The following is a 114,053-nucleotide window of genomic DNA, read 5'->3' as shown; positions in this document are numbered from 1 at the left end:
GGTTCCTGCGGTTGGGGACCACGGAACCGTACAGCGCACTGGAGGACTACCGCTGGCGCAGGCGGCAGCAGGACAAGGGCGGCGTGCCCGCCTTCTTGCCGCTGCTGGCCTGCTCGGTGATGGCCGCGTCCCGGATGGTGAACGACCGGAACCACCGGGCCACCGCCTACCACGCCCGTTTCTCCGAGCTGCTGACCGGCGACGAGAAGCGACTGGGCAGCCACCACTATGAGCCCATATCCCGCATGTGGCAGGTGCTGGCCTCCTGGCAGCACAGCCAGGAGGGCGCGCGGGGCCTGTGCACCCTTCCCGCCCCCGCCGACCTGCCCTCCAACCGCAGCATGATCGGGTTCGCCCAGTCCCAGGCGCTCCTCAGCGGCGCGGACCGGTCCTTCCTGCCGAAGTTCTTCCGGTCGTTGCGGGAACACGGCACGACCTGGCCCCTGCCGGGGGAGACGCTGCTGGCCCAGATCGAGATCAGAGGCATGGAGCAGCACTTCTCCAAGGGCTTCCGCAACGCCCTGCGGGAGGAGGAGTTCCGCCCCTTCCTCGCCAGGCTGATCGGCAACTACGCCGCTTCCTGGGACGGTTCGGACGAGCTGGTGCCCACCGGTGTCACCCGGGCCGAACTCCTGGTACGGCTGGACGCGGGGCGTCTCAGCTGGGTGGCGCGCCTGCGGTCCGCGGAGCAGGATACGCGCATCGAGCTCAGCGGCGGCGTCATCCTCGAGCAGCTCGGCGACACCGCCTACTACGAGGTGACGGGCCTGCCCGCACCGAGCGCGGACACCCTCACCAGGGGCATCCGCCGCGACGGGAACGGCCTCGTGCTCAGCCGCCCCTCCTCCTCCGTCCTGGTGCTCGCACGGGACGACGTGCTCGGCGTCTGGGCAGACACCGATGGATTCCGCCCGGGAGAGGCACACGTCGTGCTCGCCGCCCCGACCGCGCAGCGGGACGTGCAGCGGCTGCTGGACAAGGCCGCGACCACGGGCCGGAGCGCCGACACCGGCAAGCTCGCCTGGGTGCCACAGGGCTGGTCCCTGCACAAACCCGTCACCTTCCACGACGCGGTCACCCTGCGCCGCGCGCTGATGGAGGTTCAGGGCGCGGTCGGTCTCCTGCATCCCCCGGCGCAGTTCAAGCTCCGCCTCGAGGACGGGCTGAAGCTCGCGCCCTCGCTCGATCCCCACCTGTACCTGCGGGGAGGCGAGCCCCGGGTGGTCCTCCCGGACGCCACGGAGAACGCGGGCACCCTGCTCGTCGACGGAAAGGAGCGGCCCGAGCTCAGGAAGGCGATCGCCGCGGGCCGCCCCGTCCCCCTGGCCGTGCTCCGGCTGGAGCCTGGCCGTCACACGGTGAGTTACGCGGGCGTGGAGATCGGCTTCGCCACCGCGGACCAGGCCGTCGTCGAGCCGAAGGCGACCAGGGTCTGCGGCTTCACCGTCGTGGACGGCAAGGCCTCCCCGTCGCCCTCCCTCCTCGACCAGCAGACCCTGCCGACCGGCATCACCGGCGCCGACGGCACGGGTGCCACCCCCCAGGACGCGGCGACCGTCATGGAGCTGTGTCGCCGGGACGCGGACGAGGTGCTGTTCACGGCGGCCGACGGACGGCTGTGGACGCTGGACATTCCGGAGCGACCGGACTGGTGGACCGAACGCCTCCCCGACACCCCCGCACCGCTCCGCTTCGAAGCCGGCTTCCACGGCGTCGGCGGCTGGCTCCTGGAGCGCCGCAGCGGACGCTGGAAGGGCCGCCCGGTGAACCCCGGAACGCCGAAGCCGAAGAGCGCCGGCAACCCGCGGGCCTGGGCCCGCGCCGTCCTCAACGCCCAGCCGGCGTCCGCCGAGCCCTCGTGGGCCGCGTACGTGCAGGCAGCGAAGGAGCTGGACCGATGACGGAACCGATGAGCAGCACCGAGTTCGGCGGGATCCTCCTGCGCTGGCTGAGCGAGAGCCGCAGCGGCAAGGCGTCCGCACTGCGCGACGGTGTCCGCGGCCAGGCCCAGGCATGGGGCCTGGAACTCACGGAGTACGCCGACTGGGACTGGATGCGCAAGGCCGCCGCCCTCGGCTTCATCGACGTGGACCCGCGCGCCGACCGCTGGTCGGTGGCCCCGCCGGTGCTGACCCGGCTGCCCCACGCCGACGGTCTCGCGGTGCTGACCGGCGCGCGCACCGCGCGGATCAGCACGCGCGTCGAGGAGGCGGCGCAGGAGTGGATGGAGCTGATCACCGTCCCTCACCGGCCGGAGGCCGGTGAGGCTCCGCTGCCCGACACCCTCCTGTTCCAGTACGAGGACCCACGGACCCTGCAGGACGCCGCGAAGTTCCTCAGGGTCCGCCACGTGCCCTGCGCCGCCCTGCAGTTGACGGAGTTGCTTCCGCAGGCGGCGCCGGGCCCCGAGTCCGCACCGCCCGGTGGGAGCACCGCCGGCACGCTGGAGAAGTACGAGCTGCGGCTCCAGCGGTTCGTCCCCGTGACAAGGGACGACGAGGACGGCCTGTACCGGTGGCGCGGAGCCGACTACGCACGCCTGACCCGCGTCCGCCGCAACGGCGTCTTCCACGCGGTGGAACGCGAGACAGGCGTCTACCTGGAGCTCGCCCGCCACCGCACCGGCGCGATGCGCTGGCGGCCGGAATCGGGCAAGGGCCGGGCCGGTGTCGGCCGGCTCTTCGTCGACCGGTACGCGCCTCTGCCCGCCCTGCACGAGCGCGCGGCCGTCCTGTGCAGCGGCTTCCCGCCTTCGGTGGGCAAGCAGGCGCAGACCCGCGCGTACGACAACGTGCCGAGGGCGCTCGCGGAGGCGATCGCGGCCTCGCTGCGGCAGAACCTGGAGACCATGCCGCGACCGGTGGCGGCCACCGGCGGGAGGGCCAAGTGAGCGTGGAACAGCAGACAGCGGCGGTGACGAACACCGATGTCCAGGACGTCATGGGCACTTTCGACGACCTGCGCAGCGCGCTCTTCCGCTACTACGACACCCCGTTCAGCGTCGACGACCGTTCCGTCATGGAGGAACGGCGCAACCTCCTGGACCGGGACAACGGGGCCTGGCGCGACCCGCTGATCGAGCTGCGCCCGCAGTACGCCTCCCGGGGCGTCGGCATCGCGGAGTCCTTCGCCGAAGCGGGGGCTCACCCCGACGCGGCCGAGTTCGCCCGCTTCACCCTCCCCGACGGCGTGACCAGCCTCTACCGTCATCAGCACGACGCCCTGGTCGCCGCCTGCGCGGGCAAGGACTTCGTGGTCACCGCGGGCACCGGTTCCGGCAAGACGGAGTCCTTCCTGCTGCCGGTCCTCGCCGACCTGGTCGCGGAGTCCGCCCACTGGCAGGGCACCCGTGCGGTGCAGCGCGAATGGTGGCAGCAGGACGGCGACCACGTGCCCAGCCGACAGGACGAGCACGGGCACCCCCCCGCCCTGCGCGTGCTGGTCCTCTACCCCACCAACGCCCTCGCCGACGACCAGCTTGTCCGGCTCCGGAAGTCGCTGGACAGCCGCGAGGCCCATGCATGGCTGGACCGGAAGCGCAACGGACACCGCTTCTACTTCGGCCGCTACACCGGAGCCACCCCCGTCTCCGGCAGCCGCGACTCCGACCCGGCGAACTTCCGTCTCCGGCAGTACCTGCGGGAGGTCCAGGAACGGCAGCGCAAGGCGGACGAGAGGCTCGGCGAGGAGCTGCGGCCCTTCGTCCCGCGCCTCGGCGGAGCGGAGATGCACGCCCGCTGGGACATGCAGGCCGCGCCGCCGGACATCATGGTCACCAACTACTCGATGCTGAACATCATGCTGCTCCGCAAGCAGGAGGAGCACATCTTCAGCGCCACGAGGAAGTGGCTGGAAGAGACCCCCGACGCCCGCCTTACCCTCATCCTCGACGAGCTCCACATGTACCGCGGCACGGCCGGCACCGAGGTGGCCTACCTGCTGCGCAACCTCCGCCACCGCCTCGGCCTCGACAAGAGCCCCGAGAAGCTGCGTGTACTCGCCGCCTCCGCCTCCTTGGAGGCCGGCCGGGACGACGAGTTCCTCGACGGGTTCTTCGCCCTGCCCGGCTCCAGGCGCGTCATCATCCCCGGGAAGGCGAAGGAGATCCGCGGCGAGGGCGACCTGGCCACCCACACCGAACGCCTCGCGCAGGCCGCGAAAGCCCCCGTCACCCAGGACGAAGCCGTCGCCATGGCCCTCGAGACCGGCCTCGGCCCGGCGCTCCAGCGCGCACTCACTCCCGGCGGCAAGCCCCGTGCCCTGCCCGCCCCCGAACTGGCGAAGAACCTCTTCCCGGACGTCCTCGAGGAACAGCGCCAGGACGCTCTTCACGGCGTCCTGCGTGTACTCGGCTCCGCCCACAACCCCGAACTCCCCCAGCTCCGCGCCCACTTCTTCTTCCGAAACATCGAGGGCATCTGGGCCTGCTCCGACCCGAACTGCCCCCACATCCCCGTCGAGCACGGCCCCGAACGCCGGGTCGGCCGGCTCTTCGCCGAGCCCACCTCCCGCTGCATTTGCGGCGCCCGCGTACTGGAGCTTCTCTCCTGCCAGGCCTGCGGCGACCTGATGCTCGGCGGGTACGCCAGCCCCAAGGACACCCGGCGGCGCAAGTTCACCGGTGCCCTCCACACCGACTTCCCAGACATGGATTTGCTTCCCGACGAGGCCGGCGGGGCACCCACCGCGGCCAACTACGTCGTGTACTGGCCGCGCACAAAGGGCCTCGGCCTCGACGACCCCGGCTGGCACGCGGGCCTGTCCGACGGCGGGCCGCAGGTCGAGTTCGAGTTCCGCCGCAGCGCCTACCAGCCCGCCACCGGCCGCCTGGAGAACCGGGACGTCCGGCACACCGGATGGTCGTTCCACATCTCCGTGCCCCTGGACAAGGAGGGCAAGAAGCCGGCCCATGACCCGGCCCGGCTTCAGGCCTTCCCCACCCGCTGCCCCGCCTGCGGCGACGACTGGGAGATCAAGTACGACAGGGACGGCCGTTTCATACCGCTGGAATCTCCTGACCGACTGCGCAGCGCGCCGGTCCGGCGGATGCGCACCGGTTTCTACAAGATCAACCAGGTGCTGGTGACCGAAGCCCTCGGCCACCTTCCCGACGGCCGGCGCAAGGCGATCGCCTTCTCCGACAGCCGCGACGACGCCTCCGAACTCGCCAGCGGTCTCGCCCTCCGCCACCACCAGGACCTCCTGCGCCTGCTCAGCGCCCAAGCCGTCGAGAAGCAGGGAGATCCGTTCCGAGACCTCCAGCTGGTCAAGGCCCACTACGGCGAGGAAGCCGTCGACCGTGCCGGTGCCCGTGGCGCCATGGAACGGCTGCGGGACCGCGACCCGGCGGACTGGGGACGTCTGAAGGCGATCCTCGCCGACGACCTCGACGCGGAACCGGAACTCCTGCCCGACCTGGAGCGGAAGTTCTCCGAACTGCCCTCCCTGGACGACCTCGCCTCCGACCTCGAAGGCATGCTGCTGACGTACGGCACCAACCCCGCCGGTCCCGCGGCCTCGCTCCAGCAGACCTCGGCCGGACAGCCCTGGACCGCGCTCTACAACTGGGAGCGGGACCGGGAAGCGGTGGTGGAGACCCAGGCACAGGAGGAACTCCTCAACCGCCTCCGCTCCCGCCTGCGCCTCGAGACCATCGGCAGCCTCTTTTCCGGCGGCGGCCGTGACTTCGAATCGCTCGGACTCGGCTGGCTCTGCCTGCGCGACGACCGCTCGCCCCTGGAGACCGGCCCGGACAGCGATCAGGCCGTGGCGCGTGCCAGTCTGCGGATTCTCGGCCTGATGCGGCGCTTCACCCGGATACGTGCCTCTCTGCAGAGGCCGCCCGCCCCTCTGAAGCGTTTCTGGAAGCAGGTCGCCGAACGCCAGGGCACCGATGTACAGACGATCGAGGACCGAGTGCTCGGCGTCTGGAAGGACGCCGTGGTCGACTACGTCATCAAGCCGGAGAAGGTGGCGCTCCGCCCCGGCGAGAACAAGACCTGGACGTGCCGCTCCTGCCACCGGCCGCATCTTCACCCGGGCGTGGGGCTGTGCACCAAGTGCCTGACCCCGCTGCCCGCCGTGCCCCAGCAATACAGCGGAGTCCTCGAAGACGACTACTACGCGTGGAAGGCCGCCCACCGCACCGGTGACTTCCCCCTGCGCACCGCGGAGCTGACCGGCCAGACGGACCGGCTGGAGGCCCAGCGCCGGCAGAGCCTCTTCCAGGATGTCTTCCTCGGCGACAACGACGTCCCGCAGGCGGACGGCCTGGAACTGCTCTCCGTGACCACGACCATGGAAGCCGGTGTCGACATCGGCCCCCTCAACACCGTGATCATGGCCAACATGCCGCCCACCCGCTTCAACTACCAGCAGCGTGTGGGGCGCGCGGGCCGACGCAACAGCCCGGTCGCAGTGGCCCTCACCGTCTGCCGCGGCCGCAGTCACGACGAGCACTACTTCGCTCGGCCGGAAGCCATCACCAACGACCCGACCCCGCCGCCCTACCTGGTCCTCGGCATGGTCTCCGTCTTCCGGCGGGTCCTGCTGGGAGAGGTCCTGCGCCAGGCCTTCGAGCCCCTGCAGCCGCAGGACCGCCGGAAGGGGCCGGACATGACGTCCAACGTCCACGGACAGTTCGGCCTCGCCGCCGACTGGCCGACGTACCGTGGTGCCGTGCGCCGCTGGATCGCCGAGCACGCGGACCGCATCGAAGCCGCTGCCGCCGCCTTCCGGGCCGGAACACCGGAGAGCATCGCCGCCATCGATCCGGTGGCCGCCGTCGACGAACTCCTCGTCCAGATCGACGAGGTGGCAGCCCGGACGGTCGGCCACTCCGACCTCAGCCAGCGCCTGGCGGAGGCGGGGCTCCTGCCCATGTTCGGCTTCCCGACCCGCTCCCGCCTCCTCTACCGGAGCATCCCGCCAAGGACCTTCCCCTGGCCGCCGGCCGACTCCGTCAACCGCGACCTGGCCGTTGCCCTCAGCAAGTTCGCACCGGGCAGCGAAACCCCGCAGGACGGTCGTCTGCTCCGCTCCAGGGGAGTGGTCTCCCTCGTCCCGAGCGGTCGCGGAGTTCAGGCCGCCGAAGAGCCGTTCGGACCGGAACAGCTGGTCGCCATGTGCCGGATCTGCTCCCACGTGGACCCGCAGGCTGCCGTCGAGCCGGAAACCGGGAGCGCCGGTACCTGCCCCGCCTGCGGCGCGGAGAGCAAGTACTACAGGGCCGTCCCCTTCCGGGAGCCCGCGGGCTTCCGGGCCGCTCACGAAGCACGGGACTACGACGGCTACCGGGAGCTCGGTTCCAACGCCACCAGCGCACGGACCGCCACCGACCTGGAGAAGACCGCCCCGCGCATCCACCGTGCCGCCGACGACTGGATGGTCGTCCACACCGGCAGCGGTGACCGCTACATCGTCAACACCAACTCCGGAAAGCTCTTCCGCTTCGCCAAGAACACCGGCCCGTGGCGTGGATACGTCGCTCTGGACCATCCCAAGGCGGAAGCCGACCTGGAGATCGCCCTCGGCGCCACCCAGCACACCGACATGCTCTTCATCGGGGCCAAGGGCGCCCTCGACACGAACCGGGGCCTCCGCTTCGACATCTCGAGGTCCCAGCAGATCGACGGCTTCCCCGAGGCATACCACGGCCGGCGCGCCGCCTGGTACTCGCTGGCTGCCCTGCTGCGCCGTGCCGCCGCCCCGCACCTGGACGTGCAGCCGGAGGAACTCCTCAGCGGCATCCACGGCTCGGACGCCCCGGTGGCCGCTCCCGTCATGGCCTACCTGGCGGACAGCCTCGACAACGGCGCGGGCTTCAGCACCTACCTCGGTTCGGAGGAACACATCGACGAGTTCCTCCAGGCGGTCGACCGCTACGTGCACGACCTGGAGGCCGACCATCATGCGCACAACTGCCGCAGCTCCTGCTACGCCTGCCTGCGCGACTACTCCAACATGCGCCTCCACCCGCTCTACGACTGGCGGCTCGCCCGCGACCTGACCGACGCCCTGCGCGGCCGGAAACTGCGGATCGACCCGGATGAGCACGCCGTCCTGTTGAAGGGGTGGGCGGACGAGGAGCCAACCGTCAGTCTCAAGGAGACCGCCGCCGGACCCGTGGCCCTCTTCACCTCGGACTTCACCGGCGAGCCCGTCGCGGTCGCCGTCAAGCATCCGCTGGAGTCCGCCACCGAGGAGTGCGGGAACGAACGGCTCCAGGCCCTGCGTCACGAGGTCCGTGCCGCAGGTCTCGCCACCCAGGTGGCCTTCGCCGACTCCTACAGCCTGGACAGGACCCCTGCCGCGGTGATCGAGCAGGTGCATATTTTCGCGGAGGAGCTCTGATGACGGCAGGTACCCCACTGGGAGCGCGTCAGGACGAGCAGGCCCGTGTGGAGGAGCTGCGGCAGCGCGAGATCGCCCGCCGCCTCGCCCTCCGACAGGCCCGCGCCGAGGGCCGGATTGTCGGGGGAGCTCCGCAGGGCGCGGAAGCCGGCGGCGGCCCCACTCCGGTCGTTCCGCCGCAGAAGCAGCCGGAACCGGAACCGGTCATGCCCCAGCCGATCCCCGAAGGATTCACCCACCGGGAGACCTGGGAACGCGCCCGCTCCTTCGCCGAACGCATGCTGCCCGATGTGCTGAAGGCGGCGACCGGGGCGCTCTCCGCGCAGAAGCTGGCCCGGGCCGCGGCCGATGCAGCGGCCCGGCAGGACGATCCGGTCAAGGGCGTCTCCCTGCTCGTCATGGCACAGGAGCACGGGCTGGACGTTTTCAGTGGCCTGGTCTACGCCCGCGCCCGCGCCCTCCTGGAGGACAAGCCGCTTCCGCTCCTGGGGGATCCGGGCAGCATGTGGCAGATTTACCAGGACGACCGCCGCCTGATGGAGACCGATTTGACGGCCCCTCAGCAGAGGGCGCTCCTGGCGGAGCTTCCCCGGCCGCTTCTCGACGACTACATCGACGAGGAGTGGATCGGCGCGGCCCCCGAGGGCGACGGCACCTCCCGTGCCGCCTACTTCCGCGCCCGCCTGGACCCGGCGTCCCTCACCGACGAGGAGATGGATCTGTTGGCCTGGCCCCTGGAACGGGAGCGCCGGGAAGCCGGCCCGGGAACGGAACCCGGCCGTGACTGGCCGCAGGACTGGCGCCTGCTGGTGAGGCTGCAGGCCAACGACGCCAAGGCCGTCGCCGAGGAGTGGACCGACCTCCTGCCGCCGACGCAGAAGCTCCTCGACGCGCTGCGCGAGGTGCGGCGGACCGGGGAGGTCCCGGACGGCCTCGTCGCCGACGAACGACTGTGGGTCCTCCTTGAGCGGATCCACCCCAGCGTGCGCAGCACGAGCACCAAGAGGTTCAACGGCTGGATCGGCGGGCGGACCCTGCTCAGGGCCGTGCGGCAGATGCACCGTGCCCTCCTCCACGGGGACGACGAGACGGCGGAACAGCGGAGGAGGGCTGCGCTCACCATGGCCGCGAGGCTCCGCCACCACTCGCAGCCGGTGCGCTGGGAGGCCCAGAACATCCACGCCTACCTGCGCGCCGGCCAGGAGATCACGGAGTGCCTCAAACTCCTGGAGAAGGACGCCGAAGGCCGTCCCCCGGTGCGGGAGCAGCTTGGCGGAGGCGCCGTGGCCACGCTGCGGAAGAATCGGAGCTTCCTGGACGCGCGGCACCGCGGAGAACGCGACCAGCCGCTCAACCCTTATCTGGTGCTCGGCGTGCCGGACGGGGCGGACGACTGGAAGAAGGCCTGGCGGGCCCTGAGGAAGGAGCTCGACGACAGCGGCCGCGTCCGGATCAACCGCGCCAAGGACATGATCGAGAAGGCCGAGCGCGAGCAGCAGGAAGTACCCCGGTTCGCCGTCCCGCTCGCCCCGCACCGCTGGAAGGACCCCACCGGCACGAGCCACCGGCTGGAACTCCCGCCCGAGCCTCTGCAGAGGCTCACCGCGCCGCCCACGGACAGCGACCGCGCGTGGTCCCGCACCGAGGCGGCCCGAGAAATAGTCACCAGGGCGACAGAACGCCTTTCCCCGGCTGCCGAAGTATTCGCAGCCCTTGAAGACCCAGAGAGCAGCACATCGTGAACAACGGAGCCGGTAAAGGCGACAGTGGTTCTGGCCCCCGTGACGGATCCCGGCGGAACCAGGGACGCGGTCCGAACAACGGAAGCGTGCGCAATCGTGGTGAGCAGAGGGCGGCCGAGGCTGCTCCCTGGCGATTCGCCGAGAGCCACTTGCCCGAGTTCGACCCGGGGGCCTTGGACGCCGCCGCGATCCTGAAGTCGGTCAATGAGACGCTCCTGCCCGTGGTGGAGAAGGAGTTGGAGGCGGCGACGGAGAAACTGGGCGCAGCTCTGGCCGACAAGGAGACCGAGGCCGATCTGGTCTCCGCGTTCCGGGCCGAGCTGATGCGCCGAGTGCTCCCTCAGTTCACCGAAGCGGTACGCACGGGTGTGCTGGAGAGTATCCGCATGCGCCAGATGCACCTGGCCCAGCTGGCCGTCCTGCACCGGCAGGCGCTGGACGCGAAGACCTTGAAGGTCGTGCTGACCCGCCTCGACCACGAGGCGGCGAAGGCCGGCCTGCAGATCGTCGGCGACATTGGTGATCAGTCGCTGTTCAACGTCGTGGAGGACCAGCCCGGTGTGACGAAGAGAGGCCCGGTCACCTTTGAAGTCGTCGCTCCGGCCTACGTCGACAAGGAGTCCGGGAAGCTTGTCGAACGCGGTTGGCTGCGGGCCGTTGCCAAGGCACCGTTCCCGAAACCGTCGCCCGAGCCCAGCAAAATGAAGCCGGGGCGGAAACGCAGGGCGAAGCATACAGAAGCCGACAAGAAGCAGCCGGAGAAGGAGGCTCCCACACAGCAGGAGAGGAAGAAGCCCCACCGGGGTCAGGAACCCGAAAAGCAGCAGCATAGAGGCAACGAGCGGCGAAACGGCGGGGCACGTCCCCGTTCTGGAGGAAACAGGGACCGCCGGATGAAGCAAAGGGGAACGCGATGACTTTCGGTATCGACTTCGGCACCAGCAACTCCGTGGTGGCCCACTGGAACGGGCACACCACCGAAGTGCTGCCGGTCGACAGCGACAACGTGCCCGCGCAGTGGCGGATGTCGGAGTTCGAGCAGCTCTTCCCCTCCGTGCTGTCCGTCCGCGACCTCCAGCGCACCCTCTGCTTCGGCTGGGAGGCGAAGACCGGCACCAGCGAGCCGCTCGACGCCGTGAAGCGCATGCTGGGCACCCGCTCCGGTGCCGAGAAGGACGGCGACATCGACGGCCTCGAGGTCGCAGCACAGCTCGAGGAGCACCATGCCTGGGTCGGCTCGGAGAAGTTCCACAGCACGGTCGCGGCCGCCGCCCTTTTCAGCCGCATGAAGGACGGTGTCTCCGCCCAGCTGCTCGACCTCTCCGACGCGGTCGTCACCGTCCCCGCCAAGGCGACGGGCGGCGCCCGCTACCGCACCCGTGCCGCGGCAGCACTCGGCGGGGTGAAGGTCCGGGCCCTGCTCAACGAGCCCACCGCGGCTGCGATCTCGTACGCCCGCGACGTCCCGATTCCCGGCCGTTTCCTCGTCTTCGACTGGGGCGGTGGCACCATCGACGTCACCGTCCTGCAATACGAGGACGGCCTCTTCGAGGAGCAGACCTCCCGCGGTATCACCGCCCTCGGAGGCCTGGAGTTCGACAACGCGTTGGCCCAGCTGATCCAGCAGAAGATCGGCCTGACCGCGGACCAGCTCACCAAGGCCGAACGGCGCCGGTGGCGCCGGTCGGTCGAGCTGACGAAGATCGCCCTCTCCTCCGTGCCGATGGAGGGCGCGCTCTTCTTCGACCTCCCGGTCGGCCTCGCCCCCTCGGTCTCGAAGCGTGAGGTCAGGATCACCGCGGCCGAGTACACCGAGGCGATCACCCCGCTCATCACCCGCGCCCTGGAGGCGGTCCAGCAGGCCCTGGAAGACCTGGCCATCACCTCGGGCGCCATCGACTCCGTCCTGATGATCGGCGGCACCTCGCAGATCCCCCAGGTGCGTCACGCCCTGGGCGAGCTCCTCGGCCACGACCGCATCGTCGACAGCGGCCTGTGCCGGCCCATGACCGCCGTCGCCCGAGGTGCGGCCATCTACGCGGCCTCCCTCGACGGCGAACTCGGTGACGACAGTGACTTCTCCCTCGTGACGAGCTACGACTTGGGTACGGCCGTGAGCGCGGGCGAACAGAAGGGCTTCCGCGCCATCATCCGACGCAACGCCACGCTCCCCGCGGAGGGTTCGGCCAACTTCTACCCGGACACGCCGCGGGCTTCCTTCGTGCGCGTGCCGGTGATCGAGGGTGAGGTCGGCTACTCGGCCGACAGCGACCGTGCCTTCCCCCTGGCCAACATCGAGGTGCATCTCCCGACCCGGGAACAGGACATCCGCCGGAACAAGATCGAGATCAAGTTCAGCTACAACGAGAGCGGCATCCTGCGCTTCACCGCCACCCACGCGGCCACCGGCAAGCAGCTCGCCGAGCGCGAGATCGATTCCTTCGGCCCCGACGGCACCCCACTGCAGCACGGCCTCGACGATGAACTGACCCGCCTCTTGGCCCACACCGTCCGCCCGTTCGCCGACGGCTCCTCCAACGTCCGACACCTCTCGGCAGCTGAATCAGTCAACGCCCGCCCCGCACCGATCGACATGTCTGTGCGCGTGGTGGAAGCCGATCCGGCCGTAACGGTCAACGGCGAGCCGCAGGGCGTGGTGACGGCGGGACTTTGACCAGCCTCTGGACTCTGGTGGCTGATTTCCGGGTGCGCCAGTAGCTCGCTCCACTGCTACGGCAGGTGCCGGCAGCCGAGGGATCCGCACCCCTCGGCTACCAATCCGGCTGGAGGACCCGGCGTCCGGCGACGTCAACATGGCCGCCCGCTGGTACCAACCGGAGTCAGGAGGCTTCGCATCCCGCGACACCTGGCTCCCCAACCCCTCCACCCAGGCCGACCGGTACACCTACGCCAACAGCGACACGGTCAACGCCACCGATCCCACCAGCCACTTCTGCGCCTGCGGCGGCACAAGGGCAGCCCGAGACTCTCGGGCATGAGATGGCGCAGTAGCGCCAGTGGCGCGCACGACGCCGCCCCGCGCAACATGGGCGCCGACAGGGCGAGGCCGTCAGCCCGCCCCGCCTGCCGCGGAAACAGCGCATCGACCAGGTCCCAGACCCGCAGGAACATCCAGGAAATGCGCGCCGCTACGACGCCGCACGCACGCCTGTCCGCAGTCGTCCGACCCGCCCCGCGACCCGGAACAACGGCAACCACCGCGGCACCAACCGATGCGGTGGGACCACCCGGAGGATCTTGCAGCCCGAGACGCCCTTGGGCGATCACGGTCGTATCGTTAGTGATCGAATCCCCCTCGGACACCAGTAAGACGCCAGTTCATCTGGGGTCTTTTTTTGCATGTCCGCTTCGCGCTTCCTTCCGGGCTGCCCCGCTCGCCTCCTCGCCTGAGCCCTTGCCCGAGCTCCCTCGTCACGATCTGATCTCGCTCCCGGTCCGGACTCTTGCATTCCGGCCGTGTAATCGTTTCCATGCTTCCTTGTAATCGTTTCCACGGGCTCCCGGCTCATGGTGCGAGGTTCACGGAAACCACAAGGAGGTGGTCCGGACATGGCGAGCATCAAGGATGTCGCCGCCGCGGCGGGAGTGTCCGTCGCCACGGTCTCGCGCGTGCTCAACAGCCATCCGTCCGTCAGCGCGGAGGCCCGGACCCGCGTCCTCGCCGCCGTCGACACCCTCGGCTACCGGCCCAACGCTGTCGCCCGCTCGCTGCGCACCGACCAGACCCGCACCCTCGGTCTCGTCATCAGCGACGTGATGAACCCCTACTTCACCGAGCTCGCCCGTTTCGTCGAGGAAGAGGCCCGCGCGCTGGGCTACAGCGTCATCATCGGCAACGCCGACGAACGGCCCGAGCTCCAGGACCACCACGTCCGTACGCTCCTCGACCGCCGGATCGACGGGCTCCTCGTCTCGCCCGCCGACGGACGCTCCCCGTTCACGCTCGACGCCGCACGCGGCGGCACGCCCATGGTCTTCCTCGACCGCTGGATACCGGGCGTCGACGTCCCCGTCGTCCGGGCCGACGGACGCGCCGCCATCCGCGACCTCGTCGCGCATCTGCTCGGGCTCGGCCACCGCAGGCTCGCCATCATCGCCGGACCCGCGGCGACGACCACCGGGCACGAGCGCGTCGAGGCGTTCCGCGAGGCCCTGCGCGAGCACGGGCTCGCGCTGCCCGACGACCACATCGGGCAGGGCGACTTCCAGGCGGAGAGCGGCCGGCGCGCCACCGAACGTTTCCTCGCCCTGCCCGAACCGCCCGACGTCGTCTTCGCCGCCGACAACCTGATGGCGCTCGGCGCGCTCGACGCCATCCGCGCCCACGGCCTGCGCGTCCCGCGGGACATCGGGCTCGCCGCGTTCGACGACATTCCCTGGTTCGTGCACACCGACCCGCCCATCACGGCAATCGCCCAGCCGACGGCGGAACTGGCCCGCGCCGCCGTCCGGGCGCTCGTCGCACTCATCGAGGGCAGACCCCCGCAATCCGTGACGCTGACCGCCCGGCTCGTCGTCCGCAGATCGTGCGGCGAACCCGCCCCGCCCCCGCCCGCCACTTCCGCCCAGAGGAGCAACGTGTGAGCACCCCCGACGAGTTGCTGCGCATCGAAGGCATACGCAAGACGTTCCCCGGAGTCGTCGCGCTCGACGCCGTCGACTTCGACCTGCGCCGCGGCGAGGTGCACGTCCTCCTCGGTGAGAACGGGGCCGGCAAGAGCACCCTCATCAAGATGCTGTCCGGCGCCTACCGCCCCGACGCCGGCCGCATCCTCGCCGGAGGCCGCGAAGTCCGCATCCATGGCGCCCAGGACGCCGAACGGCTCGGCATCGCCACCATCTACCAGGAGTTCAACCTGGTGCCCGACCTGACGGTCGCCGAGAACATCTTCCTCGGCCGTCAGCCGCGCCGCTTCGGTCTGATCGACCGCAGGAAGATGGAGGCCGATGCCGAGGTGCTGCTCAAGCGGGTCGGTGTTCAGGTGTCCCCGCGCGCCCGCGTCCGCGACCTGGGCATCGCCCGGCTCCAGATGGTCGAGATCGCCAAGGCGCTCTCCCTGGAGGCGAGTGTCCTGATCATGGACGAGCCCACCGCCGTCCTCACCTCCGAAGAGGTCGACAAACTCTTCCGGATCGTGCGGCAGCTCCGCGAGGACGGCGTGGGCATCGTCTTCATCACCCACCACCTCGACGAGATCGCCGCCCTCGGCGACCGTGTCACTGTCCTGCGCGACGGCCGATCCGTCGACCAGGTGCCCGCGTCCACTCCCGAGGACGAGCTCGTACGCCTCATGGTCGGCCGCAGCATCGAGCAGCAGTATCCGCGCGAACGCCCCGAGGCGGGCGAGCCGTTGCTGTCCGTCCGCGGGCTCACCCGCGACGGCGTCTTCCACGACATCACCTTCGACGTGCACGCCGGTGAGGTCGTCGGCCTCGCCGGACTCGTCGGCGCCGGACGCACCGAGGTCGCCCGCGCGGTCTTCGGCGCCGACCCCTACGACGCCGGCAGCGTCGGCGCAGGCGGCACCACCCTGCCCGCCCACGACGTCAACGCCGCCATGGGCGCGGGCATCGGACTCGTACCCGAGGACCGCAAGGGCCAGGGACTCCTCCTCGACGCGTCCGTCGAGGAGAACCTGGGCCTGGTCACGCTGCGTTCGGCCACCCGCGGGGGCCTCGTCGACGTCCGGGGGCAGCGCACCGCCGCCGCCCGCATCGCCGAACAGCTCGGCGTACGGATGGCCGGCCTCGGACAGCATGTGCGCACCCTGTCCGGCGGAAACCAGCAGAAGGTCGTCATCGGCAAATGGCTGCTGGCCGACACCCGCGTGCTGATCCTCGACGAGCCGACCCGCGGTATCGACGTCGGCGCCAAGGTCGAGATCTACCAGCTCATCAACGAACTGACCGCCTCCGGCCACGCCGTGCTGATGATCTCCAGCGATCTGCCCGAGGTCCTCGGCATGAGCGACCGTGTCCTTGTCATGGCCCAGGGCCGGATCGCCGGAGAACTCCCCGCCGACGAGGCGACCCAGGACGCCGTGATGGCCCTCGCCGTCGCCGCGACCCCCACGACGAACACCGCAGTGAACGAAGAGGAGGGCCCCCGTGGCCACTGACACGCATCTGAACGACACGGGCGCCGGCGGCGCCTGGAACCTTCGCCGCATACTCCTCGACAACGGCGCCCTCACCGCCCTCGTGGTCCTCGTCGTCGCCATGTCCCTGCTCTCCGGCGACTTCCTGACCACCCAGAACCTCCTCAACGTCGGTGTTCAGGCCGCCGTCACCGCGATCCTCGCCTTCGGCGTCACCTTCGTCATCGTCTCGGCCGGGATCGACCTGTCCGTCGGCTCCGTCGCCGCTCTCTCCGCCACCGTCCTCGCCTGGACGGCCACGAGCGAAGGGGTGCCGGTGTGGCTCGCGGTGATCCTCGCCGTCGCCACCGGCCTGGCCTGCGGACTCGTCAACGGCGCGCTGATCTCGTACGGCAAGCTGCCGCCGTTCATCGCCACACTGGCCATGCTGTCGATCGGCCGCGGCCTGTCCCTGGTGATCTCGCAGGGCAGCCCCATCGCGTTCCCCGAATCCGTCTCCGTCCTCGGCGATACCCTCGGCGGCTGGCTGCCCGTCCCAGTCCTCGTGATGATCGCGGCGGGCCTGGTCACCGCACTCGTCCTGACCCGCACCTACATCGGCCGCGCCATGTACGCCATCGGCGGCAACGAGGAAGCGGCCCGGCTGTCCGGACTGCGCGTCAAGCGGCAGAAGCTCGTCATCTACGCCCTGTCCGGCCTCTTCGCCGCCGTCGCAGGCATCGTCCTCGCCTCCCGCCTCGTCTCCGCACAGCCGCAGGCGGCCCAGGGTTACGAACTCGACGCCATCGCCGCCGTCGTCATCGGCGGTGCCAGCCTCGCGGGCGGCGTCGGCAAGGCATCCGGCACCCTGATCGGCGCGCTGATCCTCGCCGTGCTGCGCAACGGCCTCAACCTCCTGTCCGTGTCCGCCTTCTGGCAGCAGGTCGTCATCGGTGTCGTCATCGCGCTGGCCGTACTTCTCGACACAGCCCGCAGGCGTGCCGGAGCCGGCCCCGCGGCCGGTGGCGCTTCGGGCTCCGGCGGCGGGAAGAAGGGCGCGGCACAGCTGGCGATCGCGACAGTGTGCGTCGCGGCCGTCGTCGCGGCCGTCTCCCTGCTCAACCCCGGCTCGTCGTCGACCACCACCAAGGTCGGCATGTCGCTGTCCACCCTGAACAACCCCTTCTTCGTCCAGATGAAGGAAGGCGCGCAGGCGGAGGCGGAGGCCGCAGGCATCGACCTGACGGTCACCGACGCCCAGAACGATGCCTCCCAGCAGGCCAACCAGCTCCAGAACTTCACCAGTTCCGGCGTGAAGTCCGTCATCGTGAACCCCGTCGACTCCGATGCCGTGGGCCCCGCCGTCCGCGGCGCCAACAGGGCCGACATCCCGGTGATCGCCGCCGACCGCGGCGTGAACAAGGCCGACACCGCTGCTCTGATCGCCTCCGACAACGTCGCGGGCGGCAAACTCGCCGCGAAGACACTGGCCGAACGACTCGGCGGCAAGGGGAACATCGTCGTCCTGCAGGGCACGGCAGGCACCTCCGCCAGCCGCGAACGCGGCGCCGGATTCGCCGAGGGCATCAAGGCGTACCCGGGCATCAAGGTCGTCGCCAGGCAGCCCGCGGACTTCGACCGCACCAAGGGCCTCGACGTCATGACCAACCTGCTGCAGTCCCACCGAGGTGTCGCCGGCGTGTTCGCCGAGAACGACGAGATGGCGCTCGGCGCCGTCAAGGCGCTCGGCAGCAGGGCGGGGGACGAGGTGGCCGTCGTCGGATTCGACGGAACGCCCGACGGCCTCACGGCAGTCGAGGCGGGCACGCTGTACGCGTCCGTCGCCCAGCAGCCGGCCGAGCTCGGGAGGATCGCCGTGCAGAATGCGGTGAAGGCCGCGCAGGGCAAGAGCATCGAGAAGACGGTGAAGGTGCCGGTGAAGGTCGTCACGCGGCAGAACGTCGCAGACTTCTCCTGAACCGGGCCGGAGTTCACCGAGGACCGGGCCCGAGCGGGGCGTCGGACCTCATCGAGGAATCGGACCTCTCGAGAAAGCAGGAAACCACTCCATGCACGACGACGATGTGCTCGATCTGCTGGTCGTCGGGTCGGCGAACGCCGACCTGGTGATCGGGGTCGAACGCCGTCCCGCACCCGGCGAGACGGTGCTGGGCTCGGACCTGGCCGTCCACCCCGGCGGCAAGGGCGCCAACCAGGCGGTCGCCGCCGCCCGGCTCGGAGCCCGCTCGGCCCTGTTGGCCAGGGTCGGCGACGACGCCCACGGACGGCTGCTGCTGGAGTCGCAGCGTGCGGCCGGGGTCGACACCGGCGGCGTCCTCGTCGGCGGGGCGCCCACCGGCGTCGCCCTGATCACCGTCGACCCCTCGGGCGACAACAGCATCGTTGTCTCACCCGGTGCCAACGCCCGCCTCACCCCCGAGGACATCCGCCGTGCCGACGGACTGCTCGCCCGCGCGCGGGTGGTCTCCCTCCAGCTGGAGATTCCGCTGGACACCGTCGCCGAGGTGGCCCGGTCGCTGCCGCCCGCGGCCCGGCTCGTCCTCAACCCCTCACCTCCCGCACCTCTCTCGGCGGACGTCCTCGCGGCCTGCGACCCCCTGGTCGTCAACGAGCACGAGGCGCGCTTCATCCTGGGCGAGGAGGCCGGCTCCTCGCCCGAGGACTGGGCCGAGGCCCTGCTGGGCCTCGGCCCCCGTTCGGTGGTCGTCACGCTCGGCGCGCTCGGCGCGCTCGTCGCATCCGCCGCCGCGGCCGAACGGGTCCCGAGCCCGCGCGTCGACGCCGTGGACACCACGGGAGCCGGCGACGCCTTCACCGCGGCGCTCGCGTGGCGGCTGGGGATCGGTGACGACCTCGTCGAGGCGGCCGCCTTCGCGGTCCGTGTGGGCGCGTCCGCAGTCACCAGGAAGGGCGCCCAGGAATCGTTTCCGTCTGCGCAGGAGTTGGCAGCGCTGTGAAGAAGCACGGGATTCTCAACCGCCATCTCTCCGGTGCAATAGCCGAGTTGGGCCACGGCGACGGCGTTCTCGTCTGTGACGCAGGCATGCCGATCCCGCCCGGTCCGACGGTAGTGGACCTGGCGTTCGTCGCGGGCATCCCCTCGTTCGCCGACGTACTGGACGGTCTGCTGGCGGAGCTCGTGGTGGAGGGAGCGACCGCCGCGCAGGAGATCCGCGCGAACAACCCGGAGGCGGCCCGGCTCGTCGAGGAACGCCTGCCCGGCCTCGTGTTCGTCCCGCACGACGATCTCAAGTCGCTGACGTCGGGCGCCCGGCTGGTCGTACGGACGGGGGAGGCCCGGCCGTACGCGAACGTGCTGCTGAAGTGCGGCGTCTTCTTCTGACACGTTTCGGGCGGCGGCCGCCCGAGGACCGCCGCCGCTAGGCGGGGGTCCTGCGGGTGCGCCGCCCCGGCGGCGTCCGCGAGACGGGCGCTGATCGGCCGCGTGGAGTCGCCGCGCCCGGCCGCGCTGCTGCGCCGACGCGTGCACAGGCACGTGCGCACGGGCTGAGGCGAACGCCCGACAACGCGGCCCATGGCGGTCCTGCACTGTCGTCCACCGCCACCGCCACCGCCACCGCCACCGGCCGGCCGCCACCGCCACGGGCCGGCCGCCATCGCCACCGGTCACCGACGCACGATCATGCCCTGCTCGTCCCTTCCACGATCTCCCGTGTTGCGCACGAGACTTCCGGGCCGCCGTTGACGAGCGCACGAGCGAGCCGCCGGCCAGTAGGCATCGCGACCGGCCACCCCGCGGGAACCGTCAGACCGGGTAGCCCATGTCCTTCGCCTCCCTCACGACGTCCGGGAAGGAGGCGCCCGGATTCAGCCGGACCACCACGTCCTGCGTCAGCGGTCGCTGCTCGTATATGCGGCGTACGGCGTCCAGGTCGACGGGCCTCTCGTAGTAGTCCTCTGCGAACGACCGGAATGCCTGCGGCCTCGGATCGACGGGGAGGTCGAACATCCACCCGGAGCCGTCAGGGTCCGAGTGACCCTCGGGAAACTCGATCCCACCCGCATGCCACCGGTCGTCGCCCGTCTCGCGCCACAGGCAGAAGGTCACCCTGGCCATGTCCTCGTCCGTGAAGGCCGGCTCCTGGACGCAAGATTGGAACACCTCGGGGACCGCGTCGAGCACACCCGGCCAGACCGTGTCGTCGGCATACGGACTCATCGGCGACTCGTGGTCGAAACCGCGGATGTACGCGCCGGCGGGCGAGAAGACGATGTCGAACTCGTCCCCGCTGCCGTTGCGCATGGCGAAGACCTCCTCCGTCTCCGACCACGACGCGTCGAAGGAGTAGTACCGGTATTCACCGGGGTTCAGCACTGCTTCCGCCATGGCTATGGACCGGCACAGGGTCCGCAGGTCGGGGATGGAGGGAAGCGCGGCGGCGACATCATGAACAGTCATGAGCCCATGCAACCGCACGCCTCTGACAACCTGGTCCTGCCACCACCCTGCTGCGGTTGCCGGCAGGAGACCTCCTGACCCTCGTGAGCCCGGGCATGGCAGCGGAGCAGAAGTCCTGGACCTGGCCGCCCACCTCACCGGTGGCAGGGTCTCCGTGCTCAGGGAGTACGTGCGTACGCGGTGAGCCGGTCGAGTTCGTGGTGCCGGGACCCGTACCGCTCCCGCTCGTTGACGACCCGCACGTCGGATCCGGCGAATCCGGGACCGGCGCGCCCTTGGACGCGCCGTGACGCCCGCCCCGACCCTGTCACCTGAAGGATGCGCACCATGACGACACCACAGCGCCCCGGCAGCCCCGCCACCGACTGGCTGGCCGACGCCGTCCTCTACCAGATCTACCCGCAGACCTTCGCCGACGCGAACGGCGACGGCATCGGCGACTTCGCCGGCATCGAGCAGCGCCTCGACCACCTCGCGTGGCTCGGCGTCAACACGGTCTGGCTCAACCCGTGCTTCGCCTCCCCGTTCCAGGACGCGGGCTACGACGTCTGCGACTACTACACCGTCGCGCCCCGCTACGGCACCAACGACGACCTGGCGAAGCTCGTCGACAGCGCCCGCCGCCGCGGCATCCGCGTCCTGCTCGACCTGGTCGCCGGCCACACCTCCGACCAGCACCCCTGGTTCATCGCGTCCGCGAACGACCCGGCCGACCACCGCTACATCTGGGCCGCCACCGACGAACGCCCAGCCGACGGCTTCGAACCCTCGCCCGGCACCCGCCCCGGCTGGTACAAGCCGAACTTCTTCCCCAGCCAGCCCGCCCTCAACTTCGGCTACGCGCGCACCGACCCCGCCGAACCCTGGCGCCTGCCGGTCGACGCCGAAGGCCCGAGGGCGAACCGCCAGGCGCTGCGCGACATCATGTCCCACTGGCTCGGCCTCGGCCTCGCCGGCTTCCGCGTCGACATGGCAGCCTCCCTCGTCAAGGACGACCCGGGCCACGCCGAGACCGCCCGCCTCTGGCGCGAACTGCGCGGCTGGCTCGACACCGCCCACCCCGAGGCAGCGCTTCTCTCGGAGTGGGGCGACCCGGCCGTCTCCGTGCCCGCCGGCTTCCACGCCGACTTCTTCCTCCAGTTCGGCAGCGACAACGACGGCCTCACCCTGCGCTCCCTGTGGAACAACAACACCGGCACGGTCAACGAGCAATGGGCCCCGCTGGAGCCCTACTTCGACGCGGACGGCGCCGGTTCCCCGCAGACCTTCCTCGACAACTGGCAGTCGGCCACCGACGCGATCGCCACCTCAGGCCGCCGCGGCTTCATCTCCCTGCCCACCGCCAACCACGACTTCTCCCGCTTGTCCTCCGGCCCCCGCGCCGCCGAACAGCTCCCCGCCGCCTTCGCGTTCCAGCTCACCTGGCCCACGCTCCCCGCCGTCTACTACGGCGACGAGATCGGGATGCGCTACGTCCCCGGCCTTCCGAACCACGAGGGCAGCGTCCTCGGTCCCCGCTACAACAGGGCGGGCTCCCGCACCCCCATGCAGTGGGACGACACCGAGAACGCCGGCTTCTCCACCGCACCTCCCGGGGACCTCTATCTCCCGATCGACCCCGACCCCGAGCGCCCCACGGTCGCCGCCCAGCGACAGGACCCCGGGTCCCTGCTGCACCTGGTGCGCCGCCTGATCACCCTGCGCAAGGCCACACCCGAGCTCGGCACCGAGGGCAGTGTGCGCATGCTCCACGCCGGATACCCCCTCGTGTATGTGCGGGGCGGCCGGTACCTGGTCGTGATCAACCCGCGGCGGGACGCGGTGGAAGCCCGTCTGCCCGAGGCGGTGACAGCACGGCCGGTGGATGCCCGCGGCGTCGACGTGACGGCCGACCGGGTCCGGGCCGAGGGCTTCGCGTACGGCATCTTCGACCTGTCATGACGACCTGTCATGACGAAGCGGTGATGACGGAGCCGTGATGACGACCCTGCGCACGCCTGCTGCGCTCCCCTCCGCCCGGGCGGGGCCGCGGCCCGCCGCCGTCCCCGCCCCCGCTGCGCTCGCCCGCGCCGCCGACTGGTGCGAGCTGCCCGGTGGGACCTTCCTCATGGGCAGCGACGACGCCCCCTACCCTGCGGACGGGGAGGGTCCCGCCCGGCCGGTGACGGTCGAGCCGTTCAGGATCAGCGCGACGACGGTCACCGACGAGGAGTTCGCCGCGTTCTGCGACGCGACCGGCTACCGCACGGACGCGGAACGGTTCGGCCGGCTTCCGCGTCGCCGGGCAACGGTCGTGACCAGTGTGATCCCGCCCCTTGTCACCGCGGCCCGGCCCTGGTCCTGTGTACCGCACACCCACCGGAGCGACGAGGAGCAGCGTGGAACCAGTGACCGGCCAGGACAGGCGAGGCACCCTGCCCGACGGGCTCGCCGACGCGATACGCGGCACCGCCGCGGATATCGCCGCCCTGCTGCGGCCGGGCACCGACACGAGCGCCGCGGTACCCGGCTCGGACTGGACCGTCGGCGAGGCGGCCGCACATCTGGCACAGGCCAATGAGCTGATGGCCGACATAGCGGCAGGCCAGGAACGCAGCCACGGCGACGGCACACCGCACAGCCTGGCCGCGGCGAACGCACACGCGCTCGCCGGGTTCGCCGAGCGCGCGGCCGAACCGCTGGCCGCGATGATCGTGTCGCACGCCGACGCCTACGTCACGGCGATGGACTTGCGGCCGCCCGAGGAGGTCGTGGCGACGCCGCTGGGGACGATGAGCCGCGCCGTACTGGGCTCGTACCTGCTCACGCACATGCTCGGCCACGGCTACGACCTCGCCCGCGCGGCCGGCCGGCCGCACATGATCGACCGTGCCCGGGTCCAGCTGTCCCTGCCGTTCCTGATCACCGCCATGCCCCGGGTGACGAATCCGGCTGCCACGGACGGGCTGACGGCCCGCTACGCGCTCCGCCTGCGCGGCGGTCCGGGCTTCGGCGCCACGTTCACCGACGGCGCTGCCGTCGTGAGCCCTCAGATGCCGGACCGTCCCGACTGCACCATCCTCACGGAACCGGTCACGTTCCTCCTGATGGCCCTCGGCCGCCAGAACCCGTGGTCGGCCATCGCCTCGGGCCGAGTCCTCGCGTGGGGGCGCAAGCCGTGGCTCGCTCCCCGGTTCCCGACGCTGTTCACGGCACCCTGAGCCACGGGATCGGACCCGGGACCGTTCACCGCTGCCCGACCAGCAGCGCCACCACCAGCACCGTGGCCAGGCACGCTGCCGCGATCGTCGCCAGCCGGGATACCCGCTGGCGCGACGGCAGGTCGACGACCTCGGCTCCCGTGTGACCGGGAAAGACGAAGAAGACCCGGCCCGGATCGTCCTCCAACTCCACGCGGGCCAGTGCCAGATGGCGGATCCGGATGCTGCGCGCCACCTCGCCCTCGTGGCGGGCGAGCCGTGGTGAGAGGGCTTCTCGGTGCGTGCGCGCCAGATCGGCCGGGAGGCGGTCCCTGCCGGTGAGCTCGGCCTTGTGCCAGGTCCCGGTGCGGTCCATCCGGCGGCGGGCGAGGAACGGCGGGCGGGGGACCGGCAGCCGAATCCTCTCCTTCCGTGCCGAGTGCTCGACCACTCCGGCCGTCCACCGGGTGATCCTGCCCGTACCGGTGCACGCGTCGTGGTCGACCGTTCCCTTCCCGTCGCAGTTCTTGCACCTGACGACACCCTTGCCCCGGCACGTGCCGCAGGTACGGCGCCCGGCGCCGCGGCAGGTGGAACAAGCGGCGGAGCGGCGGTCGCACTTGTCGCACGTGACCCGATTGATCAGTGGCGCGTCGGACCGGAGATGAGCCGGCCGGGTGCCCGTGTCACCCGTCCCGTGGCAGGCGACGCACGGGGTGCTGTCACGGCAGTCCGCGCATATCGCATACGGCTCGCAGGGCACCTGCCCCTGCCCGGAGCACCGTGCGCAGGACACACTGCCGTTGCCGCAGCCGCAGGTCTCCACCCGGCGGGAGCCCCGCTTGACCAGTTCCGTCTTCTGGTTGATGCCCGGGTCCATCGGCGGTTCGACCCGGTGTCGGCGCAGATCGTCGTACGCCGGGCGGTCGGACAGATCGACCGACCCGGGGCAGCTGCGCTCCTTCTCCCTGGTGGACTCCACGGACCGGGTGATCCTGCAGTCGAGGACCGGGATGTGGGTGATGGCGGCTGTGTCCGCGAGCCGCCGACGCTCCGCGTCGTTCGTGCGGCCGAGGTGCATACCGATCGCGTCGAGGATGTGCGGGTCGGTGAGCGCTTCGGTCACGTGATGTCCTTCCCCCGGGGTGCCGCCAGGTGCGCTCGGCGCGCGGTCGCGGCGACGGTCGAACAGCCCTTCAGTGTGGCCCATGCCGAGGCCGCCACCAAGGGCTTTGCTGTGCCCCGTACTGCAGTGAGCCGGCTCCGCGTCGCACAGGAGCTCCGCCTGATTGACAATCTGACGGACCGTCAGTAAACCTGAGATGCATGTCGACGATGCGTGCGCGTCTGCTCGGTGTCCTCGCCCTCCTCGTGACCACCTCACTCGCCGTCGGCGGCACACAGTCCGCCGCCGCGCCGCGCACCGCCTCCCTGTGGTTCGACGAACAGGCCGCGACCGCATTCACCGTCGTGAACGGCCGTTTCGTCGACGGGCTCGGCCGCGAGGTGGTCCTGCGCGGCTACAACGTCTCCGGAGAGACCAAACTCGCCGAGAACGGCGGCCTGCCGTTCGCCTCCGTCGCAGACGCGGAGAAGTCGGCCGCCGCGATGCGTCGGCTCGGCGGCGCCAACACCGCGCGCTTCCTGCTCTCCTGGGCCTACGCCGAACCGGTACGCGGCCAGGTGGACCACGCCTACCTGTCCGCCGCCACCGCACAGATGCGGGCCTTCCTGCGCGCCGGGATCCGCGTCTACCCCGACTTCCACCAGGACCTGTTCTCCCGCCACCTGTTCCACGAGGGCAGCTGGTACACGGGCGACGGCGCACCCGCATGGGTCGTGGCCGCCGGGAACTACCCCCGGGAGTCGTGCGGCATCTGCCTGTTCTGGGGCCAGAACATCACGCAGAACAAGGCCGTGACGCAGGCGGCATCCGACTTCTGGCACAACAGGGGCGGCATCCAGGACGCGTTCCTCACCACGGCCCAGGCCACGATGCGGCACCTCGCCGAGCACCTCACCGCCGCCGAGTTCGCGGGCGTCGTCGGCTTCGACCCGTACAACGAACCGCACGCCGGGACCTATGACTCCGGGCAGACCAGCCGTGCCTGGGAACGGGACCTGCTGTGGCCCTTCTACGAGAAGTTCCGCGCCCGCATGGATGCGGCGGGCTGGCGTGACAAGCCCGCGTTCGTCGAACCCAACCTCTTCTGGAACGCCAACCTCGACTTCCAGAAACAGGAGGGTGGCCTCCTCGACGCGGGATCCGCACTCGGCCCGCGCTACGTCTTCAACACCCACTTCTACGACCAGAAGGCCATCTCCGGCGTCTTCATGTGGGGCAAGGCGAAGGACGGGCAGTACGTGGGCGACTTCGGCACCGTCCGCGACCGGGCGGCAGGCGCCGGGACCGCGGCGGTCGTCAGCGAATTCGGCCACCCGCTCGCCGGCACCGTCGCCGACAAGGCGCCCACCGTGCTGAAGGCCATGTACCAGGCGTTCGACTCCCGCGTCCCGGGAGGCAGTTGGTGGTCACGGACGCAGGCGTCGGGGCCCGTACTGTCCGGCACCCAGTGGCAGTGGGACATCTACCACGGCCGCCACCACGAACTCATGAACGGCAACCCGGACAAGGTCCTCACCGGGGGCGACGCCTGGAACGACGAGGACCTGTCCGCCGTCCGCCTCGACGACTCGGGCCGACCCGTACTGCGCCAGGACGCCCGCCTGCTGGACCGCCTCTACCCGAGCGCCACCGCGGGCACCGTCCTCGCCTTCACGTACGAGGACCGCTCGCGTGACGGCTCGACGACCCTGACCTGGAACCCGGTGCCCGCCTCGCTGCCCAGGACTGCCGCACTGGTCGGGCCGGGCCAGTACGGCGTACTGCTGTGGCGCACCGACGGCGCCGAGCGCGGCCCGACGGAACTGCACCTCCCCGCGTCGTTCGACCCGGCGACGACGACGGTCGTCTCGGACCTGGGCGCGGTGCACGGCATCCCCTCGTACGGCAACGGCACGCCGATCGCGGCGGCAGACGAGCCCGGCGGTACCGGCAGCCGGCGCCTTCTCCTGACCGCCCCCGCCACGCCGGGCCTGCATGTCGCCCTGATCACGAACGGCGCGCAGGCACCGTCCGACGCCTTGCTCCAGGGCGTACGGGACGAGCTGGCGGCCTGGTCGGCGAATGTCGGGGCAGCCTGAGGGGCGGTGTGCCCGGCCCCGTGAACCCCCGGCCGGGCAACGCTCCCGTGGAGACCTGCCGGACGGCGAGCTGAGCATCCGTACTCATGACGGTCCGCGACGCGGGCACAGCGGCCGGGTCCCGCCCGGGCCGGAGTCGGGCCCAGGTCCCGGAAGGCACTTCCGGGACCTGGACCCGCCCCGCCCCTAGAACGTGAGGTTCCAGGCGTCGATCCGGCCCGTGTCCTGCGACGCCACGTCACGGACGCGCAGCTTCCAGGTGCCGTTCGCCGCCTCCGAGGAGGCGTTCACCGTGTACGTCTTCGCTACGTTGTCGGCGCTGTCGCCGTTCGCGAAGTCCTCCAGCGTGTAGACCGTCCCGTCGGGCGCGACGAGGGACACCACGAGGTCGCCGCGGTAGGTGTGCTTGATGTCCACACCGACCTTCAGCGCGGCCGGGGCGTTGCCGTCGACGCCGGTCACGGTGACGGGGGAATCCACCGTGGCGTTGTCGACGATCGTGACGTCGGCCGTGTTCTCGAAGTACCCGCCGGGCGGCGGGGTGCCGCCGACCGCCTTCAGCGCGTCGACCTGCCCCTCACCGAAGAACGCGTTCTTGGCCGTCGTACCCGTGCACCGGCTGTCGGACGGGCAGGCGATGTCCGTGGCCTGCTCCGCCAGACGTGTCCTCAGCTGGGCCGGCGTCGCGGCCGGGTCGGTGCTCGCCAGCAGCGCCGCCACACCCGCGACATGCGGGGAGGCCATCGACGTGCCGTTCATGTTCCCGTACTTGCCGCCGGGCATCGTCGAGTAGACGCCGTACGCGCCGTCGCCGCCCGGAGCACCGACATCGATGATGTCCCGCCCGAGGTTGGAGTACGACGCCTTCACGTTCCCGTTGCCCATCGCCGCCACGGTCACCACGCCCGGCAGCTCGGTCGGGATGTCGATGCAGGCGTTGGTGATGGTGCGGGTGACCGGCGTCGAGTCGTTCGGGCTGGAGGTGTCGGTCCGCTTGTTCGCCAGGTCGTAGTTCGAGTTGCCTGCCGCCGCGACCTGCAGCGAGCCCTTGCCCTCCGCGTACTCCTGCGCGCGACGCACACCCTCGATGATGGCCGCCTGGTCCACGTTGTCCGGGCAGTTGAACATCCACGGGTCCGTGTAATAGCTGTTGTTGGTGACCTTGAAGCCGTGGTCACCCGCCCACATGAAACCGCAGATGGTGTTCTCGGCGAAGAACATGCTGGTGCTGGGCTCGGCGATCCGCACGGACGAGATCTTCACGCCCGGTGCGACGCCGATGACGCCCTTGCCGTTCTTGGACGCCGCGATGGTGCCCGCCACATGGGTGCCGTGCGTACCCACGTCACGCCACGCGCCGGCCCGGGTGTCCGCCTTGCCGTAGGCGCAGGAGACGGAGTCGGCCGCATTGAAGTTGGGCGCGATGTCCTGGTGCAGGTCGTCGACGCCGGTGTCGAGCACACCCACCTTGACCGAGGAAGAACCGGTGGACACGGCCCACGCCTTGTCGGCGTTGATCCGTGTCATGTCCCAGCGGTTGGTCTCGGTGAGGGTGGTGGGGGACTGTGGGGGATTGGCGGGCAGCGCCGGGTCGTACGCATCGGCCGGCACGTCCGAGGTCCGGGTGGCGCCGACCTGCTGGACACCGCCGACACCGCGCATGGTGGCGGCGAAGGCGCCGGAGGCGGAGTGCGCGACGACGACGCCGATCGCGTCGTAGTGGGCGAACACCGTGCCGCCGTTGGCGGTGACCGCGCTCCGCACGGCCGAGGTGTCGCCGGGCGCGGTGATGACCAGATAAGCACGGGTGCCTGCGGCCCAGGCGGTCGGCGCGGCGGCGGCCGTGCCGGCCTTGGCCGGAGCGGCCTGAGTGCCCTGGGCGACGTCGACCGCACCCGCGGGAGTGGCGAACGCGACGGCCGCGCCGAGGGCGGCGGCGATGACGAGGGACCGTCTGAGGCGGGACATGCCGCCGGCTATGAGGGGGGTTGTCAAGACATCCTCCGAGAGCCCGGGGCGCTGGTGGCGCCCGCCGGGCTGTTGGTCGAACGGGATCGACGCAAGATCTCAGACGATGGCGTGACGTGGGAAGAGCCCAAAGCCGCCCAAGTGCCCGTCACGACAAAGTGGTTGGCTGTGCTCCGGATCGCGGAACGCTCGGCCGCGGTGGCCGCCGGACCACCCGCCGAGGGACCCGGCCGAGGTCCATGACGGCCTGCGCCTTCTCGTTCGCCGGCTCGGCCCGTCCGCTGACGTGCGCCTTCCCTGCGTCACACCCAGCGGCCCGGACAGGAGCGGACACGTGACCGCTGATAGATTCGCCCGCCATGCGATCCCGCGAATACGACCTCGACTTCCGTGACCAGTCCAGTCGGATACGTGCCTGGGGCCTGGGTCTGCTGGCCGTGGCCACCGTCCTGTGGACGTGGTGCGCCCTCCTGCTCCTGACGCCTTACGAGGTCGACGAGAAGCCCGACGACCGCTATCCCCGCGAGTGCGAGTCGCGGCTGTTCACGGAGTGGGGAACGGCTAACGAGGGCCTCCAGAAGGGGGACCACTGCCAGGACGAACGCGACTGGCCCGAGGCACTGGCCGTGCTCGGGCTGTCCGTACCGGTCTCGGGCGCCGGGATCGCACTGTTCACGTTCGGCTCGCTGAGCCGCCGGATGAGCGCCCACTCCGAGGCCATGCGCATGCTGGACGAGCTCGCGGACACCCGGAAGCCGTAGCGTGCCCCTTCCCTGCATCATGAGGTCGCCGAGCTCCCTGGCCTCGCTTCGGGCGTGCGGGAGGGTGAGGGGGCGATTGCCCATCGTGTATCCGGAGGCGATTCCCCATCGCGTACCCGGACTCCGTCCCCACCGGCATCTCGGTACACAACCCCAGCCGCCGCGCCCGCGCGGTGTGCGCGGCGGCGTAGAACAGGCTGAGCGGCGCCCGGCCGTTCGCGCTCACCAGCCCGGGTAGCGGTTCCACCAGTCGGGGTCCCAGCCCGCCACGTACTCGCTGCCGCTCGGCGACAGGTTCAGCTCCGCCAGGACGTCGCGGGCCAGGGTGTCCAGGACCCACGCCAGTTCATGACGGCTCACCAGCTCGACAGGCAGCGCATCGGCGCCGTGGACCGCACCCAGCAGCGCGCCCGTGACACATGCGGCCGCAGCGCCGTCCACCGCGGTCGCGGCGAAGCGCAGGGCATCGAGAGTGCCGGCACGGTCGGGGAAGGACGCCGCGGCGTACAGGCCGCCGAGGAGCGCGGAGGGCGCCGTGGCGTCAGGAGCCCACCGCGCCAGGCGCGCAGTGTCGGCAGGGTGGGCCGCCGCGTCGTCGATGGCCGCGGCCAGACGGTCGTGTTCCGCCGTCTCGTCCGCACCGACGGGTTGCCTCGCCGCCCGCCCGGCCGCGCGGAGGCCGGCAACACCGTCCCGCAGTGCGTCCGGTACCCGGTCGCCGGCGAGGCAGCGCCTGGCGATCGCCGTCGCCTGCGCCGCCGCGGAATGCGCCGCCGGATCGCCGTGCGTGAGCGCGGCGACGTCGCGCGCGTGGCCTTCCCACTCCCGTACGTTCTCTCCGGCACCCAGCAGCGCGAGCGGCAGCGTACGGCCCAGCGCGTGCCACCCCCGGCTGGTCGTGGCAGGGGCATCAACGGTCCCCTGTTCGATGCGGGACAGTGCCGACACCGTCGCCGGCGCCGATCCGCGTCGCTCGGCGAGCACCGGCAGGCGGGCGAGCCAACCGTCCGGCCACTGCGGGCCGTTCGACCAACGGGCCTCCATCCGTTCCCGCTCGATGCCCTGGAGGGCGGCCCACCGGCAGTACGCATGCCACAGCACGGAAGGCGGGTGACAGATTCCCTTGTGGGCTCCGCGTACCAGAGCACGCACCGCCCCCTCGGCGGTGAAGCACGCCAACTGGCTGCATACTCCCGCACGTAGCGGGGCGGTGTCCGGAACCGCGCCGCGCGCCGCGCCGATCGTCTCCCCGACGCCCAGCCCGAGCAGCAGCCCGCGCGCTGCCTTCAGCCGTTGCGCGGCGGCCTGGTCCCTGTGCTGATCGCACTGCTGCTCGTCTTCCATGCCGTTCAATCTCTCATCCGCCGACGACCGCCAGAGAGCCCGGCCAGAGAGCCCGCCCCGCCGCCCTGCCTGACGCTCTCTGCCCGGCTTCGCGTTCCTCTTCGGTGAACCGGGCGTAGCCGCCGCGGTTGTGAGGTTGCCGTATGCCTGTGGCGGTCAGTGGCGTGCGTACGGCACCCTGGTCGGACCGAACGACTGGTCGGACCGACCGACCCGACACAACGCCCCGACAGGAGCCGGACACGTGACGCCCGACGCACCGCGCAGCTTCGAGGAACGCCGCAAGGACACACTCGCGAGGTTCGAAGCTGACGTCGACGTCTGGGTGTCGACGGCAGACGAGTCGGGCGTCCCCTGCCTCGTGCCCCTGTCCTTCCTCTGGGACGGCGAGACGTTTCTGCTGTCCACTGCCCGTGCCAACCCCACCGGCCGCAACCTGCGTGCGAACGGCCATGTGCGGCTCGCCTTCGGGCTCACGCGGGACGTGGTGCTCGTCGAAGGCACCGCGGTCACGGTGGAGGCCGCGGACCTCGGGCCGGGGGAGGGGGATGCCTTCGCGTCCACGACCGGCTTCGACCCTCGCGACAGCAGGCCGCCCTACCCCTACTTCCGCGTCACGCCCGTCCGGATCCAGGCCTGGCGCGAGGTCAACGAGATTGCGGGGCGCGATCTGATGAAGGACGGGAGCTGGTTCGGCTGACCGGGCAACGGGAGAGCTGAGGCGGTCGCCCGGCCTCTGTCCGATGGGCTCAGCAGGGGTCGGAACGATACGGGTGGACGACCTGCCGTCGGCGCCCGAACGGTGTCAGCGCCCCATCCGGTAGGAGTGGAACGCCTCCTCCCGCAGACCCAGTTCGGGCAGTCGGCAGTCCAGGACCGCGGCCGACGGGGCGAACAGGCGTCGCGGCACCGCGTCCACCGGGAACCACGCCCAGCGGTCGATCTTGTCCGGCTCGCGCACCTCCGCCGTGCCTCTGACGCGTTCGACGTACGCCGCGGCCGTGACGCGCACGATGCCCGCCGCCGCGTCGACCAGCACCGCGCCGATCCGCACGTCGGCGGCGTCCGCCACCAAGCCGGTCTCCTCGGCCAGTTCGCGTACCGCCGCCTGCTCGAAGCCCTCCCCGGCGTCGACCTTGCCGCCCGGCAGTTCCCAGCGTCCGTCGTGTCCGAGACCGAGCAGCACCCGGCCCAGCTCGTCCCGTACGACGACGCCCACACCGATGAGCCCGTTGGGCGTGGGGAACGCCCGCTGCGGTCGCTCGGCGGGGAGAGGGCTGCCGGATGTCATCTCCGAACCTCCAGGACTGGTCGACGTCATCAACGCTGTGATCATGCCCCAGGGAAGCGACAAGGAGCACGTGGGACGTGCCGCCCCTCCCGCAACGGCGAGGCGAACCCCTGCGCTGCACCGCAGCGGGGATGTCGAACGACCGGCAGGGCCGACGGCGCGCTCAGGCCGACGCCCCCACCGCGTCCACCAGCTCGGCGAGTGCCGTCGCCAATGACCCCAGGCCCGGTCCTGCAGGTCCGCCCGGCTCCGACATGTAGACGTCGCGGCGTATCTCGATCATCAGCGCACTGACGCGCCGATCCTTGCCGTAATGCTTCAGCGGCACATACGTCCCAGCGAACGGGCTGTCCAGTCCCGTGCCGCCGAAGCCCGCGAACGCCTTCTGCGCCGCGGCGACCAGCTCCGGCGGCGTGTGGAAGGAATCCGTGCCCAGGCAGATCGGGGGGCGCGGGCCTTCGCCGTGCAGCTCGTACGGGAGACGTTCCGTCGGGTACGAGTGCACATCGATGACTACGGCCCGCCCGACGGCATCCAGCCGCGCGTCCACGGCCTCGGTGACAGCCTGCGCGTACGGGAGGAAGTAGCGCTCGATCAGCCCTCGCGGATCTACGTCGGCGGGGCGCAGGACCTCCCTGTGCGTGGTCCGCGTGTAGACCGCGCCCATGCCGACGTCGAGCATCTCCTCCCGCTCGTCCGGGAAGCGCTCCGGGTCCACGACGAGACGCGAGAGCTGGTTGACGAACCGCCAGGGCGTCACGGCAGCGGAATCCGCGGCCTCCTCGGCGATCGCCGCGGTGTGCGAATCGGTGATGTGGTCGATCTCCCGCTCCAGGGCGCGGTCGTCCAGCACGATGCCGGTACGGACATCGGCCGGCACGGCCCGCGCGGAGTGGGGGACATGGAGGATCACGGGGGAGGTGGCGTCGCCGGAGAGTAGTCGGAAGGATGCCGGGGTGTCGTTCACGTGGTGTCCTTGCTGGGGCGGGGCGCGGGTCGCACTCGGGAAGGCAAGGCGCCTCTCCGCACGGCTCCCGTCGCCGCGGCGGCGCCGAGAGCTGATACCGACCTTAACGGCGGGGTCCGACAGGGGAGTCCGGCCGGTTCCCGGCCAGGGGGCCTCCCCGGGCTGCGGGTCATTACGGGCGCCGGTGACGTGATCGAAAACGCGTGGTCGCGACGGAGTGCCGACGGTCATGATGGGCGGCATGACCGACCGAGCGCTCCCCGTAGAGGCCCTGATAGTCGTCGACGTCCAATCGGCCTTCGTCAGCGGTGACGGAGCGGTCCCCGACGCAGCACGGCTCGTGGACCGTACGACGGACCTGATCGCACGGGCACGCAAGGGCGGGGCGCTCGTCGTCCACCTGCAGAACGACGGCCCGGTCGGCGCCGACGACGAGCCGCACACGCCCGGTTGGGAACTCCACCACCCCACAGAGCCGGTCCCGACGGAGGTCGTGATCCGCAAGCCCGAGGACGACGGCTTCGCGGGGACGTCGCTGGGGCGCCTGCTGACCGATGCGGGGGTGAAGGCGCTCGCCGTCTGCGGAGTGATGTCGGAGATGTGCGTCCAGGCGACCGCCCGCACAGCCCTGGCGCTCGGGTACCGGGTCGTCCTGCCGCACGACGCCCATGCGACGCAGGACATTCCGGCTGCCGAAGGAATCAGTGACCGCATTGCGGCTGCCACGGTGTCGCGGGTCGCAGAATGGGCCCTCGGCAGCGATGTCGAGATCCCCGTGCGCGCTTCGGAGGTCACGTTCACGGCGCTGCCGGCCGCGTCAGACTGATCACGCGGTATCCCGACCAGTCCGCCTGTCCGGAACGGGGCTGAGGGCGATCGCGGGTAAGGCGCCGCGTGGCGGTCAACTCCCGTACAGCCAGCTGTCGTACGCCGCGTTGTCCACCAAGTGATAGAGGCCGAGGGCGCCGGGGAACAGCACGAGGGCGAGGACACCGGCCCGCACGAGAACCGGCGCCATGACGGTGACGCCCTCCGTCTGGCCCTTGACCGTGCGCCAGTCGCGCCAACGCCGGATGTCCCCCGAGCACGCCGCCCAGAAGCCGCCCCCGATGACGATCCCCACGCCCGCGAACACCATGGCGAACCCCGCCATCACGGCGAGGAAGGTCTCGCGGTCGTGGTGGTCCGACACGAATAGCGTGCCGACGGCGAGCAGGACAACGGCGGCGATCCCGTGCAACGCACCGCGCACCACCACGTCCTTGAACCTCAGGCGTGGCAGCAGCACGCCGTCCTCGTCCGTGGCCGGAACAGGTACCGCCGCTCCGTCCTGCTGTGTGCGCGTCATGCGTGCACGCTACCTGCGGCCCCCGGTGCGGTAGCAGCGGGTCCCCGGGCACCAGCTCGTCACAGTCGGCACGGAGCGGAAGCCCGCCTCCATGAGGCACCTGAAGGACGAAGTGCCGCTCGCCGTCGACTCGTTGTTTCCGTCGCCCGGGGTCACCGCTGCAGGCCACGGGGCCGACGTCGAGGGGCGCGTGCATCCGGCGGCGGCAGGACACGATCGTCGCGTCCGACGTTCACACGTCTCGTGGTTCGGAGCGGCGCACCGGTTGTGCAAGGACGTGCTCCAGCGCTACGCGTTCACCCGCCACCGGTTCGCGAACGACCGCATCAGCGCCGGGTACACGAACAGATACCGGAAGGGCCTGACCAGGGTCATGTAGGCCTTGCCCAGTGTGCCGTTCGGCTTCACCAGCACAGCCATCTGGCCTCGGTGGCCGCCCGCGCCGTCCGGGACCCAGCCGAGGTGCAGGACGGTGTGCACCGTCTTGTTGGCGAGTTCTGCCGCCCATTCGTGGTCCCACAGATAGAGCGAGTGGAACCGAGGCAGCTCGGGACCGCGTGGCGAGTCCCGCAGGTCTGCCGGCAGCCGGTCCCGCAGCGTCGAGATCCGGGCGCCGAGTCCGGCCTCCGGACGGTCCCAGCCGAGCACCGCGCCGATCTTCCACCGCAAGGCCCAGAGGACGCGGACGACGAGTGGCGCGTCGCGCGGGAAGTCGCCGGCGCTGAGCCCCGACAGCAGCCGGGGGAAGTCGTCGGGGCCGCCCGGTGTCGGCAGTGCCCACACGTCCTCGACCTCGAAGTCGCCGGTCAGTTCATGGATCCGCCAGGGGCGTGAGGTGTGCGCCGTCTTGGGGAGTCTCATGTCCGGACCTCCACGTCGTGGTGCGTGAGCGGGGCGTCGGCCCCGGTGGGTGTCACGATGTCGGCCGGCGGCAGGCCGAGCAGGCCCCGGGCCGCCCGGTCGACGAGTTGGACGTCGTAGGGAGCCTGGCCGGCGAGCTGGATGACGACCGCCTCCAGCGTGCCGAGGTAGGCGGATGCCAGCTGGTCGGGCGGCGGACCGGGCGGGATCGAGCCACTGCGGCGTCCGGCGGCGATCAGGTCTGAACAGTCGGCGGTGAGTTGCCCCATGGTCTCCTCGATCGCCCGGCCGACCGGGTGGTCCTGCCCGGTGAACTCGACCCGCAGGGTCAGCATCACGCGGGAGATGTCGCGGCGGCAGTAGACGGCGTGGCCGCGGGCCATCGCCAGCAGCGCCTCCGCGGGGTCGGTCTCGTCGGTGGCGAGGCTGCCGACCTCGGCGTTCCAGGTCTCCTCGACCCACTGGACAACCGCCAATGCCAGCTCTTCCTTGTTGGCGAACTGGTGGTACAGGGCGCCGCGGGTGTAGCCCGCCTCGCGTGCCACCTGCTCCAGCGCCAGGTTGCCGTACCCGTACGTGGACAGTCCCCGCGCCGCCGCCTCCACCAGGGCGCTCCGGCTGCGAGCGCGCCGGTCGGCCTGTGTGCGCCGGTCCGCCCTGGTCCGGCGGCTGTTGTCCGTGGGCTTCATCACGACCCGCTCAAAACACATACATGCATGCATGTATGTTACTGCCGTGACGGTGGCACCGCCACCGTGAACCGAGCGGAAGGGGACGGCACACATGAGCGTCGGATCAGGTACTTCCCGAGCCACCCAGGGATCCCAGGGCTCCACTCCGGACGGTCACCCACCCAGGACGGCCGTCGCCCCGACCGGCCGGCAACAGCACCCCGTCCCATCGGCCATCCGCTCCCTCGGCGCGATGCCGGATTCCGACTACGTCGACCTCTTCACGCTCTCGGCGCACGACGCCTCGAGCTGGTCGCCCGAGCAGTGGGCGCGCGCGATGTTCGATGTGGCCGCAGGTACGACAGGGCAGTTGGTCTGGCGCGGGCTCCTCGGCCTGCGTCTGCGGAGGCGAGGGGCGGCCGGCTGCGTCGCCGGCTGGAGGATCGCCGATCGCGGCGACGACTGGATCAGGCTGTCCGCCCGCTCGCGGATCATGACGGGGTGCCTGGTCGTGAGGGTCGCCGACGGAGAGACGGCGCTGGCGACGTTCGTGCGGTACCACCGGCCGGCGGGTGCGTGGATCTGGACGCGCGCCTCCGCGCGACACCGTGCGGCGGCTCCCGGTCTGTTGAAGGAGGCGTACGACGTGCTGCGGTCCGGGCCGTGCTGACGCACGTGTCCGAGTCGCGAGTCCCCGGTCGGCACCGCGACTCGCTCGCATCGTCCGCCGCCCGCGGCCCACTGCGCTCGACGACACGAGCTTGTGCGTTCGGCTCCGGCCTTCGAAACAGCGATGACTTCCGGCCGGGACACGAGTCTGTCGTGGTGACGGCACAGACCCGAGGAGACAACCATGTCCGAGACCGACACCCGCACGCTGGAGTCGACCGGTGCCACGCTCCGGTACGACATCCGGGGTGGTCTGCCCGATGGAGGGGCAGGCGAACCCGTCCTGTTCCTGATCGGCTCGCCGATGGACGCCGGCGGTTTCGCCACGCTGGCCTCGTACTTCACCGACCGGACGGTTGTCACCTACGACCCACGAGGGTGCGGCCGCAGCGCCCGTACCGACGGGGCGCCGGAGACCACGCCCGAGGAGCACGCCGACGACCTGCGGCGGGTGATCGAGGCGCTCGGCGTGGGTGCGGTGGACCTGTTCGCCAGCAGCGGTGGCGCCGTCAACGCGCTCGCTCTGGTGGCGAAGCATCCTGAACTGGTGCGCACTCGTCGCGCACGAGCCGCCGACGGCGCAGGTTCTGCCGGACCGCGAGGCGGCGCTGGCGGTTTGCGAGGACATCCACGCGACGTACGAGCGCGACGGCATGGGTCCCGCGATGGCGAAGTTCATCGCGGTGGCCATGCGGAAGGGGCCCTTCCCGGACAACTGGGCCGACGAGCCCGCCCCCGCCCCGGCCGCCTTCGGGCTGCCGACCGACGACGACGGCTCCCGCGACGATCCGCTGCTGGGCCAGAACATGCGCGGCTGCACCGGCTACCGGCCCGACTTCACTGCCCTGCGCGCCGCCTCTACGCGCATCGTCATCGCCGCGGGCAAGGAGTCCGAGGGCGAGTTCCCGGCGCGCGCCGCGACGGAGATCGCCGCGGAACTGGGCACCGAGCTGACTCTCTGCCCGAGCCATCACGGGGGCTTCCTGGGTGGCGAGTTCGGGCAGCAGGGGCACCGGAGGAGTTCGCACAGGCTCTCCGCGAGGTGCTGCGCGCCTCCGCCCGCTGACGACGTCGGCCGCCTGGGCCCCAACCGGGGAGGGCCCAGGCGGCTGCACGGAGCGGTGGGTTCAGAGTTGGTAGGGGTACAGGCTGATCTTCTCGCGTTCGACGAGGAGCTCGATCCACGTACCGGCGACGCCCGCGGGTGGTGGTTCGGCGATATCCAGCAGTATGAGTGTGCCGCCCAGGTCCAGCACGCCGACACCGTCGTCGTCGAGGTGGAGTTGCCCCCGCAGGATCACCCCGTGGCCACCGGCCCTGACCTGTGGGCCGACCCCGGCAGCCGACCTGGCGTTCCGCCCCCAGCGGATGTCGTCGTCGATCGTCCACTCGACGTGATACGTGCCGGGCCTTGCGTCCCGGTCGCCGCACCAGCGCACCACGGTGTCACCGAATGGGGTCCGGATGGGGGCGTTGCAGGGGCTCCACGGAATGCGTCCGAGTGTCACGAGTTCGACCAGCATCGACAGATCATGCAGCATCTGCGGTGCAGACGAACTGCGCGGGGTGCAGTGCCCCCCAGTTCGGCAAGCCGATCCGGGCTCGCCTGATCGTCTGACGGTGCGCCAACTCGTCGATCGGCAGAGGCCGTCCGTCGTCGCCGAGCGCATCCTCGCGGACCGTCGCCTATTCTTCCCGGCCGTGGGAGTGGACATCACGGTGCTCGTTGTCGACTGGGTTCATCTGTCCGTGACCCCGGCCGAGGACCGCGTCGATTTGCTGGACGAGGAAGCGTACGAACTCGCCGAGACGGAGCACGGCTGGGTGTGGCCCACGGACGGCCGCCCTTGGTTCGGCCTGTACGAGTTCCGGAACTCCCTCGGGTCCTTCAAACCGCACTTCTGGGCCGGTGAGGCCTGGGAAAAAGTGCGGCCCTTCGCCTCGCCCGAGTTGCGGGCCGGACTGGACCGTTTCCTCTCGACCCTGTGGTGGAACTACGGGTCGGACGACGACATTCCGGGCGAGGGCGAGGGCGACATCCACGACGTGGCACATTCGCTACGGCAGGGCACGATGCTCGTCTGCCCGCCTGAGGGCATCGCCGACCTTGTCGCCGCCTGGGGCCGGGCGGCCACGCACCTCCCGCAACTCCGAGAGCCGTTTGCTGTGCATGCCGCATGTCCCGGGCGATGGATGGCTACCTTCGACGAGTTCAGCGAACTGTTGCACGGCTGGGGTGAGGTGGCGGAGGAGGCCGCGCGGCGAGGGTGGGGAATCGTCGGGCTCCGATGAGGTTGAGCCGGAAGGGACGGAGAAGGTCACCGGCGTAGGGGGTCGATGAATGCACCCCAGCAGCCGCCGCCCCAGCCGGGTGGAACCCCGTGGCCCTACGGCCCGCTGCCGCAGCTGCCTGCTCATCAGCAGAGGCAGCCGGGTAAGCCGTCGCGGACCAAGCCGTGGCTCACGCACGGCGGCGCCGCCCTTCACGGCGCTGATCATCATGGACATCCGCCTGCCCGGCATGGACGGCATCGAGGCAACCCGCCTGATCACGTCGATACTCGGTGCGGGGGCACGGGTCCTGGTGCTCACGACGTTCGACGACGACGAGTACGTCTACGGTGCGCTGCGCGCCGGCGCGAGCGGGTTCCTCGTCAAGGACATGGACCTGGACGCCATTCTCACCGCGATCCGGGTGGTGGCCGCCGGTGAAGCGCTCATCGCGCCGAGCGTGACACGCCGCCTGATCGCGGAGTTCGCCGCACGCCCGGAGCCGCAGCGGCGAGGGGACGGGCCGAGCAGGGTGGTGGAAGGCATCACGGACCGGGAGCGCGAAGTGCTCACGCTCGTCGGGCGCGGCATGTCCAACAGCGAGATCGCGGCCGAACTCTTCATCAGTCCCTGGACCGCCAAGGCCCATGTGGGAAGACTCTTCGCCAAGTTGGCGGCCAGGGACCGGGTTCAGCTGGTCATCCAGGCGTACGAGTGGGGGCTGGTGTCCGCGTCCCGCTGAGAGCCCCAACTCCGCGGTCCGGGCGACCCGGTCACCCGGACCGTGTTCGGGCGGAGGTATCGCGGCCGAGGGGCCCAGCCACTGGCCGCTCCTCGTTCCACATCAGCGCACCGGGGACGGTGCACCGGCACATCGGGGACGGCGGCGCACCGGCGGGTCGTCCGGGTCCGCCCGCAGCGGCGGCACTGCCAGCTGCCCACGCACGGAGCGGCTTCGAACGTCGTCTGCACGAAGTTCTGCTCCCCTATTATCCGAGGCAGTTCAGGAGCCATGTTCGGCCAGGTGTACCCCGGCACCCAGGGAACACAGCAGAAGCAGTTCTACTGGCCCTCACGGCACTCCCCAGTGTGAACGAGGTAGAAAAGGACACATGGAGTGCACACATCTCACAGCGGAACTCGTCACGGAGGAGGAGCTCACGGGGTTCGAACTCTTCCGCCATGATGCCTGGCAGTCGCGTGACCGTGCGAACTGGCTGGTGGCAAAGTCCCCGGAAGAGATCGTCGTCGGACGCGTCGACGAGGGGGCATCGCATCTCTTCACCGTGCAGGGCAGCTGGCCCTCCCCGCCGTCGGCGGAAGACAGGTCATTCGCCACTCCGCTGCCCGACGGAGGGCTTGCCGTGAGTGGTAGTGGAGTTGTCACGGTCTACGAGGCCGATGGACGCGTCCGCTGGATCCACGAACACCAGCCCTGGTTCGACCTGAGTGTGGCAGCGGGGGCCTGCGCCGCCGACGCGTCCGGGCGTCTGCTCCTTGTCACGATGATGGGTCCCACGGAGAGCGTCGGCTCCTACGAGGGTGACCTGTGCGTCGCTCTTGATCTGACGGACGGTCGGCGTGTCGCGCACACCGTGCTGCCTTCCGCATCCGCCGCCTATACGTTTCAGCAGTCGCTCACGGACCCGGCGCAACTGTTCCTGGACGCGGCCCAAGGCGACACGTTCTATTCTCTGCTGGTCACTGTGGTGGATGAACGGATCCATGCGGAACCTGTGGGCTTCGAGGACGAGCCGTTCGCCGGGCTGGGCTTGAACGGTGCTTTCCTGAAACTGGACGTGGGCGGCGAGTGGTTGAGCCGTTACGAGGCCGGACAGGCGGACGTCAGCGTCGACGCCGAGGATGTCCTGCCCGAGGGAATGCGCTTTGTGGGCCACCGTCCGGGGTTCCTCGATTCGGATCGTGTCCTGGCTGCCATCGCCAAGGACCAGGACTCGGTGGACAACCGGCACCTGATCCTCGACGGACGGACCTTGCAGCCGACTGCGGACATCGACTACCCGGGCACGGACTGCTCCGATCCCCTGGCCTTGGGCGACGGCACATGGCTGACCGCGGATGGTGAGACCATCCGGCGCTGGCGCATGGCCTGAGTTCGCCTCCAGCACCTCGTTCACCGAGGTGTGAACCTGTCTCCGGCCCCACCGAATCAGTGTGGGAGGGGCCGGAGGCCACCGTCCCGGGCTTTGCGTCCGAGGCCGCCTGCGTACCGTTCCGGACGCGCCAGATGACCTCGGAACGCCGGCAGGCGAGCCGAATACGTCGGCGCGTGGCTGCCCGAGCCGATCCGCACCGCACCCGAAGTGAGCGGAGACGCGATCCTGGCCGAGTCGGTGTCGATCGCCATGATGCTCGTCCTGGAGACGCTCAACCCGACCGAGCGTGCGGTGCTCGTGCTGCACGACGTGTTCGGCTGCACCCACAGTGAGATCGCCGCATCGATCGGGAAGGCCGAGGCGACCGTCCGGCGGATCGCGCGACCTGTGCATCCCGCCGGACTGCAGGGCGGGGGCTTGCCTCCAGCACTTCAGAGAGCGTCAATTCCGCCCTCCCCATCCCGCCGCCTCCCAACCGGCCGGCGGGGAACGGCCTCGCAGGCCCGATGTCCGACCGAGTGCGTAGGGTCTTCCCTCAGAGTGTGGCTCCGCCCCTACATGCGGAGCCACCGCCTCCGACCTGCGAAGGCAGGCGGCGAAGAGGGGATTGCGGGGGGAACGGGAACATGGGACTGGTACAGATCGATCTGCCCACGCCTGCGCAACTGCGCGGCCGCTGGGCGGCGTTCGCCGCCGTGTGTGCGGCGAGCGGTAGCGGCGGCTGCTTCGCCGACGGTGCGGTGTGGCACTTCGACGACAGCGGTGGCAACTGGATGGATCTCCATCACGTCGGCGACGGACGCGCAGTGCTGGTCGGCCACGACCACGAGTATTCGGAGACGTACTACGCGGAGGCGGCCGACTACTTCGAGGAGGACGAGACCGACCTGCTCGCGGGCGCCCCCGCATGGTGGGAGCCGCCCGTGCGGCAGGCACGCAGCTGCGAGGAATGGGTCGGCTTCGTCTACGGCTTCGACGGCAGCACGTGGCTGCGCGCCGTCTACGACGCGGCGGACGGGTTCGCCAGCGTGGGGCTGCCCGCGCTCACCCGCGAGAGGACGGTGGAGGCCATCCTGAGCTGGAGCAAGCGCGCGCCCGGGCGCGAGCGGGAGCCGTCACCCGCGGACATCGACGCGCTGACGGCCGCCGACTGCGCGTTCGACGAGGGGCTGTTGGCGAGGGTCACCGGAACGGGAGGCTGGGACGCCACGGCAGGCGTGGCCGCGGCGAGGAGGTTCCTGGAGGCCTGAGCGGGGGCACCGGGATGGCGCTGCCGGCCCGCAGTCGAGCGTCGGCGCCGATGAGTGCCGGCCTGTCCCCGTCGCGCTGAGTGGTGTGACGAGCGAATCCGTACAGTTCTGCATGCCCCCTCAACCGGCAGCTCCTGCAATGCAGTTCACCCAGCTGCTCAGCGCCACGCGGCGTGGCGCCCGGCTCGCGCGGCTGTTGACCGTCGAGCAGGTCGCGCAGTGGGGGTGGCCGCGGGCCAGTGAACGCACGGACGCGGCCGCGTCCGTCGTTGCCGAACTCGCCGCGAACGCGGTGATGCACGGGCATCTGCCCGGCCGTGGCTTCCGGCTGAGTCTGGGGCTCCTGTCGGGCTCCCGGCTGCGGATCGAGGTCACGGACCCCCGCGGGGACCGGGGTCCTGTCCTGTCGGGCACTGTCCATCAGCCGGGCCGTGGGCTGGTCATCGTGAACGCTCTGGCCGCCGACTGGGGCGTACGGCCGTTCCCGCCCTCCGGGAAGACTGTCTGGGCGGACATCGCCTGAGCCGTCCACGGGCCCGCTGGCCAACATCCGCAAGAATCAGGCGAGTTGACACGCGGGCCTCTCCGGCGCCGATCCGATGCCCGTGGCGGCCGTCGGGGTGCAGATGCCGTGGCGCCCCGGCAGGTCACCCTCTCCAGCGCGCGGCTCCCGGTGCTCCCGGTGCCTCAGCGCGTCGATCGGCGCCCCCTACCGCCCCAGCGCCGTCCTGAGCGTCACCCCGTAGCGCTTCCGCAGCCTGCGCACCTCCCACACCGACAGTGCCGTCACCGACAGCGGGCCGCCCAGGGAGAAGGCGTAGATCACGGCCGGCGGCGCGGCGATGTCCGCGTCGTCGAAGAGCTGGAGGGCGAAGAGTGTCCAGACCAGCAGCGGTGAGATCAGGGCCGGCAGCAACTGGTGGACGTCCCCCGCGCGGAACGACGAGTTCAGGCCGACGACCGCTGCGATCAGGGTGAAGCACACCGCCGCGACGAGGACCACGGCGCACACGATCGCGGCCACGATGAAGAGCAGTGCGATGACGAGGCCCGTGATGATCCTGCCCACCGTGTCGCCGAAGAACCCGAACGTGAAGTCGTGCGGGCCCACGTCCGCGGTCGAGACGATGTCTCCCTTCAACGCCGCCACCATCAGCCAGGCCACGCCCGCTCCGAGCGGCACCGCGGCGACCGCGCACACGGGGCCGAGGAGACGGCTCGCGTAGAGGCGGCCCAGAGGGGAGCGGGCCGCGATGATGAAGGTGCTCATGCCGACGATGCCGGCGACGATGACGAGGCCGCAGCCGATCATCAGGTCCTCCAGCTTGCCGAGCAGGAAGTCCTCCCGTCCCACGCGCAACGGGTAGGCGAACAGCAGCCAGACCATGGCCGCCAGTCCCAGTGCCGTGCGGACGTACTGGACGGCGGTGACGAGTGGGTCCTCGATGTGGTCCGTACGGTTCGGGGTGATCATGCCCGAGGCCACGGCCATCGGCGCGGCCATGGCCCTGGCCCGGGTGTTCGGGTGGTGCTGGGTGGTCAACTGCTCTCCCCCGAGAGGTGGTCGCGTGGCGTGGTGGTGCCCGGCTGCGGCGCAGGGCGCCCGCCACCTTAACTGATCATGCTCGCGTCACGGCATCGCCGTACGGGCTGATAGCTTCTGCGAATTGCCGGGCAAGCAGAGGGACTCCGGCAGGCAGAGGGACTCACGGGGATCGCACGGGGGACGCACATGGGCCACGAGGAAGACCGGGCCGGAACACAACTGCCCGAAGGCGTGGCGCCGATGAGGTGGCCGAGGCGGCTGACGCTGCCGCCGGCAGAGCCCGGTGAGGGCCCCTGGCGCCGGCGGGGCAACAAACTGCTCTGCCTGGTGGCAGTGCTCGGGATCGGAGCGAGTGCGTGGGCGTACTGGCTCACCTACACCGATGTGCGGGACCGGGCCGTCAGCATCGACCGCATTGCCGATTCCTGCGACAGCGTCGTGGACGCCGAAAGGGTCATGGACCTGAGGGGCGGGATCATGCGGGCGATCCCGACCGGCGAGGGCAGGCGCGACCTGCGGCTCGGCGATCTGCCGAGCGGGTGCCGGATCTACTCCGTTCCCGAGGCGGGCGCGTCCGACGACCACTTCACCCTGGTCGTCCGCACGTCCGACGACGACGTGCCCATGAACGTCGTGGGGGACGACATCATCAGCAACCCGTTCGCGCCCGACGACATCTGGGGCGAACAACCCGACGACGTGACCCGTCGCGCCGCCCATGCCGAACCTCACCCCCTGGGCGACGGGTTGCTCGGTTACTACACCGAGGGATCCGCCACCGTGCGGGCTGTCTGCGCGTCGTCGGGGAAGCCGCGTTCCCTGAACGCCACGGCGAGGGCCGACTACGCGGACGTGTCGGGCGAGGATCGCGCCATCCTTGCCGAACTGGCCCGCGGGGCCGCGGTTCGCGCCGCTGCCCGGCTCGACTGTGACACGGACGTCCTGGAGGTTCCGGACCGATTGCCGCAGCCCCCACGGGAGCTCGCCGCTCCCAGGTCCGCCGACGCCTCCTGCGGCTGGTACGGAAGGCATCTCGACGGCACCCGCCGCGGCCGGCTGCCGGACCGGATGCTGGAGACCCCGACCGCGGTCGCCGCCGGGACGGAGACGTGCCTGCTGGGCGTCAGCCCTTCCGGCGTACGGGAGATCGCGCCCACTCTGCGAGGGGAACTGCGTCAGGATGTCGAACCGGCCTTCACCACCTCTCCGTGGTGGATGAGGACGGCGTCGTTCTTCGGAGCCGAGGCGGAGTCGGTGGCCCGCGCCGACTTCAGGGGGAGCAAGCCCGTCGAGCCGGGCACCGCAGGTGGAGCGCACGGGGGAGTCCTGTGGGCCTCGTCCGTCTGCGGAGGTGAAGCGGCCCTGCACACCCTCACCGTGAGCCATCCGTACGACGACCTCGTGGCCGACCGGCTGCCGGCGCTCTTCCGTGCGTACGTAGACGACATCACGGACCGGCGCGGGTGCACAGACGTGAAGCACCCGGACCGGGACGACTTCACGAGGGAGTAGGCCCCGCGCCCGCCGCCGCGTGTGCGGGAGGCGAGCGACCGCCACCCTGACGATTTGGTCCTGAGCGGTGCCAGGGCCCTCAGTGCCCTCCGAAGCCGGACGTGACCGGTGGTGGGGGCAGCGTGCCCTCACCCCGGTGCAGCATCCGCGACACCAGCGGCTCCGTCCAGCGCGTCGTCAGCGGGCCCGCGATCACCAGGATCAGTACGTATGCCGTGGCCAGCGGGCCGACCCGTGGTTCCGTCGCGACCGCCAGGCCGGCGATCACGATCGAGAACTCGCCGCGGGCCACCAGCGTGCCGCCCGCGCGCCAGCGGCCCCGGGGCCCGATGCCCGCGCGGCGGGCCGCGTACCAGCCCGTGGCGATCTTGGTGAGGGTGGTGGCGAGCGCCAGCAGCAGGGCCGGGAGCAGGACCGGCGGGATCTCGGCCGGGTCCGTGGACAGTCCGAAGAAGACGAAGAAGACCGCCGCGAACAGGTCGCGCAGTGGGGCCAGCAGCGTGCGCGCGCCCTCGGCGACCTCGCCCGACAGCGCGATGCCGACGAGGAACGCGCCGACCGCCGCCGAGACCTGGAGTTCCTGGGCGATCCCCGCGACCAGCAGGGTCAGCCCGAGGACGACGAGCAGCAGCATCTCCGGGTTGTCGGAGGACACGGCACGGCTGATGAGCCGTCCGTGGCGCAGCGCGACGTACAGCACGATGCCGACCGTGCCGAGCGAGATGACCAGGGCGATGCCGGCGCCCGCGAGACCCAGGCCCGCGAGCAGGGCCGTCAGCAGGGGCAGATAGAGCGCCATCGACAGGTCCTCGATGACCAGGACGCCGAGGACGACCGGGGTCTCCCGGTTGCCGAGGCGGCCGAGATCGGTGAGGACCTTGGCGATGACGCCGGAGGACGAGATCCAGGTGATACCGCCGAGGGCCACCGCGGCGACCGGACCCCAGCCGAGTATCAGGGCAGCGGCCGCACCGGGCACGGCGTTCAGGGCGAAGTCGACAGCGCCGGACGGGTACTGCGTGCGCAGGCTGCCGACCAGTTCGGAGGCGCTGTACTCCAGCCCCAGCATGAGGAGAAGAAGAATCACGCCGATCTCGGCGCCCACCGCGATGAAGTCCTCGCTCGCGCTCAGCGACATCACGCCGCCGTGCCCGAAGGCCAGCCCGGCCAGCAGATACAAGGGTACGGGCGAGAGCCCGACCCGCCCTGCGAACCTGCCGATCAGCCCCAGCGCCAGAATGATTGCGCCGAGTTCGACCAGGAGGCTGGTCGTGCCGTGCACGGTCAGCCTCCGGCGATGATCTCGGCAAGGGCGTCCACGCCCTCACGCGTGCCGACCGCGACGAGCGTGTCCCCTGCCGCGAACCGGAAGCCGGGGCCGGGTGAGGGATGTGCGCCCGTACGGCGCAGTACGGCGACGATCGACGCCCCTGTCCGGGTCCGGGCACGGGTGTCACCGAGGAGACGGCCCGCGTACGGCGAATGGCCGCCGACCGCGATGTGCTCGGTCACCAGGTCGATGCCGTCCGTGCGTACGGCGTCGATGGGCGCCGGATCGATGAGATGCGCCAGCGCCGTCGCCTCGTCCGAGGAGAGAGGAACGGAGAGCACACAGGCGTCGGGGTCGTCGGGGGAGTAGAAGCCGAGGAACCGGCGGCCGTCGTTGTGGACGACGACCGAGATGTGCCGGCCGTGCTCGGTGGTGAAGTCGTACTGGGTGCCGACTCCTGGCAGCGGGGTGCGGCGGGTGGTCATGCTCGCCTCCCGGGTGGTCGGAGAAGGCGCTGGTGAGCCTGTCGGGGAGTGCGATCAGTCTACGGAGACCGCACCGTCCCGGCCCGCGCAGCGCACCCGCCGCACGCCTGCCTGCGGCCCGGCTCCGCCGGCCCGCGCGGCAGCGTGACGCGCGGGTCCGGACGGTTCGGGGGACGGAAGGAGTTCCTCACCTCCGCCCGCAGCGCAGCTGATCGGCGTCCACCGTCTCGGCGGTCTGCCGCATCCCTGCATCGTTCGGGTGCAGATGGTCACCGCCGTCGTACGCCGGCAGCATCCGGGACGGACGCGCGGGGTCCCTGATCGCCGCGTCGAAGTCGACCACCTCGTCGAACAGGCCGCTGTCCCTGATGAACGCGTTCACCTGCTGCCGCACGGCTTCGCCGCCCTCCGTCCAGTCGCGCCACCCCTCGTACGGCATGACCGTCGCGCCGACCACGCACATGCCCGCCGCGTGTGCACGGTCGACGATGAGGCGGTACCCCGCGATCATCTGTTCCGCCGTGGGTGCCGGGGTCGCCTTGATGTCGTTGACGCCCTCGAAAAGGATCATCGTCCGCACGCCCCGCTGGGACAGCACATCGCGGTCGAGGCGTTTGACGGCGCTCTCGCCCGCTCCGTCGCTGAGGACCTTGTTGCCGGATATCCCCTCGTTGGCCACGCCCTTGATACGGGTGGAGGGATCGCTCTGGAGGCGTGCGGCCAGGAAGTCGGGCCAGCGGCGGTTGGTGTCGGGCGTGGACGACGACCCGTCCGTGATGGAGTCGCCGAGCGCGGCCACCGCGCCCGTGCCGCGCCGGGCGTCGACGACCACGGCGTCTAGATAGAACCGTGAGCTCACGGTCTGTGTGTACGGAGCTGCGGACTCGTCGGCGGCATGGTCGCCGACGGCGACGTAGGACGTCTGCCGCCCCATCTTGTGCCCGGTCGCCGTCCCTGCCGCCTGCTGGACGTAGAGGCTGACGGCGAGGTCGGCACCGGGTCGCAGCGTTCCGCGCAGGGCGTCGCTGTAGACGGAGCCGCCGGGCGGCACCGTCACGGAGCGTGCCCCGCCGAACGTCAGCGCGCGGTTGGTGCCCGGGACGACGGCCGCGCCGGACGACCACAGGCCGGCCCGGGCGCCGCCGAAGGTCACCGGCTGGTCGCCGAAGGCGTTGGAGAGACGGATGCGCAGGGCGCTGCCGCCCGCGCTGGTGCGGATGACGAGACGGTGGGTGCGGTCACCGACGGCTGTGCCGAGCCGGTCGGCGCTCGCGGCCCAGCTGACGACCTGGGAGACGGCCGCGTGGGCGGTGGGCGTGGAGGGAGTGGAGGGAGTGGACGGGGCGGCGTGGGCGGTGCCGAATGCCGTCGCCGTCAGGGCGGTCGCCGTCGCGAGGGCCGCGACGACTGTCGTGCGCAGAAGGGGCAGGGGCGAACGTAACCAGGATCTGTTCATGACCGTGGTGCCTCCGATGCGTTCGTGGCGCAGGTGACTCTTGCATTGACCCCCGCCGAGCGCCTCGTGTCCACACCGCGTCGTTGCGTGACGGCCCGTGAACTCGGGTTGTGAGGTGGGCGGTTACTTGCCGCCCCGGGTGCCGCCTGCGAGGATCATTGGCCGATCAGCCCGAACAAGCCGGGCCGTGAGCATCCGAGGGAGCCTTCTATGACCGGGACCGAGCCGGCCGCCGGACGGATCGACACCAGCAGGCCGCACCCGGCTCGGGTCTACGACTGGTTCCTGGGCGGCAAGGACAACTACCCGGTCGACGAGGAGCTCGGCCGGACCATCATGGGTGTGGACGGCACGGCCAAGCACGTCGCGCAGACCAACCGCTGGTTCATGCAGCGCGTCATCCGCTGGCTCTCTGGCCGGGCGGGGGTCCGTCAGTACCTCGACATCGGCACCGGCATCCCGACCGAGCCCAACCTCCACCAGATAGCCCAGGCCGCCGCCCCCGATTCCCGCGTCGTCTACGCCGACAACGACCCGATCGTGCTCACGCACGCCGGTGCCCTGCTGCGCAGCACTCCCGAAGGGCTGACCGACTACATTCAGGCCGATGTGCGCGACCCGGAGCGCATCCTCGACCAGGCCCGCAAGAGTCTGGACTTCGACCGGCCCGTCGCCCTGTCGCTCGTGGCACTCACCCACTTCCTCGGCGACGCGGACAAGCCCTACGACCTGGTGAGCCGGCTCGTGGACGCGCTGCCCTCCGGCAGCTACCTGGTCCTGTCCCAGCTCACGGCCGACTTCGACCCGGTCGCCGTGCAGCGCGGCGTGGAGATGTACGCGGCGGGGGGTGTCACCCTCGCACCGCGCACTCGCGACGAGTTCGCCCGTTTCTTCGCGGGCCTGGAGGTGGCGGAGCCCGGCATCGTCCAGCTGACGGACTGGCACCCCGAGCTCGCGGTCGACGAGGTCGTCAACGAGGACGCCGTGATCTCGCTGTACGGCGCGGTGGCCCGCAAGCCGTAGGGCCCCGTCCGCGGATGATGTCCCGATCGCCGACGCCTTGCCGGGCGGAGTGCGGCCGGGAGCCGCCGGTCCGGGAACCGCCGTTGCACCGTTTCCCGCCCCCAAAAACCGCTTATGATGCGCTGGTGTTCGATTCCCGGCACATCAAGACGTTCCACGAAGTGGTGAGGACCGGCTCCTACTCCGCCGCCGCCCGCTCCCTCGGCTACACCCAGCCCGCCATCACCCAGCAGATGAAGGCGCTCGAACGGGACGTCGGATCCCCCCTGTTCCTCCGCGTCGGGCGGGGCATGCGGCTCACCGAGGCCGGTGAGGCACTGTCACGCCACGCGTCGACCATCCTCGACACGCTGTCGGCCGCGCAGGAGCAGATGAACGCCCTGGCCCGGCTGCGAGCCGGGAGGGTGCGACTGTGTGCGTTCCCCAGCGCCAACTCCACTCTCGTGCCCGAGACGCTCGCCCGGCTGACGGCGTCCCATCCCGCCATCCGGGTCGACCTGCTGGAGAACGAGCCGCCCGCGTCGCTGCACCGGCTCGCACGCGGCGAGTGCGACATCTCGCTCGCCTTCACCTATCCGGGGTTGCACGAGCAGGTGCCCGAGGAACTGGTGGAGACACCCCTCCTGGAGGACCAGCTGACCGTGCTGCTCCCCAGCCGGCACCCTCTGGCGCGCCGACGTGCGGTGCAGCTGACCGACCTGGCGGGGGAGCGGTGGATCGCCGGCTGTCCGCGCTGCCGTGCCAATCTCCTCCACGAGTGCGCCGAGGCCGGGTTCGTCCCCGACATCGCCTTCATGACCGACGACAACCTCGCCGTGCAGAGTCTGGTCGCGGAGGGACTCGGTGTCGCCATGATCCCGGCGCTCGTACTGAACTTCCTGTGCCACGAGAAGGTCGCCGGACGGCCGTTGCAGCCCACCTCACGGCGCAAGATCTTCGCGTACGTGCTGCGCGAGCATCTGCGCATCCCCGCCACCGCGCTCGTACTCGACGAGCTGAGGACCGTCGCGGCCAACAAGACCGGCTGCTGAGAACCGGCCGCGCGGCGGGCACCCGTTCATAAGCGCTGCTTGGGAGGACCCAAGAAACGGTCGTTGGACGTGGTGACGGCCCCGGTCGGACGCTGCCGGTATGACCACAGCTTCCGCTTCGGCCGCGTTCCGTGCGCCCCGCACCACCGCCCGATTCGACACGCTCGTCGACGACGTGCGGGAGGCCGTGGGGCTCGGGCTGCCACCCGATGTGACGGCCCGTCTCGTCGGCGAGCGGCTGGCGCCGCATCTCGGGGCCGGTGACCTGCTCGCCCCCGAGCAGTGCGAGAGCGACCCCGACCGCTACCGTCAGCACCTGCTGCACGCCGAACACGACGGCAGCTTCTCCGTCGTCGCACTTGTCTGGCTGCCCGGCCAGGGGACGACGATCCACGACCATGTCGCCTGGTGCACCACGGGCGTGCACCAGGGCACCGAGCACGAGCGGCGCTACCGCCTCGTCCCCGCCGAGGGGCCGCGCGGCACGGCGAGGCTCGTCGCGACCGCGGACGTGGTCAACCGCCAGGGCGAGGTCTGCGGCTTCGCACCGCCCGGCGACATCCACCGTGTCCACAACGCCGGTCCCGGGGCCGCGATATCCCTCCATGCCTACGGCGCCGACATCTCCCGCCTCGGTACCAGCGTCCGGCGGGTCTACGAACTGCCGGCCGACCGCTGATGGCGTTGTTGAGGGACCGGCCGAGGACGCCACGGTCCGTCCGTCCCGCCCGCTCCTCCGTGCCCGGCTCGCTGCCCGGTCTCGCGCTCGCCGCCGCAGGCGTCGCCGTCGCCTGGTCCGTGCACCGGCTGCTGCCGGGCATACCGATGCTGACCGCCGCCGTCGTCCTCGGCATCGTCGCAGCCCATCTGCCCCGCCTGCGCACCGCAGTTCGTGGCCCGGGGAGAGCCGGACTGTCCCTGGCGGCCAAGCGGCTGATGCGCGTCGGCATTGTGCTGCTCGGGCTGAAACTGAGCCTGGACGACATCCTCGGTCTCGGCTGGGCGACCGTGACGATGGTCCTGACGGTCGTCGCCGCGACCCTGCTCGGCACCTGGTGGCTGGGCCGGCGCCTCGGGCTGCCGGGCGACCAGCCGCTGCTGATCGCCACCGGCTATGCGATCTGCGGCGCCTCCGCGATCGGGGCGGTCGCCGAGGCACGGGACAGCGACGAGCGCGACGCGGCGACCGCCGCCGCCCTGGTCACCCTCTGCGGCACGCTCGCCATCGTCGTCCTGCCGCTCCTGCAGGCGCTGTCGGGCCTCGGCGATGCCGCATTCGGCCGGTGGGTCGGCGCGAGCGTCCACGACGTCGGCCAGGTCGTGGCGGCCGCGAGGACGGCCGGACCGGATGCCCTCGGCGAGGCCGTGATGGTGAAACTGATGCGGGTGGCGCTGCTCGCCCCGCTCGTCGCCGTCGTCGCCCTGTCCGTGCGCCGCAGGCTGCGTGGGCCGGCCGGGGGAGGGGAGCGGCCGGGCACGCGCACCGGACGGCTGCCGATCGTGCCCCTCTTCGTCGTCGGCTTCCTCTGCGCGGTAGCGCTGCGCAGCACCGGTGTGCTGCCCGCGGGCGCGCTCGGCGCCGCGCACACGTCACAGGAACTCCTGCTGGCAGCCGCCTTGTTCGGGCTCGGCAGCGCCGTGCACCTGCCGTCCCTGATGCGCACCGGCTGGCGGGTCGCGGCCCTGGGGCTGTGCGCGTGGGCGGTCGTCGCGGGGGTCTCCTACGCGGGAGTGCGGCTCGTGTCCGCGTGACGGCACGCTGTGCGGGTGCGGGTGCGGGTGCGGGTGCGGGTGCGGGTGCGGGTGCGGCGGCGTGCCCGGGGCCGGGTTCCCATGGCCGCGCCCGTGCCGCCGTCGGTGTGGGGGGTGCGGCACGGTCGTGCGGCACCCGGCTGCCCGGGCACTCGCAGGAACCTAAAGGCGTGAGCACGCCGCTGACTATCCGTAGGCCCGATCCACGGATACGTAAAGAATCACCGGCCGGCGGTGGCAGGGGCGTTCATTCCGTGCGTTGGGACCGGCTCCGCGACAGGGTCTGGCGCGACTGCGACTCCAGTTTGCGGCGTGCACGCGCCACATGCTGTTCCACCGTGCGTGGCGACAGATGCAGGGTGGCAGCGATCTCCCGGTTGGTGAGACCCGTCGCCGCCAGATCGGCGACCTCTTGCTCGCGCGGCGACAACTGGTCCCCGTAGCTGGGGCGGCCGCGGGGCCGCTGCTCGTCCACGGGCTGGTGGGAACGGAGCACCGCCCGCACCCGGGCGGCGTCCCACACGGCGCCGAGTTCCGTCAACTGCTTGACGCAGGAGGTCAGTTCGGACACAGCGGAGTCCGCGTACCGGCCGGTGGCGAGCAGGCAGCGGGCCGACCCCTCGGTGGCGAGCACGGCCGCGTAGGGACGGGGCATCGCCGCGTACAGGATCGCCGACCGGCGGTACAGTGCTGCCGCCCCGGCATGGTCGCCGTCGGTCTCGGCGAGCAGCGCACGGCACCAGTGGAGTGCGGCGTCCGCCGAGGGTGCCTGGCGGCCGTCGAGCCCCGCCGCGTATTCGTCGACCATGCTCTCGGCGGTGGCTCTGCGGCCCGCGCGCAGCGTCGCCTCCACCGCCCACGGCGCGAGCTCGGCCGCCCACACCCAGACTCCCTTGTCCCGCAGCCGGTCCCAGGCCAGCGAGGCCTCTTCCACCGCGGTGTCGGTGTCGTCGCGGACCAGAGCCATGCGGATCAGCGCCCCGGAGGCGGCGGCCAGGTGCGGAACGGCCGCACCGTCCGGTGCGCGCGGCCCCTCGCCGGCCAGCCAGGCGGTCGACTGCTGCCACTCGCCTTTGGACAGCGCCAGCAGCCCCAGCACGGTACGGCCGTCGGCCGCCGGGCCCGGTATCGTGTCCGCCTCCGCCACGAACGCGCGGGCCCGGGCCGGAAGATCGGACCACTTCCCCTCGGCCCAGTCGATCATCAGCTCGGTGCCCCGCGCGCCCTGCTCCACGTACGAGGCGCCGCTGCGGTTCGCCAAATCCAGCCCTTCGGCCAGCAGTTCGCGGGCGGGCGCGAGCTGGCCGAGCCACAGCGCCCCGTCCGCCGCGTTGCACAGCCCGCGCGCCACATGCTGCTGGTACGCGGGGTCGTCGGTGTCCCGCGCCAGCTGCTCCAACGACTGCCAGGCGGACGGGTCGCCCAGATACATCAGGGTGCCCACGCGGTTGGCGGCCACGGCGGTGCGTGCCTCCTCGTCACCGCTGTCGGCGCCCGCCTTCTCCGCCCGCTCCAGCCAGTACAGGTTCCGCTCCAGCGGAACCGTCGACAGCAGGGGCATCGCCAGCGCTGCCATCGCCCTGGCCGCCATCACGGGTCGTTCCTCGAGTTCCTCCACCGCCTGTTGCAGCTCCAGCCAGCCGTCCATCCCCGCAACTGCCTGGTTGCACAGCAGCAGTCCGAGGTCCAGCCGGATCTGGCCGCGCACTGCGGGCGGCAGCGATTGTTCGTCGAGGATCTGCCGCAGCACGGTCACCGTCTGCTCGGAGCGCAGCCCCAGTACCGCGCTGTGGGCCAGCAGCGGCGCGAGGCGGGCGCGGGCCTGCAGCGGAACCGTCGTACGCGACAAGGTCTGTTCGAGCAGATCGATCGCCGCCTGGTGGTCGCCGGCAGCCGCACGTTCCAGCGCCGCCCGCTCCACGGCGCGCAACCAGCCGCGGGCCTCCCCGCCGCGGCCCCGGTGGCGCGCGAGCTGCAGCCAGGGCGCGGGCTGGCGGCGGGAGAGCACGACGGCGGCCCTTCGGTGCATCTCCCGGCGTACGGGGCCCGGGACTTCGTCGTAGACGGCGGCCGCGGCCAGCGGGACGAAGAGGCCGTAGCGGCCCAGCTCGTCCTCCGACAGGACGCCCCCGCGCAGCGCGCCCACCAGCGCGCGGGTGCCCGCCTCGCCCTCCAGTCCGGCGACGGCCGTCAGTTCCTCGGGGACGGCGGGCTCGCCCAGGACGGCGGCGGCCCACGCCACGGGACGCGTCCGTTCCCCCAGTGCCGCGGTGCGGCCCAGGGCGAGTTGTGCCAGCCGGGGCGGCGCACCGGCCGCGTCGAGATCCCGGACCGAGTAGCGCACCTTGGGTTCGCCGGTCCCGCGCAGCAGCCGCACCAGGTCCGTCACCACCTGCGGATTGCCGCCGGAGAGCTGCCGGATCCGCGCGAACAGCTCCGTCGGTCCGCAGTCGGCGCCGAGCCCCTCCTCGACGATGCTCCGGACCTGCCGCTCGTCGAGGGGCGCGAGGCGCAGCCGCTGTACGGCCAGTTCGGCGGGGAGTACGGTGCCGCGCCCCAGGGGGAGCCCGGACCGGCGCAGTTCCTCGGGACGGTAGGTGAGCACGGCGGCGAGCCCGGCGGGCGGCTGCGCGAACAGACGCCGCAGCAGCTCCAGCGAGGGGCGGTCGGCGAGGTGGACGTCCTCGGCTACGAGGAGGACCTGGGCGAGACCCGGCTCGCGGCCCGGTTCCAGGAGCGACGCCAAGGAGCCCGGGAATCCACTCCCGTGGGGCGCGGCGGAGGAAGCGTCGGGGGCGGCGAGCGGGCCCGGTGACGGAGCGTGGCCGATGTCGGTGTCGCTGTCACCGCGGGCGTGATGGGTCACCGACACGCCATGAGGGGAGAACGCCACGACGATTCCGTGCCTCTCGGTCGCCTGGACCAGACGTCGCGTCAACCGGGACTTGCCGGTGCCGGCTGCGCCCTCGATCAGCAGCAGCGCGGCCTCACCGGCACGGTCGGTGTCCTTGTCGTCACGCACCAGCACACACCTCAGCCAGCGGTCGGCTGCGGCATCACTCAACGTGTCCACCGAATCACTCTCCTGGGAGGTTCCGGGGCAATTCGATTGTTTACGTATACGGGTTTCAGTGTCCCTGATTGCTCCGGCTGTGCACGGACACCAGTGTTGGACTGCCGCTGAAGATCTGCATGCCTTCCGCGTGGCTGTCGACGCCCGGTGAAGTGCGTGAACCGCACTCCCGGACGCTGGACCTTGGTCAGGGCACAGAGCCCGACCGAACAGGAGCCCAAGTGATTGCCATAGAACGTGCCACGGATCCGGCCCGGAAGCGGGCCGGCCCGACCGCTGCCCTGCGAAGCCTGGCCCACTGCGCAATGCCTGCCTCGCCGGAAGCCGCGCACAAACTACGGCGCTTCGCCCGGGCAGTCGCACGCCGATGGCGACTGGCCGAGCACTTCGACGAGGCGCTGTCCGTGATCGTCACCGAACTCGTCACGAATGTGGTGATGCACAGCGGAAGCCCGTGGGTGTCCACGGTGATCAGTGTCCGCGGCGACGCGCTGATGGTCGAGGTCATGGACGCGGGCTGCTGGAAGCACCGCATGGACCGCCGGCAGGAGCCGCTCGACGAGGACGTGCCGTGCGGGCGGGGTCTGCGCCTGGTCGATGCGTACGCGACCCGCACAGTCGCGCACCGCAGGGAAACGGGCAGTGTGGTGATGGCGGAGATCGCCCTGTACGGCGGCCTTCCCCTTCAGGGTGACGGGTCCGGAGTTCCAGCCCCGCCGGTGACGCTCGGCCTGGACGAGGAACTCGAGCTCGACCCCACGCTGGACCCCGATCTCGATCCGGACGAGGATCTGGACCTGGATGTGGACGCGGAGCTTGAGCTGGAGGACCTGGACCTGGACCTCGACCTGCAGCCGTGACCGAGAATCCCCGCGGCGAGGCACAGCCGGCCTGCGGGATTCAGGCGAGCAGCGTCCCAGTCGCGCGGTCGAGCACCGACGAGACACGGTCCCACGCGGCCATGTCCCTCTCCACCGGCGGGAGTTCCGTGCCCGATCCCGTCTGCCAGTCGGCCGCCAGCGCCACCGCGTCCGCATCCGTCGCCGCCGCGGCGGCCAGGGCCGCCGCACCCAGCGCGACCAGTTCGGTGCTGTCCGGAACGAGCAGAGGCCGGCCGGACAGCCGGCGCACCGTCTCCACCCAGTGCCTGCCCTTCGCACCGCCGCCGACCAGGCGCAGCGGCCTTGCCGCCGTCTCCGGCGCGGCCGGGTCCTGGCCACAGGCCCGCATCACCTCGTCGAGTGCGCGCAGCACCGTCACCACCGCCCCCTCGTAAGCGGCACCGAGGATCTGCTGGCGGGTCGTGGTGTGGCGCAGGCCGGTGAGGAGGCCGGATGCCGCGGGCAGGTCGGGGGTGCGTTCGCCGTCGAGGTAGGGGAGGACCACCAGTTCGCCGCCCGCCTCGGCAGCGTCGCGGTCCAGGCCGAGCAGTGAGGCCACCTTGTCCACGGCCAGTGTGCAGTTGAGGGTGCAGGCCAGCGGCAGGTAGGTGCCGTCCGCGGCGGCGAACCCGGCGAGCGCGGGCGATGCCGGACGGGTGCGGCTGGCGGCGAAGACCGTGCCCGAGGTGCCGAGGCTGAGCACCGGGTGGTCCAGCAGTCCGGCCCCGCCGAGTCCGAGGCCGACGGCCGCGGCCATGTTGTCGCCCGTGCCTGCGGCCACGGCGATGCCGGCCGGGAGGCCCAGTTCGGCCGCGGCGGAGGCGGTGAGCGTGCCGATGCGGGTGCCGCCGGTCGGGGCCACCGGCGGCAGCAGGGCGGCGTCGAGGCCGACGAGGTCCAGGAGTTCGGGGTCGTAGGCACCGGTCGCGGTGGAGTACCAGCAGGTGCCGGATGCGTCGCCCGGGTCGGTGGCCGCCACGCCCGCCAGTCGCTCGGTGAGGAAGTCGTGGGGGAGTCGTACGGCGGCCGCGGCCTTGGCGGATGCGGGCTCCGTCTCGCGCAGCCACTGCCACTTCGCCGCTGTCATGGAGGCCACCGGCACCGATCCCGTGCGTGCCGTCCAGGCGTCCGGGCCGCCGAGCGCCTCGGTGAGGGACGCGGCCTGGGGCGCAGAGCGGGTGTCGTTCCACAGCAGGGCGGGACGCAGCGGGGTGCCGGCCCGGTCGAGGACGACGAGGCCGTGCTGCTGGCCGGCGACGGCGATGCCGGTGACGGCGGAGGGCTTGATCCCGGAGCCCTTGAGCTCGCCGAGGCCGGCGGTCACCGCCACGCGCAGCGCCTGCCACCAGATCTCGGGGTCCGTCTCGCGTGCGCCGCCCTCGCCCTCCACGGTGTGGGGTGCGCGGCCGACGGCCAGGAGCTGTCCGGTCGCGGCGTTCGTGAACGCCGCCTTCGTGGACTGCGTCGAGCTGTCCACCCCGATGACGACCGCGTTCGTCGGCATTGCTCCACCTCTCACCGCTGCCCCGGCGTATTTTGCCGGGTGAGAAACAAATTACGACACCCTGCCTCGTGACAACAGGGTCTGGGGGTCTTCTGTGGAACACCCGTGCCGTGCATTATTAGTAAAGCCAACGAACAAATTAGTGATCAAGGCGGGACAAGGCCATGACGGAACGCTTCACGCCCACCCCCGACGACAAGTTCAGCTTCGGCCTGTGGACCGTCGGCTGGCAGGGCAGGGACCCCTTCGGGGACGCGACCAGGCTGCCCCTGGACCCGGTCGAGTCGGTCGAGCGGCTCGCCGGGCTCGGTGCGTACGGGGTGACCTTCCACGACGACGACCTGATCCCCTTCGGGGCGAGCGGGACCGAGCGCGAGTCGCACATCAAGCGCTTCCGGCAGGCGCTGGACGCCACCGGCCTCGTCGTGCCGATGGCCACGACCAACCTCTTCACGCACCCCGTCTTCAAGGACGGCGGCTTCACCGCGAACGACCGCGACGTGCGCCGCTACGCGCTGCGCAAGACCATCCGCAACGTCGACCTCGCCGCCGAGCTCGGCGCCCGGACGTATGTCGCATGGGGCGGGCGCGAGGGTGCGGAGTCGGGCGCCGCGAAGGACGTGCGCGTGGCCCTCGACCGGATGAAGGAGGCCTTCGACCTGCTCGGCGAGTACGTCACCGAGCAGGGGTACGACCTCCGGTTCGCGATCGAGCCCAAGCCGAACGAGCCCCGCGGCGACATCCTGCTGCCGACCGTCGGCCACGCGCTGGCGTTCATCGAGCGCCTGGAGCGCCCCGAGCTGTACGGCGTCAACCCCGAGGTCGGCCACGAGCAGATGGCGGGTCTCAACTTCCCCCACTCGATCGCCCAGGCACTGTGGGCCGACAAGCTCTTCCACATCGACCTCAACGGCCAGACCGGCATCAAGTACGACCAGGACCTGCGCTTCGGGGCCGGTGACCTGCGGTCCGCGTTCTGGCTGGTCGATCTGCTGGAGACGGCGGGATACGAGGGCCCCCGGCACTTCGACTTCAAGCCGCCGCGGACCGAGGACCTCGACGGCGTGTGGGCGTCGGCCGCAGGCTGCATGCGCAACTACCTGATCCTCAAGGAGCGGGCAGCCGCCTTCCGGGCCGACCCTGAGGTCGCCGAGGCGCTCCGCGCCTCCCGCCTCCACGAACTGGCCCGCCCCACCGCCGAGGACGGCCTCGCGGGGCTGCTCGCCGACCGGGCGGCGTTCGAGGAGTTCGACGTGGACGGCGCGGCGGAACGAGGAATGGCGTTCGAGCGCCTGGACCAACTCGCGATGGACCACCTGCTGGGCGCCCGCTGACGACGGGGCAGGAGGTGCCGGGCCGCGTCGTCATGCTGCGACGCGGCCCGCGGCCGCCCGCTACTCCTCGCCGTACCGCGCGTACGCCACCGGATCCGCCAGCACGTCCTGGACCACCAGCGCCGCCGCACCACGCGCCGCGTCCGCCGCGGGTGACGAGGCACGCAGACGCGTGCTCCCCGACGGCCACAGCCCCGAGACCACGCGCGTCGACAGTTCGGCACCGGCCGGCGGGGACAGCCAGGGGAACAGGGGACGGTAGATGCCGCCGAGTACGACGGCGTCCGGGTCGAACAGATTGACCGCTCCCGACAGCGCCCGCCCCAGCATCAGACCGGCCCGGGTCAGGGCTCCCACCGTCACCGGGTCCTCGGCGCGGGCGCGGCGCTCCAGTTCGGCGACGCCCGCCGCGCCGGCATGCTCGTCGATCCCGGCGGCGCGCAGCAGCGCGGACTGACCCGCGTACTGCTCCAGGCAGCCGTGCGAGCCGCAGCGGCACAGCGGACCGTCGTCCGCCACGGCCACATGGCCGATCTCGCCCGCGAACCCGTTCCCGCCGCGCAGCAGTTCACCGTTCAGGACCAGCCCGCCGCCGACACCGATCTCGCCCGTCAGATACAGGAAGCTGCGAGTCTCGCCGAGGCCGCCGAACCACAGCTCGGCCAGCGCTGCCAAGTTCGCCTCGTTCTCCGATCGGACCGGCAGCGCGGGCAGCCCAGGCCGCAGCGCCGCGAGCGCCGCGGCGAACGGGGACTCGGCGGCGACGGCCGTCCAGCCCAGATTCGGCGCGTGTCGCACGGCCCCCGCCGAGACCAGACCCGGCAGCGCGAGCGCCGCGCCCACCGGGCGCAGATCCTGCTCGGCGGCGGACGCCAGCGCACGCTCCGCGATCCCTGCCGCCCGGTCGAAGACCTGGGCGGGCGGTGCGCTCCGGTTGTCCAGATGCTCCACGAGCCGTACGCGGTCGGTGCCCGCGAGGTCGACGACGCACACGGCCGCATAATCGACGTTGATCTCCACGCCGATGCCCGCGACCCCGGTGCGCGCCACCTTCAGCACCGTGCCGGGCCTGCCCGCCTGCCCGCTGAACGTCTTGCCGGACTCCGAGAGGAACCCGCTGTCCAGCAGCTGTTCCACCAGTGACGACACCGCGGCACGGGTCAGTCCCACGCGTGCCGACACCCCCGCCCGCGTCGCCTCGCCCTCGTCGCGCACGGCCCGCAGGACGAGACTGAGGTTGTGCCGCCGGACCGTCTCCCGGTCGGCCTTCGGCCCCAGGGGCGCCGACGCCTGACGGCCCGCCCCGCGGCCTGTGTGATTGCCGTTCATATTGCGGCAGAGCCTAGGCGATGCCGCCACAGCGGGTGCGGCCGAGCCCGGGCGCGGTCCGCGTCACGTGTCACCACGCATCACGCGTCCGCAGGATCCGCTGCACGCTCGCTGCGAGGCTCCTTCGCGATCCGCAGTTCCTCGTCCGTCAGCGGCGGCCCCGGCAGCTGCGGCAGCTTCGGCCCGCGCAGCACCGCGAGCGCGACCTCCGGTTTGAGGAGCGAGGACATCGGCGCGGACAGGGTCATCACGTCGAACAGCGCCTTGGTGACCAGCGGCCGCCCGGTCGCCGTGAGCATCAGCCGGTCCACGTAGTGCCGCAGGAACCTGGCGCTCGCCCCCGGGTCCTTGCCGATGGCCCCCGGATAGAGGATGTCCTGCCCGGTCGCCAGGTCCCACGCCATGGAGACGGGACCGGCGACGGCCCGCTGCACCCTGCGCGAGAGTCCCGGGGAGGTCACACCGCGGGCGGCGACTGCCTTGCGCAGCGCGAGCACGCCCTGGGCGGCCACCGACATGCCGTGACCGTAGACCGGGTTGTACGTCGCAACCGCGTCCCCGATCGCGACGAAGCCCTCCGGCCAGTCGGTGACCTTCTCGTAGAAGCGCCGCCGGTTGACCGTGCTGCGGTTGACGACGACATCGGTCAGCGGTTCGGCATCGGCGATCAGTTCGCCGACGACCGGGTGCCGCACGGAGCGGGCGAAGTTCTCGAACTCGTCGGCGGCGCTCGTCGGCTGGCCCCCGCGGGTGCCGGACAGGGTGACCAGCCAGCGGCCACCTTCGAGCGGCACGATCGTCGCGGTCTGCCCGGGCCGCGGCTCGCGCGCGTCGGCCTGCACGTTGACGACGGGAAATTTTTCGGACCCGGAGGGCGCCCGGAAGACCCGGCTGGCATACGCGAGCCCCGAATCGACCTTCTCCTCCCGCACCTCGCCCACGCCGAGCGAACGCAGCCACTCTGGCGCCCGGGAACCACGGCCGCTCGCGTCCACGACGAGGTCGGCCGTGAGCACCCGCTCGCCCGCCTCGTCGCTGCGCACCCGTACGCCGGTCACTCGGGCGGCGCTGCCCTCGAGACGCAGCAGTTCGGTGCGCTGCAGCACGGTGACGCCAGGTTCGGCGGTGACCTGCTCACGGACCACCCAGTCGAGCAGGTCACGGCTGCAGGCGATCAGGAACTGCATCTCGGGCCAACGGCGGAACCAGCCCAGCGCCGACATGGACACCAGCCCGGTCGGCAGCGCGATGCGGCGCGCGCCCGCGGCGAGCCACCGGTCGGTGGTTCCCGGCAGCAGCGACTCGATGGCCCGCGCTCCGCCCGACCACAGCAGATGGGCGTGGTGTGCCTGGGGCAGGCTCCTGCGCGACCGGGGCCCGTCCGGCAGGAGGTCGCGTTCGACGACGGTGACCTCGTCGACGTGCCGGCGCAGGGCACCGGCCGCCAGCATGCCGGCCAGACCGCCGCCGATCACGACCGCTCTGCGGGGTGTGCTCCGGCTTGTTCTCACAGGATCACTCATGGGGCGCCGCTCTCTGACCTGGCCGCACGCACGCGGGCTGCTGCGACGACGGGTGAATGACGCAGCGCCAGGGACATGCGCACCAAATCGCGCGGCCCTTCCACTGCCTCGGACGTGTAAGCCTGGGCCGAGCTTATGATCTCCCCCGACGGGTCGGCCTCCCGGGCCCTCAGTGCGGAGGCGACCATCGCGGCGTCGGCGACAGCGTGTGCCTGCGGGGGATCGGTACCTGCCGCGATCGCGTCCTCGTAGACGCCCGCGCGCAGCCTGCGGTCGAAGTACGGGTCGAGCTGCAGCATCCCGTCGTGGATGTCCGACTCGCGCTGGGTGACCCGCAGTTCGACCGGTGAGAAGAACGCGATCCGTACCGACGGTGTGCCCGGCGGCAGCGCGGAGCGCAGCTCCCGCCACAGTGTGCCAAGCCGACGGTATGCCGTCCACGCGTGCCAGGTGTCGGACAGCCGCCGGCCGACGAGCGGGAGGACGAAGCCGATCGCGCTCAGCAGCGCGCCGACCGAGGCCAGCGGCGGTGCCGCCGAGGTGCTCAGCACGTCCCAGTCGTGCCCGGTCCAGCGGGCGACCACGGCGGAGGACTTGCTGGCGCCGTAGGCGAGGTTGAACAGTGACCCGACCACGATGATCACCAGCCCGCCGCGCAGCCAGCCGCGTACCTGCAACGACCAGCGCCAGCACAGCGCGGTCATCCCGACCGCCGCCACGCTGTGCGCGAGCAGGTACAGCGCGATCATCTCCCGCATGTACGGCGTCGTGGCGTAGTAGGTGTCGAGATCCCGCAGCCGCTCGACCGGTGCGTCGCCGAGGGCGAAGAGGAGCACGAGCAGGACGACCACGACGCCGTAGCCGACGACCCAGCGGACGGAGATGCGGCGGGTCTCCTCGGGCGGCCCGCCGCGCCAGTTGACGAGCAGGATCAGGCAGGAGGCGCTGAACGCGCTGAGGATGCAGTAGACCAGCGGGGCCGAGAAGTTCGGCACACCGGTGAGGCGGTTGACCGCGGCGATGGTCGGCGGTGCGGCGAAGAAGAACGTACTGGCGCCGAGGACGAGCAGCGCACAGACGGACCGCAGCAGCGGGTCACGCCAGTCGCGACACATCCCCGGGAGTTTGAACGCTAGTGCGGCTCCCAGGGCGGCCGCCGGTATGTAGTAGTCCGAACCGTCCACGCATCAGCCCTGTGGCCCGCGGTACCCCAGGGAGGCCTCGATGCGTCCGGCCAGACCGTCCCGAGGAGTCGGCCCACGGCCGGTCGAACCGGCCAGCCAGGCACGGCACTTGCTGCCCAGAAGCAGTCCGAAACTCTCCGCCTCGCGCTCCTCGGCCTGGTCGGAACGGGACCGTGCGGCGACCCGCAGCACGGTGGCCTGCAGATCGGCCTCGTCGGTCAGCAGACGCGCCGCGACGGCCGCGCCCTCGACGTGGTGGCTGCAGTGCCCGGCCTTCATGTGCCACAGCTCGTGGCCGAGGATCACCAGCTGGTGATCCGGCGCGGTGCGCTCCTCGATCACGATGAGATCCTGGTCCGCCATGTCGAGCCAGAGGCCGCTGGCGGTGCCGGGCGGGAACGAGGCCATGCGGTAACGGACGGGCCGGCCGCGGCGTTTGCTCATGCCGTCGCACAGGGCGCCGTAGAGATCGGCGGGGTCGGCGGGGGCGGGCAGGTCGATCCCGGCGACCAGCTCGCCGCACAGCCGACGCATGTCCTTGCCTATGCTCACCGCTCTCCTCTCCCCGCCCGTACCGGTTGGGACACGTACGACTCCAAGCCTGTCCTGGAATCAGGGTTCGGTCGGCTTGACGCTCTCCAGGAGCATGTCGAGCCATTCCGTGACCTTGTCCCGGTGTTTGTCGGTGGGCAGTTGCGCCGCCCGCCAGGCGATGCCACGGACCCCATGGTCCTGCAACAGCCGCTCCAGCGGGTCGCTTTCCCCGGCGAAGTCCTGAAGCAGCCCCTGCTCGGTGCGCTGGAGGGCGCCGTCGAGCGCGTCGGTGTCCTCCGCGGTGAGGAATCCGGCGTGCACCTTGAAGAACCGCTGGATCGCGTCGCAGTGCTCCATGGTGGGCCTGCGGTCCCCGTTGATCAGGGCCCCGGCCTGCTGCCGCGACATGCCGGCACCGTCGGCGATCTCCTGCTGGGTGTACCGGCGGCCGTTGGGCTTGAGCCGCGTGGTGCGCAGCAGGTCGAAGCGCTGCAGGAAGCGGGTCTGGAGGTCCCGTTCGCCGGCCGGCCGTCCTTCGAGCAGGGCGCGGACCACATCGGCGGGTACGCCCGAGGCCTCGGAGAGCAGATGGAGGTCGAAGACCTTGTCATGGCTGATTCCGAGCTTGTCCGCAAGATCGGCGACCCGGGCGACCGATGCCGCAAGGGAGTCACCCGCGGCCCGACCCGGAACCGAGAAGCCGTCCGTCACCAGTAGGTCTCCTAGATCATGCGGGACAGCCCCGCACTCAAGGGGCTGACGGGAGATTAACCGTTTCGAGGGAATGCAGCCAGGTCTTGCCACAGCTGTGGCGGGAATCGCGCGCTCAACGACCGTGAATGCCACGATAGTTGACATAGTCGGGTCCGCGGTAGCAGGATCGCCAGGCAGCATGAAGATCCAAAGGGGGCTGCCGCAGCGGCGCTTGGCAGGACTTCGAGAAGCTTCGGAAAGGTGGCGTTCTCGATGACGTACGAGGCAGGCGTCGAACGCCCCGGCGCCCAGGGGCGGCCGTACGGCCGTACGGGCACCGCACGCGGCAGCGCCCGTGCGAAGCGCGTCGACGACCTCCTCGGGCAGCGCAGAGAGGAACTGGGCCTCGGCCTGGAGGACGTGGCCGCCCGCCTGGGCATCAGCGCCTACACCTATGCCGGCCTGGAGCGGAGCCCGGTCAAGGACATCGAGGAGGCCGCACTCGCCTCACTGATGGACGCCCTGGAGATGGACTCCGCCCTGCGTACCCGGGTGCGCAGGCTCGCGGCGGACCGCGGCACCGACCGGGAGTGGAACGCCCCGCTGCGGCCGTCCGGACCGATCCCGCCCTCGGGGCCGCCGCGCACGCCGTACCCGGCGCACCCCTCGGGCCCCCTCCATCCGCCTGTCCCGGTCCGTCCGCCGGTGCCCGCGCCGCCGTCCCGGCCGCCACAGCCCGTGGACCCGGAGACGCAGGCCTATCTGCGTGATTTCGGCGCGTTGATGGACGCGGTACCGCTGCCGTCGCTGCTGTTCGACCGGCGCTGGGACGTGACCCACACGAACCCGGCCTACGACGCCCTGTTCCGCACGATGGGCCCACACCCCACCGCCATGCCCCATCAGAACTTCCTGCGCTTCGCGCTGTTCCACCCCGATGCCCCCGCGGTGCTCGTGGAGCACGAGACGAGCTGGTGCCTGCCGCTGATGGCGCAGCTCGCCGGAGCCCTGGAGAGCGAGGGCGAGGGCGAGGACGGTGCGCTTCAGGCCATTCGTGACGACATCGCCCTGGACCCGATCATGGATGCGGCCTACCGCTGCGGACTGTCGCACTGGATGAGTGCGGTGGGCGCGGCCGCGATCCACCACGACGGAGCGGTGCGGCCGCTGAACCACCCCGATCCGCGGTGGGGCCGCACCGACTGCAGGATCGTGGACGAGACCCCCGCGAGGCTGCGGGACAAGGGCTACACCCGTCTCACGCTGGTCCTGCGCGAGAGCCGCTCGGCGGCACCGGGAGTGCGGCGCGGCAAGTCGCATCTGCGGGCGGTCTCGGGCGGCTGAGGCCGGCCGGCCCGGGGGCCGGCCGCGCCCTGCCTGTGCCTCAGCGCATCGCCGCCAGCGCCCACTCGGCGCCGATCGCCACCGCCACACCCACGCCGAGCACCAGCGTCGCCCAGCGGGTGCGCCCGGCGCGGCTGAGGACCAGCGCGCTGCCCGAGAGGATCAGGGCCATGCCGTAGAAGCCCAGGGTGAGTACGGAGTGTGTGCTGCCGAGCCGCAGCACCAGAACCGCACCCACGGCGATCATGATGGCGGCGGAGAGGGCTGTGCGTACATGGCGGGCCTGACGGGGTGTGAGCCCCTGCCGCTCCGGACTCGTATCGGCTTCTGACATGCACAGAAGCCTATCCGGCGGGCGCCCGCCGAGGTCGGCGGACCCCGTTCCCGGCGGCTGTCACGCGATGCGGGCGGTGCCGAGCCCGGCAGGCCACCGCGGCGTGGTGCCGGTGAGCTGGCAGGTCATCAGGTACAGCGGAATGGGGGGCGTGTAAGGGCTGGGGCCGTCGGGCTCGCGGATCAGCCGGGGGGCCTCGCCGGGCACCCGCGCTCCGTGGGCGTAGTGCGCGGGCAGCGGCCACAGGAGGTCGAGGTCGGAGCCGGCCGGCACGATCCACCACCACCACTGGCTGTCGGCGAAGACACAGCCGCTGGCCGGCATGCGGCCGAGGAGCCGCAAGCCGAAGCGGGCGGGCACGCCGACGGCATCGCAGCCGAGTGTTGCCGGGAGGGCCGCCGGCAGATCGAGAAGGGTGAGCCGGGCCTCCCGGTGTCCGTGGACCGGGCGCGGCTGCTCGGTGGGGCGGGGCGGAGGGTGGGCCGGACGGTGGCGCGCTCCGCGGTTGAGGAGCGTCGTCAGACACATCAGCACGGCCACTCCGGCTCGAACGGCTCGTCGCCGTCGGACAGTTCGGCCCATACGACCCGGCCGGTGCCGTGCTCGCAGTCGTAGGTCCCCCAGGCACTGCTGACCGCCTCGACGAGCAGCAGCCCCCGCCCGCGCTCCTCCTCCAGACCGTGGCAGACGCGGGGACCTGTGGGGGCGGAGCCCTGGTCCTGCACGGTGATGCGCAACAGCGAGTCGGAGCGGAGGAAATGACAGGACACCAGATTCCCGTCGGTGTGCACGACGGCGTTGGTGACCAGTTCGGAGACGATCAGCAGGGCCGTGTCACGTGTGTCGTCGTCGATCGCCCAGAGGCGGAGCCGCTCGGCGGCCAGGGCTCTCGCGCGCGAGACGGATTCGACGCGCGCCGCCACCTCGAAGCCGTACGGGGAAAGGGTGGTGTCCGGACTCGCGTCCAGGAGGGGGGTGGTGAGCGCGTCACGGTTCACACGACCATCCTCCCGCTGCACCAGTCACCTTGACAAGGCCCACTGTGAAAAATCCAGAGTGGGCATATTCATCGCAGAGGTGCCGTGGCACACTGCTCGCAACACTGCACGTGGGGAGGTCTCGAAGTGAGTGAACCGCGGTCCGCCCCCACTGTGGGACAGGTCGTCCTCGGTAGGCGCCTGCAGGATCTCCGGGAGCGGGCCGGTCTCAAACGCGAGGAAGCCGCCAAGGTCCTTCGCGTCGCCCCCGGCACCATCCGCAGGATGGAGACCGCCGAGGTCGCGCTGAAGATTCCCTATGTCCAGCTGCTGCTCGGTGCGTACGGAATCGGCGAGGAAGAGGCCCGCGGGTTCGTGGAGCTGGCCGAGGAGGCCAACAAGCCGGGCTGGTGGCAGCGTTTCCATGACGTCCTGCCGGGCTGGTTCAGCATGTACGTCAGCCTGGAGGGGGCGGCAAGCCTCATCCGTGCGTATGAACCGCAGTTCGTGCCCGGGCTGCTCCAGACGGAGGACTACGCGCGGGCGATCATGTACAGCGGGGCCATCGGGCACACCGACCCGGAGGACGTCGAGCGCTACATCGCGCTTCGGATGGAGCGTCAGTCGCTGCTCGCACGGCCCGACTCGCCCAGGCTCTGGGTGATCATCGACGAGACGGTGCTGCGCAGGCCGGTCGGCGGACCCGGTGTGATGAGGGCACAGGTCGAGAAGCTGCTCGACTGTGCGCGACTGCCCCATGTGACCCTGCAGATCGCGGAGTTCGCGAGCGGGCACCACCCCGGCACCTACGGGCCGTTCGTGCTCTTCAGGTTCGCCATGCCGGAACTGCCCGACATGGTCTACAGCGAGTATCTGACCGGAGCCGTCTACCTCGACGCGCGCCCCGAGGTCGCCACGCATCTGGAGGTCATGGACCGCATGGCGGCACAGGCCGCAACGGCACCTCGTACGAAGGAGATTCTCCATGAACTCCGCAAGGAGCTGTGAATGATTCACATATACAACGGCATGCCCGCAGGTGAGCTGGGCGAGGACGGCTGGCACAAACCCTGGAGCGGTGGCAACGGCGGCAACTGCGTCGAGACCATGAAGCTCGCCGACGGCAGGGTCGCGGTGCGGCAGTCCGCCGACCCGGACGGACCCGCTCTCATCTACACCTCCGTCGAGATCGCCGCGTTCATCCAGGGGGCGAAGTCCGGCAAGGCGGACTTCCTGGTCAGCTGACCTGTTGCCGCGGGGGCAGCAGAGTCACCAGGAACCGCTTCGCGGACGAGATGTTCCCGGCAGGGTCGACGGTGCGGTGCTCGATCGTGTGGGTGCCGTAGTCGGGCGTGGCGTCGTCCCAGGGGACTGCACGGGGCGTGCCGAGCTTTCCGTACACGAGGTCGTCGATCACCGTGCCCTGCGGGGTGAACCGATAGGGGGCGTCGGCGTCGGTGGGCCACCCGTAGTACGTCTGCCAGCCGTCGCCGTCGACCCTGAACTGGCGCACCACATAGCCGTCCTGGTCGTCCTCGGCGGTCAGCCTCATCGTGAACGGGCCGTCGTAGACGTACTCCACCGGCCGGCCGGGTCGGTGGACCGTCCGCAGCGGCTCGGAGAGCGCGTACGCGCCCGTAGCCGGCGCCGCGTCCACGGTCCAGGCGAGCCTCGCGTCCGTACCCGGGATCGAGGCCGTCAGCCGGTGGGTGCCGGGCCGCAGGCGAAGCCTGCCCAGGTCCAGGTCACGGTCGTTGCCGGGGTTCGCGACGGGCCGGCCGTCGAGCGCCCAGCGGACCACAGGTGTGCGGTCGGCCGGGTGCGTGGTGTCGGCGTACACGACCGCGCCGGCCCCGACCGGTGCGGCGGTCCCGGTGTGGTCCGTGAAGGCGGCGGCCACAGGCGTCGGACTGGTCGTCGCGGCGGTGTCCACCGTCCAGGTCACCGTGCGCGTGAGAGCGGAGGAGGCGCGCGCGGCCGGGTCCCGTACGAACGGTGTGGGATCCGAGACCGTCGCCGTCAGCGCATGTGTTCCGGCCGGGATCCGGAGCCGGCGCAGATCGACGGTGCGTGCGTCGCCCACCGCACGCAGCCGTTCGCCGTCCAGCCGCCACACGACGTCGAGTTCACCGCCGACCGGGTGCAACGTGTCCACCCAGACCGTCCGGTCGTCACCGACCGGTGCGGTGTTCGGGGTGTGGTCCTGGACGAGGTTCACCTTGGCGGAGATCTTCTGCACCATCACTTCCCGCTCGACCTGGTCGAACGGGTACCCGAGGGTCTTCATGATCGAGTGCTTGCTGGGGCGCCACACACCCTGGGTGCTGTACATCCCGCCCTCGTGGCGGCCGATCTTCCCGCCGGCTTCGCTCTCCTCGCCCAGCCAGCGCCACCACTTCGCGCGCTGCCCCCGCATCTGCTCCTCGGTCAGCAGGGTGTGATGGGCGGAGGCCGGTTCGCCGCCGCCGTAGGTGCCGCCGGGCACCCCGCGCGCGTAGTAGTCGTACTCGTCCTGGAGCTTGCCGAGCGAATGGCCGATCTCGTGCGGGGTGATCAGGGAGGACAGGGGGTTGCCGCCGGAAGCGGTGGCATAGGTGCCGCCCGCGCCGCCATAGGTGTCGCTGTTGGCGAGCGCCACGATCTGCCGGTTCGCGTCCGCCGTCCCCGGCACCAGATCGGCCAGTGCGGTGGCGGCACCGCTGTCCACGGTCAGCAGACGCTGCACGCTCTCCGGGTTGCAGCCGCCCCAGAAGCCCATGCCGAGCGGGGTGTCGCGGCGCGGGGCGTCGAGGCCCGGATCGCAGTCGACACCGGACTCGGGGGAGGGGACCTCCACCGCCCACACATTGATGTACGAGCGGTAGGAGGCGAACGGCTCCGTAGACCACAGCACGCTCAGATGGGTCTCCACGTCCGCGCGGAACTCCGGCAGCTCGTCGGCCGTGTAACCGTCGCCGAGCACCACCAGGTTGAAGCGCTTGTCCGCCGGGCCCGTCGTCTGCACCGGAACGACCCTCGCCGCCTCCGTCACCGGCACGTCCGCCGCGGCGCCCGAAGCGCCGGTGCCGAGCAGCGTCGAAACGAGAACGGCACTCGCGGTCGCGAACAGGGCTGCCCTGCGCACCGGTGTGACGGATGAGGTCATGGTGATGCAGCGTACGCGCGCGATCAACGCTCGGTAAAGATGAGGGAGTTGACCGAGTCCTGCCCTGTGGCCGGAAGTTGCAGCCGACCGCTTCCCGGAGTGAGGGAGCCGAGCACCCGCGCGGCTCGCGCACCCGTGCAGGACGGCACGCTCCCGGGCAGCCCGTGCGCGGTGAGGAACCCCAGCACGGCGAACGCGTATGCCTCCTTGGCCGCGGCCGGCAGTCCCAGTTCGTCCGACACACGCAGCCGGATCTTGCCCAGCTCCGCGCCGAGCATGGCCATCAGCACGGGATTGCGCGTGCCTCCGCCCGAGGCGATCACCTCGGTCGCACCCAACGGCCGGACCGCGTCCGCGACGGTCCGTGCCGTCAGCCGGGTGAGCGTGGCCACCACGTCCTCGGGCGCGAGCGCACCGAAACCTTCCCGTGCGGCCCGCAGATAGCCCCGGTGGAACAGTTCCTTGCCCGTCGTCTTCGGTGCGGGCAGCCGGTAGTACGGCTCGGCGAGCAGCCGTTCCAGCAGCGGCCGGTGGACGGCCCCGGCCGCCGCGAGCGCGCCCCCGGCGTCGTACGAGGCGCGGCCGCCGGTCATCTCCAGCACCGCCGCGTCCACCAGCGCGTTGGCGGGACCCGTGTCGAAGGCGACCGGGTCGCCCCCGGCCGGGACGGCGGTGACATTGGCGATCCCGCCCAGATTCAGGGCGACCGGGACCCCGGGCCGGCCGCGCAGCCACAGCACGTCCATCAGGCTCACGAGCGGCGCACCCTGACCGCCCGCCGCGATGTCACGGGTCCGGAAGCCGGAGACCAACGGCAGGCCGGTCGCCTCCGCGATCCACGCCGGTTCCCCCAACTGGAGCGTGCCGTGCGCCTGTCCGTCCTCCACCCAGTGGTGCACCGTCTGGCCGTGCGATGCCACCAGCTCGGCCCGCCCCGCGCACAGTTCGCGGTCCGCGCGTACGGCTGCTTCGGCGAAGGCCTGGCCGATCCGCGTGTCGAGCAGGCAGACCTCCGCGAGTGTGGTGGCCGCGGGCGGCAGGGCGCCGGACAGCGCCGCCCGCAGTGCGTCGTCGTACCCGCCGCTGATCATTCCGAGCGGGGTCACGGTCAGTGTGCCGCCCTCGAGCCGGATGTCGGCCGCAGCCGCGTCGATCGCGTCGTACGACGTCCCCGACATCAGCCCCACGACCCTCACCGCAGCGCTCCGCGATGGTCGTCGCCGCGCAGACTCAGGAGCGCGAACACACTGACCGCGCAGGTCGCCGCCGCGTAGTACGCGGGGATGTCCACGTTGCCCGTCCTCTTGATCAGTTCGGTGATGATGAGCCCCGCGCAGCCCGAGAACACCGCGTTGGACAGGGCGTACGCCAGTCCCAGACCCGTGTACCGCACCCGTGTCGGGAACATCTCGGCGAGCATCGCGGGTCCCGGTCCCGCCAGCAGGCCGACCACGGCGCCCGCGACGAACACCGAGACCCCCTTGAGCGCCGTGGAACTGCCCGTGTCCTGCAGCAGATTGATCAGTGGCAGGGCCAGGACCACCACCAGCACGGCGCCGCTCAGCATCACCGCGCGGCGCCCGATCCGGTCACTGAGCGCGCCCGCGGGGATGATGGCGGCGGCGAAACCGAGGTTGGCGAGGACCGTGGCCACCAGGGCCTCCTGGAACGAGGCGTTCAGCACGGATTGCAGGTAGGCGGGCAGTACCACCAGGAACGTGTAACCCGCGGCCGCCCAGCCCATGATCCGCCCCGCCCCGAGCAGGATCGCGCGCACCACTTCGCCCGTCGGGGGTGGCGGCACAGGTTCCGCGGCCACCCGCCGGAAGCTCGGAGTCTCCTCCAGGCGCAGCCGCAGCCACAGCGCGACCGCCCCCAGCGGCAGCGTCAGCAGGAACGGCAGCCGCCAGCCCCAGTCGCTGAGCGCACTCTCGGTGAGAACGGTCGCGAGCAGCGCCGCAACACCCGCGCCGCCCAGCAACCCGAGCGCCACCGTGAAGGACTGCCATGACCCGTACAGGCCGCGTTTCCCCGGTGGAGCGAACTCCGTCATGAGAGAGACGGCGCCGCCGAACTCGCCGCCCGCGGACAGCCCCTGGAGGATGCGCAGAAACGTGAGGAGCCAGGGCGCGGCGGCCCCGGCCGTCGCGTACGTCGGCAGCACGCCGATCAGGGTCGTCGCCAGGGTCATCAGTCCGATGACGAGGATCAGCGTCGGCCGCCGGCCGATCCGGTCGCCGATCCGCCCGAACAGGGCGGCCCCCACGGGACGGAAGAAGAAGGCGAGCGCGAACGAGGCGTAGGTCTTCACCAGGCCCTCGACGTCGCTGCCGCCCTCGGGGGTGAAGAAGTTCGCGGCGATGATCGTCGCGAAGTACCCGTAGACCCCGAACTCGTACCACTCCACGAAGTTGCCGACCGAACCGGCCAGCAGTGCGCGACGGGAGCGTACGGGCGGGTCGGTCCGTTCGGCGGAAGTTGTCATTCCCTTTCTCTGCCCGCCGTGGGCCAAAGGGATGCGACGCGCCGCCAGGAGTCGTCGTCCCGGCCGTCGACGGGAGGACCCGACCCCGCGTCACATCCTCGGCATCGCACCCCTTGCCGCCCTCCGCCGCGATCGGTAGCTTGGCGCAGGCACGTTGAGGAAGCGCTTTCTATGCCGTTCGACTCGACGAGGTGAACTGGATGCCCCAGCGGAGAAAGAGCCGGTTAGCCATTTCTGCGGGAGTGCTCCTGATGGCGCTTCTCGCGCCACCGGCAAGCGCACAGGACGACGGACCCATAGCCGACCCGCTGCCCGACCCGACCGTCTCCCGGCACGGGCTCGTGCTCGAGGAGTTCGCGACGCTGCCGAAGTCGGAGTCCGTCCCGCCACCGACCGACGCCCGGCTCAAACGCTGGGCCCGCATCAACTACCTCGGGGAGATCCCCGACCGCTCCCGGCGGCTGTACGTCCCGGACCTCAACGGAAGCCTGCACCTCCTCGACCGCAACGGCAGATCGCACCGGTACCTCGACGTCGCCGCCGCCGTGGGACCCGACTTCTGGTCGCACAAGGGACTCGGCAGCGGCTTCGGTTTCGTCGCCTTCCACCCGCGGTTCGCGGCCAACGGAAAGTTCTACACCGTCCACACCGAGGCCCGTGACGCGCTCACCACCAAGCCGGTGGACCTCGCCGCGCCCGCCGTCACCCGCATCCACTCGGTCATCACCGAATGGACCGCCGACGACCCCGCCGCGGACACCTTCACCGGCACCCGGCGCGAGGTCATGCGCCTCGGATTCCAGGACACCTACCACGACATCCAGGAGATCAACTTCAACCCGAACGCCCGCCCCTGGGACCAGGACCACGGGCTGCTGTACGTCGCCGTCGGCGACGGGGCGGCGGGCGTGGGCGGCGCCGTGCCGCAGGACCTGACCGCCCCCCAGGGCAAGATCCTGCGGATCGACCCGCTCGGCCACGACGGCGCGGGCGGCAAGTACGGCATCCCCGCCACCAACCCCTTCGCGGGACAGCCCGGACGGCTCGGCGAGATCTACGCCTACGGGCTCCGCGACCCCCACCGCTTCAGCTGGGACACCGGAGGCCGCCACCAGATGTTCGTCGGGCACATCGGCGAGCACCGCGTGGAGTCCGTGTACGACGTGCGGGCCGGCGACAACTTCGGCTGGAGCAACCGCGAAGGCCCCTTCGCCTACCGCAAGGACGACAATCCCACGTGCGGCGTCTTCCCGCTCCCTGCCGACGACGCGCAGTACGGCTACACGTATCCCGTCGCCGCGTTCGACCACAACCCGCCCGCCGACAGGCCCTGCGCCGACAGCGGCAACGCCCTGATCGGCGGCTTCGTCTACCGGGGCCGGCACATCCCCGAGCTGTACGGGAAGTACATCTACGCCGAGGGCGTCGGGGGCCGCATCTTCTCCTCCGACGTCGCGCGCATGAAACGCGGCGGACCGCTCGCCGAGGTCCACCAGCTCCAGATTTTCGACTCCGACGGCACACGGACCACCATGCAGGCGCTCGCCGGCGACGCACGCGTCGACCTCCGGTTCGGCACCGACCGCTCCGGCGAGCTCTATGTCCTCGCCAAGGCCAACGGCAAGGTCTGGAAGGTGTCCGATGCGAGGTAACGGCACACTCGCCCTCGTCCTGGCCGCCGGACTGTGCGCCACGGCGGCGGCACCGGCGGGCGGCGTGCCGGACCCCGTACTCCCCACCGTGCAGCGCAATCTCGTCGCGCACTACGACTTCGGACATCCCGTCCCCGGCGCCCCCGCCTGGGAACGTGACCGCGGCCGGTCGGGCACCGACATCCGGCTCGTCGGCGGCGGCACACGGATGCGGGTGTGGGACGAGGACCGTGGCAGCGTGCTCCGCACCCGGCAGATCTCACCCACGGTGCAGAGCAACGACGACTGGAAGGCAGGCGTCTACGGACCCGGGGGAGTGCCGACCCTGAAAGCCTTCAACGGGGTCCGCGGGGCCACGGTCATGGGCTGGTTCAAGATGACCGGCGACAATCCGTTCCCGAACTCCAACTCGGCCGACCCCGAAGACCGTTACGGCGCCATCGGTCTCGCCGGTGTTCTTTCCGGCACCTCGCAGGGGCACGACGTGCGCGCCCTCCTCGAACTCATCACGGTCGACGGCGAGATGAAGGTCGTGGCACTCGGCCGCCGCGTCGACGGCGGCAGTTCGCAGACGTTCGCCGCCGACGGGAACTGGCAGGACCTGCTGCCGCGGGACACGTGGGTGTTCCTGGCCGCGACCTTCGACTACGACGACGCCACCATGGCGCTGTACCGCAACGGCCGTCCGCTGCCCGGCTCCTACACCCTCACCGGCGACCCCTGGGCCGTCGAAGGACCCCCCGAACCGGACACGGCCACCGCCAGCGACCCGCGAGGCATCAAGATCGGCGGCAGTTATCCGCAGAACACGAAGGAGGGCAACCCCTGCGACTGCCGGATGGACGACCTGATGTTCCTCGACCGCGTCCTGACACCCGGCGAGATCCGCGCGCAGTTCCGGCACAGCAGATGACCGACGGGGCTCGGCGTGCCACGTCGGCGGCGACCCGCGACGGTCAGCCGCCGACGCCCGCCTTCCCTGCCGCGCGACGCCGCAGCACCCGGCCCGCGAGCACCATGCCCGCTGCGATCGCGTACGCCGTCGTTCCCACCGTCTCCGGGTCGGCGTCCGTGTGCACGGTCACGTACTTCGCCGCCCCCGCCGCGGCGACCCCCAGCCATTCCCACCGCCCGTCCATCGCCACCAGGGCGACCAGCAGCAGGGCATACCACGAATAGCCGGGAGTCAGCAGCAGGAACGCCGTGCCCGTCACCAACAGTGCGCCGCTCCAGGGACGTTCGGGATCACCGCGCCGCACCACGTACGCCACCACGCCCGCCAGCACGACGGCCACCACAGGCAGCGCCCAGTCGTCCGGGAGCACCAGACGCAGCAGGGCGTAGCGGCCGCGCGCGGCCGGGTCGTCGTACCCCTCCTCCTTCGTGTAACCGCTCAGATAGCCGAACACCGAGCCCCGGGACACCAGGACGTACGGCAGATACGTCAGTCCCACCACCGCCGCCGCGGGCAGCAGCACCGCGGCGGCGTCCCGCGGCCGCCGCACCCCCGACAGCGCCCCCGGCAGCACCACCGCCGGCATCAGCTTCGTCGCCACCGCCGCGCCGAGCAGGATCCCGCCGCGTACCCGGCCGTGCACCACCACACCCAGCCCCGCCACCGCGAGCAGTACCCCCAGCACATCCGCGTGCGCGTTGTTCACCGCCTCGACCGGAACGGCGGGACACAGCGCCCAGCAGGCCGCCCCGCGCGGATCGCCGTGCCTGCGCAGCACCAGAAGCAGCACCACGGTCGTGCCGACCGCGAGCAGTGCGCCGCCGGTCTGCAGCGCCTTGTGCCGCACACCGTCCGGCGACACCGCGTGGACCAGCAGGAACCAGCCCTCCGCGACCGGCGGATAGATGGTGTGCACCCGAGGCCGGTTGATACGCGTGCAGTGCGCCTCGCCCGCGGGACCCGGGATGCGGGCACGCTCCGCAACCTCGCACGCCGCCCCCGTGGGAAAGAGCCAGGCGTCCCGCAGCCCGGCGAGCGCCGGGTCCGCGGGCGGGTGGTCGTACGGGGAGATCCCGGCCGCCTGCACCCTGCCGTCCCACGCGTAACGGTACGAGTCGGTACTGGTGCGCGGTGGAGCCAGCAGACCGGTCGCCGCGACAGCCACACCGCCCACGAGGACCAGCGCCACCGCGTGCCGTACCGGCGCCCTGCGCACCGCCGTCACTGCCAGGGCGAACAGCACCCAGCACGCCGCGTACCACCACGACAGCCCGAAGGGGTCGCTGACGTAGCCGCCCCGCAGGACCGTCGCGGCGAGTGCGCCCGTCAGGGCCGCGACCACGACACCGGCGGTGAGGGTACGCATGATGATCACGGTTTCAGCGTGGCAGCCCGGGCGGGCGGATCGCGGTATGCGCGGTGCGACGTCCGCATTCCGTAAGGTGTCCGACCGCCCACACGGCGGTCGGCGGGGTTCTCATGGAAGACATGAAGATCCGGCCGCCCTCGATCACCCGACGGTTCGCGGACCTGCCCCGGCCTCCGCTGCCGACGTTCTCCGGCCGCCTGCACGACGCCAGGACGGCCACCGCGATCGGCCGCCTGCTGGGTGCCGCGTTCGCCGTCTGCTTCGTGACCGGTCTGATCAGCCACTATCTCCAGCATCCGCCGGTATGGGCGGCCGACCTCCTGCCGAGCAGGCCGTACTGGGGCTACCGCGTCACCCAGGGGCTGCACGTGGCCAGCGGCATCGCCGCCGTCCCGCTGCTGCTGGCGAAGCTCTGGACCGTCTACCCGCGGCTGTTCGTGCGGCCGCCGGTGCGCTCCGTACCCCACGCGCTGGAGCGGCTGTCGATCGGCGTGCTCGTCGCCGCGTCCGTCTTCCAACTGGCGATCGGGCTGCTCAACATCGTCCAGTGGTATCCCTGGCCGTTCTCCTTCGTCCCCGTCCACTTCGCCGTGGCCTGGCTGCTGACCGGCGCGCTGCTCCTGCACGTCGCCGTGAAGTATCCGCAGATCAGGGCGCATTGGACCGAACGCTCGCAGGGGACGCGCGAGCTGCCTGCCGAGGACGGTCCCGACCGGCGCTCCCTGCTGCTCGGGCTGACCGCGGCCGTAGGAGCCGTCACCGTGACGACCGTCGGCCAGTCCTTCACCCCACTACGGCGCCTCGACCTGCTCGCGCCCCGCCACCCGGACCACGGCCCGCAGGGACTGCCCGTGAACCGCACCGCCGCCGCGGCAGGAGTCGGCGCACCCGTCGCCGCCGACTGGCGGCTCACCGTGACCGGCCCGCGCCCCTACGAGCTGACGCTCGACGAACTCGTCGCCCTGCCCCAGCACACCGTCACGCTCCCCATCGCGTGCGTGGAAGGCTGGAGCAAGTCCGCCGAGTGGACCGGCGTACGCATCGAGGATCTGCTGCTGAGGGCGGGCGCCGCGCCCGGCACCGCGCTGCGCGTGATCTCGCTGGAGCGGCGCGGCGCCTACCGGATCATGGAGATGGGCGGCGGCTACACCGACGACCCCCTCACCCTCCTGGCCCTGCGCCTGAACGGACAGGTCCTCTCCCTCGACCACGGCTACCCCGCCCGCATCATCGCGCCCAACCGGCCCGGAGTGCTCCAGACCAAGTGGGTCACGAGGATGGAGGTGCTGTGATGCGGTACGTCATCGGCGCGGTCGGTCTGGCCCTGATGGCCGTCGGTGCCTCACTGCTGGTGGACGGCGGGCAGATCGGGGATGTCGCCCTGTGGCTCGTGGGCGCGGTCGTCGTGCACGACGGGATCATCGCTCCCGTGGTGCTCGCCGTGGGCCTGCTGGTCGCGAGTCTGCCCGCCCGGGGACTGGTGCGCGGGGCGCTGATGACGGCAGGCTGCCTCACCCTCGTCGCACTGCCGGTGCTGCTGCGGCCCGGCGCACCCACGAACCCCTCGGCGCTGCCGCTGGACTATCCGCGCAACTGGCTGTTGACGATCGCCGCCGTGGCGGTGATCACGCTCGCGGCCGCAGGCGGGCGATGGTGGTGGGGCCACCGCGGGCGGCCCCGCGCCCCCCGGGGCCCCCGCACGCCGTGGCACGTTCCCGGCCTCAGGCGGCGAACGGCCGCTCACGACGGGCGTCGGACAGCACGGACCCCCACCACTCCAGCTGGTCGAGCAGCACCTTCGCCGCGCCGTTCGGACCCTCCGGGGCGATGAGGGAACCGTCGGGGGCGAACAGCTCGAAGTACCGCGGGAAGCTGACGTAGTCGCGGACGGTGTGCGCGTGCAGCTCGCCGAACACCTGCCGCAACTGCTCGATCGCCAGCAGCCCGCCGCTGCCCCCGCTGTAACCCACGAAGCCGATCGCCTTGGCCTGCCACTGCGTGTAGTGCCAGTCGACGGCAGCCTTCAGGGAGGCGGGGAAACTGCGGTTGTAGTCGGGCGTCACCACCACGTAGGCGTCGGCAGCATCAAGTCGCCGGGTGAGCTCCGCCATCGCGGCCGGCCGGTCCATCCCGGGCTGAAGGGCCGGGGGCACGGGCGGCAGCGCCAGCGGCAGCGGTGTCTCCGCCAGGTCGATGACATCGACGGTGAAACGGCCGTGCTGCTCGGCCTGTTCGGCGAACCACCGGGCGACGACCGGCCCGAACCGGCCCTCCCGGACGCTGCCGACGATCACGGCGAGGTGAAGGCTGTTCTCGGACATGCGGATACTCCTTGGATGTGATCCCTCGCACCGCCCGGGCCGGGCGGCGCACCTCCCAACCTGCCGCCCTCGCCCGTGCCCAGGAAGGCCGGGCCGAGGCTGGTAGTGACAGGGCCACGATCCGCGGAGGCGGGACTGTTACGTTCGACGGGTGAGCGACAACGAGCTGGGTCTCTTCCTGCGCACGCGCCGCGAGGCGATCGCACCGGCCGACGTCGGTCTGCCCACCGGGCCGCGGCGCCGCACGCCGGGACTGCGTCGCTCCGAACTGGCCACCCTCGCCGGGGTCAGCGTCGAATACGTGACGCGCCTGGAGCAGGGCCGCGACCGCAGGCCCTCACCTCCCGTGCTGTCGGCACTGGCCGACGCGCTGCGGCTCGCGCCCGCCGAACGCATCCATCTGCACCGCCTCTCCAAGAGCGCCGACGGCGGCTTCAGCTGCATGGGGGACGCGACGCCCAACCGCCTCGTGCGGCCCCCGGTGCGCGCACTGCTCGACCGGCTCGAACCGGCCCCGGCGGTGGTGCTCAACCGCCTCGGCGAACAGCTCGCCTGGACCGACGCGTACGAACACCTCGCCCGCCCGCTCGGCATGCTCGACGGCGACCCGCCGAACCTGGCGCGCTACGTCTTCACCGACGACCGGGCACGGGAGGCGTTCCCCGACTGGGACCAGGTGGCCGACGAACAGGTCGCCGCGCTGAAGCAGGGACCGTTCCTGGCGGACCGCCATGTCGCGGGCCTGGCGGACGAACTGACGGTGACCGCGGGAGCGGTGTTCGCCGACCGGGTGCGGTCCGTGCCGGGCCTGCCACGACCCAACGGCGTCACGCGCCTCACCCACCCCGAGGCGGGCGCACTGCGCCTGTCCTACGAGACGCTGGAACTCCCGACGGACGACGACCAGCGCCTGCTGGTGCAGCTGCCTGCGGACGAGGCGACGTCGCGGGGACTGGACGCGTTGACGGGCCGCCGCCCGGGGGCGCTGCGGGTGGTCTCCGGCTGAGAGGGGCCCACCGCGTCACCTTGCCCGCCGCAGCACCGCGAAGTGCCGGCCCGCCGACGTCCACGTCTCGCCCCGTACCCACCCCGTCGCCCCCGCGTACCGGCGCAGCGCCGCCGACCCCACCCTGGCCCAGGGAAAGGCCGCACCCTCGACGCCCGCGCCAGCGAACACCCGGACCTCCGCCCGCTCGTCCACGTCCAGCGGCGACGTCTCCACGATCACGCAGCCGTCGGCAGCGACCACTTCACCCACCCGCGCCAGCAGGGCCGCCGGGTCGCCGCCGATGCCGACGTTGCCGTCGATCAGCAGGGCCGTGTCCCACATGCCCTCCCTCGGCACAGGGTCGAACACCGACCGGCGCAACGCCCTCCCGCCGATGCGTATCGTGCGCGCCACGGCCTCCGGGCTGACGTCGATGCCGAGCGCGGGCAGGCCGAGCGCCGCCAGCGCCGCGACCAGGCGGCCGGGGCCGCAGCCGATGTCCAGGACTGCTCCCCGGCACCGTTCCAGCACGGTGAGATCCGCGTCGTCCGGGTCGGCGCACCAGCGTTCGACCTCCAGCGGCAGCAGCCAGCCGTCCGGGCGCCGCAGGAACAACGGCCCGCGTTCGGTCCGCAGGGCATCGGTGTACGGGTCGGCCTGCCAGGCGGCCGGGGCCGTCATCGGGCCCCCGCCCCGGCCAGCCGGGCCAGGGTCGCGGCGAACCGGGTCCGCGGCGCGAGCGCGGCGACGGCACGGGCGTCGGCGACGGTGTCCACGTCCCTGAGACGCGGCAGTTCACGTACCGTCAGCCCGGCCGCCACCAGCCGCGCCCGTTGCACCGCACCTGTCCGGGGCGACGACATCGGCACACCGCGCAGCAGTTCCGGCGACGGCGCCGCACCGAAGCCGAGCGCCCAGAAGCCGCCGTCCTCGGCGGCGCCGAAGGACGCCTCGGACGGCTCCGCCGCCAACCCTGTGAGCAGCAGTCGGGGAGTGATCTGCGGGGTGTCCATGCCCACCAGCAAAACTGGTCCGCCGGGCGCGCCCGTGCACAGCCCGAACGCGTGCGCCAGCCGTTCGTCGAGGCCGCCGCCGCACTGCGGAACGACCTCGAAGCCGGGCGGGAGCCAGTCCCCGGGCCGGCCGTCCAGGACGAGCACACGCCGTCGCGCCGGCGTGGCCCGTACGGCGTCCAGCGTGTCCCGCAGCGCGGCCTCGGCGAGCAGTGCGGCCTCCTCGGGCGTGAAGACCGGTGTCAGACGGGTCTTCACCCGGCCCGGTACCGGGGCCTTGGCGATGACGAGCAGCGTTGCGTTCACCGGACACCGCCCGCCGACTCGGCCCGTGGCTCCTCCGCCAGCACGGCGCGCATGTCGCGCACCGCCTGCCAGGTGCCCCGCCATGTGCCCGTCACCTTCGACCTCCCCGCCCTCGGCAGATACGGGACGTCCCTCTCCACGATCCGCAGTCCGGCGTCCGCCGCGCGGACCACCATCTGCAGGGGGTAGCCGCTGCGCCGGTCGGTCAGACCCAGCGCCAGCAGATCCGTCCGGCGTGCCGCTCTCATCGGGCCCAGGTCGTGCAGTCGCAGCCCGGTGCGCCTGCGCAGCATCCGCGACAGCGCGGCGTTCCCCGCCCGTGCGTGCGCGGGCCATGCCCCGCGCCCCTGCGGGCGTCGGCGGCCCAGCACCAAGTCGGACTCCCCGTCCGCGACGTGGCGTACGAATCCGGTGAGCAGCCCGGGATCCAGGCTCGCGTCGCAGTCGCAGAAGCACACGAACTCGGCGTCGGCAGCGAGCAGACCCGCATGGCACGCGGCGCCGAATCCGCGCCGCGGCTCCTGCACGACGAGGGCGCCCAGAGCGCGGGCGATCCGGTCCGAACCGTCCGTCGACCCGTTGTCGACGACGATCGCCCGCCATCCCGCCGGGATGCGTGCCAGCACCCATGGCAGGGCCTGTGCCTCGTCGAGGCACGGAAGGACGACATCCACGCTCATGACCGTGCACCCCGCAGCCCGCTCGCCGCGAACTCCGCCATGCCCTCGGTGAATCCGATGCGCGCCTTCCAGCCGAACTCGGCCGTCAGACGCGACGAGTCGGCAGTGATGTGGCGGACGTCGCCGAGCCGGAACTCGCCCGTGACGATCGGAGTGGGCCCGCCGCGCGCCTCGGCCAGCGCGGCGGCCATCTCCCCGACGGTGTGCGGGCTGCCGCTGCCGGCGTTGTACGCGGCGAGGACACCGGGTGTCCGCCCGTGGACCGCTTCCAGAGCGATCGCGTTCGCCTCCGCCACGTCGCGCACATGCACGAAGTCCCTGCGCTGGCGCCCGTCCTCGAAGACCCTCGGCGCCTCGCCCCGCTCCAGTGCCGACCGGAAGAACGAGGCGACGCCCGCGTACGGGGTGTCGCGCGGCATCCCGGGCCCGTACACGTTGTGGTAGCGCAGCGAGACCGCCCGTCCGCCGCCCGACCGGGCCCAGGCCGCGGCCAGATGCTCCTGCGCCAGCTTCGTCGCGGCGTACACGTTGCGCGGATCGGCCGGGGTGTCCTCGCCGACCAGGCCGGGTGCCGGCGCTGTCCCGCACTCCGGGCACCGGGGCTCGAAGTGCCCGGCCGCCAGGTCCGTGGCGGTGCGCGGTCCCGGCCGCACCTGCCCGTGCCGGGGACAGTCGTAGCGGCCCTCGCCGTAGATCACCATCGACCCCGCGAGCACCAGGTCCCCGACTCCCGCCTCCGCCATGGCCGCCAGCAGCACGGCGGTGCCGAGGTCGTTGCAGCCCACGTAACCGGGGGCGTCGGAGAAGTCCGTGCCGAGTCCGACCATCGCGGCCTGGTGGCACACCGCGTCCACCCCGCGCAGTGCGTGCGCCACGACCGCCCGGTCCCGTACGTCGCCGTGGACGAACTCGGCGTCCGGCAGCCGGGGAGGCACCGGATGCGCCTGGGGGAGCAGGGCGTCGAACACGACCGGATCATGTCCGCGCGACGCCAGTGCCGCGACGATGTGCGAGCCGATGAAGCCCGCGCCTCCTGTGACCAGTACTCGCATGTCCCCGACGCTACGGCGGTGATCACCCCTGATCACCGATCCGCGCGGGTGCGTCACAGGTCCGTAAGGACTCGCCAGGACCGAACGAGGGCCCGGCGTGACGCCCCCGCCTACGGCTGCCTGAGATAGGCCAGACCCGGGTGCGCGGCACGGTAACCGTCGACGAGGCGGCGGGCGACGCCCACCGAGTCGACGAGCGGATGGAGGGCGAAGGCCTTGACCGCCGTGGACAGCGAACCGCCCTCCGCGGCCGCAAGCACCTCCCGTTCGACGGCCTTGACCGAGGTCACCAGGCCGGTTGCGTGCAAGGGCAGCGGATCGACGGCCACCGGGTGCGCGCCGTTCGCGTCCACGAAGCACGGCACCTCGATCACCGCGTCCGCGTCGAGGACGGAAAGGGTGCCCCGGTTGCGGACGTTGAGGATGAGCGTGGTGCGTTCGTCGCGGGCGACGGCACGCATCAGCGCCAGTGCGACCTTCTCGTATCCGCCGGACTCCAGATCGTCCTCGTCGCGCTCCCCGACCCCGGCAGCCTCCCTGTTGGCGGCCATGTAGGTCGCCTCACGCTCGGCGAGCGTGCGTCGCCATGCGTCCAGCGGCACGCTCCCGGGACGCTTCATCTCCTCGTAGAATCCGGCCTGCTGGGCCCGCAGGAACGCACCGCGCGTCTGCTTCGCCTCCTGGTAGGCGCGCACCGTCTCGCGGTTGAAGTAGTAGTAGTGCAGGTACTCGTTCGGGATCGCGCCGATGGAGCGGAGCCAGTCCGGGCCGAAGAGCTTCCCCTCCTCGAACGAACCCAGCGCCGCGGTGTCGGCCAGCAACTCGGGCAGTCGGTCGCGTCCGCCCGTGCGCAGCCCGCGCAGCCAGCCGAGATGGTTGAGCCCGACGTAGTCGATCCACGCGGTCGCCGGATCGGCGCCGAGGATCTTCGCGACCCGGCGTCCCAGACCCACCGGGGAGTCGCAGATGCCGATGACCCGGTCGCCGAGGACCCGGCTCATCGCCTCGGTGACGAGGCCGGCCGGGTTGGTGAAGTTGATGACCCAGGCCGCGGGTGCCAGTTCCGCGACCCGGCGCGCGATGTCCACGGCCACGGGGACCGTGCGCAGCCCGTACGCGATCCCGCCCGCGCCCACCGTCTCCTGCCCGAGCACGCCCTCGGCCAGGGCGATCCGCTCGTCGGCAGCGCGTCCGTCGAGACCTCCGACGCGGATCGCGGAGAACACGAAGTCCGCGCCGCGGACCGCCTCGTCGAGGTCCCCCGTCACGGTGACGCGCGGGGCGTCGGGCTGCCCGGCGGCCTGCCCGGCGAGCACCCGTGCCACCGCGTCGAGCCGGTCCGCGTCCACGTCGTGCAGGGTGACATCGGTGACCCGGCCCTCGGCGTGATCGCCGAGCAGCGCCCCGTACACGAGAGGCACCCGGAATCCGCCGCCGCCGAGAATCGTGAGCTTCATGCCCGTACGCTACTCGGCCGCGATGGTCCGGCTTGCCTGTGACTCTGCTACGTTCCTCGGGCGAGAAACCGGTTTCTCGGCCCTGGCGCACACCGGTTCCCGGGGCCGTGCCTGAGGGGGAGTTACCTGATGGTTGCCTCGAAGCGTGCCAAGCGGGTCACGATCGCGGATGTCGCGCGGGAGGCGGGGGCCTCGGTCGCCACGGTGTCCCGGGTGCTGAACGGTGTGGACACCGTCGCGCCAGGTCTCGCCGAACGGGTCAAAACGGCCATCGGTGAGCTCGGTTACCGGCCGAGCGCCGCGGCCCAGGGGCTGGCCCGCGGCCGTTCCGGCACGATCGGGGTGCTGGTCCCCGACCTCGCGAACCCCTACTTCCACGACATCATCAAATCGGTGTCGGTCGTGGCCAGGGAGGCCGGCACCCGCGTCCTGGTGATGGACTCCGACGAGGACCCCGAGGTGGAGCGCGAGCTCGCCGAGGACCTGATCCGCCACGCGGACGGCCTGCTGCTGTGCTCGCCGCGGATGCCGCGCGCCGACCTCGCCGCACTGGCCGGGCGTGACTGCCCGATGCTCGTCACCAACCGGCAGGACGCGGGCCTGGCCCTGCATTCGATCACGGTGGACTTCTTCCGCGGCATCATGGCCGTGTGCGGTCATCTCGCACGGCTGGGCCACCGCAAGGTCGTCTATCTCGACGGGCCCGCCCGCGCATGGGCCAACGAGGAGCGCAGGCGCGCGCTTTCGGGGGCCGAGGCCTTCGGGCTCGAAGTCGTGTCGGTGCCCTGCGGGTCCACCACCGACGACGGATACGCGGCGGCCCCCGCGGCCCTGGAGAGCGGAGCGACGGCGGTGGTGGCGTACAACGACTTCGTCGCGCTGGGCGTACTCGCCCGCTTCGCCGAACTGGGCGTACGCATACCGCAGGACATGTCCCTGACCGGATTCGACGAGATAGATCTGGCTCGCTTCTCGGCGCCTCCGCTGACGACGGTAGCGGTTCCGCGGGACGTGCTGGGGCGGGCCGCGGGCGCCGCACTGGGCTGGATCATGGCCGGTGACGAGGACATCGAACCGGAGACGATCCCCGTTGAGCTGCGGGTACGCGGTTCCACCGGCGCACTCTCTTGACACGGCCCCGGACGGGGTGGACTTTGGTCGGGCACAGGGCACAGAAAGCGCTATCTCTCCAGAGGGATGCGAGTCGCCATGTCCCGTTTACTGCGCAACCGTTCAGCAAGGATCGCGCTCGCGGGACTGCTGCTCGCAGTGGCCGCCGCGGGGTGCGGCGCCCCGGACTCAGGGACTCCGGATTCCGGGGGGAAGGCCCAGGGAAAGATCCCGGCGAAACCCGCCCGGCCGGTCACCCTCGACATCCTCGATGTCGCCGGGAACCTCCAGCTGACCCAGGGCATGATCGACGCGTTCGTCGAAGAGCATCCCGACATCATCGGCGACGTCACCTACTCCAAAGCGCCCGCCCCTGATCTCGCCGGCAAGATCAAGGCCCAGCAGCAGGCGGGCCGGGTGCAGATCGACCTCGTCCTCACCGGTACGGACGGCCTCGCCGCCGGACTGTCGCAGGGGCTGTGGAGCTCGATGACGGAGCATCAGTCCCGCATCGGCACACCGGACTACCTGCCGCCCGCGGCCGCCATGCAGAAACTGGCGCAGGGACACGGCACCGCGGTCGTCTACTACCCCTCGGGACCCCTCGTCGAATACAACCCGGACAAGGTGCCCGACCCGCCGACCACCCCCGCCGAGCTGCTCGCCTGGGCCAAGGCACATCCCAGGAAGTTCCAGTACGCCGACCCCGCCAACTCCGGCCCGGGACGCACGTTCCTGATGGGACTGCCCTACCTCCTGGGCGACAAGGACCCCAAGGATCCGGTCGAGGGCTGGGACAGGACGTGGGCGTACCTCGAGGAACTCGACAAGTACATCGGCGTGTACGGGTCGGGCACCACGGAGACCATGAAGAACCTGGCGTCCGGCCAGCACGACATGGTGATGACGACGACGGGCTGGTACATCAACCCGCGGGCGCTGGGCACCGTGCCGAAGAAGATGAAGGCCGGCCACTTCGACGCGATGACCTGGGTGACCGACGCCCAGTACGCGGTCGTGCCCAAGGGAGTCGATGCCGACACGATGTCGGCGGCCCTCGCACTCATCGCATGGATGCTCACCCCCGAGCAACAGGCCAAGGCCTACGACGACGGGTACTTCTACCCCGGACCCGCCATCGCGAATGTGCCGGTCGGCATGGCGCCGCAGAAGTCGCAGCAGGTGCTGAAGGAGTTCGGCGTCCCGGAGTTCGACGAGTGGATCGAGACGTTCCCGAAGCAGCCGAGTCTGCCGGCCGAAGCACAGGTGAAGGCGTTCGACCTGTGGAACCGCCGGGTCGCAGGCCGCTGATGTCCGCCTTCTCCACGCTCAGACTGGACCGGGTCTCCCGCAGCTTCGGCCGCCATGCGGCGCTGCGGGACCTCCGACTCGACATCCGGGGCGGTGAGTTCGTCGCCCTCCTCGGCCCGTCCGGCTGCGGGAAGTCGACCGCGCTGAACTGCCTGGCCGGGCTGCTCCCGCTCACCGGCGGCTCGATCTGGCTCGACGACGAACGCATCGACCGCATCGCGCCGGAGCGCCGCGGATTCGGCATGGTGTTCCAGAACTATGCGCTCTTCCCGCATCTGACCGTCCGCGGCAATGTCGCCTTCGGCCTGAGGATGGCGAAGACCGGCAAGGCGGACACCGCGCGGCGGGTGGACCATGCGCTGGCGATGGTGCAGCTGACCGGGCACGCCGGGAAGCGGCCGGGCCAGCTCTCCGGCGGTCAGCAGCAGCGGGTCGCCATCGCCCGCGCGATCGTCCTGGAACCGCGGCTGGTGCTCATGGACGAGCCGCTGTCCAACCTCGACGCGGCGCTGCGGCTGGAGATGCGGACCGAGATCCGACGGCTGCACCAGGACCTCGGGCTGACGACCGTGTATGTCACGCACGACCAGGAAGAGGCGCTCTCGCTCGCCGACCGGCTCGTGGTCCTGCGGGACGGGGTGATGCAGCAGGCAGGCACACCGGAAGAGGTGTACGGCAGTCCCGCCAACCGCTGTGTCGCGGGGTTCATGGGCTACCGCAACATGCTGGCCGTGACCGTCGTCCCGGATGAAGGCGGCAACGGCGCCGTCCGCCTGCGGCTCGCGGGCGTGCCGCTGACCGGCCTCGGCCGCGAGCACCTCGCGCCGGGCGCGCAGGCCGTCGCTGCGATTCGGCCCGAGGACCTGGACATCGCGGGCGAGGACGCGGACGCGCGCATCCCCGTGGCCATCGAGGTCGTCGAGTACCACGGACGTGAACTCGCCGTCCAGGCGCGGCTGCGGGACGGCCGACAGGTGCACTTCCGCACGGCGTCCCGGGTCGCGCCGGGCGATGCGGTGGAGCTGGCGGCACGGCCGGGCCGCGTGCTCGTCTTCGCCGCGGACGAGGGACAACCGGTGCCGCAGCCGGCCGCCGGACTGCCGAGGCAGGCGGAGGCGGCACGGTGACCGCGACACAGGCGACGCCGCAGGCCGCCCACGAACGGGGGCCGTCCGCCCGCCCGGGGCTCGGCCACCGGCTGGCCGAGCGCGGCATCGACCGCACCCTGATTCTGCTCGCACCCGGCGTGCTCTTCCTCGTCCTCCTCTTCTGCTACCCGTTCCTCTACGGCCTCCAGCTGTCCTTCCAGCCCAAGGACGGCGGCGGCGCGCTCGCGAACTACCGGGAGTTCTTCGCCGACCCGTACCTGCGGGAGACGGTCCTCATCACCCTTCAACTCGCCGTGCCCGTGGCCCTGGTGAACTGCCTCGCGGCCGTTCCGGTGGCCTTCCGTACCCGAGGCGCCTTCCGCGGCCGGCGGCTGATCACCACGCTGCTGGTCATGCCCATCACCCTCGGCACCGTGCTGACCGCCCAGGGACTGCTGGGCTACCTCGGCCCCAACGGCTGGCTCAACAAAGCCCTGTTGGCGATCGGTGTCGTCCACGAGCCTCTGGAACTGGTGCACAACTACTGGGGTGTCTTCGCGTCTCTGGTGATCACCGGGTTCCCGTTCTCGTATCTGCTCACGCTGTCGTACCTCACGGGGATCGACCCGAGCCTGGAACAGGCCGCCGCGACCCTCGGCGCGCGGCGGTTCCAGCGGTTTCGGCACATCACGCTGCCGCTCCTCGCGCCGGGTCTCGCGATCACCTTCTGCCTCTCCTTCGTCCTGGCCTTCGCGGTGTTCCCGTCCGCGCAGCTCGTCGGCGACCCGCGGGGGAGTACGCATGTGATCTCGATCGAGGCGTACCAGGCGGCCTTCCAGCGGTTCGACTACTCCCTCGGCTCGGCGATCGCGATGGTGATGGCCGCGGTCATGGCGGCGGTCGTGATCCTGGTGCTGGCCTGGCGCTCGATGCTGTACCGCGGTGCGACGGGAGGCAAGGGATGAGGGCCGCGGGGAGGCGGCGCTTCGGCCGTCCCGGCACGTGGGTGGCCGCCGCCGTCTTCGGCTTCTTCTTCGTCAATCTCGCCGGGGTCGTCGGGGTGCCGCTCGTCGACTCGTTCGGCACCCGGTGGTTCACCAGCTGGCTGCCCGACGGATGGACGACGAAGTGGTACGGGTCGGCCTGGCAGGAGTTCTCGCTCGGCCAGGTCTTCTGGACCACCGCTCTCGTCAGCGTGCTCGTCGTCGCCGGCTCGGTGCTCGTCGGCGTCCCGGCGGCGTACGCGCTGGCCCGGCGCAACTTCCCCGGCAAGAGGCTCGTCCTGCTGCTGTTCCTGCTGCCGATCCTCGTCCCGCCGATCACGTACGGAATCCCCCTGGCGACCGTGCTGTACAAGTTCCAGCTGGCCGGCACCTTCACCGGGGTGGTGCTGGCGAATCTGGTGCCGTCGGTGCCGTTCGTGGTGCTGACGCTGACGCCGTTCATCGAGCAGATCGATCCGCGGATCGAGTCGGCGGCGCGGATGTGCGGGGCGGGGACGCGCGCGGTGCTGCTGAGGGTTCTGGCGCCACTGCTGCTGCCGGGCGTACTCGCCGCGTCCGTCCTGGTCCTGGTCCGCACGGTCGGCATGTTCGAGCTGACGTTCCTCACCGCCGGGCCCGACAGCCAGACCCTCGTCGTGGCCCTCTACTACGCGGTGTTCTCGGCGGGCATCCGCACCCAGCAGTCGATCGACGCGATGGCGGTGATGTACACGCTGTCGATGCTGGTGCTGCTGGTGGCGGCCCTGCGTTTCGTCAATCCGACACAGCTGGTGACCAGGGTGAAGGAGGACCGGACCGGACGCTGATCCCGCCCGCCCCACACACGGAAGGTGATCCGCCATGCATCCGCACCCCTCGTGCCCGTCGCACCCCTCCCGCCGCTCGGCCCTCATGGCCGGCGGAGCGCTGGCAGCAGGCGCCCTGCTGCCGGCCCTCGCCGCCGGCCCTGCCGAGGCGGCTGCCGTCCGGGACGATCCCTGGCGCCAGGTTCCCCGCATCCTTGCCCGGATCCGGCCCCCGCGCTTTCACCGCCGGTACTTCGACATCACCGACTACGGGGCGGTGGGGGACGGGATCACGAAGAGCACGGCTGCCCTGCGCGCCGCGATCGAGGCCTGCCACCGCGCGGGCGGCGGCCATGTCGTCGTTCCGCCGGGCAGGTTTCTCACGGGCGCCGTCCATCTGCGCAGCCATGTCGACCTCCATGTCTCCGAGGGCGCCACGCTCGCCTTCAGCCCCGACCCGGCCGACTTCCTCCCCGCCGTGCTCACCCGGTGGGAGGGAACCGAGTGCTTCAACTACTCGCCCTTCATCTACGCCTACGGGCAGCGGAACGTGGGCGTGACCGGCCGGGGCACTCTCGACGGACAGGCCCGCCTGGGCCCGTGGGAGAGCTGGTACCGCAACGGGGGTCCCCAAGGGGCCGACCAGAAGCTGCTGCGCCGGATGGGCTCCACCGGAGTGCCGGTCGAGGAGCGGATCTTCGGCGAAGGGCACCATCTCCGGCCCAAGATGGTGCAGTTCTACCGCTGCCGCGATGTGCTGGTCAGCGATCTGACGATCGTCGACCCGCCCATGTGGACCGTGCATCCGGTGCTGTCGACGCATGTGACCGTCCGGGACGTCACGGTCGAGAGCACCCTCTACAACACCGACGGCTGCGACCCGGAGTCGTCCAGCTATGTCCACATCAGCGGCTGCCGTTTCAACACCAACGACGACTGCGTCGCGGTCAAGTCCGGCCGGGACGAGGACGGCCACCGGGTCGGCGTGCCGAGCGAGAACATCGTCGTCCAGGACTGTGCGTTCTCGGGCCGGTGGGGCGGCATCACGGTCGGCAGCGAGATGTCCGGCGGGGTGCGCAACGTCTTCGCCGAGCGCTGCCGGGTCAACGCGCCCGACTTTCCCGGACATCACCCCGTGAAGTACCCGCTGTACGTCAAGGCGAGCAAAAAACGCGGCAGTGCCATCGAGGGGGTGTACGTGCGCAGGTTCGAGGGACGCGCGGTGGAGCGCGAGATCGCTTTCGTCAACATGAACTACAACGGCGGCGAGGGCGGCACGTTGCCGGTGTCCGTGCACGACATCCATCTCTCCGAGATGCGGATCGACGGCGCTCGCGCTGTCCTCGCTCTCGTGGGGCTGGACACGGACCGGCTGCGCGGTGTCCATCTGTCCCACTGCACCTTCACCGGGGTCCGCGGCCCGGACACCATCGCCTTCACCGACGACCTGACGTTCCACAAGGTGTCCGTGAACGGGGTGGAGGTGTCATGAGCATGATCATCAGGCGGGGAGTGACCCTGCTCGCGGTTCTCTGCCTCGCCCTCGCCGGTGCCGTCCAGCCCGGCGGTGCCACGGACCGGACCGAGCCGGACGGCCGGTCAGGATCCCCTGTCCGCGGCTGGACCATCCTCTCCGACAGCGACAAGGGCGCCGACGAAGTGATCGCCGCCGCCCCGGAGTACGGCATCAACCACCTCCAGATCAGCCACGAGATCGTGCACGACCTGAGGGAGGTACGCGAGGAGAGGAAGCGCGTCCAGGCCAACCGCATCACCGCCGCCGCCCACCGGGCGGGCATCGGCGAGGTCGCCATCTGGGACCACGCGCTGTACAGCCTGGACTACTACCCGGCCGAATTCCGCACGGGACCCGGCGGCACCATCGACCTCGACAATCCCGCCTTCTGGGAGTGGTTCCGGGACGACTACCGGCAGATGCTCGACCTGGTCCCGGATGTCGACGCAGTCGTCCTGACCTTCATCGAGACCGGGGCGCGCGTCGAGCGGCAGTACTCCGCAAAGCTCATGACCGAGGAGGCCAAGCTCGCGTACCTCGTCGACCAGGTCGCCGACGTCGTCGACGAGGAGCGCGGACTCGGTCTCTATCTGAGGACCTTCGGCTACTTCCCGCAGGAGATGGAACGCACGATCAAGGCCATCGACCTGGTCACGAACAAGGCCGCCCGCGTCGTGATCAAGGCTCAGCCGCACGACTTCTTCCTCACCCATCCGGTCGACACGACCGTCACCCGCATCAAGCGCCCCGTGCTCGTCGAGTACGACACCACCGGCGAATACAACGGCCAGGGGAAGATCGCGAACGCGTTCACCGAGGAACACGTCGACCGGATGCGGTACTTCCAGAAACAGCCGAACGTCATCGGCTATGTGGCGCGCACCGACCGCTACAAGGAGTCGCGGATCGTCGGCACCCCCACCGAGATCAACCTCTACGCCCTCGCACGCGCCGACAAGGACCGCCGGGCGCGGCCCGAGGACATGTACCGCGCATTCGCCGCACGCACCTACGGCCCGAAGGCGGCGCCCAAGGTGGCGGCCGCGCTCGCCAGGTCGTACGACATCGTCACCTCGACGCTCTACACGCTCGGCACCAACAACGCCAACCACTCGCGCCTGGACTACGACCCGTACTGCTCCAGCTACGACCGCAGCATCTCCGGCAAGTGGATCGACCCGCCCGTGACGCAGGTGCGCCACACGGTCGACAGGACGTTCCACTTCTGGACGGGGGTCGTCGAGCATCTCGGACCTGCGTACTGCAAGACCTCGGCCACGATGAAACGCGAGAACCCGCACGTCCTGGAGAACGGCTGGCTCACCGACAGGAACACCATGAACCGCGAGTACCTGCGGTACGTGCTGAAGGAGAAGGCGTACGGAGTGCAGCTCGCGCGGGCAGCGCTGCGCGACATCGACCAGGCCCGGCCTAATCTGTCCGCGGCCGACCACCGGCAGCTGAACGCCTACTTCGAGCGGACAGTGCTCACCGCCCGACTCCATCTCGCCGTCAGCACCGCCTACTTCGGCTACCGCGTCTACGTCCGGGGACCGCAGGAGCAGACGGAGCCGATGAAGCGGCTGATCTGGAGCGGGCTCGACGAGTCGAAGAACATCGCCGACGAGATGCGCGCCTACCCCGACAAGGCCGCGAGCGGCGAGTGGGACTGGATTCGTGACGCTGCCGAGGCGGACAAGTACCGCACCCGGATCTCCCAGGGCTGGGACCGCTACGACTCGATCGCCGTACCCCGCCCCTCATCGGAAGAGGTGAACCGTCCGTGAAACCGCCCCCGACCTCCCGACGTGCCTTCCTCACCCGTGTGGGCGTCACGGCCGCCGCGGCGGCCCTGCCGCCGGTGCTCGGCGCCGAGACCGTCGCAGCCGCCGAGGCCACCGTCGCCCGGATGGCCTGCGACCCCTGGGACAAGGTCCCGCACATCCTGAAGCGCATCCGCCCGCCGGCGTTCCCCGACCGCTGCTTCGACATCACCGACCACGGGGCCGTAGGGGACGGGCTGACGAAGAACACCGAGGCGTTCCGTGCCGCGATCAGGGCCTGCAACAGGGCCGGCGGCGGCCGGGTGCTCGTGCCCGAAGGCCGGTTCCTCACCGGCGCCGTCCATCTGCTGAGCAATGTGGAACTGCATGTGAGCGAAGGCGCCACCGTGCTGTTCTCCAAGGAGCCGCGCGACTACCTCCCGGTGGTGTTCACCCGCTGGGAGGGCACCGAGTGCTACAACTACTCGTCGTTCATCTACGCCCACGGGCAGAAGAACCTTGCCATCACCGGACGCGGCACCCTCGACGGCCAAGGCATGGACGGCCCTTGGAAGGGCTGGCGCGACCCGGGCGGCAACGCACTCGTCGACCAGGCCGAACTGCGACGGATGGGTTCCGAGGGCGTTCCCGTCGAGCAGCGCGTCTTCGGCGACGGCCATCATCTGCGGCCCAACATGGTCCAGTTCTACCGATGCCGCAACATCCTGATGCGGGACATCACCGTCCTCGAGCCGCCCATGTGGACCATCCATCCGGTGCTGTGCCGCAATGTCACCCTCCAGGACGTCGATGTCATCGGCCGCATCAACAACAGTGACGGGGTCGACCCGGAGAGCTGCACGGACGTCCTCATCAGCGGCTGTCGCTTCCACACCGAGGACGACTCCATCGCCGTCAAGTCCGGGCGCGACGAGGACGGCATCCGCGTCGGCGTGCCCAGCGAGAACATCGTCGTACGCGACTGCGTGTTCTCCGGACGGTGGGGCGGCATCGCCGTCGGCAGCGAGATGTCCGGCGGGGCACGCGACATCTTCGCCGAGGACTGCCGGATCAACCCGCTCGACTTCCCCGGCCGGTACAACCCCCGCCATCCGGTCTTCATCAAGACCAACAAGAAGCGCGGCGGCTACATCGACGGGGTGTACGTCCGCCGGTTCACCGGCCGCGCCATCGACCGGGACTGCATCTATCTGACCACCCGCTACAGCAATCAGCAGGGCGACCGGCCCGCCGTCATCCGCAATGTCCGCATCGAGGACATGGTGCACGACGGCGCACGACGCGCCATCAACCTGGAGGGACTGGAGTCCGACCCGTTCACCGGCGTCCACATCGAACGCTGCACCTTCACCGGCATCGCCGACGCCAACATCTTCGGGCCTGCCACGGATCTGACGATCCGTGAGGTCTTCGTCAACGGAACCGAGGTGACCCTCCCATGAGACGACGCGCCGCCGGCGCCGTCTGGATCGCCGTACTCGCCCTGCTGTGCGGCCTGTTCACGGCGCACCCCGCCACCTCCCACCCCGCGCCCTCCGCCTCCGTCCCCGCCGGCGCCGGCGCCGGCGTCGGCCCGGAGGCGCCCTGGCCGCCACGCCAGACGATGCTCCAGAACGCCACCGCCGGACTCTTCCTCCACTGGGGCATGTTCACCCGCCCCATGCACCACGACTGCGCCGCATGGGAGAAGGCCGTCACCGACGGCGGCTGGACCGCCGAGTACTGGGTCGACGAGGCGAAGAAGCTCAGTGCGAGCTACATCGTGCTGGCGACCTTCCACTCCCGGCTCGGTTACGCCCGCCCCTGGCCCTCCGACATCCCCGGCAGCTGCTCCACCGAGCGCGACATCCTCGGCGAGCTCGTCACCGCCGCGAAGTCCGAGGGACTCGAGGTCATCCTCTACATGACCGACGACCCCCAGTGGCACGCCGAGCAGGGCATCGAGACGCTGGACTCCCGGGCCTACTCGGCGTACAAGGGCCGCGACGTCGACCTCACCACCAGGCCGGGCTTCGGCGAGTTCAGTTACGAGAACTTCTTCGAGGTCATGGACAACTACCCCGACCTGGCCGGGTTCTGGATCGACAACGACAACGCGTACTGGGAGGAGCACGGTCTCTACGAGCAGATCCGGCAGAAGCGCCCGGACATGACGCTCAGCAACAACAACGAGGACACGCCGATCATGGACATGGTGTCCCACGAACAGAAGACGGGCATGACGCCCGCCTACGACCAGCCCTCCGCGATCTGGACCCCGATGCCGAGGCTGACCGAATCCTGCTACAAGGTTCCCGACACCGGATCCTGGTGGTACGACGGCCAGGACCGGCCGGTCTCCACGGGGCTCAACGTCGGACGCTATGTCGCCAACGCCGGCACCTCCATCAAGTCCCTGATGAACCTCACCGCCATGGTGGACGGCAGATTCCCGCCGAAACAGCAGGAGTTCACCGACTTCATGCAGCGCTATCTGTCGCCCATCCGGAAATCCCTCTCCGGCGTCCACGGCGGCGGATACCGGTACGGCGGACTTCAGCCGGGAGCCTGGAACGACGGCGCCTACGGCTACCTCACCGTCTCCAGGACGACGCCGACCCGGCAGTACATCCATGTGACGACGAAACCGACCGCCGGAACCACGCTGCGCATCCGCGACAACGGTCACCGGATCAAGCGTGTCAGCGACCTGCGGACCGGTGAACGCATCGCCTTCGACCAGCGCGACGGCAGTCTCACGCTCAAGGGCATCACGGACTGGGATCCGTACGACACGGTCCTCACCGTCGACACGCACCCGCACCGCGAGGGCCTCTACCCCGCAGCCTCCGTACGCTCCACGGCGAGCGCGGCCAAGGACGGCTTCCCCGCCGACGCCCTGACCGATGGGGACTTCAGCAGCTACTGGGACTCCGACGCCCACGTGCCGGTGTCACTCACCCTCGACCTCGGCCGGGTGAAGAAGGCGCAGTACCTCGCCGTCAACCAGCGCGAATGGTCGCCGACATACAACAGGGAGACCTTCGGGCGGCCCGAGGACTCGGCACGGATCAAGGACTACAAGGTCTCCGTCAGCAAGGACGGCAGGAACTGGGGAAGTCCGATCAGAACGGCCGTCCTGGAGAGCGCCCGTGGCACCCGCTTCATCGACCTCGGCGTGACGACCCGCTACATCCGGCTGGAGATCGACAGCACCTGGGCGAAGGAGACGGTCCCCCGTTTCCACAAGCAGCTCCAGATCGACGAGATCCAGGTGGGCCACGCCTACCCGCGGGGGTCCGCGTCGCGTAACTGATGAAGTCGAGGGGCGCTCGTTCCCCGGCTCCGCCGGCGCTGCTTACGGTCGACGGTGTCCCGGCCTCGCCATGGAGCCACCAAGGAGCGCCCCTCATGCGCGTCTACCTCGACCGCAACTTCCTGCTGACGTACGCGGCGTCGTTCATCTCGCTGTTCGGCTCGAAGCTGCTGATGATCTCCTACGTGGCCTTCGTCTACGGCGAGACGGGAAGCGCCACCCTGGCATCCGCCGTGTTCGCCGCGGACTGGATCGCCAACCTCTTCGTCGGCCTGCTGACCACGCAGTACATCGACCGGGCTGATGCCAGGCGGCTGCTGCTGAGGCTCAACCTGTCCGCGGCTGCGGTCACGGTCCTGTTCCTGGCATGTCTGGCGCCGGAACAGTTCCCGGTGGCGGTCGCCGTGATCTTCGTCCGCGCCCTGCTCAACAGCGCGGTGAATGCCGCGCGCGTCAAGGCGTTGGTGCAGTTCTTCGACAAGCAGCAGACCGACGTCTACTCCGCCGTCCTCAACTCCAGTCTCTTCATCGCGATCGCCGCCGCCGGAGCGGTGGGCACCGTCATCCTGCGGTTCGTCGGGATGGGCACGGTCGTGCTGATCGACGTCGCCACCTTCCTGGTGTCCGCCGCGCTGTTCGCCTTCGTGCGGCCCAACGCGGCCCGTATCGAGGAGGCCCGGCGCGCGGCGGGCGGCATGCGGGAGAGCGCGGCGGCGAACGTCCGTTCGGCCGCACGCATCATCGCCGGCAGCCCCGTGATCTCCGCGGCCGTCTTCTACATCGTCCTGGCGGTGACGGCCTTCCAGGCGACGTACGAGGTGCTGATCACCGCCGTTCCTGATCTGTGGTTCGGACTGGGGGAGTCGGGGACCGCGCTGTTCTTCACCGCCGAGTCGCTCGCGGTCATCGCCGGCCTGTTCCTGTACCAGTTCCTCAGCCGCCGCGAGCTGGTGCCCGACGCACGGCAGGGGCGACTGACCCTGGCCGCGGTCGCCTTCGCCGTCTGCATGTACGCGGCGCTTCCCGCGGTGCAGGGCAGCCTCGTCCTCGCACTCACAGCCTTCGTGGCTCTCGTCCTGACCGGCGAGGCCATCTGGGCCCACCACTACAAGCGGCTCATCGCCCACACGCCCGAGACCAAGGTGTCCTCCGTCGTGGGCCTGCTGTCCGCCGTCGGCTACAGCCTGATGGCCGTCTTCGGATTCGTCTTCTCCTGGGGCATGGACTCGCTCGGTGCCGAGTGGGCCATCGCTCTGGATCTCGTCCTCATCGCCCTGCTGGTCACCGGCTGGGAACTGCGCGCACGCCGACAAGGGAGCCGCCATGAAGAAAGCATTCGTCCTGCTGGAACTCGTCAATCACGTGGCCCTGGTGGCGAGAGCGGCGAAGGCCCGGGGCCTGACGGTCGTGGTGGTGGGGCAGAACCCGCTGCCGCAGCAGGGTCCGTTCGCGGTTCCTGACGGAGTCGTCGACGAGCTCGTCCCCATCGCCTCCTGGTCCGACGCGGACGCGATACGGGCCGTCCTCGACGACCTGAGCAGGCGCTACGACATCGCCGGCACCTACGCCGCGTTCGAGGCCGCGCTGCCCTACGACGCCGAACTGCGCGAGCGGGTGGGACTGCCCACCAGCGGCGCGGACACGGTGCGCGCGGCGATCGACAAGGCCGCGGTACGGGACCGGCTGCGCGCCGCCGGACTGTCACGGCTCCGTTCGACGACCCTGACCGGCGCACTGCGCTGGGACACCTGGGGATTCGACGGCCCGGCCATCCTCAAGCCGGTCAACGGCACGGGCAGTGCCCTGTGCTTCACCGTCGACTCCCTGGAGGGTCTGCACGCGGCGGCCTCCGAGATCGAACGGACCACGCTCGACGCCGGTATGACCCGTGACTTCATCCTGCAGAACGGCGAGTTCGTCCTGGAACAGAAGGCGAGCGGTGAGCTGCTGTCCGTCGAATCCCTTGTGTGCGACGGCGAGGTGAAGGTCGTCGGGCTGTCCGGGCGCTACGTACTGGCCTCGGACCCCGTGGTCGAGCAGGCGGTCGTCTTCCCCTACGAGCACCCGCGGCACGCCGAGATCGCCGCGGCGGCCGTGGCCTTCCACCACTGCCTCGGCATCACCCACGGGGCCACCCATCTCGAGGTCATGGTCGCCGACGACGGCCCGGTCGAGCTGATCGACTTCAACGTCCGGGTGGCGGGCGTGGGGATGGTGCTGGTCTTCGGGCAGGTGCTCGGCACCCCGTACGAGGAGTTGCTGACGGACCTCGGCTGCGGACAGTCGCCCGACCTCGCGGCGCTCAGGCCCGCAGGATGGGCCGTCGAGTGCCTCACCCTTCCGCGGCCCGGCACCACCGAGCTGCGCGACATCACCGTTCCCGGGAACGCACGCCACGTCCGGTTCACGAAGGAGATCGGGCAGCGGCTGTCCGGCAGGTCGGACCAGCTCGACTCCGTCACCATGTTCGTGGTGACGGCGGATTCACCTCAGGCGCTGCACGAGGCGCTCCTGGACGCCCGTCGGCAGACCGTCGTCAACGGCGAACCGCTCGGCGACAACCCCAACAACCGGCTGACCGCCCCCGCACACATGAGGACGCCGGCGGGGGTCGGCGCCTGAGCCGCTACCCGAGATCGAAGGCGTTCGGCAGCCCCCAGCGGTGTCGCGCGCGGTCGTGCCGCTTGAACGCCTCGATCTCGGGGGCCCGGAACAGCGGCGTGACCGTGCACCGTGCTGCCGACGAACCCGCGCGGTCCAGCAGCGCGTTGACCGCCGCCCGGGCCGAGGCGTTGGCGCCCTCCATGGTCGCGAGGTCGATGTCGACGGACACGTAGTCGCCGGCGAGGAAGAAGTTGGGGACGGCGGTGGCGGCGGTGGGCCGGTTGTGGAAGGTCCCGACGGGATGGATGAGGAGCTCGTCGTCGTTGACGGGGTGCGGGGTGCCGATGCCGTCGACGCCGGGGTCCAGGAACCAGGAGTGCAGCGCACTGTCCTTGAGCACGGTCTTCCCCGTGTCGTTGAGCGCGGCCTTCAGCTGGGCCCACACCTCCTTGGCGACCTCGGGCCTGGTGCACTGCTTGGCAGTCTTCCCGTACAGCATCCCCGGCCGGTCCCATTCGGAGATGTCCACGGAGACGCAGTCCACGACCGATCCGTCACCGTAGTCGGCGGGGAAGTCCCTTTCCGGCCAGTGCCCTGCTTGCTGAATGGCTGTCAGGGACCACGGTGAGTCGATGCAGTTGAGATGGCCGTGCAGCAGCGGAGCACTCTCCGTCAGATAGAACTGGATGCCGGTCATCCAGTCGGTCTGCAGCTTGTCGCACCGTGCGAGCTGCGGATCGGCGGCCCGCAGCGCGGGGCCCCAGGTGCGCCGGGCATGCTCCACGGGCATCGCCGAGACGTAGTGGTCGGCGGTCACCGACTGCCGGGCTCCCTGCGGGTCCTCGATCACCGCGGCCGTCACGCGTCCGCCGCCGTACGCCACCTCCCGTACGGTCCAGCCGACCCTGAACTCGACGCCCAGGGATGTCAGATGCCGGACCCAGGGGTCGATCCACGCCTCGTTGGTGGGCGCGTCGAGGATCCGGTCGAGCGGCCCGTCGGCGCCGCGGCCCAGGCCGTTGAAGACGAACGCCTCCAGCAGGCCGGCCACCGTGCGGGTGCTGGCCACCTCGGCCTTGGTGGCCACGATGTTGCGGGTGACGCCCACGGCGAGGATGCGCTGATAGTCGTGGCTCATGCGGCCGGCCCGGATGAAGTCCCACCAGGCGGTGCGTTCCCAGTCCTCGTTGCGGCGCTCGTCGCAGCTGGTGAGGAAGACCAGGAAGCGATTGACGAAGTACGCCGTCTCGTGGAGGGGGATGCCGAGGGCGGTGTCGAGCAGTGCGGTCAGCGCGCGGCGGATGTCGTCCGGGGTGAGGTCCGCCGGCCGGTGCCCGGGCCAGGGGAGGGGCAGGCGCAGATCCTCGCGGCCGGTACGGGCGAAGGACATCTCGGGCGGTGCGACGAGGTTGTCCCAGACCCCGTTGGCGTTCCCGGGAAAGGGAATGCGCCGCATGGTGTCGGGGAGGTTGTGGTAGATCCCGGGGATGAAGCGGAAGCCGTGCTCGGCGGGTAATGGTTTCCGGCCGCCCCGGGCGCTGCCGGGCACATCCATGCTGCGCGCCTTGCCACCGAGCGCACGGCGCTCGTAGACGGTGACACGGAAGCCGCGCTCGGCCAGCTCGTGGGCGGCGGTCAGTCCGGCGACTCCGCCGCCGAGCACGGCGACGGAGGGCGCGGCCGCCGCCTGCGCGGTGCCGGCGGTGGCGACCGCCCCGAGCGCCGCGGTGCCGCCGACCGCGGCGGCCCCTGCCATGAAAGTGCGTCGTGAGGTGCGCCCTGACGTACGTCGTGAGGTGCCCGAACGGTCCATCCGATCCCCCTTACCCGGCGGTAACTGTCGCCTGCGGCGCAGGAGCTTACGGAGAACACTCACGACTCGGAAGCCACGCGTGGGCCCATTCGCGCATTGGCTGGAAAATGGAGTCATGGCACGACGCATCAAGCGCCCAGCGCGCACCGCACCCCCCGCCCCGACCGCCGAATCGCCCTGTCCCTGCGGCCTTCCCGCCGCCTACGGCGAATGCTGCGGCCGCTTCCACCGCGGAGAGGAGCAGCCCCCCACCGCGGAACTGCTGATGCGCTCCCGCTACAGCGCCTTCGCCGTCCACGACGCGGCGTATCTGCTGCGCACCTGGCATGCGTCGACAAGGCCACGGAACCTCGAACTGGACGAGGGCATGCAGTGGTCGAGCCTGGAGATCACCGACACCACGGACGGCAGCGCGTTCCATCCCCAGGGCACGGTCACCTTCCGCGCCCGCTTCCGGCACCACGGCAAGCGCGGCGAACTGCACGAACGCAGCAACTTCGCCCGCGAGCACGGCGCATGGGTCTACGTGGACGGCACGTTCATCGAGTAGGCGGCCGGGACTCAGACGCCCGTCGTCGACCCCGGGCGCAAGATCATCAGCACCGTCACCGTCGCCCACAGCAGATTGAACACGCCGGTGTACATGGCCAGACGGGGCAGGACGGCCGCACCGGGGTCGGCGAGCACCGCGTTCTGGCCCGGCAGCACCAGTCCGGCCAGCACCGCCGCGGCAAGCGCCGTCAGCACGATCGACACGATCAGCCAGACGTCCCCGAGGACGCCGAGGCTGCTCGCCGTCGCGAACCCGAAGACAGGGACGACGACGCCCACGGTCGCGTACACACGGCAGATGCGGTGCAGGTTCCGCACCACGCCCAGCGCCTGTTCGCTGTCCGGCTCAGCGGCGACGCGGCGCGCGGCGGTGGGAAAGGCGCTCGCGGCCACGGTCACCGGGCCCACCGCGACGATCGCCGCCAGTACGTGCACGATCAGCAGGAACTCGGTCACGCCGCCACGCCCTCCGCCTCGGTGCCGACGGCCCGGTGCACCGTGCCGCGCCGCTCATGGACGAGCAGCCGCTCGACGGCGAGGGCGACCCGCGGTCCGAACTCGCGCTCCAGCAGATACAGACCGAGATCCGGCCCCGAGGTCACACCCCCGCCGCTGACCAGGTCGCCGTCGTCGACGACCCGGGCGTCGACCGCGTGGACGTTCGCGGCGGCCAGCGCGTCCAGACCCAGGGGGTGGGTGGTCGCCGTACGGCCCCGGATCAGCCCCGCGGCGGCGAGGAGCATCGAGCCCCCGCAGACGGTGGCCACGGTCAGGTCCGGCCGCGCCACGGCCTGTGCCAGCAGGGCGGGGAGCGGGGTCTCCAGCGCCCGGCCGAGGATCGCGGGAACGGTGTCGTCGCCTCCGTCGTCCGCGATCCGTCCCGAGGCGCCCGGCACCACGACGACATCGGCGCGCCCCGGCTCGAGGCTGCCGGTCGCGCGCAGCGACAGCATGCCGACACCGGCCGGCACCTCCCGGGGGCCCTCGGCCGAGACCAGTTCGACGACAGGGCCGCCACCGGCAGCCGCCGAACCCGCGGCCAGCACTTCACAGGGGGCGACGACGTCGAGGGGGTCGAAGCCGTCGAAGAGAACGATCTGGATGAGCATGCGTCGGTCGGTCCTTGCTCCGGAGGGGAGCCGCCCCGGCCGGGACGGCTGCACCCGACGCTAGGGAGTGGGCCGGCGCCGGAACAGTGGCGTGAATGCCACGTTCCACAGGATTTCTGCCACCCGTCCCTGCCCGGCTCCGGTGGGAGAACAGCGAGGTGGACGGCGCTTGGCCGGAAACCGGGAGCCGCCTACGGTACTGCCATGCACACCGTGGCCGTACTCGCCCTGGACGGCGTCATCGCCTTCGACCTCTCGACACCGCTGGAGGTCTTCGCCCGCACCCGGCTGCCCGACGGGCGGGCCGCATACCGGATCCGTGTCTGCGCCCCGGTGGAGGAGGTCGACGCGGGTGCTTTCGCCTTGCGCGCCCCCTGGGGGCTGGATGCGCTCGCCGACGCGGACACGATCATCCTGCCCGGCTGCGCGGACCCCACGATGCCGGTGCCGCCCGAGGTGCTCGACGCCCTGCGGTCCGCGGCGGCGCGAGGTACCCGGATCGCGTCGATCTGCGTGGGCGCCTTCGTGCTGGCCGCCACGGGGCTGCTGGACGGTGGACGGGCGACCACCCACTGGGCGGCGGCTGCGGCGCTGGCCGAGCTCCACCCGGACGTGGAGGTCGACCCCGACGTGCTCTACGTCGACAACGGCCAGTTCCTGACGTCGGCGGGAGCAGCCGCCGGGCTCGACCTGTGTCTGCACATGATCCGGTGCGACCACGGTTCCGCCGTCGCGGCGGATGCCGCCCGGCTCTCGGTGATGCCCCTGGAACGGGAGGGCGGCCAGGCCCAGTTCATCGTCCACGACCGTCCGCCGAGCCCCGGCGGCGCCACCCTGGAGCCGCTGCTGCGCTGGCTGGAGGAGAACGTACGCCGTGAGCTCACCGTGGACCGGATCGCGGCGCAGGCGGGCATGAGCACCCGTACCCTCAACCGCCGCTTCCGCGAACAGACGGCGACGACCCCGGTGCAGTGGTTGCACCGGGCGCGCATCAGGCAGGCGCAGTATCTGCTGGAGACCACCGCGCACCCGGTGGACCGGATCGCGGAACAGGTCGGCTTCGGCTCGCCGACCGCGTTCCGTGACCGCTTCAGACGCCAGGTCGGTACCAGCCCCCACGCCTACCGGCGCGCATTCCGGGGCGCCGGGACGCCCTGACCTCAGCGGATGTGACGGCCCGAGATGGCCCGTGCGATCACCAGCCGCTGGATCTCGCTGGTGCCCTCGAAGATCGTGTAGATCTTGCTGTCCCGGTACATCCGCTCCACCGGATGCTCGCGGCTGTAGCCCGCGCCGCCGAGGACCTGGATCGCCTTCTCGGTGGCGCTCACCGCCAGTTCGCCCGCCCGCAGCTTGGCCATCGAGCCCTGCCCGGCGTCGAAGGGCACATCGCTGCGCGCCATCCAGGCGGCCTGCCAGATCAGCAGGCGTACGGCCTCGATCTCGGTGCGCAGATCGGCGAGCGTGAACGCGATCGACTGGTTCTCGATGATCGGCCGTCCGAAGGCCTCGCGCTCGCCGGCGTACTCCAGGGCGTACTCGTAGGCGGCCCGTGCGATGCCGAGCGCCTGCGCTCCGACCGTCGGGCGGCTGACCTCGAAGGTGGCCATGGCGGCCTGGCCCTTGGCCCTGGTGCCCTCGCGGGCGCGTGCGAGCCGGGCGTCGAGCTTCTCCTTGCCGCCGAGCAGACAACTGCCGGGCACGCGGACGTCGTCGAGGAACACCTCGGCGGTGTGCGAGGCGCGCAGGCCCAGCTTCTTGATCTTCTTGGAGCCGTCCAGGCCGCGGGTGCCCGGCGGCACGATGAAGGCGGCCTGGCCGCGGGTACCGAGTCCGGCGTCGACCGAGGCGACGACGACGTGGACGTTCGCAATGCCTCCGTTGGTGATCCAGGCCTTCTGGCCGTTCAGCACCCATTCGTCCTTGGCCTCGTCGTAACGGGCGCGGGTGCGCAACCCGGAGATGTCCGAACCGGCCTGCGGCTCGGAGACACAGAATGCCGCGAGCTTGGGGTCCTGCTCGTCGCCGAAGCACTGGGGGACCCATTCGGCGAGCTGGTCGGGGGTGCCGGAGGCGAAGATGCCGGCGACGGCGAGCGAAGTCCCGAAGAGCGCCATACCGATCCCGGCGTCACCCCAGAACAGCTCCTCGTTGGCGATCTGGAGGGAGAGCCCGGTCGGGTCGCCGTACATGTCGGCGAGCGATTCGAATCCGTACAGGCCGATCTTCGCGGCCTCCTGGATCACGGGCCAGGGGGTCTCCTCGCGTTCGTCCCACTCGGACGCCGCGGGCCGCACGACATCGGCGGCGAAGCCGTGGACCCACTCGCGCAGATCACGCTGCTCCTCGGTCAGGTGCAGGGAGAAGGGCATGGTGATCAGGCCTTCGGGATGTCGAAGTAGCGGGTCAGACCGGCGGCCAGGGCGACGTCTCCGGAGACCTTGAGCTTGCGCATCATGAACATGGTCACGGGATTGGCGTTGCCGGAGACCAGCTTGAGGAACTCCGCATCGCCCATCACGAGCGTAGTGCGTGGCTCCCGCTCGGAGCGCCCCTCGGTGACCGCACAGGTGCCGTCGGCGATCGCGGTCTCGAAGACCTCTTCGCTCTCGCCGGTGATCTCCCAGCGGATCAGGGCCTCCAGTGATCCGGCGCTCTCGGAGCGGAACTGCTGCTTCATGCGGCCGAACACCTCGCGCAGCACACGCTGCCTCAGCTCGCCCTGCATGATCTCGGCGATCTCCTTGCCGGTCAGGCCCTTGACGATCTTCGCGAATTCCTCGGGGGAGACGGTGGAGAAGTCGAGCCCGCCGAGCTCGTTGCCGATGTTGTCCGCCACGCCGCGTCCTTACTCCGGAGTAAACTTACTTCGGAGTAAAGTAAAGGAGAGGCCGCCCCCCGGCAAGGGGGGCGGCCTCTCCTTCGGTGAAGCGGTCGGCGTTCCGGCGGGGCAGGGCCCTCAGTGTGCGCGGGCCGGCCTGACCGTCAGCCTCGGGTCCCAGGCGGCGAGCACCTTGTTCGCCCGTGCCAGTACGGAGAGTGCATGCTCGCGGTCGGCCCGGTCGTCGGCGCACAGCGGGCCGCGGAAACGCGCCACCTCGCGTGCCGCGCACTCGGCGTCGATCTCCGCCTGCAGGATGTGGACCGGCATGCAGGAGCCGATCATCGCCGCGACGCGGTCGGGGATCGGTACCGGGACGAGGTTGGAGGCCGTCACGTCGAAATCCTTGTCTGCTTTTCCGTTCGGGAGCCGTCGGTCGGTCGGCCCCCACCCCTTCATGAGTACCGGAGCGGTTTCCGGGTTCCATGGCCGGGGTGTCTCTGTGTGGCAACGGTTGTTGATCGCACCGTTGCGTTCTGATTACGCGAGAGTAATTTGACCCCCGAGTAAGTGCCGAGGTCCCGTCAACTCCCCGCCCGCGAACCGCGAACAGGAGCCGACCATGGGCGTACACAAGGATCTGAAGAGGGCGAAAAAGCACAGCGATCTCGCCGATCGCGTCCCGGTCGAACTGGTCAGGGAGGACGGCGTGGTGCGAGAAGCACGTTCCGCGCCTCTCGTCCGGCCGTCCGTCTCCGGCAGCACCGCCGACATACCTTACGCGAACGCCGGAGAAGCACCCTCATCGGTGGTCCTGCGGCGCAAGAGTGACGACGGTCACTGGCATCCCGTCACCGCCGCGGACTTCGCCGCCCAAGTCACCGAAACGGCAAAGGGGTTGATCGCCGCGGGAGTGGAGCCGGGCAGTCGGGTGGCTGTGATGTGCCGCACCCGCTACGAGTGGACCGTCCTCGACTTCGCGATCTGGGCCGCGGGCGGCCAGAGCGTCCCTGTCTACGCCACCTCCTCCGCCGAGCAGCTCTCCTGGATCCTGCAGGACAGCGGCGCCCGCCACCTCGTGGCCGAGAACGACGACCATGCCGCGACCGTCGCCGAGGCCGTACGAGGACTCGACGAACCGCCCCGTACCTGGACCGTCGACGGCGGCGCGATGGAGACACTCGCCACACTCGGCCGCGAGGTGCCCGACGAGGAGATCACCAAGCGGCGGGCCGCGATCACCCCCGACACCATCGCCACCCTCTGCTACACATCCGGCACCACGGGCAAACCCAAGGGCTGCGTCCTGACCCACGGCAATCTGCACGCCGAGGCGGCGAACACGGTGGAGCTGCTTCACCCCGTCTTCCGGGCGGTCACCGGACTGACGGCGTCCACGCTGCTGTTCCTGCCGCTCGCCCACATCCTGGGCCGGACGATCCAGATGGCCTGCCTGATGGCACGCATCGAGCTCGGCCACTGCCCCGGGATCAAGCCCGACGAACTCCGCCCCGAGCTCCAGGGCTTCCGGCCCACGTTCGTCGTCGGCGTCCCCTATCTCTTCGAGAAGATCCACGACACCGGGCGGGCGACGGCGGAGAAGATCGGCCGCGGCGCCTCCTTCGAGCGTGCGCACCGCATCGGCGTACGGTTCGCCGAGGCGTATCTCGCCAAGTTCCTCGGCACCGGCAAGGGTCCGGGCGTCGGGCTCACAGTGGCCTGGGGCCTGTACGACCTGCTCGTCTACCGGCGCATCCGCAAGGAGCTCGGTGGCCGGCTGCGCTATGCGATCAGCGGCGGCTCGCCGCTCGACCGGGACCTCAACCTGTTCTTCTGCGCGGCGGGCATCGTGATCTACGAGGGGTACGGGCTCACCGAGACGACCGCCGCCGCCACGATCATCCCGCCGCTCACCCCGCGCCCGGGGACGGTCGGCCGGCCCGTGCCCGGCACCGCGATCCGTATCGCCGACGACGGCGAGGTGCTGATCAAGGGCGGCATCGTGTTCGGGTCGTACTGGAACAACGCGGCAGCCACCGGCGAGGCGCTCTCGGACGGCTGGTTCGCCACCGGAGACCTCGGGGCGCTGGACGACGACGGCTATCTGACGATCACCGGCCGCAAGAAGGACATCCTCGTCACCTCCGGCGGCAAGAACGTCTCGCCCGCCGTCCTCGAGGACCGGCTGCGCAGCCGCCCGCCGGTCGGCCAGTGCATCGTCGTCGGCGACAACCGGCCCTACGTCGCCGCCCTGGTGACCCTGGAGCCCGAGGCCGTGGAGCACTGGCTCGCGGTGCGCAAGCGGCCGAAGGACACACCGCTCGCCGACCTCTGCGAGGACCCGGCGCTCGTCGCGGACGTCCAGCGGGCGGTGGACCACGCCAACGCCGCGGTCTCCCGGGCCGAGTCCATCCGCAGGTTCCGGATCGTGGCCGGCGAGTTCACCGAGGACAACGGTCTGCTCACGCCGTCACTGAAGATCAAACGCCATGCGGTGGCGGCCGCGTACGCGAAGGAGATCGACGCGCTGTACGCGTGAGGGGGCGGCTTCGGGGGTGGGGCTTCGGGGCAGATCTCAGACTCCGGAGCCGTCGGTGTGTGCGCGGTCCCTCAAATCAAGGGCCCGCAGCACACCCTCGGTGGCGAACCGGCTCTCCGGCTGGACGAGCTGTTCCCCGAAGATGGCCTCGAGACTGCGCAGCCGGTAGCGGACCGTCTGCGGGTGCACGTCCAGCAGCTCACCCATCCGGGCGGCCGTGCCACGGGTGTCCAGCCAGATCCGCAGGGTCTCGATGAGCCGGCTGCGGCGGGTGGGGGTGAGCCCGGTGAGAGGGGCGAGTTCCCGCTCGGCGAGCTGGTCGAGCAGCGCGGGGTCCGCGAGCAGCCACAGGGTGAGCATGTGGTCCGCACAGAGGACGAGGGAGGCGTCGTCGACGACGCCCGCGTCGATGAAGTCGAAGAGGCGGCGCGCCCAGCGGAGGGAGTCCGCCGCGCAGGCGGTCGGTACGGTCATTCCTACGGAGGCCCGGATTCCGGTCAACGAGTGCTCCAGCCGGCGTCTTCGGCCGTCGGTGAGCGGACCCGGGACCAGTAAGTGCGGCTGAGGCCCGCCGAGTTCGGCCAGGACATCGTTGTCGAGGTCCATTCCGGTCAATTCCGGTGACGGGCGCAGGGCGACAAGGGTGACCTGTTCGGGCAGCGGCCAGCCGCTCTGCTCGGACAGCTCGGCGATCGCGGTGCGCGGCACGGGAGGACCGGCCAGCAGCAGCTGCAGCAGCCTTCGCCGCAGGGCCTCGTCCTGCTCCACGGTCTTGGCCTGTACCTCCAGGTACCCCTCCCTGGTGAGGGCTTCGAGCTCGTCGACGTAGGCGAAGAGCGCGTCGGCGAAGCTCAGCATCAGGGTCGGGGAGAGGTTGTAGCGCCGGCCCACCCGCTTGGCGCGGCGCAGGGCCACGCGCGCACCGAGACGGTACGCGCCCTGGAGGGACTCCAGGCTGCGGCCCTCGTACGCCTCGAACCGGCCGAAGCGGCGCAGCATCTCGTCCCGCAGCGGCGACGGGGCGGAGGGAGAGGCGACCTGGTCGACGAAGACGGAGATGTTCTGCTCGACACCGACCTGGATGGCCCGGCCGTACGGACCGCTCAGCAGTCGCGCGTACTCCGGATAGGCGCGGGTGACCTCGATCCCGATCTCCTTGATGAGACTGGGCAGTTCGGGTCTGATGATCGCGGCGAACTCCTGCGGCAGCGGCGCGAGCGGCTCTCCCGCGTCGGACGGCCGGGTCGTTCTCGGCATGTGCGTGCTCCCCTCTGCACCCGTTGTCCGGGTCTCCGGTGATGTCCGGTGGGGATGAGGCTGTGGGGGAAGCGCTCCCACGGACCGACAGGCGTGCGAGTTCGTTGGGTGCTGAACATAGACCAGACCGCCGCGCCTGCACAGGAGTTGGGACGTGGTGACATATGCGCGGCCGAGAGGCGGGCGCAAACCGGCCGCCCGGCCCGCTCCCGCCCGGGAGTGCTCACTTCAGGACAAGAGACCCCTCCTGCCGCCTGCCCTGGCAACTGCTCGCCGCCATCGGCAAGGTGGAGTCCGGCCAGGCCCGCGGCGGACGCGTCGACGCGCGCGGAACCACGCTCACCCCCATCCTCGGCCCCGTCCTCGACGGCATCGGGTTCGCGAGTATCCCCGACACCGACAAGGGCGCCTACGACGGCGACCGGCGCTGGGACCGGGCCGTCGGGCCCATGCAGTTCATCCCGTCCACGTGGGTGAACTGGGGCCAGGACGGCAACGGCGACGGCCGGAGGGACCCCCACAACATCCACGACGCGGCGCTCGCGGCCGGCCGCTACCTGTGCGCCGGCGACCGGAACCTGACGGTGGGCGCCGACCTCGACCGCGCCGTCCTCAGCTACAACCACTCCGAGGCCTATCGGCTGACCGTCCTCGCCTGGTTCGACTTCTACCGCAAGGGCGCGTACCCGGTGGCGGACGGCAGCGGCACCCTGCCGGTCAGTCCGGGCGCCGGCGGCCGGACACCCGCGACGACGCCCGTCGGCGACGGCGACCAGCAGGGCGGCGGCGACATCATCATCGGCCCCACCCCCGGCGGCGAGTCCTCCCCGCCGCCCCGGCCCCGGCCTTCGACCCCCGAACGGCCCGTACCGACCCCGTCCACCGGCCCGTCACCGGATCCCTCCGACACCCCAGGGCCCAGCCCCGACCCCTCCGACCCGCCGGTACCGAGCCCTGACCCGAGCCCCGATCCCAGCCCGTCCGACACCCCCTGTCCCACGCCCGCTCCGGACCCCTCCCCGTCCGGCTCGCCGTCCGAGCCCGCCGCGGACGAGGAACCGCCCGCGCCCGGAGAGGATCCCTGCTCACCCACCGGAGGGTGACAGCACCTCGTCGAGGTCGTAACGCACCGGCTCCTCCAGCTGCTCGTAGGTACAGCCGGCGGGCTCCCGGTCCGGACGCCATCTGCGGAACTGCGCCGTGTGCCGGAAGCGGTCGCCCTCCATGTGGTCGTACGCCACCTCCACCACCCGTTCGGGCCGCAGCGCCACCCAGGACAGGTCCTTCTTGCCCGACCACCGGCTCGGCGCACCGGGCAGCCGTGCACCCTCGTGCGCGGCCTCCTCGGCCCATCGCGCCCACGGGTGCTCCGCCACGTCCCCCATCCGCAACGGCGCCAGCTCCTCCACCAGCTCCTCCCGCTTCTTCATGGAGAACGCGGCACACACACCCACGTGCTGCAGAGCCCCCGAGTCGTCGTACAGCCCGAGGAGCAGCGAACCGACGATCGGACCGCTCTTGTGGAAGCGGTACCCGGCGACCACCACGTCCGCGGTCCGCTCGTGCTTGATCTTGTACATCAGCCGTGCGTCCGGCCGGTACGGCAGATCCAGCGGCTTGGCGACGATTCCGTCGAGCCCCGCGCCCTCGTACTGCTCGAACCACTCCTGGGCGAGAGCGGTGTCCGTCGTCGACGGCGCCAGATGGACCGGCGGCCGCGCCCCGGACAGCGCATCGGCCAGCAGCGCCCGCCGCCGCTCCAGCGGGGTCTCCAACAGGGACTCGTCGCCGAGCGCGAGGACATCGAACGCGACGAAGCTCGACGGGGTGCGCTCGGCGAGCATCCGCACCCTGGAGTCGGCCGGGTGGATGCGTTCGGTGAGCCGGTCGAAGTCCAACCGCCCCTCGTGCGCGATGACGATCTCGCCGTCCACCACGCAGCGTTCGGGCAGATTGGCCAGTAGCTCGTCGACCAGCTCGGGGAAGTAGCGGGTGAGCGGCTTGCCCGTACGAGAGCCGATCACCAGCTCGGCGCCGTCCCGGTGGACGATCGCCCGGAAGCCGTCCCACTTGGCCTCGTACTGCATACCCGGTGGGATCTTCTTCACGGACTTGGCCAGCATCGGCTTCACGGGCGGCATCACGGGCAGATCCATGGGCCGATTCTCCGGCATGCAGGCAATGTCGGCACGGCCTACGCTGGCGGGCATGGCCGGAGCGGTGGAACTCGAAGTGGGGGAACGGACCGTTCGCGTGTCCAATCCCGACAAGGTGTACTTCCCCGAGCACGGCTACACCAAGCTGGACATGGTCCGCTACTACCTCGCCGTCGGCGACGGCATCACCCGCGCCCTGCGGAACCGTCCCACCACCCTGGAGCGCTACCCCGACGGAGTGACCGGCGAGTCCTTCTTCCAAAAGCGCGTCCCCAAGTACCTCCCGGACTGGATCCCCACCGCACACATCACCTTCCCCTCCGGCCGCTCCGCCGACGAGATGTGCCCGGTCGAGCCCGCCGCCGTGATCTGGGCCGCCAATCTGGGTGCCGTCACCTTCCACCCGTGGCCCGTCCGCCGCGAGGACACCGACCACCCGGACGAGCTGCGCATCGACCTCGACCCGCAGCCCGGCACCGACTACGCCGACGCCGTCCACGCCGCCCACGAACTGCGCGCCGTGCTCGACGAGGCCGGCCTGCGCGGCTGGCCCAAGACCTCCGGCGGCCGCGGACTGCACGTCTTCGTCCCCATCGAGCCCCACTGGACCTTCACTCAGGTCCGCCGAGCCGCGATCGCCTGCGGACGGCAGCTGGAGCGGCGGATGCCGGACCGGGTGACGATCAAATGGTGGAAGGAGGAGCGCGGCGAGCGCATCTTCGTCGACTACAACCAGACCGCACGCGACCGCACCATCGCCTCCGCCTACTCCGTGCGCCCCCGCCCGCACGCCCCCGTCTCCGCCCCGCTGCGCTGGGAGGAGATCGACGACGCGCGGCCCGACGACTTCGACATCAAGACCATGCCCACGCGCTACGCCGAGGTCGGCGACGTCCACGCCGACATGGACGACCACCGCTTCAGCCTGGAGAGCCTGCTCGAACTCGCGCGCAAGGACGAGGCGGACCACGGCCTGGGCGATCTGCCGTACCCGCCGGAGTACCCGAAGATGCCGGGCGAACCGAAGAGGGTGCAGCCCAGCCGGGCGAAGAGGGCCAAGGACGAGGCGCCCCCCGAAGGACCTGCCTGACCTCCTGCCAGGGCACGGTCGGCCGCCGGCGCTCAGCACGTCCGCGAGACGGCCGTCCGTGCGTGGCGTGCGGGAGCCCCGCCGTCGTCGACGGCGGGGCTCCGGCTGCTCCGGGGCGTCACTCCGGGGACAGGGCTACAGCTCCTTGACCCTGATGTTGCGGTACGAGACCACATCCGTCGTCCCGTGGACCTGGAGACCGACATAGCCGGAGGCGTACCGCCGGCCGTCGGTGCCCGGGTCGTCGGACCGCGGCGGTTCGAAGACCTGACCGCCGTCGTTGTCGAACTCGTTGATCAGCTTGCCGTTGCGGAAGACCGAGTAGTGCTGGCCCTCCACCCGGATCTCGTAGTCGTTCCAGGTGCCCTTCGGGGTGACTCCGGCACCCGCGAGCCCGACCCGGTCGAAGCCGTAGACAGAGCCCGTCTTGTACATGTCGCCGTCGGGCCGGTCCAGCACCTGGACCTCGTGGCCGTACTTGATGGCGACCCACTCGGGCCGGGACTCCTCCGGGTTGTCGTGGACGTGGGGGAAGCGGACGAACACGCCGCTGTTGGCGTTGCCCGTGCCCGGCGCGTCGTCACGCCACTGCAGTTTCAGGGAGAAGTCCCCGTACTGCCGCTGCGGGAACCACAGCATGCCGAGACCGCCCTTGGTGGTGCCGCTGGTCATCGATCCGTCGGCGTTGAGACCGAACGAACCGCCCCCGACGTGCTGCCACTTGGAGAACGACTCCTGGGTACCGTCGAACAGGTCGCGGTAGCCCGTGGTCTGGCCCGGCTTGCCGATGCCGGACTGCTTGGCCGCCCGGTAGATCTTCCGGTGCTCGCGCTGGTCGATGACCCCGTCGGCGAGCAGCTGGTCGATCACCTTGTCGACGTGCTTGAGGAACAGGGCGTGCGAGGACCAGTCCTTCTCGTCCTCGATCAGCTCGTTGATCGTGCAACGGCGGTTGGTCATCCGGTTGGGGATGCCCGTGTCCACCGCGCCGACGATCACCGTCAACCGCTCGTCCAGCTCAGGGCAGTTGGGCGCGGGGACGCCGCCGCCCGCCGCGATCGAGAAGGCGACGCTCCTCGCCTCCGAGGTGTTGCCCGCCTTGTCCGTCGCCCGGTACAGCACCGTGTGGTGGCCGACGCGGTCGACGATCACGGGGGCGGTGTACGCGAGATACGGGCCGCTGTCGAGGGAGTACTCGATCCCCTCGACCCCCGAGCCCTCGTCGGTGGCCGAAAGAGTCACCTTGGCGCTCGTGATGTACGCACCGTCGGAGTTCTTCTCCCCGCTCACCGTCGCCGAGGTCTCCGGCACGGTCTTGTCCTCGGTGGGCGGCGCCACGACCGTGAAGTCCACGGCCTTCTCGGCGGCCGCGTTGCCCGCCTTGTCGGTCGCCTTGAATCGGACCTTGTGCGTGCCCACCTCGTGCACCATCACCGGTGCGGTGTACGGCTGCCAGGCACCGTCGGCACCGATCGCG

General features: G+C 71.0%; 97 protein-coding genes and 5 pseudogenes (2 of these 102 cut by a window edge). 58 read left to right on the top strand and 44 right to left on the bottom strand.

Going from position 1 to position 114,053, the window contains the following annotated elements:
* From AC067Z_RS20935 to rbsD, 12 genes are all read left to right on the top strand, one after another.
* Positions 1-1,901, top strand: the 3' portion of a protein-coding gene (locus AC067Z_RS20935; RefSeq protein ID WP_478791053.1) for a hypothetical protein. Its footprint begins 160 nt before the window's first position; the window shows 1,901 of its 2,061 coding nt (coding positions 161-2,061); the start codon falls outside the window, past its left edge; its stop codon occupies positions 1,899-1,901.
* A complete protein-coding gene (locus AC067Z_RS20930) occupies positions 1,898-2,890 on the top strand; it encodes a hypothetical protein (RefSeq protein ID WP_478791052.1) in 993 nt (330 codons plus the stop codon). The genes AC067Z_RS20935 and AC067Z_RS20930 overlap by 4 nt, the downstream gene beginning before the upstream one ends.
* The gene (locus AC067Z_RS20925) at positions 2,887-8,352 is read left to right on the top strand and encodes a DEAD/DEAH box helicase (protein ID WP_478791051.1); all 5,466 of its coding nucleotides are present in this window, start codon (positions 2,887-2,889) and stop codon (positions 8,350-8,352) included. The genes AC067Z_RS20930 and AC067Z_RS20925 overlap by 4 nt, the downstream gene beginning before the upstream one ends.
* Complete coding sequence (locus tag AC067Z_RS20920; RefSeq protein ID WP_478791050.1) at positions 8,352-10,094, top strand: hypothetical protein; 1,743 nt, start codon at positions 8,352-8,354, stop codon at positions 10,092-10,094. Before AC067Z_RS20925 ends, AC067Z_RS20920 begins: the two co-directional genes overlap by 1 nt.
* A gap of 149 nt (positions 10,095-10,243) precedes the next feature.
* Positions 10,244-11,011 (top strand): hypothetical protein, encoded by a 768-nt coding sequence (locus tag AC067Z_RS20915; RefSeq protein ID WP_478791049.1) that lies wholly within the window; start codon positions 10,244-10,246, stop codon positions 11,009-11,011.
* Positions 11,008-12,768: an Hsp70 family protein gene (locus AC067Z_RS20910; protein ID WP_478791048.1), complete on the top strand. Its 1,761-nt coding sequence runs from the start codon at positions 11,008-11,010 to the stop codon at positions 12,766-12,768. The genes AC067Z_RS20915 and AC067Z_RS20910 overlap by 4 nt, the downstream gene beginning before the upstream one ends.
* Before the next feature lie 139 nt (positions 12,769-12,907).
* Positions 12,908-13,093, top strand: a complete 186-nt coding sequence (locus AC067Z_RS20905; protein ID WP_478791047.1) for an RHS repeat-associated core domain-containing protein — start codon at positions 12,908-12,910, stop codon at positions 13,091-13,093.
* A 571-nt stretch (positions 13,094-13,664) separates the two neighbouring features.
* The gene (locus tag AC067Z_RS20900) at positions 13,665-14,699 is read left to right on the top strand and encodes a LacI family DNA-binding transcriptional regulator (protein ID WP_478791046.1); all 1,035 of its coding nucleotides are present in this window, start codon (positions 13,665-13,667) and stop codon (positions 14,697-14,699) included.
* Entirely contained in the window at positions 14,696-16,234 is a 1,539-nt protein-coding gene (locus tag AC067Z_RS20895; protein ID WP_478791045.1) for a sugar ABC transporter ATP-binding protein, read from the top strand. Before AC067Z_RS20900 ends, AC067Z_RS20895 begins: the two co-directional genes overlap by 4 nt.
* The gene (locus tag AC067Z_RS20890; RefSeq protein ID WP_478791044.1) at positions 16,224-18,170 is read left to right on the top strand and encodes an ABC transporter permease/substrate-binding protein; all 1,947 of its coding nucleotides are present in this window, start codon (positions 16,224-16,226) and stop codon (positions 18,168-18,170) included. The genes AC067Z_RS20895 and AC067Z_RS20890 overlap by 11 nt, the downstream gene beginning before the upstream one ends.
* A gap of 91 nt (positions 18,171-18,261) precedes the next feature.
* The gene (locus AC067Z_RS20885) at positions 18,262-19,170 is read left to right on the top strand and encodes a ribokinase (protein WP_478791043.1); all 909 of its coding nucleotides are present in this window, start codon (positions 18,262-18,264) and stop codon (positions 19,168-19,170) included.
* The gene (rbsD, locus tag AC067Z_RS20880; protein WP_478791042.1) at positions 19,167-19,556 is read left to right on the top strand and encodes a D-ribose pyranase; all 390 of its coding nucleotides are present in this window, start codon (positions 19,167-19,169) and stop codon (positions 19,554-19,556) included. Before AC067Z_RS20885 ends, rbsD begins: the two co-directional genes overlap by 4 nt.
* Positions 19,557-19,979: 423 nt before the next feature.
* Here the strand turns inward: rbsD and AC067Z_RS20875 are convergent, their stop codons facing one another.
* Positions 19,980-20,633: a hypothetical protein gene (locus tag AC067Z_RS20875; RefSeq protein ID WP_478791041.1), complete on the bottom strand. Its 654-nt coding sequence runs from the start codon at positions 20,631-20,633 to the stop codon at positions 19,980-19,982.
* A gap of 158 nt (positions 20,634-20,791) precedes the next feature.
* The gene (locus tag AC067Z_RS20870) at positions 20,792-20,962 is read right to left on the bottom strand and encodes a hypothetical protein (RefSeq protein ID WP_478791040.1); all 171 of its coding nucleotides are present in this window, start codon (positions 20,960-20,962) and stop codon (positions 20,792-20,794) included.
* On the opposite strand from AC067Z_RS20870, the gene AC067Z_RS20865 reads away from it, so the two are divergent.
* From AC067Z_RS20865 to AC067Z_RS20855, 3 genes and pseudogenes are all read left to right on the top strand, one after another.
* A complete protein-coding gene (locus AC067Z_RS20865; protein WP_478791039.1) occupies positions 20,961-22,574 on the top strand; it encodes an alpha-amylase family glycosyl hydrolase in 1,614 nt (537 codons plus the stop codon). The genes AC067Z_RS20870 and AC067Z_RS20865 overlap by 2 nt on opposite strands.
* 37 nt (positions 22,575-22,611) lie before the next feature.
* Positions 22,612-22,992, top strand: a pseudogene (locus tag AC067Z_RS20860) (SUMF1/EgtB/PvdO family nonheme iron enzyme); the annotation flags it as partial.
* A 19-nt stretch (positions 22,993-23,011) separates the two neighbouring features.
* On the top strand, positions 23,012-23,833 hold the full coding sequence (locus AC067Z_RS20855; RefSeq protein ID WP_478791038.1) for a maleylpyruvate isomerase family mycothiol-dependent enzyme: 822 nt from the start codon (positions 23,012-23,014) through the stop codon (positions 23,831-23,833).
* 25 nt (positions 23,834-23,858) lie between these two features.
* Here AC067Z_RS20855 and AC067Z_RS20850 read toward each other — a convergent pair whose 3' ends face one another.
* Complete coding sequence (locus tag AC067Z_RS20850; protein WP_478791037.1) at positions 23,859-24,938, bottom strand: hypothetical protein; 1,080 nt, start codon at positions 24,936-24,938, stop codon at positions 23,859-23,861.
* A 200-nt stretch (positions 24,939-25,138) separates the two neighbouring features.
* On the opposite strand from AC067Z_RS20850, the gene AC067Z_RS20845 reads away from it, so the two are divergent.
* Positions 25,139-27,016, top strand: a complete 1,878-nt coding sequence (locus tag AC067Z_RS20845; RefSeq protein WP_478791036.1) for a cellulase family glycosylhydrolase — start codon at positions 25,139-25,141, stop codon at positions 27,014-27,016.
* A 186-nt stretch (positions 27,017-27,202) separates the two neighbouring features.
* Here AC067Z_RS20845 and AC067Z_RS20840 read toward each other — a convergent pair whose 3' ends face one another.
* The gene (locus AC067Z_RS20840) at positions 27,203-28,984 is read right to left on the bottom strand and encodes a S8 family peptidase (RefSeq protein WP_478791035.1); all 1,782 of its coding nucleotides are present in this window, start codon (positions 28,982-28,984) and stop codon (positions 27,203-27,205) included.
* A 359-nt stretch (positions 28,985-29,343) separates the two neighbouring features.
* Between AC067Z_RS20840 and AC067Z_RS20835 the strand changes: the two genes are divergently transcribed.
* Positions 29,344-29,745: a hypothetical protein gene (locus AC067Z_RS20835; RefSeq protein WP_478791034.1), complete on the top strand. Its 402-nt coding sequence runs from the start codon at positions 29,344-29,346 to the stop codon at positions 29,743-29,745.
* A gap of 222 nt (positions 29,746-29,967) precedes the next feature.
* On the opposite strand, the gene AC067Z_RS20830 is transcribed toward AC067Z_RS20835, so the two are convergent.
* Entirely contained in the window at positions 29,968-31,089 is a 1,122-nt protein-coding gene (locus tag AC067Z_RS20830) for an ADP-ribosylglycohydrolase family protein (RefSeq protein WP_478791033.1), read from the bottom strand.
* Positions 31,090-31,333: 244 nt separating this feature from the next.
* On the opposite strand from AC067Z_RS20830, the gene AC067Z_RS20825 reads away from it, so the two are divergent.
* Positions 31,334-31,789 carry a pyridoxamine 5'-phosphate oxidase family protein gene (locus AC067Z_RS20825; RefSeq protein ID WP_478791032.1) on the top strand — a complete coding sequence of 152 codons (456 nt, stop codon included), beginning with the start codon at positions 31,334-31,336 and terminating at the stop codon, positions 31,787-31,789.
* Positions 31,790-31,894: 105 nt separating this feature from the next.
* On the opposite strand, the gene AC067Z_RS20820 is transcribed toward AC067Z_RS20825, so the two are convergent.
* Positions 31,895-32,380, bottom strand: coding sequence for a nucleotide triphosphate diphosphatase NUDT15 (locus AC067Z_RS20820; protein ID WP_478791031.1), 486 nt, complete (start codon positions 32,378-32,380; stop codon positions 31,895-31,897).
* Positions 32,381-32,543: 163 nt separating this feature from the next.
* On the bottom strand, positions 32,544-33,347 hold the full coding sequence (locus tag AC067Z_RS20815; RefSeq protein ID WP_478791030.1) for an N-formylglutamate amidohydrolase: 804 nt from the start codon (positions 33,345-33,347) through the stop codon (positions 32,544-32,546).
* Between the two features lie 241 nt (positions 33,348-33,588).
* On the opposite strand from AC067Z_RS20815, the gene AC067Z_RS20810 reads away from it, so the two are divergent.
* Entirely contained in the window at positions 33,589-34,173 is a 585-nt protein-coding gene (locus AC067Z_RS20810; protein ID WP_478791029.1) for an isochorismatase family protein, read from the top strand.
* A 75-nt stretch (positions 34,174-34,248) separates the two neighbouring features.
* Here AC067Z_RS20810 and AC067Z_RS20805 read toward each other — a convergent pair whose 3' ends face one another.
* The 3 genes from AC067Z_RS20805 to AC067Z_RS20795 all read right to left on the bottom strand — a co-directional run bounded on the left by AC067Z_RS20805 (position 34,249) and on the right by AC067Z_RS20795 (position 36,245).
* On the bottom strand, positions 34,249-34,695 hold the full coding sequence (locus tag AC067Z_RS20805) for a DUF6336 family protein (protein ID WP_478791028.1): 447 nt from the start codon (positions 34,693-34,695) through the stop codon (positions 34,249-34,251).
* 288 nt (positions 34,696-34,983) lie between these two features.
* On the bottom strand, positions 34,984-35,556 hold the full coding sequence (locus AC067Z_RS20800; RefSeq protein WP_478791027.1) for a DUF2867 domain-containing protein: 573 nt from the start codon (positions 35,554-35,556) through the stop codon (positions 34,984-34,986).
* Entirely contained in the window at positions 35,553-36,245 is a 693-nt protein-coding gene (locus AC067Z_RS20795; protein WP_478791068.1) for a TetR/AcrR family transcriptional regulator, read from the bottom strand. Before AC067Z_RS20795 ends, AC067Z_RS20800 begins: the two co-directional genes overlap by 4 nt.
* 235 nt (positions 36,246-36,480) lie before the next feature.
* On the opposite strand from AC067Z_RS20795, the gene AC067Z_RS20790 reads away from it, so the two are divergent.
* Positions 36,481-36,897 (top strand): hypothetical protein, encoded by a 417-nt coding sequence (locus tag AC067Z_RS20790; protein ID WP_478791026.1) that lies wholly within the window; start codon positions 36,481-36,483, stop codon positions 36,895-36,897.
* Between the two features lie 183 nt (positions 36,898-37,080).
* A pseudogene (locus AC067Z_RS20785) lies at positions 37,081-37,962 on the top strand (alpha/beta fold hydrolase).
* 61 nt (positions 37,963-38,023) lie between these two features.
* Here AC067Z_RS20785 and AC067Z_RS20780 read toward each other — a convergent pair.
* The gene (locus AC067Z_RS20780; RefSeq protein ID WP_478791025.1) at positions 38,024-38,419 is read right to left on the bottom strand and encodes a hypothetical protein; all 396 of its coding nucleotides are present in this window, start codon (positions 38,417-38,419) and stop codon (positions 38,024-38,026) included.
* 97 nt (positions 38,420-38,516) lie between these two features.
* Here AC067Z_RS20780 and AC067Z_RS20775 point away from each other — a divergent pair, with 97 nt between their 5' ends.
* From AC067Z_RS20775 to AC067Z_RS20750, 6 genes and pseudogenes are all read left to right on the top strand, one after another.
* Complete coding sequence (locus AC067Z_RS20775; RefSeq protein ID WP_478791024.1) at positions 38,517-39,188, top strand: hypothetical protein; 672 nt, start codon at positions 38,517-38,519, stop codon at positions 39,186-39,188.
* Between the two features lie 199 nt (positions 39,189-39,387).
* Positions 39,388-39,909: pseudogene (locus AC067Z_RS20770) on the top strand (LuxR C-terminal-related transcriptional regulator); the annotation flags it as partial.
* A gap of 370 nt (positions 39,910-40,279) precedes the next feature.
* A complete protein-coding gene (locus AC067Z_RS20765) occupies positions 40,280-41,281 on the top strand; it encodes a hypothetical protein (protein ID WP_478791023.1) in 1,002 nt (333 codons plus the stop codon).
* Positions 41,282-41,533: 252 nt separating this feature from the next.
* Positions 41,534-41,653: pseudogene (locus AC067Z_RS20760) on the top strand (sigma factor-like helix-turn-helix DNA-binding protein); the annotation flags it as partial.
* A 257-nt stretch (positions 41,654-41,910) separates the two neighbouring features.
* On the top strand, positions 41,911-42,534 hold the full coding sequence (locus tag AC067Z_RS20755; RefSeq protein ID WP_478791022.1) for a proteophosphoglycan 5: 624 nt from the start codon (positions 41,911-41,913) through the stop codon (positions 42,532-42,534).
* Positions 42,535-42,673: 139 nt separating this feature from the next.
* The gene (locus AC067Z_RS20750) at positions 42,674-43,057 is read left to right on the top strand and encodes an ATP-binding protein (RefSeq protein ID WP_478791021.1); all 384 of its coding nucleotides are present in this window, start codon (positions 42,674-42,676) and stop codon (positions 43,055-43,057) included.
* A gap of 186 nt (positions 43,058-43,243) precedes the next feature.
* On the opposite strand, the gene AC067Z_RS20745 is transcribed toward AC067Z_RS20750, so the two are convergent.
* On the bottom strand, positions 43,244-44,077 hold the full coding sequence (locus AC067Z_RS20745; RefSeq protein WP_478791020.1) for a hypothetical protein: 834 nt from the start codon (positions 44,075-44,077) through the stop codon (positions 43,244-43,246).
* Between the two features lie 189 nt (positions 44,078-44,266).
* On the opposite strand from AC067Z_RS20745, the gene AC067Z_RS20740 reads away from it, so the two are divergent.
* On the top strand, positions 44,267-45,592 hold the full coding sequence (locus AC067Z_RS20740; RefSeq protein WP_478791019.1) for a hypothetical protein: 1,326 nt from the start codon (positions 44,267-44,269) through the stop codon (positions 45,590-45,592).
* A 79-nt stretch (positions 45,593-45,671) separates the two neighbouring features.
* Here the strand turns inward: AC067Z_RS20740 and AC067Z_RS20735 are convergent, their stop codons facing one another.
* The 3 genes from AC067Z_RS20735 to AC067Z_RS20725 form a co-directional block, all read right to left on the bottom strand.
* A complete protein-coding gene (locus AC067Z_RS20735) occupies positions 45,672-46,874 on the bottom strand; it encodes a cation:proton antiporter (RefSeq protein ID WP_478791018.1) in 1,203 nt (400 codons plus the stop codon).
* Positions 46,875-46,876: 2 nt separating this feature from the next.
* Positions 46,877-47,347: a cation:proton antiporter regulatory subunit gene (locus tag AC067Z_RS20730; protein WP_478791017.1), complete on the bottom strand. Its 471-nt coding sequence runs from the start codon at positions 47,345-47,347 to the stop codon at positions 46,877-46,879.
* Between the two features lie 187 nt (positions 47,348-47,534).
* On the bottom strand, positions 47,535-48,803 hold the full coding sequence (locus AC067Z_RS20725) for an SGNH/GDSL hydrolase family protein (RefSeq protein ID WP_478791016.1): 1,269 nt from the start codon (positions 48,801-48,803) through the stop codon (positions 47,535-47,537).
* Between the two features lie 210 nt (positions 48,804-49,013).
* Between AC067Z_RS20725 and AC067Z_RS20720 the strand changes: the two genes are divergently transcribed.
* From AC067Z_RS20720 to AC067Z_RS20705, 4 genes are all read left to right on the top strand, one after another.
* Positions 49,014-49,826: an SAM-dependent methyltransferase gene (locus AC067Z_RS20720; protein ID WP_478791015.1), complete on the top strand. Its 813-nt coding sequence runs from the start codon at positions 49,014-49,016 to the stop codon at positions 49,824-49,826.
* Between the two features lie 125 nt (positions 49,827-49,951).
* Positions 49,952-50,857: a LysR family transcriptional regulator gene (locus tag AC067Z_RS20715; RefSeq protein ID WP_478791014.1), complete on the top strand. Its 906-nt coding sequence runs from the start codon at positions 49,952-49,954 to the stop codon at positions 50,855-50,857.
* A 100-nt stretch (positions 50,858-50,957) separates the two neighbouring features.
* Entirely contained in the window at positions 50,958-51,536 is a 579-nt protein-coding gene (locus AC067Z_RS20710; protein WP_478791013.1) for a cysteine dioxygenase family protein, read from the top strand.
* Positions 51,536-52,609, top strand: a complete 1,074-nt coding sequence (locus tag AC067Z_RS20705; protein ID WP_478791012.1) for a YeiH family protein — start codon at positions 51,536-51,538, stop codon at positions 52,607-52,609. Before AC067Z_RS20710 ends, AC067Z_RS20705 begins: the two co-directional genes overlap by 1 nt.
* Before the next feature lie 247 nt (positions 52,610-52,856).
* Here AC067Z_RS20705 and AC067Z_RS20700 read toward each other — a convergent pair whose 3' ends face one another.
* Positions 52,857-55,682: a LuxR C-terminal-related transcriptional regulator gene (locus tag AC067Z_RS20700; protein ID WP_478791011.1), complete on the bottom strand. Its 2,826-nt coding sequence runs from the start codon at positions 55,680-55,682 to the stop codon at positions 52,857-52,859.
* A gap of 305 nt (positions 55,683-55,987) precedes the next feature.
* On the opposite strand from AC067Z_RS20700, the gene AC067Z_RS20695 reads away from it, so the two are divergent.
* Entirely contained in the window at positions 55,988-56,542 is a 555-nt protein-coding gene (locus tag AC067Z_RS20695) for an ATP-binding protein (protein WP_478791010.1), read from the top strand.
* A gap of 40 nt (positions 56,543-56,582) precedes the next feature.
* Here the strand turns inward: AC067Z_RS20695 and xylB are convergent, their stop codons facing one another.
* Positions 56,583-58,067: a xylulokinase gene (gene xylB, locus AC067Z_RS20690; protein WP_478791009.1), complete on the bottom strand. Its 1,485-nt coding sequence runs from the start codon at positions 58,065-58,067 to the stop codon at positions 56,583-56,585.
* Between the two features lie 164 nt (positions 58,068-58,231).
* On the opposite strand from xylB, the gene xylA reads away from it, so the two are divergent.
* Positions 58,232-59,401: a xylose isomerase gene (gene xylA / locus AC067Z_RS20685; protein WP_478791008.1), complete on the top strand. Its 1,170-nt coding sequence runs from the start codon at positions 58,232-58,234 to the stop codon at positions 59,399-59,401.
* 60 nt (positions 59,402-59,461) lie between these two features.
* Here the strand turns inward: xylA and AC067Z_RS20680 are convergent, their stop codons facing one another.
* The 5 genes from AC067Z_RS20680 to AC067Z_RS20660 form a co-directional block, all read right to left on the bottom strand.
* Entirely contained in the window at positions 59,462-60,730 is a 1,269-nt protein-coding gene (locus AC067Z_RS20680) for an ROK family protein (protein ID WP_478791007.1), read from the bottom strand.
* A gap of 80 nt (positions 60,731-60,810) precedes the next feature.
* Complete coding sequence (locus AC067Z_RS20675) at positions 60,811-62,253, bottom strand: FAD-dependent oxidoreductase (protein ID WP_478791006.1); 1,443 nt, start codon at positions 62,251-62,253, stop codon at positions 60,811-60,813.
* Positions 62,250-63,437, bottom strand: a complete 1,188-nt coding sequence (locus AC067Z_RS20670) for an MAB_1171c family putative transporter (RefSeq protein ID WP_478791005.1) — start codon at positions 63,435-63,437, stop codon at positions 62,250-62,252. The genes AC067Z_RS20675 and AC067Z_RS20670 overlap by 4 nt, the downstream gene beginning before the upstream one ends.
* A gap of 3 nt (positions 63,438-63,440) precedes the next feature.
* On the bottom strand, positions 63,441-63,971 hold the full coding sequence (locus AC067Z_RS20665; RefSeq protein WP_478791067.1) for a toxin-antitoxin system, toxin component: 531 nt from the start codon (positions 63,969-63,971) through the stop codon (positions 63,441-63,443).
* A gap of 78 nt (positions 63,972-64,049) precedes the next feature.
* Positions 64,050-64,682 carry a helix-turn-helix domain-containing protein gene (locus AC067Z_RS20660; RefSeq protein WP_478791004.1) on the bottom strand — a complete coding sequence of 211 codons (633 nt, stop codon included), beginning with the start codon at positions 64,680-64,682 and terminating at the stop codon, positions 64,050-64,052.
* A gap of 255 nt (positions 64,683-64,937) precedes the next feature.
* On the opposite strand from AC067Z_RS20660, the gene AC067Z_RS20655 reads away from it, so the two are divergent.
* Positions 64,938-66,008 (top strand): MmyB family transcriptional regulator, encoded by a 1,071-nt coding sequence (locus AC067Z_RS20655; RefSeq protein WP_478791003.1) that lies wholly within the window; start codon positions 64,938-64,940, stop codon positions 66,006-66,008.
* 40 nt (positions 66,009-66,048) lie between these two features.
* Here the strand turns inward: AC067Z_RS20655 and AC067Z_RS20650 are convergent, their stop codons facing one another.
* From AC067Z_RS20650 to AC067Z_RS20640, 3 genes are read right to left on the bottom strand one after another with little or no spacing between them, the layout of a single operon-like run.
* On the bottom strand, positions 66,049-66,342 hold the full coding sequence (locus AC067Z_RS20650) for a hypothetical protein (protein ID WP_478791002.1): 294 nt from the start codon (positions 66,340-66,342) through the stop codon (positions 66,049-66,051).
* Positions 66,343-66,402: 60 nt separating this feature from the next.
* Positions 66,403-66,870, bottom strand: a complete 468-nt coding sequence (locus AC067Z_RS20645) for a hypothetical protein (protein WP_478791066.1) — start codon at positions 66,868-66,870, stop codon at positions 66,403-66,405.
* Positions 66,870-67,340, bottom strand: coding sequence for an ATP-binding protein (locus AC067Z_RS20640; RefSeq protein ID WP_478791001.1), 471 nt, complete (start codon positions 67,338-67,340; stop codon positions 66,870-66,872). The genes AC067Z_RS20645 and AC067Z_RS20640 overlap by 1 nt, the downstream gene beginning before the upstream one ends.
* Before the next feature lie 126 nt (positions 67,341-67,466).
* On the opposite strand from AC067Z_RS20640, the gene AC067Z_RS20635 reads away from it, so the two are divergent.
* Complete coding sequence (locus AC067Z_RS20635; protein ID WP_478791000.1) at positions 67,467-68,327, top strand: helix-turn-helix domain-containing protein; 861 nt, start codon at positions 67,467-67,469, stop codon at positions 68,325-68,327.
* A complete protein-coding gene (locus AC067Z_RS20630; RefSeq protein WP_478790999.1) occupies positions 68,328-68,564 on the top strand; it encodes a DUF397 domain-containing protein in 237 nt (78 codons plus the stop codon). It abuts the gene before it with no gap.
* Here the strand turns inward: AC067Z_RS20630 and AC067Z_RS20625 are convergent.
* From AC067Z_RS20625 to AC067Z_RS20615, 3 genes are read right to left on the bottom strand one after another with little or no spacing between them, the layout of a single operon-like run.
* A complete protein-coding gene (locus tag AC067Z_RS20625; RefSeq protein ID WP_478790998.1) occupies positions 68,557-70,464 on the bottom strand; it encodes a M64 family metallopeptidase in 1,908 nt (635 codons plus the stop codon). The genes AC067Z_RS20630 and AC067Z_RS20625 overlap by 8 nt on opposite strands.
* 23 nt (positions 70,465-70,487) lie before the next feature.
* A complete protein-coding gene (locus AC067Z_RS20620) occupies positions 70,488-71,660 on the bottom strand; it encodes an anhydro-N-acetylmuramic acid kinase (RefSeq protein WP_478790997.1) in 1,173 nt (390 codons plus the stop codon).
* Positions 71,657-72,949, bottom strand: coding sequence for an MFS transporter (locus AC067Z_RS20615; protein ID WP_478790996.1), 1,293 nt, complete (start codon positions 72,947-72,949; stop codon positions 71,657-71,659). Before AC067Z_RS20615 ends, AC067Z_RS20620 begins: the two co-directional genes overlap by 4 nt.
* Positions 72,950-73,200: 251 nt before the next feature.
* Here AC067Z_RS20615 and AC067Z_RS20610 point away from each other — a divergent pair, with 251 nt between their 5' ends.
* Positions 73,201-74,601, top strand: a complete 1,401-nt coding sequence (locus AC067Z_RS20610; protein ID WP_478790995.1) for a PQQ-dependent sugar dehydrogenase — start codon at positions 73,201-73,203, stop codon at positions 74,599-74,601.
* The gene (locus tag AC067Z_RS20605; protein ID WP_478790994.1) at positions 74,591-75,514 is read left to right on the top strand and encodes a LamG-like jellyroll fold domain-containing protein; all 924 of its coding nucleotides are present in this window, start codon (positions 74,591-74,593) and stop codon (positions 75,512-75,514) included. Before AC067Z_RS20610 ends, AC067Z_RS20605 begins: the two co-directional genes overlap by 11 nt.
* Before the next feature lie 43 nt (positions 75,515-75,557).
* Here the strand turns inward: AC067Z_RS20605 and AC067Z_RS20600 are convergent, their stop codons facing one another.
* On the bottom strand, positions 75,558-76,922 hold the full coding sequence (locus tag AC067Z_RS20600; RefSeq protein WP_478790993.1) for a glycosyltransferase 87 family protein: 1,365 nt from the start codon (positions 76,920-76,922) through the stop codon (positions 75,558-75,560).
* Positions 76,923-77,044: 122 nt separating this feature from the next.
* Between AC067Z_RS20600 and AC067Z_RS20595 the strand changes: the two genes are divergently transcribed.
* A complete protein-coding gene (locus AC067Z_RS20595) occupies positions 77,045-78,217 on the top strand; it encodes a molybdopterin-dependent oxidoreductase (RefSeq protein ID WP_478790992.1) in 1,173 nt (390 codons plus the stop codon).
* The gene (locus AC067Z_RS20590) at positions 78,217-78,756 is read left to right on the top strand and encodes a hypothetical protein (RefSeq protein ID WP_478790991.1); all 540 of its coding nucleotides are present in this window, start codon (positions 78,217-78,219) and stop codon (positions 78,754-78,756) included. Before AC067Z_RS20595 ends, AC067Z_RS20590 begins: the two co-directional genes overlap by 1 nt.
* On the opposite strand, the gene AC067Z_RS20585 is transcribed toward AC067Z_RS20590, so the two are convergent.
* Positions 78,647-79,246, bottom strand: a complete 600-nt coding sequence (locus AC067Z_RS20585) for an NADPH-dependent FMN reductase (RefSeq protein ID WP_478790990.1) — start codon at positions 79,244-79,246, stop codon at positions 78,647-78,649. The genes AC067Z_RS20590 and AC067Z_RS20585 overlap by 110 nt on opposite strands.
* Before the next feature lie 151 nt (positions 79,247-79,397).
* Between AC067Z_RS20585 and AC067Z_RS20580 the strand changes: the two genes are divergently transcribed.
* Positions 79,398-80,252 (top strand): helix-turn-helix transcriptional regulator, encoded by an 855-nt coding sequence (locus AC067Z_RS20580; protein WP_478790989.1) that lies wholly within the window; start codon positions 79,398-79,400, stop codon positions 80,250-80,252.
* Between the two features lie 15 nt (positions 80,253-80,267).
* Here AC067Z_RS20580 and AC067Z_RS20575 read toward each other — a convergent pair whose 3' ends face one another.
* The 5 genes from AC067Z_RS20575 to AC067Z_RS20555 form a co-directional block, all read right to left on the bottom strand.
* Positions 80,268-80,915: a methyltransferase domain-containing protein gene (locus AC067Z_RS20575; protein ID WP_478790988.1), complete on the bottom strand. Its 648-nt coding sequence runs from the start codon at positions 80,913-80,915 to the stop codon at positions 80,268-80,270.
* The gene (locus AC067Z_RS20570; RefSeq protein ID WP_478790987.1) at positions 80,912-81,553 is read right to left on the bottom strand and encodes a TIGR04282 family arsenosugar biosynthesis glycosyltransferase; all 642 of its coding nucleotides are present in this window, start codon (positions 81,551-81,553) and stop codon (positions 80,912-80,914) included. Before AC067Z_RS20570 ends, AC067Z_RS20575 begins: the two co-directional genes overlap by 4 nt.
* A complete protein-coding gene (locus AC067Z_RS20565; RefSeq protein ID WP_478790986.1) occupies positions 81,550-82,233 on the bottom strand; it encodes a glycosyltransferase family 2 protein in 684 nt (227 codons plus the stop codon). The genes AC067Z_RS20570 and AC067Z_RS20565 overlap by 4 nt, the downstream gene beginning before the upstream one ends.
* Positions 82,230-83,285, bottom strand: a complete 1,056-nt coding sequence (locus AC067Z_RS20560; RefSeq protein WP_478790985.1) for an NAD-dependent epimerase/dehydratase family protein — start codon at positions 83,283-83,285, stop codon at positions 82,230-82,232. Before AC067Z_RS20560 ends, AC067Z_RS20565 begins: the two co-directional genes overlap by 4 nt.
* A 110-nt stretch (positions 83,286-83,395) precedes the next feature.
* On the bottom strand, positions 83,396-84,742 hold the full coding sequence (locus tag AC067Z_RS20555; RefSeq protein ID WP_478790984.1) for a 6-phospho-beta-glucosidase: 1,347 nt from the start codon (positions 84,740-84,742) through the stop codon (positions 83,396-83,398).
* A 129-nt stretch (positions 84,743-84,871) separates the two neighbouring features.
* Between AC067Z_RS20555 and AC067Z_RS20550 the strand changes: the two genes are divergently transcribed.
* The 11 genes from AC067Z_RS20550 to AC067Z_RS20500 all read left to right on the top strand — a co-directional run bounded on the left by AC067Z_RS20550 (position 84,872) and on the right by AC067Z_RS20500 (position 99,257).
* Complete coding sequence (locus tag AC067Z_RS20550) at positions 84,872-85,873, top strand: LacI family DNA-binding transcriptional regulator (RefSeq protein WP_478790983.1); 1,002 nt, start codon at positions 84,872-84,874, stop codon at positions 85,871-85,873.
* Positions 85,874-85,951: 78 nt separating this feature from the next.
* Entirely contained in the window at positions 85,952-87,163 is a 1,212-nt protein-coding gene (locus AC067Z_RS20545) for an ABC transporter substrate-binding protein (protein WP_478790982.1), read from the top strand.
* Positions 87,136-88,290 carry an ABC transporter ATP-binding protein gene (locus tag AC067Z_RS20540; RefSeq protein WP_478790981.1) on the top strand — a complete coding sequence of 385 codons (1,155 nt, stop codon included), beginning with the start codon at positions 87,136-87,138 and terminating at the stop codon, positions 88,288-88,290. Before AC067Z_RS20545 ends, AC067Z_RS20540 begins: the two co-directional genes overlap by 28 nt.
* Positions 88,287-89,216 carry an ABC transporter permease gene (locus tag AC067Z_RS20535; protein WP_478790980.1) on the top strand — a complete coding sequence of 310 codons (930 nt, stop codon included), beginning with the start codon at positions 88,287-88,289 and terminating at the stop codon, positions 89,214-89,216. The genes AC067Z_RS20540 and AC067Z_RS20535 overlap by 4 nt, the downstream gene beginning before the upstream one ends.
* Complete coding sequence (locus tag AC067Z_RS20530; protein WP_478790979.1) at positions 89,213-90,061, top strand: ABC transporter permease; 849 nt, start codon at positions 89,213-89,215, stop codon at positions 90,059-90,061. The genes AC067Z_RS20535 and AC067Z_RS20530 overlap by 4 nt, the downstream gene beginning before the upstream one ends.
* Before the next feature lie 34 nt (positions 90,062-90,095).
* Entirely contained in the window at positions 90,096-91,532 is a 1,437-nt protein-coding gene (locus AC067Z_RS20525) for a glycoside hydrolase family 28 protein (RefSeq protein ID WP_478790978.1), read from the top strand.
* Complete coding sequence (locus AC067Z_RS20520) at positions 91,529-93,343, top strand: hypothetical protein (protein WP_478790977.1); 1,815 nt, start codon at positions 91,529-91,531, stop codon at positions 93,341-93,343. Before AC067Z_RS20525 ends, AC067Z_RS20520 begins: the two co-directional genes overlap by 4 nt.
* Positions 93,340-94,782, top strand: coding sequence for a glycoside hydrolase family 28 protein (locus AC067Z_RS20515; RefSeq protein WP_478790976.1), 1,443 nt, complete (start codon positions 93,340-93,342; stop codon positions 94,780-94,782). The genes AC067Z_RS20520 and AC067Z_RS20515 overlap by 4 nt, the downstream gene beginning before the upstream one ends.
* Positions 94,779-96,635, top strand: a complete 1,857-nt coding sequence (locus AC067Z_RS20510) for an alpha-L-fucosidase (RefSeq protein WP_478790975.1) — start codon at positions 94,779-94,781, stop codon at positions 96,633-96,635. Before AC067Z_RS20515 ends, AC067Z_RS20510 begins: the two co-directional genes overlap by 4 nt.
* Positions 96,636-96,730: 95 nt before the next feature.
* Positions 96,731-98,095, top strand: coding sequence for an MFS transporter (locus AC067Z_RS20505; RefSeq protein WP_478790974.1), 1,365 nt, complete (start codon positions 96,731-96,733; stop codon positions 98,093-98,095).
* Positions 97,998-99,257, top strand: a complete 1,260-nt coding sequence (locus AC067Z_RS20500) for an ATP-grasp domain-containing protein (RefSeq protein WP_478791065.1) — start codon at positions 97,998-98,000, stop codon at positions 99,255-99,257. The genes AC067Z_RS20505 and AC067Z_RS20500 overlap by 98 nt, the downstream gene beginning before the upstream one ends.
* A gap of 4 nt (positions 99,258-99,261) precedes the next feature.
* On the opposite strand, the gene AC067Z_RS20495 is transcribed toward AC067Z_RS20500, so the two are convergent.
* Positions 99,262-100,995 (bottom strand): hydroxysqualene dehydroxylase, encoded by a 1,734-nt coding sequence (locus tag AC067Z_RS20495; RefSeq protein ID WP_478790973.1) that lies wholly within the window; start codon positions 100,993-100,995, stop codon positions 99,262-99,264.
* A gap of 172 nt (positions 100,996-101,167) precedes the next feature.
* Here AC067Z_RS20495 and AC067Z_RS20490 point away from each other — a divergent pair, with 172 nt between their 5' ends.
* Positions 101,168-101,602 carry a YchJ family protein gene (locus AC067Z_RS20490; protein WP_478790972.1) on the top strand — a complete coding sequence of 145 codons (435 nt, stop codon included), beginning with the start codon at positions 101,168-101,170 and terminating at the stop codon, positions 101,600-101,602.
* A gap of 11 nt (positions 101,603-101,613) precedes the next feature.
* Here the strand turns inward: AC067Z_RS20490 and AC067Z_RS20485 are convergent, their stop codons facing one another.
* Positions 101,614-102,060: a hypothetical protein gene (locus AC067Z_RS20485; RefSeq protein ID WP_478790971.1), complete on the bottom strand. Its 447-nt coding sequence runs from the start codon at positions 102,058-102,060 to the stop codon at positions 101,614-101,616.
* Positions 102,057-102,713: a DJ-1/PfpI family protein gene (locus AC067Z_RS20480; protein WP_478790970.1), complete on the bottom strand. Its 657-nt coding sequence runs from the start codon at positions 102,711-102,713 to the stop codon at positions 102,057-102,059. The genes AC067Z_RS20485 and AC067Z_RS20480 overlap by 4 nt, the downstream gene beginning before the upstream one ends.
* Before the next feature lie 204 nt (positions 102,714-102,917).
* Here AC067Z_RS20480 and AC067Z_RS20475 point away from each other — a divergent pair, with 204 nt between their 5' ends.
* The gene (locus AC067Z_RS20475) at positions 102,918-103,871 is read left to right on the top strand and encodes a GlxA family transcriptional regulator (RefSeq protein ID WP_478790969.1); all 954 of its coding nucleotides are present in this window, start codon (positions 102,918-102,920) and stop codon (positions 103,869-103,871) included.
* Positions 103,872-103,873: 2 nt separating this feature from the next.
* Here the strand turns inward: AC067Z_RS20475 and AC067Z_RS20470 are convergent, their stop codons facing one another.
* The 3 genes from AC067Z_RS20470 to AC067Z_RS20460 form a co-directional block, all read right to left on the bottom strand.
* Positions 103,874-105,085 carry an acyl-CoA dehydrogenase family protein gene (locus AC067Z_RS20470; protein ID WP_478790968.1) on the bottom strand — a complete coding sequence of 404 codons (1,212 nt, stop codon included), beginning with the start codon at positions 105,083-105,085 and terminating at the stop codon, positions 103,874-103,876.
* Between the two features lie 5 nt (positions 105,086-105,090).
* A complete protein-coding gene (locus AC067Z_RS20465) occupies positions 105,091-105,552 on the bottom strand; it encodes an SCP2 sterol-binding domain-containing protein (RefSeq protein ID WP_478790967.1) in 462 nt (153 codons plus the stop codon).
* Positions 105,553-105,672: 120 nt separating this feature from the next.
* Entirely contained in the window at positions 105,673-105,930 is a 258-nt protein-coding gene (locus AC067Z_RS20460; RefSeq protein WP_478790966.1) for a hypothetical protein, read from the bottom strand.
* A 226-nt stretch (positions 105,931-106,156) separates the two neighbouring features.
* Here AC067Z_RS20460 and AC067Z_RS20455 point away from each other — a divergent pair, with 226 nt between their 5' ends.
* Complete coding sequence (locus tag AC067Z_RS20455) at positions 106,157-108,073, top strand: AMP-dependent synthetase/ligase (RefSeq protein ID WP_478790965.1); 1,917 nt, start codon at positions 106,157-106,159, stop codon at positions 108,071-108,073.
* Between the two features lie 36 nt (positions 108,074-108,109).
* On the opposite strand, the gene AC067Z_RS20450 is transcribed toward AC067Z_RS20455, so the two are convergent.
* Positions 108,110-109,330, bottom strand: a complete 1,221-nt coding sequence (locus AC067Z_RS20450; protein WP_478790964.1) for a PucR-like N-terminal domain-containing protein — start codon at positions 109,328-109,330, stop codon at positions 108,110-108,112.
* A gap of 239 nt (positions 109,331-109,569) precedes the next feature.
* Here AC067Z_RS20450 and AC067Z_RS20445 point away from each other — a divergent pair.
* A pseudogene (locus AC067Z_RS20445) lies at positions 109,570-110,433 on the top strand (lytic transglycosylase domain-containing protein); the annotation flags it as partial.
* Here the strand turns inward: AC067Z_RS20445 and AC067Z_RS20440 are convergent.
* Positions 110,416-111,486 carry an ATP-dependent DNA ligase gene (locus tag AC067Z_RS20440; protein WP_478790963.1) on the bottom strand — a complete coding sequence of 357 codons (1,071 nt, stop codon included), beginning with the start codon at positions 111,484-111,486 and terminating at the stop codon, positions 110,416-110,418. The pseudogene AC067Z_RS20445 and the gene AC067Z_RS20440 sit on opposite strands and share 18 nt — an antisense overlap.
* A gap of 52 nt (positions 111,487-111,538) precedes the next feature.
* Between AC067Z_RS20440 and ligD the strand changes: the two genes are divergently transcribed.
* Complete coding sequence (ligD, locus tag AC067Z_RS20435; protein WP_478790962.1) at positions 111,539-112,576, top strand: non-homologous end-joining DNA ligase; 1,038 nt, start codon at positions 111,539-111,541, stop codon at positions 112,574-112,576.
* 135 nt (positions 112,577-112,711) lie between these two features.
* On the opposite strand, the gene AC067Z_RS20430 is transcribed toward ligD, so the two are convergent.
* Positions 112,712-114,053: the 3' portion of an OmpL47-type beta-barrel domain-containing protein gene (locus AC067Z_RS20430; protein ID WP_478791064.1), read on the bottom strand. It continues 812 nt past the right edge of the window; only the last 1,342 of its 2,154 coding nucleotides appear in the window; its start codon lies beyond the right edge, outside the window; its stop codon occupies positions 112,712-112,714.

The sequence above is a fragment of the Streptomyces sp. NPDC043812 genome (assembly GCF_056436245.1).
This window is presented reverse-complemented; position numbering and strand designations above follow the sequence as displayed.

Excerpts from the sequence above, each read along its gene's own strand:
- AC067Z_RS20565 (WP_478790986.1), bottom strand. The coding sequence starts at position 82,233 with ATGAGCGTGGATGTCGTCCTTCCGTGCCTCGACGAGGCACAGGCCCTG.
- AC067Z_RS20840 (WP_478791035.1), bottom strand. The coding sequence starts at position 28,984 with ATGTCCCGCCTCAGACGGTCCCTCGTCATCGCCGCCGCCCTCGGCGCG.
- AC067Z_RS20870 (WP_478791040.1), bottom strand. The coding sequence starts at position 20,962 with ATGGTGCGCATCCTTCAGGTGACAGGGTCGGGGCGGGCGTCACGGCGC.
- AC067Z_RS20710 (WP_478791013.1), top strand. The coding sequence starts at position 50,958 with ATGACCACAGCTTCCGCTTCGGCCGCGTTCCGTGCGCCCCGCACCACC.
- AC067Z_RS20790 (WP_478791026.1), top strand. The coding sequence starts at position 36,481 with ATGCCGGATTCCGACTACGTCGACCTCTTCACGCTCTCGGCGCACGAC.
- AC067Z_RS20590 (WP_478790991.1), top strand. The coding sequence starts at position 78,217 with ATGCGGTACGTCATCGGCGCGGTCGGTCTGGCCCTGATGGCCGTCGGT.
- AC067Z_RS20520 (WP_478790977.1), top strand. The coding sequence starts at position 91,529 with ATGAGCATGATCATCAGGCGGGGAGTGACCCTGCTCGCGGTTCTCTGC.
- ligD (WP_478790962.1), top strand. The coding sequence starts at position 111,539 with ATGGCCGGAGCGGTGGAACTCGAAGTGGGGGAACGGACCGTTCGCGTG.
- AC067Z_RS20765 (WP_478791023.1), top strand. The coding sequence starts at position 40,280 with ATGGAGTGCACACATCTCACAGCGGAACTCGTCACGGAGGAGGAGCTC.
- AC067Z_RS20805 (WP_478791028.1), bottom strand. The coding sequence starts at position 34,695 with ATGACGCGCACACAGCAGGACGGAGCGGCGGTACCTGTTCCGGCCACG.
- AC067Z_RS20510 (WP_478790975.1), top strand. The coding sequence starts at position 94,779 with ATGAGACGACGCGCCGCCGGCGCCGTCTGGATCGCCGTACTCGCCCTG.
- AC067Z_RS20625 (WP_478790998.1), bottom strand. The coding sequence starts at position 70,464 with ATGACCTCATCCGTCACACCGGTGCGCAGGGCAGCCCTGTTCGCGACC.
- AC067Z_RS20730 (WP_478791017.1), bottom strand. The coding sequence starts at position 47,347 with ATGACCACCCGCCGCACCCCGCTGCCAGGAGTCGGCACCCAGTACGAC.
- AC067Z_RS20650 (WP_478791002.1), bottom strand. The coding sequence starts at position 66,342 with ATGTCAGAAGCCGATACGAGTCCGGAGCGGCAGGGGCTCACACCCCGT.
- AC067Z_RS20630 (WP_478790999.1), top strand. The coding sequence starts at position 68,328 with ATGATTCACATATACAACGGCATGCCCGCAGGTGAGCTGGGCGAGGAC.
- AC067Z_RS20610 (WP_478790995.1), top strand. The coding sequence starts at position 73,201 with ATGGCGCTTCTCGCGCCACCGGCAAGCGCACAGGACGACGGACCCATA.
- AC067Z_RS20605 (WP_478790994.1), top strand. The coding sequence starts at position 74,591 with ATGCGAGGTAACGGCACACTCGCCCTCGTCCTGGCCGCCGGACTGTGC.
- AC067Z_RS20835 (WP_478791034.1), top strand. The coding sequence starts at position 29,344 with ATGCGATCCCGCGAATACGACCTCGACTTCCGTGACCAGTCCAGTCGG.
- AC067Z_RS20575 (WP_478790988.1), bottom strand. The coding sequence starts at position 80,915 with ATGACGGCCCCGGCCGCCTGGCAGGCCGACCCGTACACCGATGCCCTG.
- AC067Z_RS20705 (WP_478791012.1), top strand. The coding sequence starts at position 51,536 with ATGGCGTTGTTGAGGGACCGGCCGAGGACGCCACGGTCCGTCCGTCCC.
- AC067Z_RS20600 (WP_478790993.1), bottom strand. The coding sequence starts at position 76,922 with ATGCGTACCCTCACCGCCGGTGTCGTGGTCGCGGCCCTGACGGGCGCA.
- AC067Z_RS20795 (WP_478791068.1), bottom strand. The coding sequence starts at position 36,245 with ATGAAGCCCACGGACAACAGCCGCCGGACCAGGGCGGACCGGCGCACA.
- AC067Z_RS20755 (WP_478791022.1), top strand. The coding sequence starts at position 41,911 with ATGGGACTGGTACAGATCGATCTGCCCACGCCTGCGCAACTGCGCGGC.
- AC067Z_RS20560 (WP_478790985.1), bottom strand. The coding sequence starts at position 83,285 with ATGCGAGTACTGGTCACAGGAGGCGCGGGCTTCATCGGCTCGCACATC.
- AC067Z_RS20475 (WP_478790969.1), top strand. The coding sequence starts at position 102,918 with ATGCACACCGTGGCCGTACTCGCCCTGGACGGCGTCATCGCCTTCGAC.
- AC067Z_RS20470 (WP_478790968.1), bottom strand. The coding sequence starts at position 105,085 with ATGCCCTTCTCCCTGCACCTGACCGAGGAGCAGCGTGATCTGCGCGAG.
- AC067Z_RS20680 (WP_478791007.1), bottom strand. The coding sequence starts at position 60,730 with ATGAACGGCAATCACACAGGCCGCGGGGCGGGCCGTCAGGCGTCGGCG.
- AC067Z_RS20695 (WP_478791010.1), top strand. The coding sequence starts at position 55,988 with ATGCCTGCCTCGCCGGAAGCCGCGCACAAACTACGGCGCTTCGCCCGG.
- AC067Z_RS20450 (WP_478790964.1), bottom strand. The coding sequence starts at position 109,330 with ATGCCGAGAACGACCCGGCCGTCCGACGCGGGAGAGCCGCTCGCGCCG.
- AC067Z_RS20920 (WP_478791050.1), top strand. The coding sequence starts at position 8,352 with ATGACGGCAGGTACCCCACTGGGAGCGCGTCAGGACGAGCAGGCCCGT.
- AC067Z_RS20810 (WP_478791029.1), top strand. The coding sequence starts at position 33,589 with ATGACCGACCGAGCGCTCCCCGTAGAGGCCCTGATAGTCGTCGACGTC.
- AC067Z_RS20655 (WP_478791003.1), top strand. The coding sequence starts at position 64,938 with ATGACGTACGAGGCAGGCGTCGAACGCCCCGGCGCCCAGGGGCGGCCG.
- AC067Z_RS20930 (WP_478791052.1), top strand. The coding sequence starts at position 1,898 with ATGACGGAACCGATGAGCAGCACCGAGTTCGGCGGGATCCTCCTGCGC.
- AC067Z_RS20490 (WP_478790972.1), top strand. The coding sequence starts at position 101,168 with ATGGCACGACGCATCAAGCGCCCAGCGCGCACCGCACCCCCCGCCCCG.
- xylA (WP_478791008.1), top strand. The coding sequence starts at position 58,232 with ATGACGGAACGCTTCACGCCCACCCCCGACGACAAGTTCAGCTTCGGC.
- AC067Z_RS20615 (WP_478790996.1), bottom strand. The coding sequence starts at position 72,949 with ATGACAACTTCCGCCGAACGGACCGACCCGCCCGTACGCTCCCGTCGC.
- AC067Z_RS20720 (WP_478791015.1), top strand. The coding sequence starts at position 49,014 with ATGACCGGGACCGAGCCGGCCGCCGGACGGATCGACACCAGCAGGCCG.
- AC067Z_RS20495 (WP_478790973.1), bottom strand. The coding sequence starts at position 100,995 with ATGGCAGGGGCCGCCGCGGTCGGCGGCACCGCGGCGCTCGGGGCGGTC.
- AC067Z_RS20530 (WP_478790979.1), top strand. The coding sequence starts at position 89,213 with ATGAGGGCCGCGGGGAGGCGGCGCTTCGGCCGTCCCGGCACGTGGGTG.
- AC067Z_RS20780 (WP_478791025.1), bottom strand. The coding sequence starts at position 38,419 with ATGCTGGTCGAACTCGTGACACTCGGACGCATTCCGTGGAGCCCCTGC.
- AC067Z_RS20845 (WP_478791036.1), top strand. The coding sequence starts at position 25,139 with ATGTCGACGATGCGTGCGCGTCTGCTCGGTGTCCTCGCCCTCCTCGTG.
- AC067Z_RS20865 (WP_478791039.1), top strand. The coding sequence starts at position 20,961 with ATGACGACACCACAGCGCCCCGGCAGCCCCGCCACCGACTGGCTGGCC.
- AC067Z_RS20905 (WP_478791047.1), top strand. The coding sequence starts at position 12,908 with ATGGCCGCCCGCTGGTACCAACCGGAGTCAGGAGGCTTCGCATCCCGC.
- AC067Z_RS20900 (WP_478791046.1), top strand. The coding sequence starts at position 13,665 with ATGGCGAGCATCAAGGATGTCGCCGCCGCGGCGGGAGTGTCCGTCGCC.
- xylB (WP_478791009.1), bottom strand. The coding sequence starts at position 58,067 with ATGCCGACGAACGCGGTCGTCATCGGGGTGGACAGCTCGACGCAGTCC.
- AC067Z_RS20545 (WP_478790982.1), top strand. The coding sequence starts at position 85,952 with ATGTCCCGTTTACTGCGCAACCGTTCAGCAAGGATCGCGCTCGCGGGA.
- AC067Z_RS20675 (WP_478791006.1), bottom strand. The coding sequence starts at position 62,253 with ATGAGTGATCCTGTGAGAACAAGCCGGAGCACACCCCGCAGAGCGGTC.
- AC067Z_RS20550 (WP_478790983.1), top strand. The coding sequence starts at position 84,872 with ATGGTTGCCTCGAAGCGTGCCAAGCGGGTCACGATCGCGGATGTCGCG.
- AC067Z_RS20725 (WP_478791016.1), bottom strand. The coding sequence starts at position 48,803 with ATGAACAGATCCTGGTTACGTTCGCCCCTGCCCCTTCTGCGCACGACA.
- AC067Z_RS20480 (WP_478790970.1), bottom strand. The coding sequence starts at position 102,713 with ATGCTCATCCAGATCGTTCTCTTCGACGGCTTCGACCCCCTCGACGTC.
- AC067Z_RS20555 (WP_478790984.1), bottom strand. The coding sequence starts at position 84,742 with ATGAAGCTCACGATTCTCGGCGGCGGCGGATTCCGGGTGCCTCTCGTG.
- AC067Z_RS20820 (WP_478791031.1), bottom strand. The coding sequence starts at position 32,380 with ATGACATCCGGCAGCCCTCTCCCCGCCGAGCGACCGCAGCGGGCGTTC.
- AC067Z_RS20875 (WP_478791041.1), bottom strand. The coding sequence starts at position 20,633 with ATGACTGTTCATGATGTCGCCGCCGCGCTTCCCTCCATCCCCGACCTG.
- AC067Z_RS20595 (WP_478790992.1), top strand. The coding sequence starts at position 77,045 with ATGAAGATCCGGCCGCCCTCGATCACCCGACGGTTCGCGGACCTGCCC.
- AC067Z_RS20910 (WP_478791048.1), top strand. The coding sequence starts at position 11,008 with ATGACTTTCGGTATCGACTTCGGCACCAGCAACTCCGTGGTGGCCCAC.
- AC067Z_RS20750 (WP_478791021.1), top strand. The coding sequence starts at position 42,674 with ATGCAGTTCACCCAGCTGCTCAGCGCCACGCGGCGTGGCGCCCGGCTC.
- AC067Z_RS20800 (WP_478791027.1), bottom strand. The coding sequence starts at position 35,556 with ATGAGACTCCCCAAGACGGCGCACACCTCACGCCCCTGGCGGATCCAT.
- AC067Z_RS20505 (WP_478790974.1), top strand. The coding sequence starts at position 96,731 with ATGCGCGTCTACCTCGACCGCAACTTCCTGCTGACGTACGCGGCGTCG.
- AC067Z_RS20830 (WP_478791033.1), bottom strand. The coding sequence starts at position 31,089 with ATGGAAGACGAGCAGCAGTGCGATCAGCACAGGGACCAGGCCGCCGCG.
- AC067Z_RS20440 (WP_478790963.1), bottom strand. The coding sequence starts at position 111,486 with ATGGATCTGCCCGTGATGCCGCCCGTGAAGCCGATGCTGGCCAAGTCC.
- AC067Z_RS20665 (WP_478791067.1), bottom strand. The coding sequence starts at position 63,971 with ATGCGTCGGCTGTGCGGCGAGCTGGTCGCCGGGATCGACCTGCCCGCC.
- AC067Z_RS20585 (WP_478790990.1), bottom strand. The coding sequence starts at position 79,246 with ATGTCCGAGAACAGCCTTCACCTCGCCGTGATCGTCGGCAGCGTCCGG.
- AC067Z_RS20525 (WP_478790978.1), top strand. The coding sequence starts at position 90,096 with ATGCATCCGCACCCCTCGTGCCCGTCGCACCCCTCCCGCCGCTCGGCC.
- AC067Z_RS20455 (WP_478790965.1), top strand. The coding sequence starts at position 106,157 with ATGGGCGTACACAAGGATCTGAAGAGGGCGAAAAAGCACAGCGATCTC.
- AC067Z_RS20645 (WP_478791066.1), bottom strand. The coding sequence starts at position 66,870 with ATGTGTCTGACGACGCTCCTCAACCGCGGAGCGCGCCACCGTCCGGCC.
- AC067Z_RS20740 (WP_478791019.1), top strand. The coding sequence starts at position 44,267 with ATGGGCCACGAGGAAGACCGGGCCGGAACACAACTGCCCGAAGGCGTG.
- AC067Z_RS20885 (WP_478791043.1), top strand. The coding sequence starts at position 18,262 with ATGCACGACGACGATGTGCTCGATCTGCTGGTCGTCGGGTCGGCGAAC.